Origin of the sequence: Winogradskyella jejuensis (assembly GCF_900129745.1) — a bacterium.
GTDB classification, from domain to species: domain Bacteria; phylum Bacteroidota; class Bacteroidia; order Flavobacteriales; family Flavobacteriaceae; genus Winogradskyella; species Winogradskyella jejuensis.
Window position 1 is genome coordinate 1 of sequence record NZ_FQWS01000003.1, and the last position, 89,487, is coordinate 89,487.

The window sequence follows — 89,487 nt, forward strand, 5'->3', positions numbered from 1 at the left end:
TACAAAGATGATGATATGTTCTGGGCTATTAATAACGATAATAATTTCTATGTTATACAAGCATCTAACAGTATGGATGAGGAAACTAGCTATCCGCTCATAGTTTATACAGCTGATGATGGAAACAATATCATTAAAATTGATGAAGCTGTAAACATAGACCCAAGTAGTGAAATGTTTCTTCACGACAAGGAACTAGACTATTACCACGACTTCAAAAAAGGGGATTATGAGTTCTTCTTAAACGCTGGGTATTACGATAATCGTTTCGAAATTGTATTCTACAACCCTAATGCGGAAAGTCTTGGTAGTGACGATAACATCATCAATCAAGATAAATTAGATGTATTATACGCCAATAATACAGATAAAGTGGTACTAATTAATCCACACAATTTACATGTTACAGATATACAAATCTTTAACATCTTAGGTCAACATGTCGTTGATATTAAAAATATTAAATCTGGAAATCAAACAGAATACAACGTTGGGAAATTAAGTTCTGGTCCTTATATCATTAAATTAAATACTGTAAGCGGTTCGGTATCTAAAAAAATATTGATTAACTAAAGTTCTTTATTTAATTTATCCAACTCAAAGAGGTTGTCTTATCAGATGACCTCTTTTGTTTTTATTACAACTATTTTTTGATTCCTTTTACAACCAATAATTGATTATTTTAGGGTTTTTAAATTCCGAACTAATCAATTTATAAAATGAAAACCAACATCTTAGCAAAATCACTACTTGTAATCGTTCTTATATTGGGATTTCAAATCAATGCCCAAGAAGCTGATAAGAAAGAAGCTGATTCTACAAAAAAGGCAACAAAAGAATTACCTCTCGAACCAGAACGCAAAATAAAATTCTCCACCGATAACGGTACATGGATATCTGTAGATGTTCATCCTGACGGAAAAACTATCATTTTTGATATAATGGGCGATTTATATACCATACCTATTTCTGGAGGAACAGCCACTCGCATTACAGAAGGTATGCCATACGATGTTCATCCAAGATATAGCCCTGACGGGAAATCTATTGTTTTCATTTCAGATAAAAGCGGTTCGGACAACGTCTGGACTATGGACTTAGAAACCAAAGAACAAAAACAACTCACTAAAGACAAAAACAAATACCATGTAGCTGCAGATTGGAGTCCTGATGGCGATTATATTGTTGGTACACGAGGAAGGCGAAATATTAAACCATTCATTTTACATAAAGATGGTGGTTCTGGTGCTGAACTCCTTTCAAAAAATAAAACTCAAAAACTCATTGACCCTGCTTTTAGTGCAGACGGAAATCATATTTACTTTTCATCTCGTCGTGGCGCATGGAATTACAACGCACAACTGCCACAATACCAAATTGTAAGTTACGATCGTGAAGACGGTGATACGGAAACTATTACATCAAGATATGGCTCAGCTTTTACCCCTACATTTTCTAATGATGGTAATTATATGGTTTATGGTAGCCGTTTTGAAGAGCATACTGGATTGGTGCTCCGAAACTTAAAAACTGGTGATGAACGTTGGTTAGCATATCCTGTTCAAAGGGATGAACAAGAATCTATTGCGCCGTTAGGAGTGCTTCCAGCAATGTCATTTACACCAGATAGTAAAAATTTAATTGCTTCTTATGGCGGGAAAATATATTCAATTTCTATTCAGAATAATGAAGCAAAAGAAATTCCATTTCAGGTTGATTTGGATTTAGATATGGGACCAAGAGTCTCTTTTAAATATCCCATTGATGATAGCTCGGAAGGTATTGTGACACAAATTCGTGATGCCGTTCCTTCACCCGATGGTTCAAAAATTGCATTTACAGCATTAAACCGTTTATACGTCATGAGTCTTCCTGATGGAACTCCAAAACGATTAACAAAACATAATTTTACAGAAGCACAGCCAACTTGGTCACCAGATGGCAAGCAAATAGCATTCACGACTTGGGAAAATGGTGGTGGACATCTTTACAAAGTCAACGCGACTGGTGGAAAATTAACACAACTAACACAACAAGCTGGGATTTACACAACTCCAGCATGGTCATATCAATCCAACAAAATAGCTTTTATAAAAGGCTCTGCACAGTCTTACGATGATGCTATTGGCCCTTTTGCTGCTGGAGCTTCAGATGAATTGGCCTGGATATCTGCTGATGGCGGAAGCATCGATATTATAGACAAGACAAAGGGAAGAAATACACCACATTTCACAAAAATTAACGACAGAGTATATCTTAATCATGGTGGTAAAGGTCTAATTTCTATAAGATGGGATGGCACAGACGAAAAAGAACATCTTAAGTTAACAGGAATTAAAACTTATGGTTCTTCAGATGTATTCGGAATTGAGCATGATGTACATGCCGCAATGCCAACTCACGAAGAAGGATGGCGCGAAAATAACACAGCATCAAGACCAGCTGTGATAAAAATTTCGCCAGATGGCACCCACGCGTTAACCAAGATTAATAACGATGTCTACACGGTTATCATTCCAAAAATTGGAACAACACCTTCTATTTCCTTAGCTAAAGCTGAAGGAGCTGCTTTTCCTGCGAATAAATTAACAATCATGGGTGGAGAGTTTCCTGCATGGGCTTCAGACAGTAAAAAAGTGCATTGGTCTTTAGGTGCTAGTCACTTCATTTATGATTTAGAAAAAGGAAAAGCTTTTGCAGACAGCCTAAAATTGGCAAAAAAGAAAGAAAAAGAACTAAAAGAAGCCGAAAAATCAAAAGATTCAACTAAAACTGATAAAAAAGAAGATAAAAAGAAAAAAGATGAACCTCAGTTTAAAGCCGATGAATATAAAGTTGTTGTAAAATATGCTCGCTCTATTCCAAATGGAAAAACACTTCTTAAAGGTGGACGTATCATTACTATGAATGGTAATGAAGTAATCGAAAATGGAGATGTTTTAATTGAAAATAACAGAATTGTAAATGTTGGTACTTCAGGGAGTTTTACCGTTCCAAACGATGCAAAAGTGATTGATGTTAGCGGAAAAACAATAACACCTGGTTTCGTTGATACTCACGCGCACATGTGGCCAAATTGGGGTGTACATAAAAATCAGATTTGGATATATTCTGCAAATCTCGCTTACGGTGTAACAACCACAAGAGACCCACAAACGGCGACTACAGATGTATTAACGTATTCTGATATGGTAGATGCTGGTATGATGCATGGACCAAGAGTTTACAGTACAGGTCCAGGAGTTGGTTTTTGGGCTTATAACATCGAAAACTACGACCATGCAAAGGATGTATTAAAGCAATACAGCGAATACTACAATACCAAGACCATAAAAATGTATTTGGTTGGTAATCGTCAACAACGTCAATGGGTAATTAAAGCTTGTAAAGAACTAGAATTAATGCCTACAACAGAAGGCGGATTAGACTTTAAGCAAAATATGGTAAACCTTATCGACGGTTATCCTGGGCACGAGCACTCCTTCCCTATTTATCCAATCTACGATGATGTCATTAAAACTGTAGCAGAATCTCAGATGGCGGTTACGCCAACCTTATTGGTGTCTTACGGTGGTCCTTGGGCTGAAAATTATTTCTACTCAAGAGAAAATCCTTACAGTGACAAAAAACTACAATATTTTACACCTTATGCAGAATTAGCTCAGAAATCTAGAAGACGTCCAGGTTGGTTTATGGATGAAGAACATGTATTTCAGAAGCATGCGGAATTTATGAAAGATCTTATTGAAGCCGATGGTATTGGTGGTGTTGGAAGTCATGGCCAATTACAAGGTTTAGGCTTTCATTGGGAACTTTGGGCAGTTGCAAGCGGAGGAATGAGTAACATGGATGCTTTAAAAATAGCAACTATAAAAGGAACTGAGGCTTTAGGCTTAGATAAAGATTTAGGCAGTATTGAAACAGGAAAAATTGCTGATATCTTGATTATGGATAAAAATCCATTAGACAATTTACGTAACACAAATACGTTAACGCATGTTGTAAAAAACGGAATTGTTTATGATGCAAATACGCTTGATGAAGTAGCGCCAGTAGCAAAGAAAGCCGATAAATTTAATTGGCAAACTAAGCGTCCTAATAATCTACCAGGTGTGAAAAACTAATTCATTTAGTGAATAGAATATTTAAAAAGACTGTCACTTTGTGGCAGTCTTTTTTATTTTAATTTAGAAATTAAATCGTTAAGACTAACTGCTTCTTGTTCTCCAGAAGCCATATTCTTTAATGTAAAACTATTAGATTTTAATTCCTCTTCGCCTACTAAAACCACAAACGGAATTTCACGTTTATTAGCGTAATTCATTTGCTTTTTCATCTGCTTTCCAGAGGTTATCCAATCTGGATACAATTCTGCTTTAATACCTTCATTTCTCAGTGCAGTGACAGCTTTCAGAGAAGACATTGCCTCTTCTTCTCCAAAATTGATGAATAATACTTTAGTGTTTTCCTTTACAGATTCTGGGAATAAATTGAGTTCTTCTAACACTAAGTAAATACGGTCTAAGCCAAAGCTAATACCAACGCCACTCATGTTTTTTAGACCAAAAATACCTGTAAGGTCATCGTAACGACCACCGCCACCAATCGAGCCCATGCTTACACCTTCTGGTGCTGAGACTTCAAAAATAGCGCCTGTGTAATAATTTAATCCGCGAGCAAGTGTAACATCTAGTTGGAGTTTTGCTGTTTTTAATTCTAATGAAGAAATCGCTGTATTTATAAACTCTAATTCTTCAATTCCTTTTATTCCAACTTCCGAAGTGCTTAAAATAGATTTTAAACTTTCGATTTGAGAACCAAAATCACCCGAAAGTGTAAATAAAGGTTGAAGCTTATCTATGCCGTCTTGAGAAATTCCTTTGCCAAGCATTTCTTCCCTGACCTTCTCCTCGCCTATTTTATCGAGTTTGTCAAGAGCCACTGTAAAATCTATGAGTTTATCTTGAGCACCGATAACCTCAGCAATACCAGATAAAATTTTACGATTATTGATCTTAATCGTGGTGCCTTTTAAATTTAAAGCCGAAAAAACTGCATCGTAAAGCTGAATAAACTCAACCTCTTGAAATAAAGACGTACTGCCAATAACATCTGCATCACATTGGTAAAATTCCCTGAATCGTCCTTTTTGCGGACGGTCTGCTCGCCAAACTGGTTGAATTTGGTAACGCTTAAACGGAAACTCAATCTCATTTTGGTGTTGTACTACATAACGTGCAAAAGGTACAGTTAAGTCATAACGAAGGGCTTTTCCAGATATTCGGCTTGAAAACTTATTAAGTTCTATCTTTTCAGAATTACTTAAATCATCTAAGGATTTTATTCTCAAAGCATTAAGAGATTCTGGCATTTCAATAGTATTCTTCTCAAAAAGAAAATTTCCTGTATTCAATACTTTAAAAATCAAGCGGTCGCCTTCATCACCATATTTCCCCATTAAAGTTTCAGAATTCTCAAAACTTGGGGTTTCTATAGGTTGAAATCCATAAACTTGAAACTGAGACTTAATCGTATCAAAAATATAGTTACGTTTTGCTACAGTTTCAGAATTAAAATCTCTAGTTCCTTTTGGTATGCTTGGTTTTTGTGCCATATCTATTTTCTGCAAAGGCAGAAGGTCGTTTCGTTAATCTTAATTTGTCACAAAAATATTATAATTTTTAGAGGCAAAGCCAAGTAATTTCAAATTTGTAGTAACTTTATTGGCGTTTGGTAGTCTTATAGCAAACCGACGCAAACTCTTAAGCTAAAAAATGAAAGTTTCTCTTTTTAAAGAAAATATAAAAATAGCCCTAGGTTCTATAAAAGGGCAACTTCTTAGAACGATACTTACTGTTGTGATTATTGGCATTGGTATTATGGCACTTGTTGGAATTTTAAGTGGTGTATCTGCTTTGGAAAACACCATTTCTAGTGACTTTTCATCGATGGGTGCAAATACATTTAATATACAACGCTACGAGTTTAATACCCAACGCCAAAGTAGTAGAGAGCGTCAGAAAGTAAACCCTGTTATTACGTATAGAAATGTAAAAGATTTTCAGGATAGTTATGATTTTCCGTTTACAAAGACATCGGTCTCTTTTATAGGTACAAGAGCCGCTGAAATAAAAACAGATTCTGATAAAACAGACCCTGAAGTTAGAGTTCTTGGTGCAAACGAACATTTTTTAGAGAATTCTGGTTTAGAAGTTGAAGGTGGTCGTGGTTTTAATGTTTTTGATATTACAAACAACAATGCGGTTTGTGTGATTGGTAGTGATTTGGTTAAAGCCCTGTTTAAAGATGTTAATCCTGTTGGACAAACCATTAGTGTTAGAGGCTCAAAATTTAAAGTTATTGGCCATCTAAAAGAAAAAGGCGCCACCTTTGGAAACAACCAAGATTTAAGGGTTATTCTGCCCATCCAAAAAGCGCGTTCAATTTTTACCAATCCTTTTATCAACTACAACCTAAGCATTAAAGTTGACAAAAAAGATATGCTAGAAGGCGCACAAGATGATGCCGTTTTAACATTTAGAAATGTAAGAGGACTTAACCCTGTTGAAGAAAATGATTTTGGTCTAGAACGTAGCGAAGACTTAATAAATAGAATAAGTAATATTTCTAGCTATCTCTACATTGCTGCATGGATTATAAGTATCATCACCATTTTTGGCTCTACCATTGCCTTAATGAACATAATGTTAGTATCTGTTAGTGAGCGAACACGTGAAATTGGAGTTAGAAAAGCTTTAGGAGCTAAGAGCAAAACTATAGCCGTTCAGTTTTTTATTGAAACCGTTGTTATTGGTCAATTGGGTGCTGTATTAGGTATAATACTCGGAATTTCTATTGGTTGGTTATTAGCAACCGTTTTTGAACTTCAATTTTCAACACCTTGGTTTGCTATGTTTTGGGGTGTGGCTATTGCCTTTATTGTAGCTGTAATATCTGGAGTATATCCTGCAACAAAAGCCGCTAAATTAGACCCTATAGAGTCTCTGCGCTACGAGTAAGCTTTAGTATTAAGTGATTAGTGTAAAGTAGTTAAATACCAAACATTCTACACTTATTACTTTTAACTTAATACTAATTGCTTTACACTTATTTCTGCCCTATTAGCTTTTCAAAATACTGAAACAATTCACCTTTGGTAATATTTCCACCTTGTTGAATCAGTTTAAAGATATCCATGTGCTTATCTTCTGAATAGTCTTTTTTTGCATTAAAAAATTCAACACTATCAGATAGTAAATTGTTTCTCAACCACTCAAAACCTTCTTTAGTAGTAAAATCTACAGCATCGTTATTAATCTTCAATGCTATAAGATGCATATCCTTTTCTCTACACTTAAATAAATGAATCTGCTGTGGAGAAATATGTTCTATATACTTCACCTTACTTAATACTCCTAACCATACCAAATCACTAAAGACATCTAATTCTTGTTCAGCAGTTTCAGGTTTGTTCTTTTTGATATCTTCCCACTCATCTGCGGAAATAGATTGGGTGGCTAAAAAATTGATAAACTCTTGATACAGTTCTTCAAACTGCTCTTTTGTAAGTCTTGTGTATTTCATTTTTATTTCTTTAAAACCTCAGCTACAGCAAATGGTCTATCTGTTGCAAGCATATCTGCACCCAACTGTAACCATTGTTTATAAATCTCATCACCACGAACTTCGGCACGTTTATCTAAGTTACCTAAAGTCCCAAGCATTGTTAGAATATCATTCTCATGCAGCTTGTCAAATAACGATTTATTTGATAATCGTGTTCCTGTGAAAGCAATCATATTTTTTGTAGGGATATCAGAAGCTAAAAGTGCATTGAGTTCAAGTTCGTTTCGTGCAGATACGGATAGTAACATATCTGGAGCAGTTTCATACGCAGATTTTGCTTGTGACAAATCGTAAGTAATAATGATACATACATCTTCTGCATTTGCCGCTTTTATTGCTTCTATTACTTCGCTTTGTGGTACACTTCGCTTAATATCAACACTAAGCACTACATTATTCGTTTTACTCCAATCCAAAACATCCTTGAATAAAGGAATTTTGAATTGAGTTTCATTTCCAAAGTCGTCAACTAAATTAAATGCCTTTAGCTCGCTGTAGGTTTTGTTTTTTACTAGTCCTGTTCCTGTTGTTGTTCTATCAATAGAATTATCGTGTAAAAGCACCAGCTTTCCATCTTTAGTTTTTGCTACATCTATCTCGTATATAGCCTTCATTTGATTATTGACATACTGTATGGTCTCCAAACAATTTTCAGGATACTTCTTGATAGCCTTTCCTCCACGATGCACACTTATTTGCGGTGCTTGGTTATTTGAGTAACGAAACGTTTCTAATAAAACAGAATCTTTTGATTGTGTTTCTTTCTTTTCAGTCTTACATCCTAAAAAAAGAATGCCAATTACAAAAAGGTAAATAAACCGCATAGAATTTAATTTTAATATGAATAAAAAAACCGTCTAGGATGAACTAAACGGTTTTTAAAATTTTGAAAATTGAGATTAAGCTTCTGCAACTACCTCGAATGGTAAATCTACAACTACTTCTCTATGCAATCTAACAACCGCATCGTATTTTCCTAAACGCTTAACGTTACCACCTATAACATTGATAAATTTCTTCTCAATACTATGACCAGCTTTTTGTAATGCATCTGCAACATCAATGTTGTTTACAGAACCAAATAACTTGTCTCCAGCACCAACTTTAGAAGCTATCTTTACTTCTAAATTTGCTAATGCTTCAGCTACTTTCTTAGCGTCGTCAATTAATTTTTGCTCTTTAAAGGCACGTTGCTTTAAGTTTTCAGCTAATACTTTCTTTGCAGAAGCAGTTGCTAAAATTGCTTGCCCTTGAGGAATTAAAAAGTTTCTACCATAACCGTTCTTAACTGTTACAATATCGTCTTTAAATCCTAAATTCTCAACGTCTTGTTTTAATATAAGTTCCATTGTTATGATATATTTATTTTAATAAATCAGCTACATATGGCATTAAAGCCAAGTGTCTTGCTCTTTTTACCGCTACAGATACTTTTCTTTGGTATTTTAAAGAAGTTCCTGTTAAACGTCTTGGTAATAATTTTCCTTGCTCGTTTACAAACTTTAATAAGAAATCTGGATCTTTGTAATCTACATACTTAATACCAGACTTTTTGAAACGGCAATACTTCTTATTTTTTGAAGTCTCTATATTTAGTGGAGTAAGATATCTAATCTCTCCATCTTTTTTTCCTTTTGCTTGTTGATCTATAGATGCCATAATTAAGCTTTTTGTTTGTTTCTTTCTCTTCTTCTCTCAGCCCAAGCCACAGCGTGCTTGTCTAATTTTACAGTTAAGTAACGCATAAAACGCTCATCACGTCTAAACTCTAACTCTAAAGGTTCGATAGCCTCACCAGCTACAGTGTACTCAAATAAGTGATAAAAACCACTCTTTTTGTTTTGGATTGGGTAAGCCAACTTTTTTAAGCCCCAATCTTCTTTGGCAATCATCTTAGCTCCTTTAGAAACAAGAAAGTCTTCGTATTTCTTTACTGTTTCCTTTATCTGGTCATCAGATAAAACGGGATTTAAGATGAAAACAGTTTCATAATGATTCATAATAATTTGTTTGTTTATTGTTAAAACGGGTGCAAAAATACACATTATTTAAAAGTGTACCAAGGATTTATAGCTAATTTTTAGCAGACTTCTGATTTGAATAAATTTTCATAAATTTTGCATTTAATCGATGATTTTTGGTATTTGTCCGAATTTTTTGTACTATTGTCGAAGCTTAACCTAAAAATTGAATGTTATGACTTTAAACTGTGTGGTTGTTGATGACTCTGCTATCCAGCGATTATCTATCGTAAAACTCATAGAAAATCACGAGTCCCTAAATCTCGTTGCTGAATACAGTAGTGCATTAGAAACTAAAAACGGATTAAATACTAAAAAAGTAGATTTAATCTTCCTTGATATAGAAATGCCTGTTCTTAATGGTTTCGAACTTCTAGATGTCTTAAATAATAAACCCCAAATTATTTTTGTCACTGGTAAAACCGAATATGCCTTTAAAGCATTTAACTACGATGCCACAGACTATTTACAGAAACCAATTACAAAAGAGCGTTTTAATCAAGCTGTAGAAAAAGCCATAGAACAACATAAACTTAAACTAGACTTTAACGAAACTGAAGGCGAACATATCTTCGTGAAGAGTAACCTTAAAAAGCGTAAAGTTTATATCAAAGATATTAAATGGATTGAAGCCCTTGGTGATTACGTAAAAGTAGTTACTGAAGAAAACAGCTTAGTTGTTTTATCCACAATGAAAGCCTTTGAAAAAGAATTACCTGAAGGTAAATTCTTAAGAATTCATAAATCTTATATTGTAAATCTAGATAAAATAGACCGCTTTAACAGCAAAAATGTTGAAGTTGGTGCTTACGAGATACCCTTAAGCCGAAACAAAAAAACACAACTAGTTGACGCGCTTAATAATATGTGAAGATAAGCCTAGTAATTATCTACATTAATTACTACTCTCACAGACCTAAAGTCTTTTATACTCATGAAGCTATTATGTATTTTACTAATAGCTTCTTTTGTTTTTGGTAAGGATTGTTTTTGAGGAATCTTAATGAGTATATTCTTGTGATACTGATTTCTAATTCGAGATACTGGCGGAAACTCAGGACCTAAAACGTGAGCCTTGAACAACTGCCTTAAAGATTTGGCGTACCAATCTGCTGCTAAATTCACACGATTGTAATCTTTATGCTTCAGCGTTATTTTTATCAATCTAAAAATCGGCGGATACTTATAGTTAAATCTATCATTCAACTGTTCCTTATACATGTCGTAATAAGAATTTGTAGATACCTGCTGCAAAATATTATGATGCGGATTGTAAGTCTGAATCAAAACCTTTCCTCTAACATCAGTACGTCCTGCTCTTCCAGATACTTGAGCCATTAATTGATAACTACGCTCATGAGCTCTAAAATCTGGAAAGTTAAGTAAGTTATCTGCATTGAGAATCCCAACCAATTTTACATATCTAAAATCTAAACCTTTAGTCAACATCTGCGTACCAACTAGGATGTCTATTTCTTTCTGTTCAAACCGAGTGATTAATTTTTCGAAACCGTATTTACCTCGAGTGGTATCTAAATCCATTCGAGCGACAGTGTTATCAGGAAATAATGTTTTAACCTCTCCCTCTATCTGCTCTGTTCCGAAGCCTTTAGTATCTAAGGTTACATTTCCACAAGCTTGACAACTCTTTAGCATCGCAGAATTATACCCACAATAATGGCAGCGCAATTGGTCACGGTATTGATGATACGTTAAACTGACATCACAATTTGGACATTGCGGTGAATGCCCACAAGTAGTGCATTCTATAATTGGAGAAAAGCCTCTTCGATTCTGAAATAAAATCACTTGAAAGCCTTCTACTAAGGCTTCAGTCATTTCTTCAATTAATCGGTCACTAAAATGACCTTTCATGCGTTTTCTCTTGTACTTGTCTGCCAAATCTACGAGCTCGATATCTGGCATCAACACATCATTATAGCGCTGGCTCAGTTCCACTAAACCATATTTACCTTCTGATGCATTGTAATACGTCTCTAAACTTGGTGTAGCTGTTCCTAAAAGCGTTTTTGCTCCAAACATATTAGCCAAAACTATTGCTGCATCACGAGCATGATACCGCGGTGCTGGATCAAACTGCTTATAAGATTGCTCATGCTCTTCATCTACAATAATAAAACCTAAATTCTGAAACGGTAATAATAAGGCAGACCTTGCTCCTATGATGATTTGTGCTTTTTCAGAACTATTAAGAATATTATTCCAAGCTTCTACACGCTCATTACCTGAGTATCTCGAATGAAAAACTGCCACTTTTTCTCCAAAATAGTTTTGTAAACGTGATACCAATTGAGTGGTCAAAGCTATTTCTGGAAGGAGATATAGGACTTGCTTACCTGTAGCAAGTTGCTCCTCAATAAGCTTAATGTAGAGTTCTGTTTTTCCTGAAGACGTAACGCCATGTAAAAGCAGAACTGATTTCTCACTGAACTGTAATTTAATCTCACTCAACGCTTTTGTCTGAAATTCGTTAAGCTCTTTTGAATCATCTGTAGTTTCTTCATCAAATGAGACTCTATCGATTTGGATATGATATTCTTCAAGAATATCTTTATCAATCAATGCCTTTATAATAGCGGAAGAAGCACCACTATGTGTTGCTAAATCTGAAACTTTTATTGGTTTTTTAGACCGTACTTCGAGCTGAAATAAACTCAGTACCACTTCACGTTGCTTTTTAGCACGACTTAAATCTTCTAACAATTCTTGAAGTTTTACTTCGGACTTAAAAGTTGAATGTAGCCGAACATAACGGACCAACTTGGGTGTATATTTTTGATAAATTTCTTCTTGAAGCTGAACTACTCCTTTTTCTACTAGCGAATTTATAATTGGTAAGACTCGTTTTCGGTCTAAAATAGATATGACATCGTCAATCTTTAAAGACGATTGATGGTGCAAGGCTTCATAAATTAAAAACTCATCATCTTTTAATTCAGAGTCTGAAATTTCAGCAGTTTCATTTCTAGAAATTATGGTTTCACTTTCAAGGATAAAAGCATTTGGCATTGCTGCACGCATAACTTCGCCTAGGCTGCACATATAATAACTAGAAATCCATTGCCAATGTTGCAATTGCTGCTCTGTTACTAATGGCTTTTCATCCAGAATCTGATGAATAGTTTTAGCTTCATAAGCCGTTGGAGGCGTTTTATGAGTTTTGTAAACTAGAGCTGTATATATTTTGCTTTTACCAAAAGGGACAGCAACACGCATTCCTGGTTTTAGAAAAGTAGCTTCGGCTTCAGTAATATAATACGTAAAGGCTTTTTGAAGAGGGATTGGCAATATAACATCGACAAAATCTGTCATTAGTTAACGCGTTTCCAGTATTGTGTTTTATAAAAGAAGGCAACGTAACCTCTAACCTGTAATTTATTAGGTGTTTCTAACTTTAATCTACATTTATACACCTTTCCGTTGCTTGGATTTAATATTGTTCCACCTTCATAAATATCTTCTTCTTTCTTCATATAATTTATAATGGTCATTCCTATAATAGGTTCGTTTTTATTTTTGCCTCTACATAAATCACAAAGTGGATTAGGGTTTTTATTATTGACTAATTCAATTATATCACCATAAATTCTCCCATCTTTTTGATAAATATTTACTATAGATTTTTCTTCACCTGTCTCATCATCAATGGTTTTCCATTTACCCAAAATAGATTGCGCATTTAGATGTAACAAACTGAATAAAAACACTATGAGTAAACCGCTTTTCATTCTTCAATAGTATTTAATTTATGAAGCCTTCGCAAGGTTGCGTTAAGCTCATAACCTAGTAACAAGATATTGGCATTTAACCACAAATACAATAATAAAATTAAGAGTGCTCCAATAGACCCATAAAGCTCATTGTATTTCGAAAAATTATCAATGTAAATACCAAATAAATAAGAGTTTAATATAATGAGTAACGTGGTTAATAACGCTCCAATTGAGAAAAATCGTGTTTGTCTTCCTTCTTTTGTTCCAAAATAATACAAAGTGGCAGTTGCTATATAAACCATGACAACAAAAAAGAGATATTTTGCAACCAAAATCCATTGTTTATTAGTTGCTTCTTCTGCACCGAAAGCCTCATTTAATGGCACAATAACATATACTTGGGTGTAAATGAAAACAGCTACAGTAAACAAAACCAAAAACGCTAAAATTAGAGCTATACCTAGCGCATATAAATATTGCTGAAATATATTTCGTGTTAATTGCTCATGATAAGAGTTTTCAAATCCTGAAAACACGGCATTAACACCATTGGCCATTAAAAACATGGATAATAAAAAAACAGATGATAATAAGCCTGCCTGACTATTACCTTCTAAGTTTTCAAAAATAGTAGACATAAAAAAGTCCGAGGTTTGTGCTGGTAAAAAAGATTCTAAAAATTTAGAAAATTCTACATCAAAACCATCAATAGGAATTACGGGAATAAGTATAACTACAAACAGTAAAAATGGAAATATCGACGTAAAAAAACTAAACGCAATAGCACTGGCACGAGTTGTTAATGTACCTTTAACAATTCCCAAACCATAGAGCTCTAACAAGTCGTACAAAGACAAACCTTCAAATCCCGGAAGCTTAATCTTTTGGCTAAATGTAACCAGAGAGCAAACTATGGGTATTTTTTTGAGTCTTTCTTCTATTGAACTTGACATAAATAAGATTTACGATTTATACGGCCTTAAGACTTAAATCCATATTATAAACCGAATGCGTTAAAGCCCCAGAAGAAATATAATCTACTCCACATTCGGCATAATGTCTTACTGTTTTTTCATTAATTCCTCCAGAAGATTCTGTAAGACATTTATCACCAATAAGTTTTACAGCTTTACGTGTATCTTCGTAATTAAAGTTATCTATAAGAATTCTATAAACACCACCACAATCTAAAATTTCTTGGATTTCCTCTAGGTTTCTTGCTTCTACAATGATTTTTAAATCACGTCCTGTTTCCTTTAAATAGTCTTTGGTTTTGTTAATGGCTTTACTCACACTACCCGCAAAATCAATGTGATTGTCTTTGAGCATAATCATATCATATAATGCAAACCTATGATTAGTACCACCACCTATTTTCACTGCCCATTTTTCGAGTGCTCTAATACCTGGAGTGGTTTTACGTGTGTCTAAGATTTGTGTTCCTGTGCCTTCTAACAAATCCACAAACACTTTTGTTTTTGTAGCTATAGCACTCATACGCTGCATAGCATTAAGGACTAATCGCTCAGCTTTTAAAATAGATTGGGAAGCACCTTCAACGTAAAAAGCAATGTCACCATATTTAACCTTAGAACCATCTTCAATTAAGGTCTCCACTTTCATATCTGCATCTACATAAGCAAACACTTGTTTTGCAAATTCAATACCAGCTATTATGCCTTCGTCTTTAACCAAAAGCTTTGCTTTACCTCGAGCTGATGCAGGAATACAAGCTAGCGAACTGTGGTCTCCATCTCCAACATCTTCACGAATAGCATTAGCAATTATGAGCTCTATTTCTTTATTGAATTGTTCTTTTGAAATCATTAGTAGGAATATTTATCGTAAAAATAGCAAATTGATTTACGATATGCGATTTTTAGATTTACGATTTATCTATGGCATAGTTCTAAGAAATCATAAATCGTAAATTGTAATTCGTAAATTTGAGAATGCAAATAAAACTCATCGCCATTGGCAAAACCGACAATAAACAGCTTCAAACCTTAATTGAAGACTACCAGAAACGTTTGGGGTTTTATATAAAATTTCAATTGGAAATTATTCCGGATATTAAAAAGGCGAAACACCTATCTGAAGCACAGCAGAAAGACAAAGAAGGTGAACTTATTTTAGGAAAAACACAAACTTCTGATGTTGTAATTCTTCTTGATGAAAATGGGAAGCAAATGGATTCTGTGGGCTTTAGCAACTATCTGCAAAAGCACCTTAACTCAGGCATTAAACAACTTGTATTTGTTATTGGTGGTCCGTACGGTTTTTCTGATGCGGTTTATCAACGTGCTAATGGCAAATTAGGACTCTCTAAAATGACCTTCTCGCATCAAATGGTACGTTTGTTTTTTATAGAGCAGTTGTATCGTGGCTTTACCATATTACGAAACGAGCCTTACCATCATAGATAAAAAAGCCCGAGTAGTTACTCAGGCTTTTATAAATATCTAATAAACTTTATAAGTTTCTTTTCGTTTATCAAGTTGGCGTTTGAGGTCGTTTATAGTTTCAGTGACTGCCAACTCATACTCACGCTCGTTTGATTTTGCAAAAATTCGTGGTCCAGGTAAACTCAATTCAATATTACAAATTTTACCAGCTTCATGGTCTTTCTCATCTTGTTTAAAATAGACTTGTGCAGATATTAAAAACTCATATTTATTACTCAATTTATCTAATCGTTCTCTTGTGAATTGTGAAAGTGTTTCACTAACATCCACATTTACATATTCAAAATTTACAGTCATATCATTTTGTGTTTTGGGTTAAACTTCTATACCTAAATATACGATTTTAAGTCTGCTTTTGCCCTAACAATTATCATAAAAAAGCTTTAAAAAACAACCTAAATTGAAAGTTACTCAACATAGCTACGTCTACATAAATCAAAATCAAATCGTTATGACTAATCAAACAAAAAAAGATCTAATTATTTTTGATGGCGAATGTAATCTCTGCAACGGCGTTGTGGGTTGGCTACTCAAGTTTGCACCAGAGGATTTGTTTCAGTTTGTAGCCTTTCAGTCGGTTTATGGGCAGCAATTATTACACCAACACGGATTCCCTACAGAACGTTTAGATACTGTGATTTTGATAGATGCTACTGGTGTGAAGACACACTCAGATGGTTTTCTAAAGATTATTTCTAAAATCCCAAAGTGGAAACGCGTCGCCGCTCTTTTAGGTTTTATTCCAAGATTAATACGCGATTACATCTATAAAACAGCCTCTAAAAATCGTGTAAAATGGTTTGGAAATTCTAAGAGTTGTACTATTGATTTTAGGTAGGAGTTTTGGAGTTACGCTTAACGGTTGGTGTATGATTCCGTTGCGGGAAATTCGTTAGAATTTCCGAGTAAGGAATCAGTACGAATTAAAAGTAGTAAATATTCTTTGAAGTAGGAGGTAGCTATGGATTATACACGTTGTTGGCAGTAGAAATTTTAATTCTTAATATTCAATTTCAATTTTTCCATTGGAACACTGTATATATCATCTCCATCAGTATATAGAAATTGATTAGTACTATTTGTGACGTAGGCACTCCATCCATAAGGCAACATTGTTAATTTACTTGGTATACTCCATTTAGGTTTGTCAAAATTATTCTCGTTGTAACTTATAAAAAAACCTTGGTTAGATGTATCACCTTCTATATATCTTGTAAATATTATATAGCGCATATTTGAATCTACATATGGACTAAACTCTGTTCCTTTTTCCGTGTTCAAATTTGTTAGGTAATCTTCGATACTCAAGGTGTTATTTTCAAGTTTTGCTCGCACAATATCTCCTTCATTTAATGTAGATTGGAAATAAATTTTTGATTCAGTTAGCCAATAGAAATATCCGCCCTCTATTCCTGATGACTCTGATAAATTTATTTTTTTGGTCCACTTATCATCTGTTTTTTCAATGAGATATATGTCTTCTTGATTATCTTTTCTAACACTATAGATTATTTTATTTCCACTGGGTGAAATAGCTCCATTATAAATTGAATCCAATTCATTTATTTGAACCGTTTCTGTTAATAATCCATTCTTTAAATGAGCTATAAAGGCAGATTGGTTTGTCCAATCTGAAGTTCTGGTAAGGAACATAACCGATTGGTCTTTTGAAAAACTAATCACATTCTCTGATAATTCTCCAGTAGATAAAATGCCTTCATAATACTTTCCCTCATCTGAGACAAACCGATTATCATAGTAGACCTCTCTAAATTGAATTTCTCTGATGGTATCTTCCATTATTTTCTTTCTTTCGACCCAATTGTTGTACTTATTTAAAGAATCGTAAATAAACCGTCTATCGTTAAAAATTTTTCCTTTTGTGTTTGTGAAAAATATTCTCTTTTCAAAGCCCTCTTTTGTGTAAAATGTGGAATCATAACCATGGGTTTTATCTCCGATAAATTCAGCCCTGTATGTTTTCTTTTGTTTGTTCAGATTATCTTTCATTGTATAATAGACCTTACCAATAGAATCAATCCATTCGGTAACCATTGTGCTGTCATTCTCAAATCTTACTTTTTCAATTGAAAATTCAGAAGCGCCTTCCTCCCGATATCGAGCACCTATCTGTGTCCAGTTATCGTCATATTCGTAGATATAATCTGTCATGACTAATCCAAGAGAATCCGATTCTAACCATCTGTGTGGTTTGCCATTGTCAAAATAATAGGTTAATCTATACTTAAATGGAACGGTATCGAAGTTTATTGGATATTTGAAATAATTAATTTTTTCAAAACGTGGCGAAGGATTGGCGACTTGCGTTTCCATCTCTTTTTGACAAGAAACAACTCCCAAGAGTAATATGATATATAGAAACCTTGTTTTCATGTCATGGATTATTACTGCCAACTTAACGATATGGTTCGTTTTAATGAACTATATCAGTAGTCAAGCGAAGTTATATTTTTAATTTTAATAAATCAATTCTGTTGATATTCAAACTATCAAAGACTTATTAAACAAACTTCCCCAATTCCAACTCATTAATCCCACCATGAGAGGCATGAGCAACAGCAACACCATTTCTAATAACTAACAATTGTGGCGACTGGTGTAAGACTTGAAATTTATAACCCGTTTCGTTAGAGACTTCTCGGTAATTTAATAAATCCAAATAGTACAAATCGGCGTTTAAATCTAAATCGTATATAGACACAAACTGATTCATCACCATTCTACTAATACCACAACGCGTAGAGTGCTTAAAAATCAATTGGGTTTTACCCAAGGAGCGCTTTTCTATTTCATCTAATTGACTAACCGTAGTTAAGGCTTGCCAGGGCAAGGCTTTCTCTTCCTTAGACTCAGATGAAGAGTTAAATAATTTATTAAATAGTCCCATATATGTTTTTCTTTTTCAATTGAGTCGAAAAATAAATCTCGACTTACAAACAGACAAAAAGTCATTGTAAATCAAGGGTTTTAAGACATTTTGTCGTTTTTAATGTGTTGGTAAGATAATTGAAATATACCTAACAGAAAAAGAAAAACGTCGACAACAATTGACATAAAAAATATAACTATGAATTTTAATAATTATACCATTAAATCTCAAGAGGCTATACAACAAGCGCAACAAATTGCGCAGAGTTATGGTCATCAGCAGATAGAAAATGAGCACATTTTTAAAGGCATTCTCAATGTCGATGAGAATGTATTGCCATTTCTATTAAAGAAACTAAACGTTAATGTTGGGTTGCTAGAACAAATTCTTGATAAAGACTTAGAAAGCTACCCTAAAGTTAGTGGAACAGATATCATGCTTTCTAGAGAAGCAGGAAAAACAGTCAACGAAGCATCAATCATCGCTAAAAAAATGAATGATGATTTTGTGTCTGTAGAGCATTTAGTCTTGGCCATTTTTAAATCTAAAAGTAAAATAGCTCAGGTTCTTAAAGACCAAGGCGTTTCTGAAAAGGCGTTAAATTCAGCTATCGAAGAATTGCGTAAAGGCGATAGAGTTACCTCTCAAAGTCAAGAAGAGACTTACAATTCTTTAAATAAGTACGCGAAGAACCTCAACCAATTAGCTCAAGACGGAAAGTTGGACCCCGTTATTGGTCGTGATGAAGAGATTAGACGAATACTACAAATTTTATCGAGACGTACAAAAAACAATCCAATTTTGGTTGGTGAGCCTGGCACAGGTAAAACCGCTATCGCAGAAGGTTTAGCACACCGAATTATTGATGGTGATGTACCAGAAAATTTAAAGGATAAGCAAATATTTGCCTTAGATATGGGTGCTTTAATTGCTGGCGCAAAATATAAAGGTGAATTTGAAGAGCGTCTGAAGGCAGTTATAAAAGAAGTTACTACAAGTGATGGTGATATCGTTTTATTTATTGACGAAATCCATACGCTCGTTGGTGCTGGTGGCGGACAAGGCGCTATGGATGCAGCAAACATTCTAAAACCTGCTTTGGCTCGTGGAGAACTACGTGCCATTGGTGCAACCACATTAGATGAATACCAAAAATATTTCGAGCAAGATAAAGCCCTGGAGCGTCGTTTTCAGAAAGTACAGGTAAATGAGCCAGATACCGAGAGCGCAATTTCTATTCTAAGAGGTATCAAAGAAAAATACGAGACGCATCACAAAGTGCGTATTAAAGACGAAGCAATTATTGGCGCAGTGGAATTATCTAATCGTTATATAACCAATAGGTTCTTACCAGATAAGGCTATTGACCTAATGGACGAAGCAGCCTCTAAATTACGCATGGAAATCAACTCTAAACCAGAAGAACTTGATGTTTTGGATCGTAAAATCATGCAGCTTGAAATTGAGCATGAAGCGATTAAGCGTGAAAAGGATGAAAGTAAATTGAAATCTTTAAAAGCTGAATTGGCAAATCTTAAAGAAGAACGCAACGAACTTAACGCCAAATGGAAAAACGAAAAAGAGGTTGTAGAAAATGTTCAGAATATAAAACAAGATATTGAGAATTATAAGCTTGAGGCTGAGCGTGCTGAGCGTGACGGCGATTATGGTAAAGTTGCTGAAATCCGTTACGGGAAAATTAAAGAGGCTACGGAGCAGCTTGAAGAATTTCAGAAGCAACTCGCCGCACAGCAAGAAACAGCTTTGATTAAAGAGGAAGTCACTTACGAAGATATTGCAGATGTTGTAGCAAAATGGACAGGTATTCCTGTGACTAAAATGATACAAAGTGAGCGCGAAAAACTCTTAAAATTAGAAGACCAATTGCATAAACGTGTTGTCGGTCAAGAGGAAGCTATTGAAGCCGTCAGTGATGCGGTAAGACGCTCACGTGCAGGATTGCAAAATCCACAAAAACCAATTGGTACTTTCCTCTTTTTAGGAACAACCGGTGTTGGTAAAACAGAATTAGCAAAAGCGTTAGCAGAGTATCTGTTTGATGACGAAAATGCTATGACACGAATAGACATGAGCGAATATCAAGAACGCCATGCAGTAAGTCGATTGGTTGGAGCGCCTCCAGGCTATGTGGGTTACGATGAAGGTGGACAATTAACTGAAGCTGTTCGTAGAAAACCTTATTCTGTAGTCTTATTAGATGAGATTGAAAAGGCGCACCCAGATACCTTTAATATTTTGTTGCAAGTTTTAGACGAAGGTCGCCTAACGGATAACAAAGGACGTGTGGCAGATTTTAAAAACACGATTATTATTATGACCTCAAACATGGGAAGTCATATTATTCAAGAGCGCTTTAATGCTACAGAAGATATTCCATCAGCGATGGAAGCCGCAAAGGTTGATGTACTTGGTTTACTAAAACAGACGGTAAGACCTGAGTTTTTAAACCGTATTGATGATACTATAATGTTTACGCCTTTATCTAAAGAAAACATCATTAGTATTGTTGACTTACAATTAAAATCGGTAACCAAAATGATTGCCCAACAAGGCATTACGTTTGATGCGACGCAAGAAGCAAAGACCTATCTAGCCAATAAAGGGTACAATCCAGAATACGGTGCTAGACCTGTAAAACGAGTCATTCAGAAAGAAGTCTTAAATCTATTGAGTAAAGAAATCCTAGCTGGCAAGGTAAGTACAAACAGTATTATCCTTTTAGATGAATTTGATGGTCAGTTAGTCTTCCGAAATCAAGGGGATTTGGTAATTGAAGAAATTTAAATTCTAGTGTAACAAAATAGCCGCTAAACAGTCTTTATATTGATTGGTTGGTCTGCTTAGCGGCAGGCAATTTAAGGCAACGCAAAATACGTTTGAGACGTCCAAACAAAGTAGCGTTGCCTTTTTATTTTAGAATACTCCGCATAATTTGTAACAAGTTGAATCTAATTGTTACATATCAACAAAACAAATTTACTACACGCTATGAAATTTTTTAAAGCTTTTTGCTCTACGCTATTACTTACGTTTTTATCTATTTTCACTTCAAATGCGCAACAACTAGAAAATTCTACCTTATGGAAAATCTCTGGAAATGGACTTGAAAGCCCATCATATCTCTTCGGCACAATTCATATTACATGTGATGCCACTCTAGAGTCTGATGTAAAAAAAGCATTAGATGAAACTTCACAAATTGTTCTTGAACTAGATATGGACGAAGGAGATTTACAGTCTAAAATGCTACAAAGTGTCTATATGAAAGATGGACAAACACTAAAAGACTTAGTTTCTGAAGAAGATTACAAAGCTATTGACGCTATGTTACAAAAGCATATGGGCGTATCGGTGACTATGATGCAAACTATGAAGCCTTTTTTTCTTACAGCTGCTTTATATCCTAAGCTAATGGATTGCCCGATGATGTCCTTTGAGGAAGAACTCATGAAAGTTGCCAAAGCGCAAGGCGAAGAGATTAAAGGTTTAGAGACTGTTGAAGACCAACTTTATATTTTTGATGAAATCCCATATGAAGAACAAGCTAAAGACTTGGTACGTTCTGCTAAAGATGATTTGGCTTATGACAAAAGTATGTTCGCCAAAATGATGAAAGTATACAAAGAAGAAAACATAACCGCAATGGTTGATATGATGAATGATGAAAACTATGGTTCGGTTTCAAAATATCAAGACAAACTTTTAGATGACCGTAATAAAAATTGGATTCCAAAAATTGGTGAGTATGCTAAAGAAAAACCAACATTTTTTGGTGTTGGTGCAGGGCATTTAGCAGGAAAAAACGGAGTAATTAATTTATTACGGAAAGCAGGTTATACAGTTGAGGCAGTAGAATAAAAAGATAAATTCCACATACGAAGATTAAAATCTTAGAAATATTCGACGAAATGCACTGTTAAAGCGTTTCAAAAATTTCATTTTATCGGATAAACTATTAACTTTGTCGAGCTAATTAATTCCATTCAACTTTAAGAGCAGGTATTTTCCTGTAGACATTTTCTCTCAATTTTTTGGGGGTTATAATTTTTCAATCTAATCAATGGAATTAAACACTTACATAGACCACACCTTATTGAAGCCTACGGCTAACGAACGTGAAATCATAAAACTTTGTAATGAAGCCATAACCTACAACTTCTATTCAGTATGCGTTAATAGCAGCTATGTGGCTATAGCCAAACAAGCTCTAAAAGAAACACCTGTCAATATCTGTACGGTAGTCGGTTTTCCACTAGGAGCATCATCAACTCCAGCGAAAGTCTATGAAGCGAGACAAGCTATCAAAGATGGCGCCACAGAGATAGATATGGTTATAAATCTTGGCTACTTAAAAAGTAGAAACTATGTTGCTGTTTTAAAAGATATTAGTGAAGTAAAAAATGCCATCGGAAATATCCCATTAAAAGTCATCCTTGAGATAAGTGAACTTTCTAAAAACGAAATTGTAAAAGCGTGTGAAATATGCTTAGATGCCAATGCAGATTTTGTAAAAACATCTACTGGTTTCTCTAAAAGTGGCGCGACACTTACGGCTGTAAAAATCATAAAAAAGACATTAAAAGGTAAGGCACAAATAAAAGCATCTGGCGGAATTAGAGACCGAGAAACAGCTCTTAAATATATCGAAGCTGGCGTAGACCGTATTGGCGCTTCTGCTGGTGTTGCTATGATGAGTGGCCAAGTTTCTTCTTCTACTTACTAAGTATTTCAATTCTTTGTTTAACTTTATCCTATGAGTGTACACATCGGTGCCCAAAAGGGTGATATCGCAGAAACTATTTTACTACCAGGAGACCCATTAAGAGCTAAATGGATAGCTGAAACTTTTTTTGAAAATCCTGTATGCTTCAACGAAGTTAGAGGCATGTATGGCTATACAGGAACTTATAATGGAAAGCGCGTTTCTACGATGGGAACTGGAATGGGAGTACCAAGTATTTCTATCTATGCCAATGAATTAATTACTGAGTTTGGTGTGAAAAACCTAATACGTGTAGGTAGCGCTGGTTCTTATCAGAAAGATGTAAAACTGAGAGACGTTGTTTTAGCCATGGCTGCATCTTCTACTTCTGGAGTAAATGAATTACGTTTTGGTGGTGCTGATTATGCCCCAACGGCAGATTTTGGCTTATTTATAAAAGCTGTTGAAGCTGCAAAAAACAAAAATATTCCCATTAAAGCTGGTAATGTACTATCATCGGATGAGTTCTACGAAGATGATATTGAGTCCTACAAAAAATGGTCGAAATTTGGTGTACTTTGTGTTGAAATGGAAGCCGCAGGACTTTATACTGTTGCTGCCAAACATAATGTAAATGCTCTAGCGATTCTTACCATTTCAGATTCTTTAGTTTCTGGAGAACGAACTACAAGCAAGGAGCGAGAAACGACCTTTAAGCAAATGATTGAAATTGCTTTAGAACTCGCTTAAGTCTCGTTTTTAACAAAGCTTTTAATTCCACATAAAATTTCTAAACTATATTTGAAGGAATCTTTCATTCAATATAACCATGAAATCAATCTTTACTTCTCTATTATTACTATTCACATTTATAAGCTTTAGCCAAGATTTATCAGATAAAGCTCAGATAGAAGTTACCTTAAATAACTACATAGACGGCTTTTACCAAGGTGACACCCTTAAATTAAAAGCTGCTCTAAAACCAAGACTATACAAGTTTGGGTACTTAAAGGACAAAGAAACTGGAGACTACAACTATTACCAAGAGTTGCCTTATAATAAGGCTTTAGCTTTAGCACAACGCATAAAAGAACAAGGTATGACGCGTACCGAAACAGAAATGCGCGGTGTTAAAGTTTTAGAAATCGCTAATCATATTGCAGCTGCTAGAGTCACTGGAGCTTGGGGCATAGATTATATATTATTGTCTAAAGATGATGGTAAGTGGATGATTGAACAAGTAATTTGGGAAGGTCCGTATTTAAAAGAATATAAAGAAGATACTGCAACCACCTATTACCTTATCCGTCATTCGGAAAAAGACCGCTCTGATAAAACTAACCGAAATCCTCATTTAACAGAAAAAGGTTTAAAACGTGCTGAAAATTGGGCTACTGTCCTTAAAGATGTAAAGTTTGATGCTGTATATTCTACAGACTATAATCGCACTAAAGAAACCGCATTACCAACTGCAAAGTCTCTTGGTTTAGAATTACAATTTTATGACCCACGCAATATAGACATGAAACAATTTATGAAAGATACTAAAGGAAAAAAAGTATTAATAGTTGGTCATAGCAATACTACACCCATGTTTGCAAATGGTTTATTAGGCGATAAAAAATACGATATGATGGCTGATGATAATAATGGCGGTCTATACATAGTTACCGTTACCAGCGGAGACAAATCATCAATGCTTTTACAAGTCGATTAAATCAACCTCAACATTTTCTAATTCAATTTTGGAAAGTAGTTTTAGTTGATTACTTTCTAAAGCATTTGCTAAATCTTCGAGCTTAGTTTCTGGATTTTCACTCTTGTAATTGTTATAATCTACAAAGCGCAAACCATTGACGTAACGCTCGTTAAAAGCTTCACGAAAACGCATGCCTATACCATCGTCTTCATTGTATGAATACGCTAAATAATCTGGTTTAAAAGTCGATTTATTTATCCAATAGATAAAAACATCTTCGTAATCTTCGCCACCACCTTCTTGGTTAAACGTTACTTCAATTTTGTAATAGTTATTCTCTTTGATTTGCTCCTCGCCTAGTAACTTTTTATTAACGGCTTTATCGTTTAAGCCATGAGGTAAAACAGAGAAGTAATGCACGGAGTTTACTGAAGCTGTATATTTCACAATCATAGAGTCAGAAACTCTTACTTGTTTCATATTAGTGTAACGCCTAAAACCTTCGTTCTTTAAAATATCTAAAATAGAATCTTTGTTTTCATCAACTTTAAAACGTGTGTAACGAAACTTTCCTTTAGTCCGTATAGCAGTATACCTATGGTCTCTAAATACAAACTTAATCGTCGAAGAATCAAACTTCCCTCCTCCAGCAACTTCAATTGATTTGTCAATTATTTCATTAGCCGTCAAAGTTTCCGTTTCAGCTTTAGAGTTTTCATTCTTACAGTTAAAAAACAATACAAGTATTAATAGAATCTGTAAATATTTCATTTTCAAAATTTGAATTTTGTAGTCGTAAAATTAGGGATATGATTACATAATTAAACGCAATAAACTTTTTAATTATAACTTTTCACTTATAACTTTTAAAACTAAATTTGTCCCTAATGCAACAGAAGATTAACATACTCAACAAAAAAGCAAAATTCCAGTACGAGATACTGGATAAATATATTGCTGGAATTGTTTTAACAGGAACGGAAATAAAATCTATCCGCGCCAGTAAAGCTTCTATTGCTGAGAGTTTTTGTGAATTTAATGAGCAGGGTGAACTCTTCGTGGTTAATATGACCATTGAAGAATACGCTTTTGGGAACTACTACAATCACAAACCCAAAGCGGAGCGAAAACTATTACTCAACAAACGCGAGCTTAAAAAATTAGAGCGCGAAGTCAACGTTAAAGGAAATGCCATTATTCCGTTACGCTTGTTTATAAATGAAAAAGGACTTGCAAAACTAGACATCGCTCTAGCTAAAGGTAAAAAACTCTACGACAAGCGCGAGACTATAAAAGACCGTGACAACAAGCGAAATCTAGACCGTATTAAGAAAAATTTCCGATAACTTTAGGAAATTTCTAACGTTACCTGGAAGAGAATTCAGCTATGTTTGGTTGACCATAGGCAACTATTTTTACAAACTGTACGTCTATACTAACAAACCACCAATTAAAAAATATGCAAAAATCTCTACTTTCAATTCTATTTTTTTTTATTTCATTAATAGCCTTCCCGCAAATCAAAGGGAACATAACTGATAACAAAAACCAAGCGCTTCCGTTTGTAAATGTATTTATAGAAAACACCTACAAAGGGACAACCACCAATGATGCCGGTTATTACGAGCTAAATGTTACTGAAAAAAAAAGCTATAATCTAGTGTTTCAGTATTTGGGTTATAAAACCGTTAAAAAGACAGTAGATGTTACGGAATTACCTTTTACTCTAAATATTACGCTAGAAGAAGAAAACGTATCTCTAGATGAAGTGGTTATTAATGCTGAAGAAAATCCAGCAAATATCATTATGCGTCAAGTCATTGCAAAACGAAAAGAAAATCTTGAAAAGATAGAAAGTTTTAAAGCAGATTTCTATTCCCGTGGTTTAATGCGAATAAAAGATGCGCCTGAGAAATTTTTTGGACAAGAGGTAGAAATTGAAGGTTTAGATTCTACGCGTAGTGGTATTCTTTATTTATCCGAAACTATTTCAAAGATTCAATATTTAAGACCAGACCGTCTTAAAGAAAAGATAACCGCGTCTAAAGTAAGTGGCGATAATAATGGCTTTAGCTTCAATAATGCGCAAGATGTAGATTTCAACTTATACAACAACACTATTTCTTTGGGTAACGAAATTATCTCACCTATTGCTAATAATGCCTTTGGATACTACCGTTACAATCTAGATGGTGTTTTCTATGATGACCGCGGCAACCTTATTAATAAAATAAAAGTAACGCCTAAGCGCGAGAACGACCCTATTTTTTCAGGTTACATATATATAGTCGAAGACCAATGGACCTTATACGCTTTAGAGTTAGATATCACAGGTGAGCAAGCTCGTATTCCTGTTGCAGATATCATTACACTAAAACAAAATTTTTCGTATTCTGAGGCTGATGATATTTGGGCTCTAATTTCTCAAAGTATTGACTTTAGTTATGGCTTGTTTGGTATTAAAGGTGATGGACGGTTTACAGCGGTTTACAGTAATTACGAATTTAATTTACCTCTCACCAAGAAAGATTTTGGACGCGAATTGGTAGCTTTTGAAAGTGAAGCCAATAAAAAGGATTCCTTATTCTGGAACACCATTAGACCAGTACCACTAACCAGCGAAGAAACTAAAGATTACATAAAAAAAGATAGTATACAGCTTGTAAAAGAATCGAAACCATACCTAGACTCTGTAGATAGAGTTCGGAATAAATTTAAGCTTGGTAACCTATTGGGGTATACCTACCAAAACTCTCATAAAGATTATAGCTTTGGTTTTGACATCCCAATTACGGAGTCCTCTTTTAATACAGTTCAAGGTTGGAATGCAAATGCCAATGTTTTTTACAGAAAAAGCTATGACGAATTTAGACGCTACTTCTCTGCAACGGCAAATTTCAATTATGGTTTTTCGGACTACAGATTAAGAGCTACGGGTGTTTTAACTTACAAATTTAATAATGTTAGCCGTGCATTTGTAAGTCTAGCTGGTGGAGTTACAGTGAACCAATTTAATCCTTCAAACCCCATTTCTAATGCGGAAAACACCGTTGCTTCACTTGGGTTCAACGAAAATTATATGAAGTTATACGAACGTCAATTCATACAAGCTGGTTATTCTGAGGAGTTATTCAACGGTTTTAGAATCAATTCAAATTTAAGCTACGAAAGACGAAATGCCCTTTTTAATACTACAGACCAAACTTTTTATCCAGATAGTGACAAACCATACACAAGCAATAATCCGTTAAATGATACAGCATTTGGTATTGCACCTTTTGAAAATCATAATATCTTTAAGTTTAATCTTTCAGCAAGAATCAATTTTGGTCAGAATTACTTAAGCTATCCAGATAGTAAATTCAATATTTCTAATAACAAATACCCAACACTTGTTTTAGGTTACGAAAAAGGATTTGGTGCTACAAACAGCGACTACAACTTTGATCAAATCAAAGCACGCCTCTATCAATCGTTTGCAATAGGAAATAAAGGGCGCTTTGGATATAACATTAGAGGCGGAAAGTTTTTTAATGCAGATGATATTGCCTTTATGGATTTTCAACATTTTAATGGAAATCAAATAAACTTTAGCCGTCGTGGAAGCTACACCAATGTCTTTAATAATCTTGGATATTATGACTTAAGCACAAACGATAGCTACTTAGAAATGCATGCAGAACACGATTTTAATGGCTTTATCCTAGGTAAAATTCCGCTATTGAATAAATTGAACTTTAACCTTGTTGTTGGTGCGCATAACCTAGCAACTCCAGATAACAAACCATATCAAGAATTTTCAATAGGACTTGATAATATAGGTTGGGGCAAATGGCGTTTTTTACGATTTGATTATATTAGGTCTTACCAAAACGGCTATCAAGGTGATGCGTTTGTGTTTGGACTCAAATTTTTCTAACTATAAGTATAAATTTTATTTTGAATGAAAGTTTACGGAAAGTGTCAAAAATGTGAAACTGAGGTTGCTTATTCTACAAATACGAATACTAGAGTTGAGTTCGCTATGAGAGATGGAGAAAGCAGAATCCTTAAATGCAAAAATTGTAATGCTGAAACTAATTTTCATGTGGATGAACTATATACCAAAGAATCTAAGCTTGCTCAAATCGGAGCTGGATTGATTTTTCTTTTAGGTACTCCTATACTATTCTTCATTATTAATCCTATTTTCACTGGAAGCAGAAATCATTATGTCATTTATGTAATTGGTGGGTTTTTGCTCATTCCTGTTATTGCCTACGGTATAATTAAGAAGCAAGACCAGACTAGAGTTAGTGATTTCAATAGAAGAAAATTAAAAGGTCGAATTCATAACATTTAAATTTTAAAATCAAAACAATGAAACACTTATCAGTCTTATTTTTATTTGCTTTTGCTTTTAGCTTTTCCCAAGAAACAGAAACTCCTGACTACTCAAAAAACGTAGCAACACTAGATAGCACAATCGAGACCTTATACAGTGTTATTTCTGGAGATAAAGGTGTTGAGCGCAATTGGGAATTATTCAAATATTTATTTCACCCAAATGCGAAATTAATTCCTACTGGAAAAAATAAAGAAGGCGAAACTATTGCCCGTTATATGACACCAGATGATTACATAAAAACTTCTGGGAAATGGTTATTCGAAAATGGATTTCATGAGGTAGAACTTAGCAGAAAAACAGATACGTTTGGTAACATCACTCAAGTATTTAGTACCTACGAATCGTTTAAAAGCAAAAGTGAAACTAAACCTTTTATGCGAGGTATTAACAGCATTCAGTTACTTAACGATGGTAATCGCTGGTGGATTATTAACATATACTGGATGCAAGAATCTGAAGCATCACCGATTCCTTTTAAATATTTAAATAAAAACTAAATTTTTAATTTTAGTCATTTCGACGATAGGAGAAATCACATAATTTTGATTTTCAAGATGTGATGTCTGACTGCGTATCGACATGACTTAAACTGAAATTTATTATTTATCACAAAAAACTTAATATCTCAGCGTCTCCACAACTAAACACCTTAACAACTCAACAGCATAACAAAATCCTAAAGTCATTTAACATCTGTAATTTAGTACTTATATTTAGCATTCAAAACACAAATTAGTATTTATGCGCAATTCATTTTCGGCAAAAGCATTATTCCTTTTAGCCATTTCAGTTTCATTTATATCTATTTCTCAAGAAAAAGCTAAACCCGTTTTTAAAGATGGTGAGGCCCAAATCGTTGAAGCCTTTAGCAATCCCAATGATTGGTTACGCCATGATTTATGGGTAGAAACCGAATTTGACACCGATGGTGATGGCGAGTTAGACCGCATGCATGTGTCGGTAACACGACCTAACCAAACCGAAACCGAAGGTTTACAACTTCCTGTTATCTATGTAACAAGCCCATATTTTGCCGGAGTTGCTGCAGATGCTCCAGGAACTATGTGGAATGTAAAACACGAACTTGGAGAAATTGGAGAAGAACGCTTTCATCCAGAAGTAAAGCGTCGTGGAAAACGCCCAATTATTTCAAACTCACATATCAACAAATGGGTACCAAGAGGTTATATCGTAGTACACTCTTCTTCACCTGGAACAGGACTTTCCGATGGCGCACCAACTATTGGCGGACTTAATGAAGAATTAGCTCCAAAGGCAGTTATTCAATGGCTAACTGGAAAGAGAAAAGGCTATACAGAACGTAACGGAACCGAAGAAATAAAAGCCTATTGGTCAACTGGTAAAGTTGGAATGACAGGAACTTCATACAACGGTACTTTACCTCTTGCGGCTGCAACAACTGGTGTAGACGGTTTAGAAGTGATAATTCCAATTGCACCGAATACATCATACTATCACTACTACCGCTCAAATGGCTTGGTACGCTCTCCAGGCGGATATCTAGGTGAAGATATCGATGTACTTTACGATTTTGTGCATAGTGGAGATGAAGACAAACGCGCCTACAACAACAAAACCGTGCGAGATACGGAAATGATGAATGGTATGGACCGACAAACTGGTGACATGAATGATTTTTGGTACAATCGTGATTATTTACCAAAAATGAAAAACATGAAAGCAGCTATGCTTATGTCTCACGGTTTTAACGATTGGAATGTTATGCCAGAACACAGCTACCGTATCTACATGAAAGCTAAAGAAATGGGCTTACCAACGGCGATTTATTACCATCAAAACGGTCATGGTGGGCCACCACCTGTTTCTATGATGAATAAATGGTTTACAAAATACTTACATGGTATTGATAATGGTATAGAAACTGAAGAAAACAAAGCGTATATAGTAAGAGAAGATGATAGACGAGATGAGCCAACGGCATATAAAGATTATCCGAATCCTGAAGCTGAAGATGTGACTTTAAATTTAACTTCAGGTGGAAATAAAGTAGGCGGCTTAACAACGTCTAAAGGAAACAAAGCGACAGAAACGTTAATTGACGACGTTAGTTTTAATTGGAAAGATTTAGCTAAAGCCGAAACCACCCAAAACCGCTTACTCTATGTCACTTCTCCTCTGAAAGAGGATATACATATTTCTGGAGTACCAAAAGTGAGGGTAACGCTTTCTAGCAATAAATCGGCTGCTAATCTCTCTGTGTATTTATTGTCTTTACCTTTAGAAAATGGTAAAATTACCAATGACTTAATCACACGCAGTTGGGCAGACCCTAAAAATTACAAATCATTAACTAATGAAGAAGCTTTAAAACCTGGTAAATTCTACACGGTAAACTTCGATTTGCAACCAGAAGACCAAATCATTAGAAAAGGACAACAAATTGCATTAATGATTTTTAGTAGCGACCCAGAATTTACGTTACACCCTAAGCCTGGAACAGAATTGAATATTAAATTAGATAAAACATCGATTACCCTTCCTGTTGTTGGTGGAAAAAAGGCTTTTATTAATGCAACTGAATAAATTGATGGATAAAAAGATTTTAGGAAATTTTATAACCTACTTTCCAATAATTGCATATTGGACATACGTTTTTATTTTAAAAATTAACTCTAAAAGTTTTTGGTGGCACTTAATTATCAGCTTTTTAATTATAGGAATAAGCAGAACAATTGGATTATACATCAAAAACAAAGGAGAAGTAGATGAGAATTTTAAAAACTAATTCTTATCCTCTAAAAGCGGCACAAAGCGAAACTCACCAAGTTCATGCTTTTCAAATTCTTTTGGCCCTTTTCTAATGAAAAGGGTCATTATTTGTATATCCTCACCTACTGGTATAACTAAACGTCCTCCAATTTCTAATTGAGATAATAATGGATTAGGTACAAAAGGCGCACCTGCGGTGACAATAATACTTTTAAAAGGCGCTTCTTCTTCAAGCCCCTTGTAACCATCACCAAAAATCAATTTCTTAGCACGGTAACCAATCTTAGGCAAAAATTTAGAGGTCTTTTTAAATAGCTCTTGCTGACGCTCTATACTATACACTTTTGCACCTAGCTCTAAAAGTACAGCAGTTTGGTAACCACTACCCGTTCCTATTTCTAAAACTTTATCGCCTCGCTTCACTTGCATTAATTCAGACTGAAACGCCACTGTGTATGGCTGAGAAATGGTTTGGTCTGCAGCAATAGGAAACGCTTTATCTTGATACGCATGGTCTATAAAGCCCGAATCCATAAACAAGTGTCTCGGTATTTTATTTATAGCGGCTAAAACATTTTGGTCTTTAATTCCTTTTTTCTTTAGAATTTCAACCAATTGTTGGCGCATACCTTTATGCTTAAATGTATCTTTCAAAATTGTAGTTTAGTTGCAGCTAAAATAATTCAACCAAAAGCAAATTCCAACATAATTTTAATCTTCAAACCATTATATAATTAATAGTTTTTTATAGACTCATTTTCATATTTTTCAATGAAAACGATTATTTTTGTTAAAAACTGAAAAACATGCTAAATGCTGGTGTACTTGGTGCTGGTCACCTTGGAAAAATTCATCTAAGACTACTTAATCAATCTCATAAATATAACCTTGTTGGCTTTTACGATGCCAATCCTGAAAATGCTAAAAAAGTTGTTGAAGAATTTGGATACAAATACTTCGATACAATCGATGCACTAATTGATGCCGTAGATGTTGTAGATATCGTAACGCCTACGCTAAGTCATTACGATTGTGCTAAAAAAGCCATCTCCAAAGGGAAACATATTTTTATTGAAAAACCAATAACTAACACTGTTGAAGAAGCTGAAACTATCCGAACTTTAGTTGCAGAACATGGCGTAAAAGGGCAAGTCGGTCATGTAGAGCGTTTTAACCCAGCTTTTATTGGTGTAAAAGACCAGATAAAAAATCCTATGTTTATAGAAACGCATCGTTTAGCAGAGTTTAATCCTCGTGGAACAGACGTGCCTGTAGTTTTGGATTTAATGATACATGATATTGATATTATTCTAAGTGTTGTAGATTCTCCAGTAAAACATATTTCGGCTAGCGGCGTATCTGTAGTTTCTGAAACTCCAGATATTGCCAATGCACGAATTGAGTTTAAGAACGGATGTGTTGCTAATCTTACTGCCAGCCGTATTTCCCTAAAAAACATGCGTAAGACGAGGTTCTTTCAAAAAGATGCATATATATCTGTAGATTTCTTAGAAAAGAAATGTGAGGTAGTAAAAATGAAAGACGCTCCAGAAAATCCTGGAGATTTTGATATGATTCTTCAAAATGCAGAAGGTGTAAAAAAACAAATCTATTTTGATAACCCTGAAATCTCTAACAATAATGCCATTTTAGATGAGTTAGAAACATTTGCAGATGCAATCAATAACAATACAAAACCTATTGTAACGCTTCATGATGGTACTGAAGCATTACGCGTAGCAAATATGATTATCAATCAGTTTTAATAGCCTTCCCTAACCCTTCCAAAGGAAGGGAACTAAAGCGTTGAGCTAAAAGAGTTTAATAAATTATAAATAAATTCTTACACGCCCGAGTAAGAATTCCTTCCCTCTGGGAAGGTTAGGATGGGCTTTTTATTATGAAAAACGTAGCAATCATCGGAGCAGGAACAATGGGTAACGGAATTGCCCATACTTTTGCACAATCTGGTTTTAAAGTACAATTAATAGATATTAGTGAAGCTTCTCTTAAAAGAGGCATGGATACTATTGCGAAAAATTTAGACCGCATGGTAGCTAAAGAAAAAATCACTGAAGCAGATAAGGCAGAAACATTAGGAAACATAACCACTTTTACAAATATTACTGAAGGTGTTGAATATGCTAGCTTGGTGGTTGAAGCTGCTACAGAAAACTTAGATTTAAAACTTAAGATTTTCCGAGAATTAGATGAAGCTTGTCCAGATGATACAATACTAGCAACAAATACATCTTCTATATCTATTACGCAGATTGGTGCTGTGACATCACGACCAGAAATGGTTATTGGAATGCACTTTATGAACCCTGTTCCAATTATGAAATTGGTAGAAATCATACGTGGATACAATACTAGCGACGAGGTTACTAATACCATTATGGAATTGTCAAAAACTTTAGGTAAAATACCAACAGAAGTAAACGACTATCCTGGTTTTGTAGCCAATCGTATTTTAATGCCAATGCTAAACGAAGCTATTGAAACTTTATACAACGGCGTTGCAGGTGTAACAGAAATAGACACCGTAATGAAATTGGGAATGGCGCATCCTATGGGACCACTGCAATTAGCAGATTTTATTGGTCTTGACGTATGTCTTTCTATATTGAATGTAATGTACGATGGTTTTAAAAATCCTAAATACGCACCTTGTCCACTATTAGTCAATATGGTTATGGCTGGAAAATTAGGTGTAAAATCTGGAGAAGGTTTCTACGATTATTCTGAAAGCAGAAAGGCTGAAAAAGTAGCGAAGCAATTTTTGAAGTAATTCAAAAACATGGCAAAAGTTCTTCCTTTTAAAGCGGTACGCCCTACAAGAGATAAAGTTAGTCTTGTGGCATCGCGTTCCTATCAAAGTTATACTCAAGCAGAGCGAGAGGCGAGATTAGATTATAATCCGTATTCGTTTTTGCATATTGTTAATCCTGGTTATAAATACGATAAAGAGATATCTGGTAAGGAACGTTACCAATTGGTAAAAAACCGCTATTCGGAATTTAAGGAAGATGGCGTTTTTGTTAAAGATGAATTGCCTTCGTTTTACATCTACAGAATTGTAGATAGAGATCATCAAGTATTTAATGGTATCATCGCTGCTGCTAGTGTTGAAGATTACAAAAATGATGTTATAAAAAAACACGAAGACACGATTGAAAGTCGTGAGATTGTATTTAAAGATTATCTAAAAACAGTAGGGTTTAATGCGGAACCTGTACTACTCACCTATCCGGATAATGATAAAATCACTTCTATAATTACAGAAATTCAAAAGCAACGTTCGGAATTTGAATTTACTACTACTTATAGAGATACACATTACCTCTGGGAAATAAATAATATTAACGATGTAAAGATTATTTCAGATGCATTTGAAAATATGGACACGCTTTATATTGCAGACGGACACCACCGTTCAGCATCTTCAGCTTTATTATGTAACGAATTGAAAACGGAGAATAAAAGCCATAATGGAGAAGAGACTTATAATTACTTTATGAGTTTTTTAATCCCTGAATCCGAATTAAAGCTTCATGAGTTTTACCGAGTTGTTAAAGATTTAAACGGCTTATCTAAGGAAGAATTTTTAATCCAATTAGATACTATTTATCGCATAGAGAATAGAGGAATAATGCCTTACAAACCCTCAAAAGCACATCATTTTAGCATGTACTTAGATGGTGAATTTTATTCGTTGTATTTACGAAAAAATAATTATGAATTTAACACATCATTAGATGATTTAGATGCACAACTCTTATACGATACCATATTAAGTCCTATTTTAGGAATTAACGATTTACGTAACGATACTCGTATTGATTATCTCAGTGGAAAAAAAGATATCGTTAATCTTAAAAGTCTTGTGGACAGCAATGCGTTTAAAGTAGGTTTTGGTATGGTTCCTGCTACAATACAGCAGATGAAAGCCATTGCAGATGAAGGACTAACTATGCCGCCAAAAAGTACCTATATAGAGCCAAAACTAAGAAGTGGTGTTACTATTTATGAGTTTTAAACATATAGCATGAGTATTAAAAATAACATTCAAAATATTAAATCCCAACTTCCAAAACACGTAATTCTTGTTGCCGTTTCTAAAACCAAACCTGTCAGTGATTTAATGGAAGCTTATGATGCTGGTCAGCGTGTTTTTGGCGAAAATAAAATCCAAGAAATGGCAGAAAAATGGGAAACTATGCCAAAGGATATTCAATGGCACATGATTGGACATGTCCAGACCAATAAGGTAAAGTATATGGCGGAGTTTGTAGATTTAATTCATGGCGTAGATAGTTTGAAACTTCTCAAAGAAATTAATAAGCAAGCTCAAAAGCATAATCGCGTAATTAATTGCTTACTTCAAATAAAAATTGCTAAAGAAGATAGTAAATTTGGTCTTTCTATAACAGATGCAAAATCTATAATAGAATCGCAATTGTTCTCAGAATTTAAGAATATTAAAGTAGTTGGCCTTATGGGAATGGCTACATTTACAGATGACATGATACAAGTCAAAGAAGAGTTTGAATTCTTAAAATCTAATTATAATGATTTTAAAAAATTGAAAACTAAAAACTTCGAACTTTCAATTCTATCCATGGGCATGAGCGGCGATTACCAATTGGCTATTGACTGCGGTAGTAATATGGTGCGTATTGGCAGCAGTATTTTTGGTGCTAGAAATTACAATTAACAGCTCTTGATATTTAGTGTAAATACACCTATATTTCATCTTTAATAAAAAATTACTAAAGACAACATTTACGCAATACTAGACATAGAAACCACTGGTGGAAAGTTCAATGAAGAAGGCATTACCGAGATTGCTATATATAAGTACGATGGTCACGAAATTGTTGACCAATTTATAAGTCTTATAAATCCAGAACGCGAAATCCAACCTTTTGTAGTCAATCTTACAGGAATTAATTCCAAAATGCTACGAAATGCACCAAAGTTCTATGAGGTAGCAAAACGGATTGTAGAAATTACAGATGATTGTATAATAGTTGCCCATAATTCGTCATTCGATTACCGTATTCTAAAAACAGAATTTAAACGACTTGGTTTTCCTTTTAAAAGACAAACCCTCTGCACTGTTGAGCTTTCCAAACAGTTGATTCCAGATATGCCATCTTACAGTTTAGGTAAACTAACGCGTTCTTTAGGTATAGCTATTAGTGATAGACACCGTGCTGATGGAGATGCAACAGCGACTGTTAAGCTCTTTAAGATGCTCCTAAATAAAGACCTTAAAAAGCAAATAATAAAACAATCTGTAAAAACAGAACAAAAGTCTAAAATTGCTTCAAATCTAAGGGCAATTATAGAGGAACTTCCAACCGAAACCGGTGTCTATTACATTCATAATGAGATAGGTGAAATCATCTACATCGGAAAGAGCAATAATATAAAGAAACGCATTACACAGCACTTTACGGGTACAAATTCTAAATCAAAGAAGATTCAAACTTTAGTTCATAGCGTCACTTATGAAAGAACTGGAAGTGAGCTTGTAGCCCTGTTAAAAGAAAGTGAGGAAATCAAGAAAAACAAACCTATTCTCAATAGAGCACTTCGAAAAACTATTTTTACGCATGCACTATATCAGTTTAAAGATACAAACGGCTACATTAATCTAAGAATAGATAAAGCCACTAGAGAAGAACGCTCAATAACCACCTTTTCTAACAGACAAAGTGCTAAAAGCTTTATGCAAAATATTTCTGAACAGTATGAATTATGCGAAAAACTGCTAGGACTTTACAAGACTAATACAAGTTGTTTTAAGTATGAGGTAAAAGAATGCCACGGCGCTTGTGTTTTAGAAGAACCCGTTGATTCATACAACACAAAAGTTAATGCTTTAGTAGAACTTCATTCCTACGAAAATAAAAACATGTTGATTATTGACAGAGGTAGGTACATTGACGAAAAAAGCGTTGTAGTGGTTGAAGATGGTGTTTTTAAAGGTCTTGGATTTTTTGATTTAAATCATCAAATTAATAATAAAGACGTTCTATTATCTTTAATAACACCAATGACCAACAACAGAGATAATCAGCACATCATTCAAAGCTATGTAAGACGGTATAAAAAAAGATTGAAAATTATATCCTTCTAATTTTTTTGACTCGAAACTTTTTCTTTTTGTACTTTTAAATCGTGGAAGCAACAAATAAACATAATTGGCGTACAAAACTTCATGAAATCATTTACGAAGCTGATACACCTTCTGGTAAATTATTTGATGTCTTCTTACTCATATTAATTATCCTAAGCATAATTTTAGTTATGCTAGAGAGTGTTAACTCAATTGACGAGAAGTATCACAATACGCTTTACATTGGAGAATGGATAATAACCATTCTTTTTAGTATAGAATATATTTTAAGACTTATTAGTGTAAAAAAGCCATTAAGATATGTTTTTAGTTTTTTCGGAATTATAGACTTCTTATCTACAATTCCTATGTATCTAGCATTCTTTTTTGCAGGAGGAGCACAAGCGTTAATAACCTTAAGAGCACTCCGATTACTCAGAGTTTTTAGAATATTAAAGTTAGCTAGATATTTAGGTGCTTCGAATCAACTTAAGGATTCTATTATTGCAAGTCGAATTAAGATTTTAGTCTTTTTATTTGCAGTTATGGTATCTTCCGTAGTGTTTGGAACCATTATGTATTTAGTTGAAGGCGAAGCCAATGGTTTTACAAATATTCCTAAAAGTGTGTATTGGTGTATCGTTACTTTAACGACAGTTGGATTTGGTGATATTGCCCCACAGACGCCGCTAGGACAATTTATCACCACTATAATTATGGTCTTAGGTTATGGAATAATAGCCGTCCCTACCGGAATTGTGTCTGCTGAATATGCAAAGGCATCAAATAAGACTCATAATAAATCTAAAGAAGTTACGGACAAAGACAATCCTGAACTTAAGATTGTACCTTTAAATACACAAAGCTGCTCATCTTGTTTGGCTGAAAAGCACATCGACGGTGCTGAATTTTGTTATAAATGTGGGGAAGTCCTTCATCATGAATAAAACACTTATTTCTATCGTAGGACCAACTGGTATCGGTAAAACTGCCCTTAGTATAGAACTTGCAAACCATTTTAATACTGAAATCATTTCTTCTGATTCCAGACAGTTTTTCAAAGAAATGTCTATAGGAACTGCTGTACCCTCAAAAGATGAACTTAAGGCTGCTAAACACCATTTCATCCAGCATATTTCAATTAAAGAGCCCTACAACGTAGGACAGTTTGAAAAAGATGCCATAGCAAAGCTAAACTTTCTATTTCAATCTTATGATATCGTTGTTATGGTTGGAGGCTCAGGTTTATACAGTAATGCTGTTATCAATGGATTAGACGAATTCCCAAATCTACCAAAACATATCAGAGAAGAACTTATTTCTAAGTTAGAATCTAAAGGTATAGAACCACTCCAAATTCAATTAAAACAGCTAGACGAAAAGGCATATAAAACTATAGCTATTGATAATCCGCAACGGCTAATTAGAGCTTTAGAAATATGTATCGGAACCGGCAAACCCTATTCTAGTTTCTTAAACAAGAAAAAACCTTCACGCTCTTTTAAAACCATACAAATTGGGATTATAGCGGATAGAGAAATTATTTACGAGCGAATAAATAAGCGTGTAGGTATTATGGTTGAAAATGGATTGATAAAAGAAGTAGAATCTTTAATTCCCTATAGACATCTAAACGCTTTAAATACGGTGGGCTATAAAGAGTTATTTAACTATTTTGATGGGGAATTGACTATGGATTTTGCCATTTCTGAAATAAAAAAGAACACAAGACGTTTTGCCAAACGGCAATTAACATGGTATAGAAAAGATGAGACGATTACTTGGTTCGACTATAAAACTGATTTAGAAAAAGTAATTAATCATATTGAAACAAAAAAGCCAGCTAATTAGCTGGCTTTTTAAATATATATGGTTATTCTATTTGTTGATTACTAATCTAAATCCTTCACCATGAATATTGAGAATTTCAACATTTGGGTCTGGTTTTAAATACTTACGAAGTTTTGCAATATAAACATCCATACTTCGAGATGTAAAGTAATTATCATCTCTCCAAATCTTTGTTAAGGCCAATTCTCTTGGCATTAAATCATTTTCATGAAGCGCCAATAATCTTAGTAATTCATTCTCTTTCGGAGATAATTTTTCTGGGTCACCTCCATCAAAAGATAAGAAACGTAACTTTGAGTTTAAGTGGAATTTACCAATAACAAATTCAAACTGCTTGCTATCTGCTACACTATCTGTAGCTTTACGCTGCATGATAGCTTTAATTTTCATGAGAAGAACTTCGCTATCAAAAGGTTTGTTAAGATAGTCATCTGCTCCTACTTTGTATCCCTTAAGAACATCTTCCTTCATTGCTTTAGCCGTTAAGAAGACAATAGGAACGTCTGTGTTTTTCTCTCTAATTTCTTTAGCTAAAGTAAATCCGTCTTTGTAAGGCATCATAACATCAAGAATACAAAGGTCGTAGTCGTCCTTTTTAAATTTCTCAAAACCTTCCATACCGTTTTTAGCATGAACAACATCAAAATCGTTCATGATTAAATAATCTTTGAGTACTGTTCCAAAATTTGGATCGTCTTCTACTAAAAGTATTTTCTTATTTTGTTCTTCCATAATATTATGATATTAATGGTAGCCTAATTATAAAGGTGCTACCCTTTCCTTTTTCACTTTCTACTGATATGTGACCTTGATGGTCATCTATTATTCGTTTTACGTAAGCCAAGCCTAAGCCGTGACCTTTTACATTGTGCACATTACCTGTATGTTCTCTGTAAAATTTTTCGAACACACGTTTCTGAACTTGTTTAGACATACCGTTGCCTTGGTCTGATATTTTTAGCAACACATTATTTGCTATATTTTCTGTGTAAACATCAATTTTTGGTGCTTTATCAGAATATTTTATAGCGTTATCTAAAATATTTACAATCACATTTGTAAAATGTGTTTCGTTTGCTAATACTGATGACTTTGCGGCACCAAGATGCAGTTTTATATATCCTTTTCTATCCTCAACTATGAGCTGCACATGCGTTACTGCATCTTCAACTAAGTCGTGAAGCTTTAGACGTTCCTTACTAATATTAAGCTCATTTTTTTCGAGCTTAGATATTCTTAGTACATTCTCTACTTGAGCATGCATACGTTTATTCTCGTCTTTTATCATACCTAAGTATCGCAATACTTTCTCCTTATCATCAATAATCTTGGGATTCCTTATTGAATCTAATGCTAGATTAATTGTTGCGATTGGTGTTTTAAACTCGTGCGTCATGTTATTAATAAAATCCGTTTTAATCTGTGAAATTTGACGCTGTTTTATTAATTGATATATGGCACTTGTGTAGGCAATGATAATAACGCTTGTAAAGATTATAGACAGCACAATCATCCAAAGGATTGTCGATAAAAGAAATTTATTTCTTTCTGGGAAATCTACCCATAAATCAAAAGAACTCTCATCGTTGTTATCTAAAAAAACAGGTACTCCGTAGGAATTTGTTGTTTTTTCAAAATTTTCAGTCCTAATTTTAGTAGATAAATCGTCGTCGTAAATAGCGTATTCAAAATCTATCTCTACACCTTCGTTTTTCAAGTTTTTGTCGATAAAAGTTTCAATCAACTCTGGACTTACTCTTTTATATATGGGGTAATCAATAGAGCTTATTAAATCTTTAAAAGAATCACGATAGAGAAAACTTTTTGCTTCATCATTCATATCGTCAATTTCTTTAATCTGCGACACACGCTCTAAAGAGCCTTTGTCTAACGAGGACTTTTTATAAACTTCAGTAATTCTTTCATTAGTATATTTACTAAAATCTGTACTGTCTGCATCAATTTCAAAGAACAAAGATGGTATTCTGTAACGCTCTTCTAAAACTATGTTTTGGTGGACTATAGTTTGGTCATTTTGTTCGTCATCAAAAGCTACAAATAAACGCTGTACGGCTGTTGAATCTGGTAATCTGTTATTATTTAAATATGGTTGTAACTTATCTAAATAATTACGATACTCATAATCATCAATTTGCTTAGATACAAAACTCAAAGCACGTTTTACATTTAGTGAAAACTGCTGACGTTCGTTTTCTAAACTTTTATTAATAAAAAATGATTGAACGAAAATAATACCAATAAGCGATAAGCTCATTAACACCACCAATAACACGAAAAGCTTTTTGTTCATCGAGTCAAATTTAACATTTTAACATTTAGCCCAAATTGTGTTTAACCTTACATTAACACAAATGTTAAAATTTGACTTATTTAATCTTGGAAATCAACTGTTTATGAATAATATAAACTTGAGATTTAGTATCTTCTAAATCATTGTTATGGATTACAAAATCAGATTTTTCAATCTTTTCTTTATCAGATAGTTGATTTTTTATTATTGAAAGTACCGAAGATTTTGAAATATTATCACGTTTCATAACTCGCTTTATACGCTCTTCTTGGTCTGCAACAACAGTAATAATATAATCGTACTGATGCTCCAAGTTATTTTCAAAAATTATAGCTACCTCTTTAAGAATATATGGCGAGTCTTGTTTTTTAATCCATCGTTTAAAGTGAGCACCTACTTTTGGGTGAACGATACCGTTCATTTTTTCAAGTAGAGATTTATCCTTAAATATTTGCTCTCGCAAATATGGCCGATTGAGTTTGTCCTCTAAATAAGCTTGCTCACCAAAGAGTTTGATTAGTTTTCTTTTGATGACTTTAGAACGATTCATTAAAACCTTCGCTTCTACATCTGCATGATAAACCGGAACATTAAGCGCTTTAAAAAATTTAGAAACTGTTGTTTTACCGCTGCCTATGCCACCAGTAATACCTACAATAACTATATTCTCTGAATTATGGTTCATTCTGATAAGACAAATTCTATTTTATCCTGAAGTAATCGACTTCTTTTTACTTGTTTTGGAGCCTTAGAGATTTCTAAATCAAAACTTTTAGTATTCGAATTTTTGAAGTTACTAAAGTCGCATACTACTTGAAAATCCTCGGGTTTAATCCCTTTAAAACTATCTATATCTACATAATATACTAAATCTACTTGCTTTGGAAAAAAATTGACGGTTTTGCCAATTGGAGCATTTATTAATTTTACGGGTATAGAAATCTTTCCTTCAGTAAAACGTTTCACTTCACCATTAACATCTACTTGTTTTGGCACTATATCAATACTGGTATTGTTAGTAACAAATCCAGTAGATTTAAGTATGTCTGACTTAACATCCTTAAGAACTACAGCTTTAGTTGTCACATAATTAATAGTATCTATCGCTTGTTTTGAACCAATAATTTTTACTGAATCTTGAGATAATCTTATAGTATTAACCACGTCATAACCTGAGGCATATGTTACATCTTTAACCAGTTGTATAGGCACCATTTTGTAAGACAAGACATCGTAATCAAACTTTATCGTATCTGGACTAACACTTAGGATTTCTAGAGTATTTCCAAGAACTTCCTTTAACTGATATCTATTACTCCGTAAATCCCATAAAATTTGTTTTTTACTTTTAAAGGCTTCCTGTTGAGCATCAATCTTAATTTTCTTTGAGTTACTAAAAATGTATTGTAGTAGATTAAAACCTTTTGCAGATACCGTTACTTTTCCGTTATACAGTGTATCATTTAAAACAACAATTTCATCCTCTAAATTATAAAGTTCAACATCTAAGTTTATTTCTTGGGTGTAAGTCTGTGAGAGTTTTGATAACATCAGGAAGAAAAATGCAGCAATTAAAAAAAAACCAAACAGCTTAACGTTTCGCTTCTTAAACTTTATAAAACCGATGTTTAGGACTTGTTTTTTCATTTAAAAAACAAATTAGGAAAAATACTTTCAGCTTTCTTATTTGTTGACCATAGTTTTAGTGTAGAATGTAAAAAACCTGTTCCGTATCCATAAAACTGAATACAAACCGCAATTAAAGACATTAAAGCTATATTTAAACTTTTAGTTGAGATAAGTGCGCTTATAAATATTACCAAGAAATAAGTAGCGTAAATAATTAAGGGATAATATATACCGAGAAAAGCTGCAATTAAAGCAAACAAGAAACCAATGATAAATAAGGAAGGAAACCAGTATGTGATTTTCTTTGAATTTGGATGCCACTTATTTAATATAGGCCTTACCATTCCAAACTTATTGACTTGCTTATAAAACTTTTGCCATGATATTCTTCTCTTATGATAAACAAACGCCTTTTTTATAAGTGTTGTTTTATAATCTAAATCCCATAAGCGTAATACTAAATCTGGGTCTTCTCCGGGATGAATTTTTCCAAATCCCTTACTAGCTTCAAAAGCTTCTTTGGAAAGTCCTAAATTAAAACTTCGTGGTTGAAAGTCTTTTTGGCTATCATCTCCTCCACGTATTCCTCCTGTTGTAAAAAAAGAAGTCATTGCAAAGTTAATGGCCTTTTGAAGCCTACTGAAAGATTGGTGTGCAGCATCAGGACCACCAAAACAATGAAAAAAAGAAGCCTTAAGAAAAATATCAACCTCAACCAAATATTCTGAAGGTAGTATAACGTCTGAATCTAAAATAATAAAATAATTGCCTTTAGCTTTTTGCATTCCATAATTACGAGAATCTCCCGGACCAGAATTGGCTTTAAAATAGTATGAAATATTAAGCTTTGACTTATACGTATTTACTACTGCCTCTGAAGTTTGAGACGAGCCATCTTCTACAATGACAATTTCGTATTTAAAATTTCCTGCAAGATTTGAAAAACTTTCTAAAAGCTCTTCAATCTCATTAGGTCTATTAAATACAGGAATTATAAATGAATAGCTTAATTGCTCCATACACAAATGTAAGTATTGTGCATAAAAAAAACCGCCTTTTCAGGCGGCTTTTGTTTTAATAAAATTTAGTTTATTGCTTTATAACTCTTATTGTTTTAGTATTACCTTGGATAGATACTTTAACAAAATATGTACCGGGAAATAAGCTAGACATATCTACTTCTGTATCAACAGAATTTGGAAATGATCTTATTACTTCTTGACCTAGCATATTATACATTGTAATATTTTCAACATTTTGTTGCGCATTGATTGTTAAGGTATTTTTAACTGGATTAGGATAATACGATAAGGATACATCATCAAAATCATATGTAGATAATGCAGTTCCTTCAACTACTGAAAGTTTTTGATTGACACTCACATTATATAATATGTCTTCTAATCCACTCAACCATTTTACCTTAACATAATCAACTGTAGTAGCTGTACCTACGCCAAAATGTTCTGTGAATGAGTTTTGAGCCATATAACTTTCACCACCAAGGAGCGTTCTATATTGCTTGCTTCCTCCAATAGATATTTCTATAATTGAGCCTATACCGTCTTTGTTACTCATATTACCTTCAAGCGCTATTGATAAGTAATTATTTGTAGAAAAGTCCATATTTTCCCAAAAAGAGGGGTTTTGACTATTACCATTATTACTTATAATTTCTAACTTCCCATCATTATTATAATCGCCTATTGCAGATGAGTAACTATTATAATCATTAGTTGTAAATCCTGAAGAATTTGATAAAGAAAAACTACCTAGATTATTATTTATATAAAACCCATAAGAGGGAAAGCTATCTGAAGAGGTGTATTGAGAATTAATATATAAATCTAAATCTCCATCATTATCAGCATCTAAGAAATTAGATCCCCAACTAAACGTAACTAAACTTGTTTGTGTCGAGGTAGTAACGTTAGAAAAAGTTTCATCACCATTATTCTTAAGAAGAACAGTTCCTGGAGCATCGTATCCAGCTCCATTTGGTGAATTAGTAACAAATATGTCAAAATACCCATCAGAATCATAATCATCAACGGTTACACTCATGGCTCCAACAACAATATCGGTACCTGAAGCTACACTTACATCACTAAAAGTACCGTCACCATTATTTTTAAATAGATAATTTGGAGTTGTTTTATCATTAGCTATATATATGTCTTGATATCCATCATTATTAAAATCAAAAAAAGCAGAACAAAATGACCAAACAGAACCAGCAGAAACACCAGATGAGTTTGTAGCATCGGTAAATGTCCCATCACAATTATTCATAAATAAATAATTAGTGATTAAGGTGCCTAAACTCCTGTTAGAGAGATACACGTCGAGACAGCCATCATTATTAAAATCTCCCCATGAAGCGCCAAAGGTGAATACGTTATCTGTTGGAAGACCTGCCTGTATTGTAACATCTACTAAGGAGCCACTTTGATTCTGAAACAATCTATTCCCATCCGTATCACTTGTTAGAAATAAGTCTTTATCGCCATCGTTATCATAATCAATCCAAGTTGCGTTTCTTGTTCTGTATTCATAATTCCCAGATGATGGTAGCAAATCTTCTAATTGAAAAAAAACACCGTCAATATTTTTATAAAATGAAACCGTGGAATTATCTGTTCTTGTCAATGTTATGTCATCAAAACCATCACCATTATAATCCACAAAACTAACTCCTGAACCACCAAAAATAGTAGGTCCAGTATGAGAATTAAATCCTAACGTACTTGCTTGATTCTGAAAATCAATTTGAGCAGTAACTATATTACAGCAAAATCCAAATAAAATAAAGAGTAAATGTCTCATGAAAAGATTAAAACACAAATTTAGGCAATTATAGCTTTACTACTTTAATTGTTTTTACATCACTCTTCTGAAAGACTCTCATAAAATAATGTCCTCGCCGAAGAATTGATAATTCAATATCAAATTCTTTATCCATAGGAAAATCTTGCAAGACTTGCTTACCTAAAGCATCAAAAATAATTATACGCTCTATCTCTTGACTTGATTCTAGCTTTAAAAAGTCTTTTGCAGGGTTTGGATAATAATTAAGTGACGATACTGCATCAAAATCAGTTGTAGACAATGCAGTTCCTTCAACTATAGAAAGTTTTTGATTGACACTTACATTATACAATATGTCTTCTAATCCACTTAACCATTTTACTTTAACAGAATCTATAGTCGTTGCTCCTCCAACTCCAAAATGAGCTGTTAATGAATTCTGAGCCATGTAACCTTCACCTCCAAGAACAGTTCTATATTGTTTATTTCCTCCAATAGATATTTCTATAATTGATCCTATACCGTCTTTGTTACTCATATTACCTTCAAGCGCTATTGACAAATAATTATTAGTATTAAAAACAGATGTATCTGTCCATAAAGACGGCAAAGTATTGTCATCATTATTACTTATGATATCAAGTTTTCCATCATTATTATAATCCCCAATTGCACAAGAATAACTTTTATGGTCATTAGTAGTGAAACCTACGTTTGTAGGCTGAGAAAAAGTATAGGCATCATTCTTAAAAAAGGCATATGAATCTAATGCATCTGATGATGTGTACTGACAATTCACGTAGATATCTAAATCGCCATCATTTTCAGAGTCTAAAAAACTTGAGCCCCAAGAAAAACTATCTAAACTTACTCCTGTGCTTATTGAAACATCCGTAAATGTCTCATCTCCATTATTTTTTAATAATACACTACCAAGTGTTGGTGTGCTTATGGAGTTTGGTGTGTTAGTAATAAAAACATCAAAATAACCATCATTATTATAGTCATCTACTGTGACGGACATAGCGTCTACAACAATTCCAGTACCAGAAGATGCGCTAACATCGGTAAATGTTCCATCGCCATTGTTCTTGTATAAATAATTAGGTTTAAACTTGTCGTTTGCGACATACAAATCTTGATACCCATCATTATTAAAATCAAAAAAAGCAGAACAAAATGTAAGTGCGGGTTCGTTTGTTAAACCAACAACGTCAGTAAGATTTGAGAAAGTCCCATCGCAATTATTCTTAAAAAAATAATTAGTAATTGATGTTCCTCCTATTCTGTTTGATAGATATACATCAAGGCAGCCATCATTGTCTATATCGCCCCATGAAGCACCATACGTGTGTATATTGTCAATTGGAAAACCAGCAAATAATGTAACATCAACTAATCCTGTAGATTGTTTATTAAATAGTCTGTTGCCATCTGTATCACTTGTTAGAAATAAATCTTTATCTCCATCATTGTCATAATCTACCCACGTAATACTTCTAGTTTTGTAATTGTAGTTACCTGTTACTGGTAGTAAGTTTTCTTCCGTAAAGAACGTCCCGTCAAGGTTTTTATAGAATCTTACCGGTGTGTTATCGCCAGTTGCCAATGTAATATCGTCAAAACCATCATTGTTATAATCAACAAAACTTACACCAGAACCACCAAAAACAGTAGTACCTGTATTAGATAATATCCCTAGTACGGATGCTCTATCTTCGTATAGAACTTGCCCATAAGCAACACTACAAAAAAAGGCTATACTAAGAGAAAAAGACAATGTCTTTAACATAAAAAATAACGTTGGTTGGCTCTAAAAATAATAAAAAAACCATTGTAATAACTACAACGGTTTTTCATAATATAAATTTTTGAAAACTATTCTTTCTCCACAAAAGCATCCATTACCGCATCACTCACACCCATATTACTGAATCCGCCGTCGTTGTACAAGTTTTGCAAAGTTACACGCTTAGTTAAATCGCTAAATAAAGTAATTGTATAATTTGCACAGTCTAACGCAGTTGCATTGCCTAGAGGTGACATTTTTTCCGCATAAGAAATAAATCCATCAAAACCTTTTACACCTTGCCCTGCAGTTGTCGGTGTTGGTGATTGAGAAATGGTATTAACACGAACTTTTTTATCTCTACCAAAAAAGTATCCAAAACTACGCGCAATACTTTCCAAATAGGCTTTATTATCCGCCATATCGTTATAATCTGGAAAAACACGTTGTGCAGCCATATAAGTAAGAGCTACAATACTACCCCACTCATTCATAGCATCAGCCTTGTATAAGGTCTGCATCACTTTATGAAAAGACATTGCTGAAACATCTGTTCCCTTTTGTGTCCAATCGTATTTTTGGTCTGTGTAAGCTCTTCCTTTACGCACATTAACCGACATTCCTATAGAATGCAAAACAAAATCAATTTTTCCTCCAAGAATTTCCATAGATTTCTCTACTAGATTTTGTAAATCTTCTTCTGAGGTTGCATCAGCAGGTATAATTTGAGAACCTGTCTTTTCTGCTAAATCATTAATTTGTCCCATACGCATAGCAATTGGTGCGTTGGTAAGCACAAATTCTCCTCCTTCTTCATGAACACGTTCTGCTGTTTTCCAAGCAATAGAATTTGGATCTAATGCTCCAAAAATGATTCCTTTTTTTCCTTTTAATAAGTTATGTGACATAATTGATTATGTTGGTTTATATCGTTTTTATAATTTTCAAATATACTATTAATTCAATAACTGCTTAGCATGTGCAATAGCAGATTCTGTAACATTTGAACCTCCCAACATTTGAGCTAATTCTACAATTCGTTCGTCTTGGGTGAGTAACTTCATATTCGTTTGAGTGACTTCATTTTTATCGGTTTTAAAAACCTTATAATGCCAATTTCCTTTTGAAGCAATTTGCGGTAAATGTGTAATAGAAAAGACCTGCATATTTTTACTCATTTGCTTCATGATATTACCCATCTTATCAGAAATCTCACCTGAAACACCAGTATCTATCTCATCGAACATTAGTGTTGGCAACTTTACATAATTTGCCAAAATTGACTTTACGGCTAGCATTATACGAGATAATTCTCCGCCAGATGCAGATTTCTTTAAGTCTGTAAATTCGCCACCTTTATTAGCTCTAAATAAAAATTGAAGGTTATCCTTACCGTTGTATTTAAAATCTTGTTCAGCATCAAGTCTTATATCAAACTTGGCATTTGGCATACCCAATTGTGCTAAAATTGATTCGAGATTTGACACAAATCCCGGAATTGCCTGCTCCCTATTATTACTTAGCTCTAAGGCTATATCATTAAGTTTAATCTCAGAATTTTCTATGTTTTGCTTGATTTCAGAAATATCAGAATCCAAATTTTCTGAAGCATCTACTTTTTTTGAAAGGTTCTCTTTTATTTCTAATAATTCTACAATCTCAGAAACCGAATGTTTTTGAAGCAAATTATTAATGATTTGCAGTTTGGTATTCACCTCATCTAATTCTTGCGGATCTGAAGATAACTGACCTTCTAAGTTATCTAGTTCAACTAAGATATCGTCTAACTCGATAGTTGCGCTCTCGATACGAGACTCTATCTGAGCATATTGCTTTCCAAAAGCGCTAATGCTAGACAACTGTCTTTTAATATCATTTAATCGTTCTATGACACCTAAATCTTCGGCTTCTAATATGGCTTTTGAGTAACTAATAACTTCATTTATAGATTCTACGTTACTCAATTGCTCATAAGTAGACTCCAATTCCTCTAACTCACCTTCTTTTAATTGGGCTTCTTCTAATTCGTTAAGAAGAAAAACATTATAGTCGTACTCTTTCTTCGCTTCAATTAATTCTTCTTGTAATTGCTGAAGTTGCTTTTGCAAACTTTTGTAATTAGATAATTCAGATTTGTAACTACTTAATAAGGATTCATTTTTAGCTAAAGCGTCTATTACTTTAAACTGAAATGCATCATCAACTAACTGAAGTGTTTGGTGTTGAGAATGAATATCTAAAAGATGTGCACTCAAACGATTTAAGCTATCTAGTGTTACAGGTGTATCGTTTACGAAAGCTCTAGACTTACCCGAAGGCAATATCTCTCGTCGTATTATAGTTTGCGGGTCATAATCTAAATCATCATTAGCAAAAACAGTCTTTAAATCGTAATTGGCTATATCGAAAATAGCTTCAATAACACATTTCTTAGACTTATCTTTTATCTGACTTGAGTCTGCACGTTTCCCCAAGACCAAAGACAAACCTCCAAGAAGAATAGATTTACCAGCGCCTGTCTCTCCCGTGATAATGGAAAAACCACTGTTAAAATTGATGTCAAGCGCATCAATTAATGCAAAATTAGATATGCTTAAAGAGGTTAACAAAAAACTACGTTTTAATATCTACAAAGCTACACTTTGAGATTTAGAAAATGAAAATGAAAACGTAAAATTTAGAATTTTATCTTTTTCCACTTAGAAGCGTGAATAGGTGCAATTTTATTAAGTGCATTGACTAAACTAGTGATACCGATTTGAGGTCCTCCGCTAAAAATACTAGCAACTTCATTGGCTTTAGAGTCAAAAAACACGCGCATTAAAAAAGAATTTGGTCTTCTAGAATGCATCTTCTGTAATTCTAGTACAGATGTAGAAATCTCTTTCTTACCTTCATTTAGGTTTTTGTGCATTAAATCCATACCATCTCTGTGATAGGAGTACATCGCACTTCTAAATTCTTTGTATGTAGGAGATAATATATTATCTATTAAAGCAAAACGAGATTGTAAGCCATCTTCTAGCTTCCAACCTGGTCCACCAGAGCCTGCAGAATAGTTTACAATAGTTTGTGCTTGTCTGTAATATTCATCACCACCATTAGGCGCAAACGTATCGGCATCCATACCTAAAATCATATAAATATGAAATGATAGTACAGAAATTAAATTAGATTCAAATTGGTTAGGATTAAATACTAAATTTTGAAACTCTAAATACTGAAACTGAAACTCTCTATCATTAAACGTGTATACAGGTGTACTATATGTAGAACCAAAAACTGGTCTTGAAGATTGTATTTGTAGCGTTGCTGAAAACGCATCATTGTTATAATTCTGAACATTAATAACCATGCTACAGTTAATACGTTCTTGGACTTTAAACTTCTTATTTGTCCATTGGGTATTATTTATAAACTCAGTGAGTTGACGCTCAAGTGTTTTAAAAACTACATTATTATCGTTACCAGTTTGTTGAGCGACAACTGTAACAACACAGTTTAATTCTTGAGCTATTCCTAGTGTAGAAATTAAAAGAAAGAGTATAAAAAAATGTTTACGCATTTATCTGCTTTAGTATTTGTTGCATTAAGTCTTTAGCAACATCTGCCTTTGACTTTAATTCGTTTGCTATAACCTCGTTAGATTTGGTTATAAATGTAACTTTATTTGTTGATACACCAAAACCAGCTCCTTTGTCTCTTAATGAATTAAGAACAATCAAATCTAAATTCTTTTTCTTCAACTTTCCCTTAGCGTGCTCTAACTCATTATTGGTCTCTAAAGCAAAACCTACAAGAAACTGGTGTGCTTTCTGCTCTCCAAGAGATTTTAGAATATCCTTTGTTTTTTCTAACTCTACTTTAAACGATGATTCTGCCTTTTTTATTTTCTGATTAGCAATTTCTTTAGGCCTGTAATCTGCAACAGCAGCAGACATAATTGCAATATCAGAAGAGGAGAAATAGTTATGCACAGCATCATACATCTCTTGTGCACTAACTACTGGCACAGTATTAATCAACGAATGTGAAACTGATTCGTGTGTAGGACCAGTGACTAAAATTACCTCAGCGCCAAGATTAGCCGCTGCTTTAGCAATCTCAAAACCCATTTTTCCGCTAGAATGATTGCCAATAAACCTTACTGGGTCTATAGCTTCATAAGTTGGGCCTGCAGTAATCAAAATCTTTTTACCTCTAAGCGGAAGCTTATCCAATATATCGGCTTCAATAAAAGCAACGATATCTTCGGGCTCTGCCATACGACCCTCACCTACTAAACCACTAGCTAGTTCACCACTAGTAGCAGGAATCATAATGTTTCCGAAAGACTTAAGCTTATCAAAAGAGTTTTTAGTAGACTCGTGTTTGTACATATCCAAATCCATTGCTGGCGCAAAATAGACTGGACATTTTGCAGAGAGATAAGTCGCTAAAAGTAAATTATCGCAAGTACCATTAGCCATTTTAGATAAGGTATTTGCAGTCGCTGGAGCGATAACAAATAAATCTGCCCAAAGACCGAGTTCTACATGATTATTCCATACAGCGTTATCATCGTCTTCATTAACAAATGAAGAATGAACTGGGTTTTTTGAAAGTGTTGAAAGGGTAAGTGGCGTTATAAAATCCTTAGAAGCAGGTGTCATCACTACTTTAATGTTGGCACCTGCTTTTATGAATTGTCTTACGAGGTGTGCTGTTTTGTATGCTGCAATTCCTGCAGTGACACCAAGTAAAATATTTTTGTCTTTAAGAATAGACATTTAGAGTTTTATTCCTGAGTATCTTCCTCAGTATTTCTGTGGTAAATCTTATCCTCTAACCACTCTTTTACTGCTAACGCATGTGGCTTAGGTAATTTTTCGTAAAATTTAGATACCTCAATCTGCTCTTTGTTCTCAAAGATTTCTTCTAAACTATCGTTATAAGTTGCAAACTCTTCAAGTTTATCTACTAACTCTCTTCTGATGTCAGTATTAATTTGCTCTGCACGTTTTGCAATAACAGAAATTGCTTCGTAGATGTTGTCTGTTGGAGCATCTATCTCATTTCTGTTGTACGTTAGCGTCGTAGTAGGCGCGTCTGTCTTCTTTAAATCCATTTGTATAGTGATTAACTTTTACTCTCGTTTGTTTTTTCTTTTTCTAATTGTTCCTTTAAATCATTCGCCTCATCTAAATACTTTGTATTCGGAAAGGCTTTCAATAAAGCGTTATAGTCTGCTAAAGCAATGGCTATACGTTCTTGCTTTAACTCTTTAATACTTAATACAGCTAAATTATATTCTGAATTAAACTTGTAATATAACGCATCTTCTCTTAATGTTGTTCCTGGGAAATCTAATAAAAAATTATTAAATGACTTTATAGATGCTTTATAATCATAAATGCGGTTATACTGCTTGGCTATTTCAAAAGCCTTTTTTTCTAGTTTAAAATCAAGTTCTTTTACCAATTCATTAGCCTCTGAAAGGTACTTAGAATCTGGATAAGAGTTTACAAAAAGCTGTATTTTCTCAATAGCTTTTACTGTTTCTTCTTTATCTTTTGAATAGATTGGAGACTCTTCATAATAGCTTTTTGCTGATAAAAAAGCGGCTTCTTCAGCTTTTTCACTATTTGGATAAGAATTTACAAATTGCTCAAATCTATAAGATGACAAATAATACTGCTCAAGTTTATAAAAACACATGGAGTGCATGTACATTAACTTTTCGGCTTGAGGTTTACCTCTGTATTTTGGTACAATCTGCTCAAATAAGCGATTAGCCTTTTTGTATTTACCTTCGTTAAAAAGGTCTTCACCTGTTTTATATTTTAGAGCTATGTCTTCTGACTTCATAACCTTCTGAAAGTCACTACATGAGTTCAACACCAAAACAGATAATAAAATGTAAACTAGTTTCTTCATAAATTTAAAACAGTGTGCAAAAGTAGGGATTAATAACGGATTTTAAAACAAATATTTGAGCTAAAATACATGCTTAAAAATACCATTAAAGCACTTTACGAGAAGTTTAACGTTTACCTAGTCTATTTAGTTCATTTTGTATGGATTTCTTTAACTCTGACGTTGCTTCTACAAGTGGTAATCTTACAAAAGATTTGCTAATACCAATTGCCTCTAAAACAGCTTTTATTCCTGCTGGATTATTTTCAGAAAAAATGAGACTAATAATAGACATTAAATCGAAGTGAGTTTGGTAAGCATTTTTAGAATTACTAGCAATTCCATCTCTAATCATACCAGAAAATTCTTTTGGTAACGCCTGCCCTATTACAGAGATAACCCCAGAACCTCCTGCTAAAGCTACAGCCAGAGCTAAATCATCATCTCCAGATATAATGTGGAAATCTTGAGGCTTGCCTCTAAGTAATTGCATGTATTGTCCTATATCATTACTAGCTTCTTTTACCGCAATAATATTGTCGAAATCACGAGCTAAACGTAAGGTTGTCTCAGGCAACATGTTTTTCGAAGTTCTTCCAGGCACATTGTAAACAATAATTGGTACTGGTGATGCTCCTGAAACTGCTTTGAAATGTTGATATAAACCTTCTTGAGTTGGTTTGCTATAATATGGTGATACAGAAAGAATAGCATCTATGTCTGACAAATCTGTTGAATTGATTTCCTCAATCACTGCTTGAGTATTATTACCTCCAATACCAAGCACTAAGGGTAATCTACCATTGTTAACCTTAATAATATGAGCAGTTATAGCTTTCTTTTCTTCACGTGTTATAGTAACACTTTCTCCCGTTGTACCGCTAATAACGAGATATTCAATTCCGTTTGAGATATTATACTCTACTAACTTAGTTAAGGCTTCAAAATCAATAGACAAATCTTCTTTAAATGGTGTTATTAAAGCTACTCCTGTACCTACAAACTTGCTCATTATATTTTATTTAAAATGGTTAAATATTTTTTTAATTCGGTTTTAAAAACATCAAAGTTTTTAGTGTCCACATCTATGATTAAATCATACAAACGTTCGTCTGTATTAGAAATTCCTACTTTTAAATCTGCGCTAGACATGGCTGCAATTTGCTTCAATTCGTTATCATTAGCCAAAAAATAGCAAATTAAAACATCAAAATTTGTTTCTGTAAAATTCTTCAAATCTGAGTTTTTCAACTTGCCTTTCCATCCAAAATCTTTAGCTGTAAAGACATTATCCCATTGGCTATGCTCTGTATTCTTATCAGATATATACGTGAAAATTTTTCGTTTAGCCGACGTAATATCTAGTTTGTCTAAAAAGGAATTTATAACATCATAATCACAATATTCTGAGTAATTTAGAAGCACTCCAATAGACTCTGCCTTTTTTAATTTAGCTATTACATTACGATTGGATAACGTTTTATCAACAAATTTTTGATTTGATTTTTCCTTAAATGCTTTTAAAATCATCTATCTTTAGCCTTTGTGCAAATTTAACAAAAGTGCTATCACTTTATTGTTAACTAATGATAAGTTATTAGATGAAAATTAAACTTCTTTTTTTGTTTGCAGCAGTACTACTCACAACTTCCTGTAAACAAGAACATTCAACGACAAAAATTGAAGGTAAACGCCTAGACATAAACGACAGCCTTGAAACCAACCCTGATATTGAAGCCTATATAAAACCCTATAGAGAAAGGGTAAATAGAGACCTTGATAGTACTTTAGCCTATGCTGCTGAGACTTATACAAAAAATGATGGCGAATACAATACTGCCATTGGTAATTTTATGGCAGATGCTGTTTTAGAATTATCTAATCCTATTTTTAATAGTCGTACTGGTAACAACATTAATATCGTGTTACTCAATCACGGTGGTATTCGGTCTATAATCTCTAAAGGGAATATAACTAGCAGAACGGCTTATGAAGTTATGCCCTTTGATAATGTTGTCGTAGTGACACCGTTAAAAGGACAACAGACAAAAGATCTACTAAGCTTCTTAGCAAGCAGAAGGCGTGCACATCCAATTTCGGGTTTAAAATTGAGTCTTAATCCAGATTTTAGTATTAATGAAGCCTTAATCAATAACACTGAAATAGATTACGACAAAACCTATTATGTGGCAACTAGTGATTATTTATACAATGGTGGTGATAGTATGAGTTTTTTGAGGTCTGAAGATGGTACGCATTACGATTTGGAATATAAAATTAGAAATCTACTTATTGATTATTTCAAAAAGATAGACACGCTTCAACCAACTATTGATGATAGATTTATTCAATTAAAAGACAACTAAAATGAAACGCAGAACTTTTATACAACAAACTACTGCAGCTGGAACTTTAATTGGTTTAGGTGGATTAACCCTATCTTCTTTTAGTTCTCAAACCGCAAAACGCATTACCATTTTACACACCAATGATGTGCATAGCCATATAGACCCGTTTGGGCCAAACGATGGCCGAAACGCTAATAAAGGTGGTGTGGCTAGACGTGCGTCTTTAGTAGAATCTATAAGAAAGGATAATCCAAATACACTATTGTTGGATGCAGGAGATATATTTCAAGGCACACCATATTTCAACTACTATGGAGGTGAACTAGAATTTAAACTCATGAGCATGCTTAAATACGATTTGGCAACCATAGGAAATCACGATTTTGACAACGGAATTGATGGCTTATATGCACAACTCCCAAATGCTAATTTCGACTTTGTTTCTGCAAATTATGATTTTACAAATACGGTTTTAGATACTCATGTAAAGCCTTACAAAACATTTTTAAAGGACGGTGTGAAAATTGGAGTTTTTGGCTTAGGAATAGAACTCGATGGCTTAGTTGGAAAAAAACATTATAAAGAAACGGTATATAACTATCCTGTTGAGATAGCTCAAGACATGTCGAGAATTCTTAAAGAAGATGAGCAATGTGATTTGGTTATATGCTTATCTCACCTTGGATATTACTACAAGAAAAATCCAGATAAAATTTCAGATTTAATTTTGGCAAGGCAAACAAAAGATATTGACTTAATAATAGGTGGACACACACATACGTTTTTACCGAAACCAACCGTTGAAAAAAATAGTGAAGGCAAAAATGTACTAGTTAACCAAGTTGGCTGTTATGGGCTCTATCTTGGACAAGTAGACTTTTATTTAGAAACAGGTAAAGAAAAAAAAGCAGAAGGCGCTACAATTATAGTCTAGTTTATTTAAGCTTTAAGCCCTTTATCTAGATAAATTATATTCAGTTATTTTTTGATGTTTAAGCTGAGACTGTAAATAAAAGAAAGTAAACGCTAGTACTAAAAAAATAGAATATATTGCAGCTAAATGTGTCATATTTGCAATATAATAATACGCTAGCTGCAGCATTTCTGAAAAGAAGATAAACATAGTTCCAATAAAGAATAGCATTGACTTGTTGTCACCTTTATCCATATAATTAACTAGAGCAACTGAAAGCAAAGTCATAACAACCACATTATACAAAAATTCTGTAATATATTCTGAAGTACTAAGCTGTGTTTGCGCAGTTTCCGTTATTAAAGTGACACAAAATATTCCTAAAATAACAAGTATAATTAACGTCACAGGAAATTGCTTTAATACCCTTTTGAAAACCATAGTAGAGGTGCATCTTAATATTAAGAATATGTATGACAACATATATAAATAGTTACTTACATAATATAAATAGTCAACAGAATCTTCATATAAAACGACAAAATTAGACACTAACCCTAGTACTTCTGAGATTGTAAAAGTAATAAGGAAAAACAGTAAATATGGGCGCTTGCTAAGTTTACTGCGCATATATAATATTGTAAGTAAAACTAATAGAGACGCACTTATGACATCGCCATAAATCTGCACTTTTAAAACCTCCAAAATTATAAAAGCAATACTTAGTATTACAAGTATAATTTTGAGTAATCTATTGATAATCATATTCTCTCACATTAATAGCTGGGGATAAACATACAACAAAAAATGTAATTAAACGAGTAAAAATGCATTTTATCGATATATTACTATGTTTGTTAAGAAAAATATGACGGAATTACTAATATCTATTAGCTAATCATATTCAAAAATTCAGCTTCACTTATAATAGGAATCTTTAAATCTTCAGCTTTTGTACGCTTACTTGGTCCCATTTTATCTCCAGCAACTAGATAACTGGTTTTAGAAGAAATTGACGATGATACTTTACCTCCATTATCTTCTATAAGTTTTTTGAGTTCGGTCCTAGAAACTGTTTCAAAAACTCCTGAAACCACAAATGAGTTACCGTTAAGTTTATTGGTTTGGTTTGCTAACTTTTCTGCTGAAATTTCGAGTTGAACACCAAAGGCTCTTAAGCGTTCTACTATTCTAATATTCTCTTCGGAGGAGAAAAACTCAACAACACTCTCTGCGATACGCTCACCAATTTCATCTACACCTACTAAATCAAGAATAGATGCCATCTTGAGATTATCAATAGATTTGTAATGCTTAGCTAGCTTTTTTGCCACAGTTTCTCCGACGTAACGAATCCCCAGTGCAAAAAGTACACGTTCAAAAGGAATTTGCTTAGAGGCTTCAATTCCATTGACTAAATTCTCAGCACTTTTTTGTGCCATGCGTTCTAATGGTAAAACATCTTCAACCTTCAGTTCGTATAAATCTGAATAATCTGTAACTAATCCATTAGTAACTAAAAGCGCTACGGTTTCACCACCTAAACCTTCAATATCCATAGCCTTGCGAGAAATGTAATGTTGAATACGCCCGATGACCTGAGGCGGACATGCATTATAATTAGGGCAATAATGCTTAGCTTCTCCTTCTGGACGAATTAACTCTGTATAGCATTCTGGACATCTAGAAATGTATTTTGTGACTAGAGAGCTTTCAGGACGCTTAGACAAATCTACAGCTATAATCTTGGGTATTATCTCTCCTCCTTTTTCTACAAAAACTTCATCACCTACTCTAATATCTAATTTTTCAATTTGGTCTGCATTGTGTAAGGATGCACGTTTTACTATTGTACCTGCTAATTGCACAGGTTCTAAATTTGCAACAGGGGTAATTGCACCTGTGCGCCCCACCTGATAGGTGATTTCGTTGAGTCGTGTTGAAACCTGTTCTGCTTTAAATTTGTAAGCCATGGCCCAGCGTGGTGCTTTAGCCGTAAATCCCAATTCATCTTGCTGATATAAGTTGTTTACTTTAATAACAATACCATCAATCTCATAAGGTAAATCATGACGATGCGTATCCCAATAATTTACAAATGCCAGTACCTCATCAATGGTGTTGACTAGTTTTGCCTCCTTAGGAACTTTAAAACCCCATTCTCTAGCTTTTTGCAGACCTTCAAACTGAGTAGAGATATTTAGATTATTTCCTTTTATACTATACAACAAACATTCTAGTGGTCGTTTTGCGACCTCAGCACTATCTTGCAATTTTAAACTACCAGATGCTGTGTTTCTAGGGTTTCTGTATGGTTCTTCATCATTTGCTATACGCTCTTCATTCATTTTCAAGAATCCATCGATTGGTAAAATAATTTCGCCACGAATATCAAAACGTTCAGGAAAATCTCCTCTTAGCTGTAAAGGAACCGTCTTTATTGTCTTTACATTAGCCGTCACCTCATCTCCTTGAACTCCATCACCACGTGTCACGGCTCTGATAAGTTTTCCGTTTTCATAAGTTAGGTTCATAGAAGCGCCATCGTACTTAAGCTCACATGTGTATTGCACTTGTCCATCGACCAATTTTTTAATTCTTTTTTCCCAATCAAGAAGGTCTTCCTTAGAATAAGAATTGTCTAAAGAATACATCCTGAAATCATGAACAACTGTGTTGAAGTTTTTAGTAATTGCACCACCTACCCTTAGTGTTGGTGAATTTTCATCATAAAATTCTGGATGCTTATCTTCTAAAGCTTGAAGTTCTTTTAGCTTGATATCGAACTCGTAATCTGATATTGTGGGATTATCGAGTATGTAATAGTTATAGTTGTGCTGACGTAACTCGTCGCGTAATGCTTCTATTTTTTGTTTTGTGTTCATTTATTTAATCAAAAATCTGATTCCTAAAGCCTTTCTTTATTCAACCATTTTGGTGCTGGAAGTGGCACATAATTTTCCATCTTTTCTAGCAAGCCTTCTATTGTAGTATCTATTACAACAGCATCTAAGTTTTCTTGCTTCAAGAAACCTTTCTCTACCATGACAATACATTGCTGGATTAAAGCATCGTAATAACCGTTACTATTTAAAATACCAATGGGTTTTGTATGCAATCCTAACTGTCCCCAAGTGGTGATTTCGAAAAACTCATCCATAGTACCAAATCCTCCTGGAATAATTATAAAACCATCACTTTTATCGTACATAATCACTTTACGGTCGTGCATGTTTTGAGTGACGATAAGCTCAGTTAAAGCTGTGTTGACTATCTCCTTAGTACGTAAAAACTCTGGGATGACACCTATAGTTTTACCTTGTCCATCTACAACCGCTTTGGCAACTGTTCCCATGATACCAATCTTGGAAGCACCATAAACCAAAGCTATATCTCGCTCAACAAATATCTTTCCCAAACGTTTGGCTTGGTCTATAATAAACTCATCATTACCGCTACTACTACCGCAAAAAACTGCTATACTTTTCATCTTATGTCTTTGTACCTTTAAGTATTCTATGGTTACCGTTTAAATCTTTTATTAATTCAATATCTGAAAATTGGGAATCTGTTAACAACTGCTTTGTTTCGTCTCCAAGATACTGATTGATTTCAAAATAGAGCTGCCCTTTTTCTTTCAAATTATTAACTGCAAATTCTCTTATTACTTTGTAAAACACTAACGGATTATCATCCTCAACAAATAGTGCTAAATGTGGTTCGTTATCTAATACATTCGGTTGAATTTCTTTCTTTTCAAGATGTCGAACGTATGGCGGATTGGACACTATGACATCGAACTCTAAATCCTGAAATACTAAATTCCAATTACCACTATCTAAAATATTAGCTTCTATAAAATGAATACTCACATTATTAGTTTCTGCATTTTGCTTAGCAATACCCAAAGCTTTATGGCTCACATCCAAAGCATAAACTTCAGATTGTGGCAGATGTTTTGCTAACGAAATAGCAATGCATCCACTGCCAGTTCCTATGTCTAAGATTTTGAGAGACTTCTCTCCCGAGGCATCGAAATGGATTGAAGTAACCGTTTTGTAATCTTGAAGGATTAAGCCCACCAACTCCTCTGTTTCTTGACGAGGTATTAAAACGTCTTCTGTGACTTTGAATTTTAAACCAAAAAACTCTGTTTCTCCAAAAATATATTGAATAGGTTTTTGCTGTTTTAAATCATCTAGTGTATTGAAAAATGCTTCAGTTTTAGATTTTGAAATTGAAAATTCTGGCTCTAAAGACAATTGAATTCTGGGGACATCGCAATACTGTTCGAGGCATAAAAAAAAGAAACTGGCAACCTCTTCTTTTCCGTAAATGACATCTAGTTCTTTGTGAAATATTTGTTTTAAGTCGAGTGCTTTCAAAATTACAAATCTTTTAGCATCCAAACTGAGCAAGAATAATGTCCGGTATCGCCCATAGGCGCATCTATAGATTTAAATCCTACTTTGCGGTAGAGTTTACGTGCATCGTCCATATAGGGCATGGTTTCTAGGTAACACTTATCAAAACCTGCTTGCTTTGCAAATTCTAAACATTTTGCCATCATTTGGCTACCAATACCTTTACCTCTAGCTTCTGGCATAAAATACATCTTTTGGAGTTCGCAAATGTTTCCTTCGTAATTATCTAAAGGAGAAATTCCTGCACCTCCAAGTACTTCATCTCCCTGAACAACTACAAAATATATCTTTTGAGACTCATCATAAGTTTCGTACATACAATCTAAAGCCTTGTCCTCATAAGCTGTACCCACTTTTGGCACACCAAACTCAATTAAAACACTTCGAATAGCTTTGGCTATTTTTGGATTATCTCGAGGCTCAATTTCTCGAATAACAATAGTATCTTTACCCACCTAATTAGTAATTATCGTGTTGAAAATTTGAAAGCATGAAGATACAGAATAAAAATATCCTATTAATGAAAAGATTTATCTTGATTTCAGCATTTTTTTCACTGCTTTTTAACTGTACTGTTACTGAAAAACCAGAGTTTCTTGGTGTTGAAAATATTAAGGTTTTAGACTCTAATATTAAAACAATTACCCTTAGTGCTGATGCCAAATTTTTAAACCCAAATGATGTTGGAGGTACACTAAAAACTGATGATTTAAGCGTATTAATAAACGATACGGAAGTTGCTAGATTTGAAACTAAAAGTTTTGACGTACCCTCTAAAAAAAGTTTTACTATACCGCTCACGGTTACTGTTGCTACGGATAGTATAGTTGATAAAAAGAGTATCGGCGGTCTATTGGGTAGTCTTATCTCTCAACGTCTTAAAGTGCAGTACAAAGGCGAAATAGATTATAAAGTTTTTGGATACTCATCATCTTATTTCGTTGATAAAACACAAGATGTAAAAATTAAACTTTAAGCTTGAATTTAGACGAACGCTACATAACACGCTGTTTGCAAATTGCCAAAAATGGATTAGGCACTACTCGTCCAAACCCCATGGTAGGCGCTGTTATCGTTAACGATAACAAAATAATAGCAGAAGGTTATACAAGCCCTTACGGTGGACCTCATGCAGAAGTTAATGCTATTAATGCTATAAAGAACAAAGACCTACTTAAAATCAGTACGCTTTATGTGACCCTAGAGCCATGCAGCCATCAAGGTAAAACACCACCATGTAGCGATTTAATTGTTAAACACAAAATCCCACGAGTTGTTATTGGGTGCATTGATGACAATCCACAAGTGGCTGGAAAAGGTATCGCTAAACTTAAAGAAGCAGGATGCGAGGTTACAGTAGGTGTTCTAGAAAGACAGTGCAAAGAACATCACAAACGTTTTTTTACATTTCACAACAAAAAACGTCCTTATATTATTTTAAAATGGGCAGAAACTAAAGACGGTTTTATAGCCCCAAAATCTAAAAACAAACAAAAGCCCGTTTGGATAACAAACCAATATTCCAGACAATTAGTTCATGAATGGCGAGCTGAAGAACAAGCTATTCTAGTTGGAACAAATACTGTTTTGCAAGACAACCCCAGCTTAACAGTTAGAGATTGGAAAGGTGAAAATCCTTTACGAATTGTTTTGGATAGACGCTTGAAATTAGACAAGAATTTTTCAGTTTTTGACGATAAGGCGGAAACGCTTATTCTATCTGAAACCAATATCGATTTTGAAAAACCAATTGCAAAGGAAATTTGTGGTTTGCTATTCGATAGAAACATCAACTCAATTATTATTGAAGGTGGCGCAAAAACACTTCAAACTTTTATAAATGAGAATCTATGGGATGAAGCTCGAGTTTTTATTGGGGATACTGAATTTAAAGATGGAATAAAAGCGCCGCAGTTAAAAGGAAATTTGATATCTGAAGAACAGTTTTTAAATGACACCTTAAAGATTTACACAAATGATTAAAACCTTAATATTTGATTTTGGAGATGTTTTTATCAACTTAGACAAGCAAGGCGCTATGGATAATGCGCTTAAGCTTTTTGATATGCAAGTTTTTGATGAAGATATGCTTCAAACAAACATTAAGTATGAAATTGGAGCTATATCAACTTCTGATTTTTTAGACTTTTATAAATCAAAATTCCCGAAATTAGAAAAAACACAAATCATTCAAGCTTGGAATTATATTATAAAAGACTTCCCAACCTATAGACTAAAATTTGCTCAAGAATTAGCCAGAGAAAATAAGTATAATTTACTTCTACTAAGTAACACCAATGACTTGCATATTGATTTTATAAAACAAAATGTATCATTCTACGAAGACTTTAAAAAGTGTTTTAATCAATTCTACTTGTCACAAGAAATTAACTTAAGAAAACCCAATACAGATATTTTTGAATTTGTTTTAAAAGAAAACAACCTAAAAGCCAACGAGTGTCTTTTTATTGATGACACCAAAGAAAATATAGATGCGGCAGAAGAATTAGGGTTTCGCGTATGGAATATCGATGAAACTAAAGAAGATGTCATTAACCTATTTAACATCAAAAATCAACTCTTTTGATATACTTAGCACTCAGCATACTATCTTCAACAGGGATATTTGTTCTCTTCAAATTATTTAACAAACATAAAGTTGATACACTTCAAGCCATTGTAGTGAATTATATCACGGCTTGCTGTTGTGGATTTATTCATAACTCTCAGCCTGTAAACTTTTCAGAAGTAATGACTTCTAACTGGTTTATTCCAGCAATATGCCTCGGCTTCTTATTTATTGTCATATTTAATGTTATGGCTATTACTGCACAAAAAAATGGCTTATCTGTGGCTTCTGTAGCAAGTAAAATGAGTGTTATTATCCCCGTAATATTTGGTGTTTGGGTATTTAAAGAAAGTGTAGGGTTTAAAAAAATTACAGGAATTCTATTAGCATTAATAGCCGTTTATTTAACTTCCGTTAAAGCTAAAGAGGCTAAAGCATCACATGCATCGTTAATACCTCCAATCATTTTGTTTTTTGGCTCGGGCATTATTGATACATCGATAAACTATTTTGCTCCAGATGACAGCATTCCTTTGTTCTCAGCATTTATTTTTTGCTTTGCATTTATTGTCGGCAGCTTTCTACTCATATACAAATCCATAAGGTTGAAAAAAAGCTTTAAGCTTAGAAGCTTACCTTTAGGTATTACCCTAGGCTTGGTCAATTATTCTTCAATTTTTTTCCTGCTCAAGGCTTTGCGAATTGACGGCCTTGAGAGTTCGGCACTTTTCACTATAAACAATGTTGCCATTGTTGCCATTTCTACCTTGGTTGGCCTCTTAGTTTTTAAAGAGCAAATCTCCAAAAGAAATTGGTCGGGGATTGCCTTAGCTTTGATTTCAATTGTTTTGATTACACTTGCGTAATGGAAAATAAAGATACTTACAAAACTATTGTTAAGCCCTCAGAAGAGGCTTTATTCAAAGATAAAAACAGTAAGTTTTATGGTTATGCATATCCTGTAAAAACAGAGGACGACATAAAATCGATACTAGAAAAATTAAAGAAGCAACATTATGCAGCTCGGCATTGGTGCTACGCTTACCAATTAGGTACAGAGCAAGTTAAATATAGGGCTAATGATGATGGTGAACCAAGTAATTCTGCAGGGATGCCTATTTACGGACAAATACAATCTTTTGAAGTCACAAATATTCTAATTGTTGTTGTTAGATATTTTGGAGGTTTTAAACTTGGGGTTGGTGGATTAATAAACGCTTATCGTACAGGTGCGCAAATGGCTTTAGAAAACTCTAAAATCATAGAAAAAACGATTGATGTAGAATTTCAACTAAAATTCGATTACAAACATATGAGCCGTGTTATGCGTATTTTAAAGGAACAAAATGCAGAAATTACTGAGCAGAAATTAGAAATGCATTGTAAACTAGACATCTCTGTAAGAAAAGGAAATGCCAAAAACCTAAATGATATTATAGATACTCTTCACGAAGTAGGAATTAAAAAACTATAACGTACTTTCTTTCAATTTTTCCAATAGATATTCAGGGCATCGTGTTGGTAGATTTCTTTTCATATCTATAAATACCAAAACTGTATTTCCAATAGCCAACAAATCGCCCTTTTCGTTAACTAATTCATAATCAAATTCTATACGTGCCTTAGGTATATTTTTTATTGAAGTTTTAATTGTGAGTAAATCATCATACCGCGCAGAATTTTTATACTTAATTTCTAATGAAATAACAGGCAACATAATCCCGTCATCTTCCATAGATTTGTAGGTAATTCCGTACTGTCTTAGCCACTCTGTCCTACCGACTTCAAAATAAGATGCATAATTAGCGTGGTATACAACGCCCATTTGGTCTGTCTCTCCATAACGCACCCTTATTTGTGTTTCGTTTTTATGCATATCTATAAATGTGTTGTTTAACAAAAAAAGTGTACCTTTAATCGTTGGATAAAACATGAGAAAAAAATTCTGAAAATTCTAATCAATTTCATTTTTTTTTTAACTTTTTTGTTCACATATTTGTCTGGTGTAAAAAACTAACCAAGAGAATTTCAATGTCTCTTTTTTTTTACTCAATCAACTAACTAACTGACAAAACTTAATATAAAGTATGGATGTAACGGCTCAATCGGTCTGGGGCAATTGTCTCTCTTTTATAAAAGATAATATTCAACCTCAAGCATATAAGACTTGGTTCGAACCTATTGTAGCTGTTAAATTAACCAACAACGCTTTAAGCATTCAAGTTCCTAGTAAATTCTTTTACGAGTGGCTAGAAGAGCATTATGTAAAAATCCTGAAAGTTGCTTTGACCAAAGAGCTTGGTGAAGATGCCAAACTAGTTTACGTTATAAAAATGGAAAACACGTATGGTAACAGACAACCATTTACAGAACGTATTCCTAGCTCAAACAGAACAGCCGTAAAGTCTCAAGAGGTTGATGTTCCTTTTAACAACAAAAATCCTGAATTAAAGAATCCTTTTGTTATCCCTGGAATTAGAAACGTTAAGATTGAATCTCAACTAAACCCTAATTACACCTTTGAGAACTTCTTAGAAGGAGATTCTAACCGTTTAGCACGTAATGCTGCCATAGCCGTAGCAAACAAACCTGGCGGAACTTCTTTTAACCCACTACTTATTTTTGGTGGTGTTGGTTTAGGAAAAACACACTTAGCACACGCTATTGGTGTTGATATAAAGGACAAGTATCCAGAGAAAACGGTTTTATATATTTCTGCAGAAAAGTTTACACAGCAGTATATTGATTCTGTAAAAAAGAATAATAGAAACGATTTTATTCATTTTTACCAAATTATAGATGTGCTCATTATAGATGATGCACAATTTTTCTCTGGTAAATCTGGAACTCAAGATGTTTTCTTTCATATTTTTAATCATTTACACCAAAACGGGAAGCAGGTTATTTTAACTAGTGATAAAGCTCCTGTAGATATGCAAGATATTGAGCAACGCTTATTATCGCGTTTCAAATGGGGACTATCTGCAGAACTACAAAGTCCTGATTTTGAAACCAGAGTATCTATTTTAGAAAACAAGTTGTATCGTGATGGTGTTGAAATGCCTGATGAGATTATTGAGTATGTTGCAAAACATATTAAATCTAATGTCAGAGAACTTGAAGGCGCTATCATTTCATTAATTGCGCAATCTTCTTTCAACAAAAAGGAAATCACAATTAATTTAGCGAAAGACATCGTTGAGAAGTTTGTAAAAAACACCAAACGCGAAGTTTCTATAGATTACATTCAGAAAGTAGTTTCAGATTATTTCCAGATGGACGTAAGTACACTACAATCTAAAACAAGAAAACGCCATATTGTACAAGCAAGACAGTTAGCAATGTTCTTTGCAAAAAAATACACTAAGGCCTCTTTAGCTAGCATTGGTTCTCAAATAGGACAACGTGATCATGCTACAGTACTTCATGCTTGCAAAACAGTAGACAACTTATCGTCTACAGACAAGCAATTTAGAAAGTACGTTGAGGATTTATCTAAAAAGCTAACACTTTAATCACAATATTTTATGTCGGTCAAGCCATCTAAAACCAAAATTTTAATGGTTTGCTTAGGCAATATTTGTCGTTCTCCTTTGGCCCATGGAATCTTGGAGTCCAAATTACCAAAAGAAGACTTTTATGTCGATTCTGCTGGTACAGCAAGTTATCATACAGGGGAAAAACCAGACCATCGTTCAATAGCAGTTGCAAAATCAAAAGGCATAGACATCAGCACACAACGTGCTAGGCAATTTTCTGAAGTAGACTTTGACAACTTCGATTTTATCTATGCTATGGACGAATCCAACTATAGAAACATTTTAAGACTTGCTAAAACTGAAGATGACCAGAGAAAAGTGAAACTCATTCTAAATGAGCTTTCTTCAAATTCTAATTCTGAAGTTCCTGACCCTTATTACGGCGGTGACGAAGGTTTTGAAAATGTTTACCAAATGTTAGATGAAGCTTGTGATGTGATAGCTAGTAAACTTCAGAATTAAATCATTCATTTAATTATCTTTGAAGTATGAATGAAAAAGGCAAACTTTACCTAATCCCTACACGCTTAGGCGACAATCCACCACTGGAAGTTTTACCACTTTCAATTAAAAAAATCATTGAACAACTTGATGATTATATCGTAGAAAACGAAAAAACAGCAAGACGTTTTATCAAACGTGTTGTGCCAAATAAATCGCAACCTAGCCTTCGTTTGAAGGTATTAAACAAGTATACTCAAGAAAGTGAGTTAAATTCGTTTTTAGAGCCTTGCTTGAATGGAACATCCATGGGAATTATCTCAGAAGCTGGATGCCCAGCTATTGCTGACCCAGGAGCAGATATTGTAAGTATTGCTCACCAAATGGATATTAAAGTAGTGCCTCTAGTTGGCCCATCTTCGATATTATTAGCCCTTATGAGTTCTGGTATGAATGGACAGAGCTTTGCATTCAACGGCTATCTACCAATAGATAAACAAGAGCGAAAACAAAAGATTAAAGCCTTAGAAAAACGTTCTTACGAATTGAATCAATCACAGTTATTCATAGAAACTCCATATAGAAACAACCAAATGTTAAATGACTTAGCAACAACGTTACATCCAAGTACTAGGATATGCGTAGCCTGTGATTTAACATTACCAACAGAGTTTATAAAAACTAAGCCTGCAAAAGATTGGAAGAATAACACAGAAGACTTGCACAAGCGCCCTGCCATGTTTATTATTCAGAAAGATTAAATAGAAACTTTTGCTCTTTTTTCTGGAGTAATAAAGGAAGTATCGTAGCCTGAAAAGCGTTTTAAATAATATCTTACCGTAGTACCATAACCATCGGCAAAATTATTTGCACCATAACTTCTTAGATATTTTTTAACGCTTCCAGCACCAGCTAAATGTGCCGCTGCCAAAATACCAGACTCAGTAATTTTTACACCACCAATCTTTTTACCTACAAAACGTTTGATATCCTTTCTCAAAATCCATTTGTTACGCTTTGCGTTAGCAATAAATGCTTTTTCTTGAAGTTCTGGAGTGTTTAAGAAATATGTAGGATTGTAAATACCTATCATTTTTAGAGTCTCTTTACCGAATTGGTATTTACCTAAATACCCAAAAGTGTTGACTGTAAAATAATTTCCTTGAGACTCTTTAAATGCTAAAGCTTCTTTAAAAGCCTCAAAAGATTTACCTAAATATGGTGTAAAAACAGGTTGGTCTTTTGTCTCCTCCTTTTTCTCAACCATAGCAATCTTCTTTGGAGCATCAAACTTTAAATCGATACCATCAGTAGAGTACTGTTCTGGATTAAGAATAGTCGTAGGGTAAATTGCTAATGCAATTAGCAAACAAACTGCAAAAGGAATTATAACGTTAGATACTATTTTAGTGTTCATAACCTAAATTTTATTCAAAGCTAAATCAAAAATTGAGCCATATAAAAATTCGGCTGCAAAGATACGAAAAAGTAATTAACACTGAAAATCAATAGATTAAACTCGACTAAAAGTAAATATAATGGGCTTTTACGCCATTTTTTCCGTTAAACTCCAAAGTAGGCATTGGCACTTTTATGGTGTTAAAAACGCTAAAAAGTGTTTTAAGGAAGTTAGAATTTGTTTGTATTCGGGTTAAATCGATATCCAAACTGAGGTAAAATTGTCGGTATCTATCTTGATTAGGAAATAGAATTGTATCGTCCTTTCCTGTCAGCATTCCATTGGCACCATAACCTACAGCAAAGTTTAACCAATTAGGAATAAACTCCGTTTTTAAAAATGAATTAATATTAAAACTCAGCCAATACGTTTGCCCATTATAATCTTTTAAGAACTCTTCAGAAAGTCCAGCGCCTAACTTATCCGGATTTTGTGGCGCAAACTCAGTTCTACTGAATGAATATTTTAATGCTATACGCTGTTCATCCCAGAGAAGCTCTTGTCCGACGTATAATCCTGTACCTCCAGCATTAGCTAGCATATCTCCCCAAGAAAAGCCCCATTCTTGTGAAAAACCATCAAAAACCTCAACAGCTGTTAAAAAACCTAATCCTAGAGCTGAACCATATATTAACTGGTCTTTTTTGGTAACTCCAGCCCAGTTAAGAGTTTCTGCTCCTACTCTACTCAATTGGTAACCTGAATAAACGTGTCCTAACTTATCCATCTGAAGCCATTGACTATTATCATTAGTAGTTCTGAATTTTGAACGTTCAAAATCAGCATACCATAATTGATCTAATGCTACAAGAGTTAAACTACCAAGGGCAGCTTGAGACATAGCAATAGCATTTCGCCTTGGCTTGTTAAGAGAATCACTAGGTTTTAAAAACTGATTGAATTTAGATTGAGACGTTGCTACTGAAACAAAAGATAAAATGACTAGTATGGAAAGATAAATAGACTTCAAACTACTTTTTTATCCCTTGTTTATCTAAATATTGATGATAGGCTCTAGCATTATTGTTATGCTGACTTAGTGACTTCGCAAACCTATGAAAACCAGGTCTTTTAGGGTCAGCTGCAAAATATAAATAGTTGTGTTTTTCGTAATTTAAAACCGCATCAATAGCTGATAAATCTGGCATTGCAATTAACCCAGGAGGAAGTCCTGCATATTTATAAGTATTATATGGCGAATCTATTTCTTTGTGCACATTAAGCACGCGTTTTATAACCGTATTAGCATATTTTGGCAACTTATAGGCTGCAAATTTTAATGTTGGGTCGGCCTGAAGCGGCATACCTAGTTTTAAACGATTTATATAAACTCCAGCAACACGAGGTTGTTCCGATTTTTGTTTTGACTCTTCATAAACAATAGATGCCAACGCCATTACCTCATCTCTTGAGAAATTTAAAGCCTTAGCTTTTGCCATTCGGTCAGCGTTCCAAAACTTATCATACTCTGTTTTCATGCGCTTTACAAATCCTTCTGCTGATGTATTCCAAAAGACCTCATAGCTATTTGGCAAGTACATACCTAATGCCGTTTCTTCTTTTAAATTGGCACTCTTTAAGAAGTCTTCATCTTTCATTGCCTTTAATAAGCTTACGCTATCAGCATCAATCTGGGCAGCAACACGACCAGCTAAAGCTTCAAGAGAATTTTGGTTGTTAAACGAAAGCTTTACAGCAATGTTTCCACTTCGGATAGAATTAATAATATCGTTATTATTCATTCCTTTTTTAATTTGGTATTTGCCCGGTTTTATATTAGAAATGTATTTTTTTTGCTTTGCAAGTGCATCAAAACCATCAATATCTTCTAATAAAGGTTCAAGTTGTTTTCTTACATCTAGGTAAGAATCTTCTTTAGAAATATAGATGTAAGCTTCGGTCTCACTAAATTTTGTATTAGGGCTAAACATAGCCCCATAAATGTAATACGCGAAAAATGCGAAAACTAACAAACCAATCAAGGCAATAGCCCAAAGTATCTTTTTTATATACATTTTAATTATTTATAAGTTGTAGAAGGTATTCGTTTTTGAATCCTTTATTAGTAAAATTCCAATCTCTTTTAAGCCCAACTTTTTCAAACCCTTTACTTTCAAAAAGCTTTAGACTCACCTTATTTGTTTCAGAAATATTGCAAAACAACTGATGTAGTTGCAATTGCGTAAAACTATAATTAATTAATAATGACAAAGCTTCACTCCCCAATCCTTTACCTCTACTTGCTTCATCTGTAATGACAATACCAATACCTGCACGCTTATTCTTAAAATCGAAATCAAACAAATCTATCAAACCGAGAGTTTCGTTATCATAACTCGAAATCACCAATCGTAATTGTTTTGCCTCATAAATATCTTGATGTGCATTTTCTAGATATTGCTTGACTAAAAATCGTGAATATGGTGTCTGCGTATGACTTAAATGCCAAATACTCTCATCATTTTCTACTTTATAGACAAACTCCAAGTCCTCTGGCTCTAAAGCACGCAAATAAATATGTTCGCCTTTAAGAGTTACCATTCTACTTCACCTTTAAAAACCTGAGTTGCGGGTCCAATAAGCCAAATATTAGTATAGACTTCATTATTTTCCTTAAAAGTAATACTCAAATCTCCACCTTGGGTTTCTAATATCACTTTATTAGATGTCGTTTTTCCACTTTTATGCATGGCTAAAGCTACAGCAGTTACACCCGTTCCACATGACAAAGTTTCGTCTTCCACGCCGCGCTCATAGGTTCTTACTGCAAATTTGTCTGAAGAAATTTGTTTAACAAAATTTACATTACTTCCTTCTTCATCATAAGGTTTACCATATCTAATTTTTGCGCCATTCGCCTTTACATCAAAATCTATTAAATTTTCAACCAGTTCAACATGATGTGGAGAACCAGTATCTAAAAACTGATGATTCTCAAAAGTCTGAATAATAGACACATCTTGCATCTGCAATTTTACAACATCATCATCTATTTCAGCTTTATGGACCCCATCTATGGCTTCAAAAGTAGTCTCATTTCCAATAACCCCAAGGAATTTTGCAAAAGCAACGATACAACGTCCGCCGTTACCACACATACTGCTTTCATTACCATCTGCATTAAAATATACCATCTTAAAATCTAGAGTAGCGTGTTTTTCCAAGAGGATAAGTCCGTCGGCACCAATGCCAAAACGGCGGTTACACAATTTGGCAATATTTTTGCTGTTAGATTTATCGAATTCTAACGACCTATTATCTATAACAACAAAGTCATTGCCTGTGCCTTGATATTTGTAAAAATGTCCTTTCATAATGATGGACAAATATAACAATAAAACGCCTTAAACTGCGGTGTTAAATCGTCGTTAAAGTTGAATTTGAAATTCAATAATTAAATAATTTTAAACGTTAAATAGTAAACTTAAAACTGAAAAGAATGAAGAAGATTTTGACATTAGTATGCGTTTCGGCATTAGGTGGTCTACTAACCTTAGGAGGCTATAAACTATTTGTTGAAAAAGAGCAAACACAAGTTGTTGAAAATAGCAACACATCACAACTACCAATCTACGTACCAACCTCTAATTCTAATACGTTATTAACCAATACGGAGCGTCCGGATTTAGTATCTGCAGCCAACAAAACTATTGATGCTGTTGTGCATGTTAAGAATACACAGATTAATAGAGGTCCACAAACTTGGGGAGATATATTTAGTGGGCGTACCATAGAACGTAAACAATTGGCAGGCGCTGGCTCTGGAGTTATTATTTCACCAGATGGATATATCATTACCAATAATCATGTTATTAAAGGTGCTGCAGAGTTATCTGTAACACTTAATGACAATAGAACATTTATGGCTGAGTTAATAGGTACTGACCCAAAGAATGACATTGCACTTTTAAAAATTGAAACTGATGACCAATTGCCTGTAGTACTGTTTGGTGACTCAGACGCAACCCAAATTGGCGAATGGGTTCTTGCTGTAGGTAACCCGTTTAATCTTACCTCTACAGTTACGGCTGGTATTATTAGTGCAAAATCTAGAGACCTTTCTGGAGGGCAATCCTTTATACAAACAGATGCCGCTGTAAATCCAGGAAACTCAGGTGGTGCTTTAGTAAATGTTAATGGAGAGTTAGTTGGTATTAATACCGCTATAACCTCGCAAACAGGTTCTTATGTCGGTTACTCTTTTGCTGTACCAAGTAATATTGCTCGAAAAATCGTAGAAGATATTATGGAGTTTGGTGATGTACAAGACGGTATTCTTGGAGTTACAGGACTAGCTTTAAACAGTGAGGCGGCTGAAGAGTTAGACGTTGATATTACAGAAGGTTTTTATGTTAGCGGAATTGAAAATAAATCTGGTGCTGATTTGGCCGGAATCTCAAAAGGAGATATTATAAGAAAACTCGATAATGTAGAGATTAATAAATTTTCTGACTTAAGTGGATACTTAAAGACCAAAAGCCCAAATGACGTTGTTAATGTTGAAGTTTTAAGAGACGGAAATATAAAAACCATTCCTGTTACACTTACTAAAAGAGAAGATCTTTATGTTGAGTTTATGGATATGCAGTTTAGAGATATTCCAGAAAGAGCTAAAAAGGAATATCCGCAACTTTCCGAAGGTGGTGCTTTAATCTTAGAAAATAAAAATGCGTGGCTATATAATAAAGTAGGTCTCAGAAGAAACTATGTTATAACTGCAATTAACGATATAGAAATTAAAAGTGTAGACGATATAAACAATCTGAAGAAAGAATACGGTGAAGATTTTACCAAATATCTTAATAAACTTGAATATTTAGATGGAAATCTGAAACGAAAAGAAATAATTTTCAGATAAATTACACCAAAATATCAGTAAAATTAACCCTTCGAGATTACAAATTTTGAAGGGTTTTTATTTTTATAAAAATACGCTACGAAAACGTTTGAAATATAGTATTTTTGCCGAAAATTTTGAAAGCCGTACTAACAAACCAAAAGCTTTCAGACGAACTAAAACAAAACACACAACACAATGCCTTTTAACGACACTTACGAAAATGAATTAGCCTTTCAAGCGGATAGACGCCGTGCAACAGTAGAATTCATTAAAATTCTAAATGATTTATGGTACGATAAATCAATCGAACTTGTTCTTTTTAGAAATTCTCTAATCGACAGAACGGTAAGCGATATTATTAACTTACATGAGTACGCTGGCGAGTTTGTTCAAAAACCAATTTCTATTTTCGATTCTGTAGAGATTGCAAAAGCCATTCATCAACTAGACTTACCTCCTGCAAAACTAGATATTGGTAAGTTAACTTATGAGTACCATTTAGAAGATGAAAAATTTAGCAATGCATTAAGTTTTGTTGCTGAAAAACTTAGAGGTGCCGAAAATAATAATGGTATAGAACCAAAAGATATTATCCTTTATGGTTTTGGTCGTATTGGTCGTTTAGTCGCGAGAGAATTGATGACTAAAACAGGCAAAGGAAGTCAGATGCGCTTAAGAGCCATTGTTACTCGTGGTGCTATTGATGCTACCGTTTTAGAAAAAAGAGCCTCATTATTAAAGAACGATTCTGTTCATGGTGATTTTTCTGGCACTGTAACTATTGACGCTAAAAACGAAGCATTGATTATTAACGGCACAACTGTAAATGTCATTTCGGCAAATGCTCCAGATGATATCGACTATACTAAATATGGTATCAGTAATGCTTTAGTTATTGACAATACAGGTGCGTTTAGAGATAAAGAAGCACTAAGCAGACATCTAAAAGCTAAAGGTGTAGATAAAGTTTTATTAACGGCTCCAGGAAAAGGAATTCCAAATATTGTTCATGGTGTTAACCACCTAGAAAACAATCCTGATAAAGTGAAAATTTTCTCTGCGGCTTCTTGTACAACAAATGCTATAACTCCAATCCTTAAAGCTGTTGAAGATTCTTATGGTGTAAAATCTGGACATTTAGAAACTATACATGCATACACTAACGACCAAAACTTGGTAGATAATTATCATCATAAATACAGAAGAGGTCGTGCAGCGGGATTAAATATGGTAATTACAGAAACAGGTGCTGGAAAAGCAGTAAGTAAAGCACTTCCTGCTTTAGAAGGAAAACTAACCTCAAATGCTATTAGAGTTCCTGTACCAAATGGTTCTTTAGCAATTTTGAATTTAGAACTTGAGCGTGAAACTTCTGTTGAAGCAATGAACGCTATAATGAAAAAATATGCACTTGAAGGTGATTTGGTTGAGCAAATTAAATACGAAATGAGTGACGAGCTTGTGTCTAGCGATATCGTTGGAAGTTCAGCACCTTCAATCTATGACAGTAAAGCGACGATTGTTAGAGAAGATGGCAAAAATGCCGTGTTATACATCTGGTATGATAATGAGTATGGTTACAGTCATCAAGTCATTCGTTTAGCAAAATACATATCTAAAGTAAGACGTTATACTTATTATTAATAGTGTAATCCAAAATAACGTTTTAAAACGTATATCAATAGCCTTGCAAATTTGTGAGGCTATTTGTTTATATAAATACATAATACTGTTAAAATTCCTATCTTGTGGAAGTCTTAAACCTAACCGTAATTAAAATGAAATACTTAACCAAAACGCTACTCCTATTTTCTTTTATCTTTTTCCAATTTTTAAATGCTCAAGTAGCTACAAACGAAGAGACTGAACTCAAACGTAACGAGGGGTCAGTTGACGACCAGTTTGAATACGTGATATCAAAATCTTACACCTATCGCGGTAATGGAAAGGTTTACAAAAACGTACAGTACCATTGGCTAACAGAACTTAAGGCAAGTGTTGCTGATACTTTAAAACAAAAAAATAAAGTTATTACAGACACCAAAGTTATTGTTGAACAGCAAGCTAAAGAAATTGAGAACTTAAAAGGTAGCTTATCTAATACGCAAACTGAATTGACAAACACAAATGCTGAAAAAGACAGCATGTCTTTATTTGGTATTCAAATGAGTAAAAGTGGTTACAATATTTTATTATGGAGCATCATTGCGGGACTTTTAGCACTAACGTTACTGTTTATTGTTCGCTTTAAAGGCAGTAATTCTGCTACAAAAGAAGCCAAGCAAAAATTAGAGGAAGTTGAGACTGAATTTGAAGAACACCGACGTGTAGCTCTAGAACGCGAGCAAAAAGTAAGACGACAACTTCAGGACGAAATCAATAAGAATAAGGCGTAATAGCCTACAAAAATTATAAATAACAATCCGTAATTTGATTTCATATCATTTACGGATTTTTTTTATCTAAATATAATCTGCATTTCTTTTAGTCTAAAAATAAAGAATCACTGTAATTGTTTAATTCTCCATTCTATAAAAATTATATTAGGCACCCAACACAAAAAAGAGAGGTAAGAATAAAAATCACTAAACGGAAGATTCATAGCGGTTGCTAAACCTAAATATATTCTAAAAGTCACAAAGGCAAAACAAAAGGCATAGCTACGCATCATCCAAACACGATGAAGCTTAATATTACCTTTACGTATTGTAATGTATGCAACAGTTGTAGTTAATAACCAACCTAAAGCTAAACCAACAAAGCCAGCCTTAGAATACCAAGCTCCTGTAGCATAAAATCCTACAACAAGTCCAGCTAAGCCACTAGGGATTACTGAAGCAACATATATTTTTCCTAGCATACGATGAAGGCTCAATCTTTTAAGACGTAGTTTCTCAAAAAACTGGGTACTACCTGACAATATAGCTACAGCTCCAAAACCAATATGAACCATAAACAAAGGAATATACCAAGAGCTCTGCAAAAGTACCTCTGGTTTACTAGAGAAAAGACCTCTAGAAGAAGGCATAAAAGCAAAGATTGCAGGATATAGACCAGTTAATATAGCTAACAAAGCCATAATCACAAGACCAACTCGAATCCTTTTTGATGTGTTTGCCATATGCTACTAGGTGAATTATTGAATTAATATTTTGATGATAATTTAAACGCTAAAACTAAGATTTACTCTTTAATAATTTATCTTCTTCATGTATCAAAAACCATTTAAAAACTGAAAATCAAACAATTAGCTGCTTTTTAGTATATTGTAATATGGATTTTTAATTAGTAATTATGACTAAAAATATAAAAGCTCTTAGTTTAAAGTTTTCAAGATACTTATTATTAACTACTGTTTTGTTGTTTTCCTGTGATGATGATGACGATACTATTTCCATAGGTCTTCTAGCAGAACATCGCGGTATATACATCAATGATTTTTATACTGCTGGTATTCTAGGAAACAGCGCACTCGAGGATGATTTGTTGGCTTGGGTAGACGTTAACGATTTTACAGATATATATCTATATAATATTGGATCCGCTCTTGGAGATGGACTAGACAATGATTTGCGCACTTTTGTAGACAAAGCCCATAACCAGATACCATACTTAAGAGTATCTTTTGTCTCTGCGGGTTTTGGTGATTCTTTTACAGAAATCGAAGGCTATCACGACGGGCGTAAAGACAATAGACCCGATGGTATAGTGAGCGAAATTGAATTCTGGAACGGCAGTATGAATTTTGCTGATAACTATGCACCTTGGATTGATAAAGTCAATGATTTAAAATTTACGCCGCCACCTGGTGAAACGACGCCACTTAATGCAGGTGTTACTCGTCAATTTTATATTGGTAAGATTAAAGACCCAGGATTACCACCAAGTCTAGCTATAGCTAAAGAATTAGTGATGCATCATGATGAAATTTTCTTAACCAATTACCATAATGACGCATGGTTACTATCTAGCTCTACATTAGAAAACTCTATAGTTAATAAGCTGAATTTGTTAGCGCAAGCTGGAATGGAACTTAACAAAGAAGTAAATATTGTTATTCTATTCAATGTGTTTCAATCCTCTCCCTCACCAGAAATTTGGGATTACTTTTCAACAACTGGTATGGATAACGAATTTGAAGATGCATTTGTAGAATGGAGCAACGAGTATGACACTAGTGCAGATATTATAAATAAAGAATTCTTAAATATTAAGGGTTTTGGCATCTATAGATATAGTGACGCCTTAAATGCAAGACCTTAAACAAGGTACTTTTTGTATTAATAATATAGGTTGACATTGTAGCTATTTTCAACTAACTTCGTTTAACAATCGATATAATTCATTATTAGCGAACCATATCTTTAAGTTGGCGCTCATAACAGCAAAATCCTGCAAATTTTAATAAAAATGGAATTATCAATTGAAAAAGAGGAATTGCTTAATCAAATAATAGCTGATTTAAGAAGAATTGAAAATATAGAAGCTGTAGTTTTAGGAGGTTCTTATTCTACAGGCAATGCAACAGAAAAATCTGATATAGATATTGGTCTTTATTATTCTGAAAATGCACCTTTCAATATAGATTCTATAAAGCAAATCGCAAATAAATATTCAATTCACAAACCCACGGTTACAAATTTTTATGATTGGGGAAAATGGGTCAATGGCGGAGCTTGGATAGAAACCAAATATGGTAAATTAGATTTTATCTACAAGAATATTGAACAATTAATAGCTACAATTAGCGATTCGAAAAATGGGAAATGGGAAAATGACTTTGAGCAAAAACCACCTTATGGCTTTTCTTCGATTACATATTTGGCAGAGACAAAAAATTGCATAGTACTTTATGACAAAAGTGGAATTTTGAAAAGCCTTAAAGAAAAAGTGGAGGTATATCCAAATAAATTAAAAAAAACGATAATAACGGAATCTATAAGGTCTGTTGAGTTTACAATTTCACACGCAGAATTGTTCTTTAATGAAAACAATATGTATCACACAACAGGTTGTTTAACAAGAGCCATTAAAAGTATTTTAAATATAATCTTTGCAATTAATGAGACCTATCCAATTAATGATAAATCAGCAATTAAGACTATTCAAATGAAAGAAAAATGTCCGAAAAATCTAAATTTAAAAATAAACAATATTCTTTCTTTGAAAATAGGAGAAGGAATGCAAAATATTCAATATTTAAAAGAACTTTTTAAGGAAACCATTAGTTTTCTTGAATAATAATAATAATAATAACATTAAGAGTATAATTACGAAGAGCCAACACCGTGTATAATTCATTGCTAGTACTAGCCTATTTGGAAATTCCTTCGGAATTTCCTCTGGTTCGTTTTAGTTTACTAATTTAGTTGCTGAAACACGCAACGAAATCATACACAAAACCGTTAAACGACAATCTCCAAAACCAATTTCCCAATTTCCAAGATTAATCGCATCTTTGCAAAATGCGTATAGACATTATCACCGTTTTACCAGAACTATTAAAAAGTCCTTTTGAGGCCTCTATACTCAAACGTGCTATAAAAGCAGGCTTAGTAGAAGTGCATTTTCATAATCTTAGAGATTACACTACAGACAATTACAAATCTGTAGACGACTATCAGTTTGGTGGCGGTGCGGGGATGGTGATGATGATAGAGCCTATTGATAAATGTATCACAGGTTTACAGGCTCAACGTAATTACGACGAGATTATTTATATGACACCAGATGGTGAGCGCCTTAATCAAAGTATAGCCAACCAAGTATCCTTAAAAGAAAACATTATTATTCTTTGTGGGCATTACAAAGGTGTAGACCAACGCGTTAGAGATAAGTTTATAACTCGAGAGATTTCTATTGGCGATTATGTGCTTTCTGGTGGAGAGCTAGGTGCTGCGGTACTTTGCGATGCGGTAATACGTTTAATTCCAGGTGTTTTAGGCAACGAAACTTCTGCATTAACAGATAGCTTTCAAGATAATTTGCTAGCGCCTCCAATATACACAAGACCAAGAGAGTACGATGGCATGAAAGTCCCAGAAGTACTATTCAGTGGTAATTTTGGCGAAATAGAAAAATGGCGTGAAGAGCAAGCTTACCAACGTACCAAAGAACGCCGACCAGACCTTCTTAATGACGATTAACGATTGAAAAATATAAATCACACAATTAAACAAACAGCCTACTGCCTACTCAAAATTTATCACTTTTCATTATATACTTTACACTTTTTAATTATCTTTGCACCCAATTTTGGATTAACCTCTGGCGAGAATCGTGAATGTTGGTTTGAATTAACTATTATAAACAAAATAACATGGAGTCTTTAGTAAAATTTGTACAAGACGAGTTTGTAACAAGAAAAGATTTACCTGAGTTTAGTGCTGGTGATACAATCACAGTATACTACGAAATTAAAGAAGGTAACAAAACACGTACGCAGTTCTTTAGAGGTGTAGTATTACAACGTAAAGGAAGTGGAACTTCTGAAACATTTACTATCCGTAAAATGTCTGGTACTATTGGTGTAGAGCGTATTTTCCCAGTTAACTTACCAGCTTTACAAAAAATCGAAGTTAATAAGAGAGGTAAAGTACGTAGAGCTCGTATCTTCTACTTTAGAGGTCTTACAGGTAAAAAAGCTAGAATTAAAGAGGTTAGAAAATAAGCCTTTAATTCTTTTACCAACAATATTTAAAAGCCTTGATTTTTCAAGGCTTTTTTCGTTATTAACTTTTGTTAATAAGTGCGGTTTATAAATTGTGGATATCTACATCGTTAAAAAATTTGGAATTTTAAATCTAAAACATACTTTAGCTAAACAATTAACAACAAACCTAGTTTGTTTTTGAATTTAATTTCAGATTAATGTTAAATTGTTAACGAAGATACGTTCTTTGTTTATTGAGATTTTTTCAGTTGCGGATTAAGCTGTGTATGCAGATTTAAGAAACAACTAAATTAAAGTAAAGTGTAATTTCGGTTAGATTTTATTTTAAGGATTGGTTTTGAAAAGTAGTTATTGCTCAGTCAATTAACGAAAAGTAGAAACAGGACGTATAAACATTGCCATTATGAAAGTAAGGGTTAATGATAAAGCGAACTAAGAAATCTCTCGAAATGTGGAAAAACAGGTCAATGCATATTGAAAGTTAGGAAGCATTTCATGGAAACTGAACAACTTGAACCGAAAAAGATGAGGGTTCTGCCCATCAGCTGAGTTAGTGAAAACTAAATAGGTCATGTAAAGTAAGTTTCTAAAAAAGCCATGTCACATCAGTTTTACTGAATGATATGGCTTTTTGTTTTTAACAAAGGTCTCAATTTTGTCATTCTGAACTTGTTTCAGAATCTCCCTATTTATAACACTCATAAGAATGAACCTTTCTTTAATAAACAACAAAATTTTTCAAAACAGTTTATCGCATTCTACGGGATTAATAATTAAATCTTAATTTCATAATTCCATTAGCTTCAAGCTTCATCCAAAGCATTGAATTTTGTATATTTGCACGGCTTTAAAAAAGCCTTGAATCCACTTTATAGCATACATAAGACATGACAAAAACTTCTACAATTTTCTACACGCTTACAGATGAAGCACCTGCTTTAGCAACGCGCTCATTTTTACCAATCGTAAAAGCGTTTACAAAATCATCTAATGTTAATATAGAAACTAAAGATATATCTCTAGCTGCCAGAATATTATCTGCTTTCCCAGATTATCTAACAGATGAACAAAAAGTTTCTGATGCCTTAGCAGAATTAGGAGATTTGGTAAAACAGCCAGAAGCCAACGTCATTAAACTACCAAATATCAGTGCGTCAATTCCACAGTTAACAAATGCCATTGAGGAATTACAAGCTAAAGGTTATGCTTTACCAGATTACCCAGATGAGCCTGAAACAGATGAGGAAAAAACTATAAAATCGCGTTACGACAAAATAAAAGGGTCTGCTGTAAATCCTGTACTTAGAGAAGGGAATTCAGACAGACGTGCACCTAAAGCCGTTAAGAATTATGCTAAGAAAAACCCTCATCGTATGGGAGCTTGGTCGTCAGACTCAAAAACGCATGTTGCTACAATGAGTGCTGGAGATTTTGCACATAACGAGAAGTCTGTGACTATAGAAAGTGCAACTTCGGTAAAAATTGTACATACTGCTACAAACGGAACGCAAACAATATTAAAAGATAATTTAGCTTTACTAGAAGGTGAAATTATTGATGCAACTCGCATGAGTAAAAAAGCATTAATTTCTTTCCTTGAAGCACAAGTTAAAGATGCTAAAGACGAAGGTGTCCTGTTTTCATTACACATGAAAGCGACAATGATGAAAGTTTCTGACCCAATTATTTTTGGTCATGCAGTGAGAGCATTCTTCAAACCTTTATTCGAAAAACACAGCAATACTTTTGAAGAAATTGGTGTTGACGTTAATAACGGTTTTGGTAACCTAATTGAAAAACTAGAAGAATTACCAGAAAATAAGCGTCAAGAAATTGAAGCAGATATTAAAGTCAATATAGAAAACGGACCGGATTTGGCCATGGTTAATTCTGATAAAGGAATTACGAATCTTCATGTACCAAGTGACGTGATTATTGATGCTTCGATGCCAGCAATGATTCGTACTTCAGGACAAATGTGGAATGCAGAAGGAAACCAACAAGATACCAAAGCCGTTATTCCAGACAGTAGTTATGCTGGTGTTTATATTGCAACGATAGATTTCTGTAAAGAACATGGTGCTTTTGACCCAACGACTATGGGTACAGTTCCTAATGTAGGTCTTATGGCCCAAAAAGCTGAAGAATACGGTTCTCACGATAAAACATTTGAAATAGCAGCTGAAGGAAAAGTTGAAGTTATTGATGCTAATGGTACAGTATTAACATCTCATGAAGTTGAAGCCGGAGATATTTGGAGAATGTGTCAAACTAAAGATGCGCCAGTTAAAGACTGGGTAAAACTTGCCGTAACTAGAGCAAGATCTTCGCAGACACCTGCCGTTTTTTGGTTAGACCAAAATAGAGCACATGATGCCGAATTGATTAAAAAAGTAAACAAATACCTTCCAAATCATGATACTGAAGGTTTAGATATAAGAATTTTAGCACCTGTTGAAGCTACTAAATTTACTTTAGAACGTGTAAGAGCTGGTGAAGATACTATCTCTGTAACAGGAAATGTGTTACGTGATTACTTAACAGACCTTTTCCCTATTTTAGAATTAGGAACTAGTGCAAAAATGTTATCTATAGTTCCATTAATGAATGGTGGTGGATTATTTGAAACTGGTGCTGGCGGTTCTGCACCTAAGCACGTTCAGCAATTTGTTACAGAAAATCACTTACGTTGGGATTCTCTAGGTGAATTCTTAGCACTGGCAGTATCATTAGACCATTATGCAGATTTTACAAATAATGAAAAAGCTAGAGTTCTTGGTGAAGCATTAGATAACGCTACAGAGAAATTGTTACAAAACAAAAAAGGGCCATCTCGCAAGGTTAACGAATTAGATAACCGTGGCAGTCACTTTTATCTTGCATTATACTGGGCTGAAGCTTTAGCTAATCAAAATAAAGATGCTGATTTAAAGCACGAATTTTCTGAAGTATTCAAAAATCTTCAGGCAAAAGAAACTGATATTTTAGAAGAATTAAATACCATTCAAGGCGCTTCTGTTAATATTGACGGTTATTATTATCCAAACGAAGTACTCACGAGTAATGCCATGCGACCTAGTAAAACGCTGAACGCCATACTCAATTAAACTTAAGTTAAAAAAGCCTCATCTCAAATGAGGCTTTTTTATTTTTACATAAAAAGAAGCTAATGAGAAAGTTCCTACTTGGATTTTTATTGATTTTACTTACCTCCTTTTCTCTAATTTCAGCTCAAAACAAGTTTACACTCAGTGGAATTATTACTGATAATAAAACTACAGAAACACTAATTGGTGTTAACATTATTATACCAGAACTTAGAAACGGAACCGTTACAAACGAATATGGTTTCTACTCCATTACTTTAGAAGAAGGCACCTATAATGTCCAAATTAGTTACTTAGGCTTTAAGACCTTAACGCAGACTGTTGAACTAAATAAGAACACAACTCTAAACTTTAAACTTGAGGAATCTGCCGAAAGCCTAGACGAAATTATTATCACCGAAGATGTTGAAAAACTCAACATTCGTAAACCTCAAATGAGCGTAAATAGCTTATCTATAAAAACAATCAAGCAAATGCCTGTTATTTTAGGAGAAGTAGATATTATAAAGTCTATCACGCTTTTACCAGGAGTTACAAATGCTGGTGAAGGTTCTTCGGGGTTTAACGTCCGTGGTGGCTCTGCAGACCAAAACTTAATTCTTCTTGATGAGGCAACGATTTTTAATTCATCTCATTTATTTGGTTTCTTTTCGGTGTTTAACCCAGATGCTATAAAAGATATTAAACTCTACAAAGGTGGAATACCTGCAAAATATGGTGGTCGTGTCTCCTCGGTTTTAGATATTTATCAGAAAGAAGGAAATAATGAAGAGTTTCATCTCAATGGTGGTATAGGATTGGTATCTAGTAGACTTCTGGCAGAAGGACCTATCAAAAAAGGAAAAGGTTCTTTTCTTTTTGGAGGTAGAAGTAGTTACGCACATCTATTTTTACCACTTTTCGATTTAGACAATATCGCATATTTCTATGATTTAAATACTAAACTCAGTTATCGATTAAATGAAAAAAATAGCATTTATCTATCTGGCTATTTTGGTAGAGATGTATTTGCTTTAGGAGATAGTTTTACAAATACCTATGGAAATACGGTATTAAATTTTAGGTGGAATCACTTATATTCAGAGAAGTTGTTTTCAAATCTATCATTAATATACTCCGATTATTTCTATGGCTTAACTCTTGATTTTGTTGGATTTGATTGGGAATCAGGTATTAGAAATTTCAACCTTAAATACGATTTTAAACATTATATCAGTGACAGGTTTAAACTAGAGTACGGACTTAACAGTATTTATTACAAATTCAATCCTGGAGAAATTTCTCCAATTGATGAGAATTCAGGAATAAATCCAGATAAACTCATCGATAAATATGCTTTTGAAAACGCTGTATACATCGATGCCGAGCATAAAATATCCGACAAGCTCTCGCTGGCATATGGCGCGCGTTTAAGTACATTTTATAGATTAGGTCAAGATGAAATAAATATTTACGAGAATAACAATCCTGTTCTCTTCAATCAACAATTACAGGTTTATGAAAAAGCCGAGCCTATCGGTACAGAGTCATTTAGTAGAAGTAATGTTTTAGAATCCTTTGCCAATATTGAGCCACGTGCTTCACTCGCTTATCAATTAAATGAGTCGTCTTCGGTAAAAGCAAGCTACAATCGCATGTCTCAGTATTTACATTTGCTATCTAATACTAGTTCTCCTACACCGCTAGATGTATGGACGCCAAGCGGGCAATTTATAAAACCTCAGATACTCGACCAATTTGCTGTAGGTTACTTCAAAAGTTTTAATGATAATTTATATTCATTAGAAGTTGAAAGCTTTTACAAAACTATTGACAACCGTATAGATTACATAGATGGTGCTAACTTAATAGCTAATGATGCCATAGAACAAGTAATTTTAAATGGCGAAGCACGAGCATATGGTTTAGAAATACTATTAAGAAAAAACGAAGGTCGTTTCAAAGGTTGGCTAGCTTACACACTATCCAAGTCCGAACAACGTACTCCAGGAAGAACTCCTTTTGAAACAGGAATTAACAATGGACAATGGTATAATACGCCTTGGGATAAAACACATGACATTACACTTACAGGGTCTTATGAATTAAATGACAAATGGACAATCAATAGCAATTTTTTATATCAAACAGGTATTCCTGCTACATTTCCTAACGGTCAATATCAGTTCAACGGAATTACAATTCCTGTATACGAAGCAAGAAATTCTAGTCGATTGACTGATTACAATAGACTAGACTTATCGTTAAATTATAACGCAAAACCAAATTCAGATAAAAAATTCAAAGGACAATGGGTCTTTAGTTTATACAATTTATATAACCGAAGAAATGCCACTAACATTACCTTTCGCGAAAATAGAATGACAGGTAGAAACGAAGCCACGCGGTTAGCCATTTTCGGAATTGTTCCAGCAGTAACCTATAATTTCCAGTTTTAAGATGAAAAAAATTATAGCCATATTCTTAATAGTAATCACCACAATATCGTGTGAGGATGTTATCGAAGTAGATTTAAATGAAGGACAAACACGCCTTGTTATAGATGCAGGCATCAATTGGTTTAAAAATACCTTAGGAAACGAACAGAGCATCCGTTTATCATTAACAGCTCCTTTTTTCGAAGACAATATTCAACCCGCAAACGGAGCTATTGTATCAATTTCAGACACTAACGGTAACATCTTTAATTTTGAAGAAGATGGAAGTTCTGGCGTTTATCAAAACAACACTTTTATACCTTTAATCGATGGAGTTTACACGCTTTCTGTTTTTTATAATAACGAATTATATACAGCTACTGAAACACTAAAATCTGTAGCACCTATAGATTTTATTGAACAAAAAGATGATGGCGGATTTTTAGGAGAAGATATAGAACTTAAAGCATTCTACACTGACCCTGCCAACATAGAAAATTATTATTTCTTTGAATTTATTAGTGATATACCCGTAATCCCAACCCTAGAGGTTTATGAAGACCGATTCACTGATGGTAACCAAATTTTCGGGTTTTATACAGAAGAAGAATTAGAGCCGGGAGATGTAGTTACCATTCGAAATTATGGTATTACAGAGCGCTTCTATAATTTTATGTTTATTCTTTTACAACAAGGAAGTGAAGAAAGCGGTGGACCTTTCGAGACACAGCCAGCAACAGTACGTGGTAATTGTGTTAATCAAACTAATGCAGATAATTTCCCATTTGGCTATTTCAGGCTATCAGAAGTCGATGAGGTTATTTATACAATACAGTAGTAGAATTATTATGGCGTTACCTCGATAAATCGGGTCGGGCTATTCACAACAATCTTTTGCTTTTAAAAAGCAAAAGGATTTCCACTATTATCCCTAACGCGAACAAATTCATTATTTTTATAAAATGAATTTTGAAAAAACAACAGAAAAAGAATCTCACTATAATGACCTCGAAAAAATGTCCATTCGAGAGGTCATCACAAATATTAATACAGAAGATAAATCTGTTCCATTAGCTGTTGAAAAAGCGCTAACACAAATAGAAACACTTATAGAACAAACTGTTTCAAAACTTAAAGCTGGAGGTCGTATCTTTTATGTTGGTGCTGGAACTAGTGGAAGACTTGGAATTTTAGATGCATCCGAATGTCCTCCAACTTTTGGAGTATCTCACGATTTAGTTATAGGATTAATTGCTGGTGGGGATACAGCAATAAGAAAGGCTGTAGAATTTGCAGAAGATTCTACAGAACAGTGCTGGAATGATTTAAAAGCTTACAACATTTCAAAAGAAGATATTGTTATTGGTATTGCAGCTTCTGGCACAACACCATATGTACTTCATGGACTTAAAAAATGTAATGAGAATAGCATTACTACCGGATGTGTTGTTTGTAATCATAATAGTCCAATATCAACTACGGCAAAATATCCAATAGAAGTTATAGTAGGTCCAGAGTTTGTTACTGGTAGTTCAAGAATGAAAGCTGGTACTGCCCAAAAACTTGTTCTCAATATGATTACCACTACAACTATGATTCAGTTGGGTAAAGTAAAAGGAAACAAAATGGTAGACATGCAATTGAGTAATCACAAATTAGTAAATCGCGGAATGCAAATGCTCATGGATGAGCTCAACATATCAAAAACTGAAGCTAAACAGCTTTTAGATAAATATGGTAACGTTAGAAACGTTTTAAAACAAAGTAAATATGGAAGAAACTAAAAGAACAGATAAGGAAGTTTTATCAAAAGGTATACGAATTATGCTTATTTGTTTATTGTTAATGTTCGCCGGACCTACAGTAGTTCATATTGCCTTTTCAAACGATGATAAACCACTTTATATTCCATTGTTAATTCTAGGTATTCTCTTTTGTGTCGGAGCTATCTTTACTTTATTCAAGGGTATCCAAACGATTATGATTAGTTTATTTGGAGAGAATCGTAAGTGAGAGCCTTCTTTTGTTTTTATTAATTATAATAAAATACT

87 protein-coding genes are annotated in these 89,487 nt (G+C 33.9%); 46 read left to right on the plus strand and 41 right to left on the minus strand.

Going from position 1 to position 89,487, the window contains the following annotated elements; translation table 11 throughout:
• Both BUB95_RS13470 and BUB95_RS13475 read left to right on the plus strand, forming a co-directional pair.
• The coding region (locus BUB95_RS13470; protein WP_143185612.1) for a T9SS type A sorting domain-containing protein at positions 1–573 on the plus strand (573 nt) is incomplete at its 5' end.
• A 146-nt stretch (positions 574–719) separates the two neighbouring features.
• Complete coding sequence (locus tag BUB95_RS13475; RefSeq protein WP_073087471.1) at positions 720–4,124, plus strand: amidohydrolase family protein; 3,405 nt, start codon at positions 720–722, stop codon at positions 4,122–4,124.
• Between the two features lie 53 nt (positions 4,125–4,177).
• Here BUB95_RS13475 and hisS read toward each other — a convergent pair whose 3' ends face one another.
• Positions 4,178–5,614, minus strand: a complete 1,437-nt coding sequence (gene hisS / locus BUB95_RS13480) for a histidine--tRNA ligase (RefSeq protein WP_073087473.1) — start codon at positions 5,612–5,614, stop codon at positions 4,178–4,180.
• A gap of 160 nt (positions 5,615–5,774) precedes the next feature.
• Between hisS and BUB95_RS13485 the strand changes: the two genes are divergently transcribed.
• Positions 5,775–7,019, plus strand: coding sequence for an ABC transporter permease (locus BUB95_RS13485; RefSeq protein WP_073087475.1), 1,245 nt, complete (start codon positions 5,775–5,777; stop codon positions 7,017–7,019).
• An 88-nt stretch (positions 7,020–7,107) separates the two neighbouring features.
• Here BUB95_RS13485 and BUB95_RS13490 read toward each other — a convergent pair whose 3' ends face one another.
• The 5 genes from BUB95_RS13490 to rpsF form a co-directional block, all read right to left on the minus strand.
• Positions 7,108–7,584: a DUF6495 family protein gene (locus BUB95_RS13490; protein WP_073087477.1), complete on the minus strand. Its 477-nt coding sequence runs from the start codon at positions 7,582–7,584 to the stop codon at positions 7,108–7,110.
• Between the two features lie 2 nt (positions 7,585–7,586).
• On the minus strand, positions 7,587–8,450 hold the full coding sequence (locus BUB95_RS13495) for a glycerophosphodiester phosphodiesterase family protein (RefSeq protein ID WP_073087480.1): 864 nt from the start codon (positions 8,448–8,450) through the stop codon (positions 7,587–7,589).
• A gap of 75 nt (positions 8,451–8,525) precedes the next feature.
• Positions 8,526–8,975, minus strand: a complete 450-nt coding sequence (gene rplI, locus BUB95_RS13500) for a 50S ribosomal protein L9 (RefSeq protein ID WP_073087482.1) — start codon at positions 8,973–8,975, stop codon at positions 8,526–8,528.
• 13 nt (positions 8,976–8,988) lie between these two features.
• The gene (rpsR, locus tag BUB95_RS13505) at positions 8,989–9,285 is read right to left on the minus strand and encodes a 30S ribosomal protein S18 (RefSeq protein ID WP_073087484.1); all 297 of its coding nucleotides are present in this window, start codon (positions 9,283–9,285) and stop codon (positions 8,989–8,991) included.
• Between the two features lie 2 nt (positions 9,286–9,287).
• Entirely contained in the window at positions 9,288–9,626 is a 339-nt protein-coding gene (gene rpsF, locus BUB95_RS13510; protein WP_073087486.1) for a 30S ribosomal protein S6, read from the minus strand.
• Positions 9,627–9,822: 196 nt separating this feature from the next.
• Between rpsF and BUB95_RS13515 the strand changes: the two genes are divergently transcribed.
• Positions 9,823–10,518, plus strand: coding sequence for a LytR/AlgR family response regulator transcription factor (locus BUB95_RS13515; protein WP_073087488.1), 696 nt, complete (start codon positions 9,823–9,825; stop codon positions 10,516–10,518).
• Between the two features lie 8 nt (positions 10,519–10,526).
• On the opposite strand, the gene priA is transcribed toward BUB95_RS13515, so the two are convergent.
• Genes priA through nadC form a run of 4 tightly spaced genes read right to left on the minus strand, consistent with a single transcriptional unit; the run spans position 10,527 to position 15,208 of the window.
• Positions 10,527–12,980 (minus strand): replication restart helicase PriA, encoded by a 2,454-nt coding sequence (priA, locus tag BUB95_RS13520; protein ID WP_073087490.1) that lies wholly within the window; start codon positions 12,978–12,980, stop codon positions 10,527–10,529.
• Entirely contained in the window at positions 12,980–13,396 is a 417-nt protein-coding gene (locus tag BUB95_RS13525) for a DUF2147 domain-containing protein (RefSeq protein WP_073087492.1), read from the minus strand. Before BUB95_RS13525 ends, priA begins: the two co-directional genes overlap by 1 nt.
• Entirely contained in the window at positions 13,393–14,334 is a 942-nt protein-coding gene (locus BUB95_RS13530) for a YihY/virulence factor BrkB family protein (RefSeq protein ID WP_073087494.1), read from the minus strand. Before BUB95_RS13530 ends, BUB95_RS13525 begins: the two co-directional genes overlap by 4 nt.
• 16 nt (positions 14,335–14,350) lie before the next feature.
• Positions 14,351–15,208, minus strand: coding sequence for a carboxylating nicotinate-nucleotide diphosphorylase (gene nadC, locus BUB95_RS13535; RefSeq protein ID WP_073087496.1), 858 nt, complete (start codon positions 15,206–15,208; stop codon positions 14,351–14,353).
• 125 nt (positions 15,209–15,333) lie between these two features.
• Between nadC and rlmH the strand changes: the two genes are divergently transcribed.
• Complete coding sequence (rlmH, locus tag BUB95_RS13540) at positions 15,334–15,807, plus strand: 23S rRNA (pseudouridine(1915)-N(3))-methyltransferase RlmH (RefSeq protein WP_073087499.1); 474 nt, start codon at positions 15,334–15,336, stop codon at positions 15,805–15,807.
• A gap of 36 nt (positions 15,808–15,843) precedes the next feature.
• Here rlmH and BUB95_RS13545 read toward each other — a convergent pair whose 3' ends face one another.
• Positions 15,844–16,143, minus strand: coding sequence for an HPF/RaiA family ribosome-associated protein (locus tag BUB95_RS13545; protein ID WP_073087501.1), 300 nt, complete (start codon positions 16,141–16,143; stop codon positions 15,844–15,846).
• 154 nt (positions 16,144–16,297) lie between these two features.
• On the opposite strand from BUB95_RS13545, the gene BUB95_RS13550 reads away from it, so the two are divergent.
• Complete coding sequence (locus tag BUB95_RS13550; RefSeq protein WP_073087637.1) at positions 16,298–16,684, plus strand: thiol-disulfide oxidoreductase DCC family protein; 387 nt, start codon at positions 16,298–16,300, stop codon at positions 16,682–16,684.
• Positions 16,685–16,839: 155 nt separating this feature from the next.
• On the opposite strand, the gene BUB95_RS13555 is transcribed toward BUB95_RS13550, so the two are convergent.
• Positions 16,840–18,240 (minus strand): hypothetical protein, encoded by a 1,401-nt coding sequence (locus BUB95_RS13555; RefSeq protein ID WP_143185613.1) that lies wholly within the window; start codon positions 18,238–18,240, stop codon positions 16,840–16,842.
• Between the two features lie 127 nt (positions 18,241–18,367).
• The gene (gene ytxJ / locus BUB95_RS13560; protein WP_073087505.1) at positions 18,368–18,754 is read right to left on the minus strand and encodes a bacillithiol system redox-active protein YtxJ; all 387 of its coding nucleotides are present in this window, start codon (positions 18,752–18,754) and stop codon (positions 18,368–18,370) included.
• Between the two features lie 180 nt (positions 18,755–18,934).
• Here ytxJ and clpB point away from each other — a divergent pair, with 180 nt between their 5' ends.
• From clpB to BUB95_RS13585, 5 genes are all read left to right on the plus strand, one after another.
• Entirely contained in the window at positions 18,935–21,541 is a 2,607-nt protein-coding gene (gene clpB / locus BUB95_RS13565; RefSeq protein ID WP_073087507.1) for an ATP-dependent chaperone ClpB, read from the plus strand.
• A gap of 204 nt (positions 21,542–21,745) precedes the next feature.
• Positions 21,746–22,615 carry a TraB/GumN family protein gene (locus BUB95_RS13570; RefSeq protein WP_073087639.1) on the plus strand — a complete coding sequence of 290 codons (870 nt, stop codon included), beginning with the start codon at positions 21,746–21,748 and terminating at the stop codon, positions 22,613–22,615.
• Positions 22,616–22,817: 202 nt separating this feature from the next.
• Entirely contained in the window at positions 22,818–23,480 is a 663-nt protein-coding gene (gene deoC / locus BUB95_RS13575; RefSeq protein ID WP_073087509.1) for a deoxyribose-phosphate aldolase, read from the plus strand.
• 30 nt (positions 23,481–23,510) lie between these two features.
• The gene (gene deoD, locus BUB95_RS13580) at positions 23,511–24,209 is read left to right on the plus strand and encodes a purine-nucleoside phosphorylase (RefSeq protein WP_073087511.1); all 699 of its coding nucleotides are present in this window, start codon (positions 23,511–23,513) and stop codon (positions 24,207–24,209) included.
• Between the two features lie 79 nt (positions 24,210–24,288).
• Complete coding sequence (locus BUB95_RS13585) at positions 24,289–25,176, plus strand: histidine phosphatase family protein (RefSeq protein ID WP_073087513.1); 888 nt, start codon at positions 24,289–24,291, stop codon at positions 25,174–25,176.
• On the opposite strand, the gene BUB95_RS13590 is transcribed toward BUB95_RS13585, so the two are convergent.
• Entirely contained in the window at positions 25,162–25,929 is a 768-nt protein-coding gene (locus BUB95_RS13590) for a DUF6503 family protein (protein ID WP_073087515.1), read from the minus strand. The two genes, BUB95_RS13585 and BUB95_RS13590, sit on opposite strands and share 15 nt — an antisense overlap.
• Positions 25,930–26,045: 116 nt before the next feature.
• Between BUB95_RS13590 and smpB the strand changes: the two genes are divergently transcribed.
• From smpB to BUB95_RS13620, 6 genes are all read left to right on the plus strand, one after another.
• Positions 26,046–26,504 carry an SsrA-binding protein SmpB gene (smpB, locus tag BUB95_RS13595; RefSeq protein WP_073087517.1) on the plus strand — a complete coding sequence of 153 codons (459 nt, stop codon included), beginning with the start codon at positions 26,046–26,048 and terminating at the stop codon, positions 26,502–26,504.
• A gap of 113 nt (positions 26,505–26,617) precedes the next feature.
• A complete protein-coding gene (locus BUB95_RS13600; protein WP_073087519.1) occupies positions 26,618–29,077 on the plus strand; it encodes a DUF5686 and carboxypeptidase regulatory-like domain-containing protein in 2,460 nt (819 codons plus the stop codon).
• 24 nt (positions 29,078–29,101) lie between these two features.
• Positions 29,102–29,500, plus strand: a complete 399-nt coding sequence (locus BUB95_RS13605; protein ID WP_073087521.1) for a hypothetical protein — start codon at positions 29,102–29,104, stop codon at positions 29,498–29,500.
• A 17-nt stretch (positions 29,501–29,517) separates the two neighbouring features.
• The gene (locus BUB95_RS13610; RefSeq protein WP_073087523.1) at positions 29,518–30,042 is read left to right on the plus strand and encodes a hypothetical protein; all 525 of its coding nucleotides are present in this window, start codon (positions 29,518–29,520) and stop codon (positions 30,040–30,042) included.
• Positions 30,043–30,286: 244 nt separating this feature from the next.
• The gene (locus BUB95_RS13615; protein WP_073087525.1) at positions 30,287–32,110 is read left to right on the plus strand and encodes a Xaa-Pro dipeptidyl-peptidase; all 1,824 of its coding nucleotides are present in this window, start codon (positions 30,287–30,289) and stop codon (positions 32,108–32,110) included.
• On the plus strand, positions 32,097–32,312 hold the full coding sequence (locus BUB95_RS13620) for a hypothetical protein (RefSeq protein WP_143185614.1): 216 nt from the start codon (positions 32,097–32,099) through the stop codon (positions 32,310–32,312). The genes BUB95_RS13615 and BUB95_RS13620 overlap by 14 nt, the downstream gene beginning before the upstream one ends.
• On the opposite strand, the gene BUB95_RS13625 is transcribed toward BUB95_RS13620, so the two are convergent.
• A complete protein-coding gene (locus tag BUB95_RS13625; RefSeq protein WP_073087529.1) occupies positions 32,309–32,950 on the minus strand; it encodes a protein-L-isoaspartate(D-aspartate) O-methyltransferase in 642 nt (213 codons plus the stop codon). The genes BUB95_RS13620 and BUB95_RS13625 overlap by 4 nt on opposite strands.
• A gap of 152 nt (positions 32,951–33,102) precedes the next feature.
• Between BUB95_RS13625 and BUB95_RS13630 the strand changes: the two genes are divergently transcribed.
• From BUB95_RS13630 to miaA, 7 genes are all read left to right on the plus strand, one after another.
• Positions 33,103–34,062 carry a Gfo/Idh/MocA family protein gene (locus tag BUB95_RS13630; RefSeq protein WP_073087531.1) on the plus strand — a complete coding sequence of 320 codons (960 nt, stop codon included), beginning with the start codon at positions 33,103–33,105 and terminating at the stop codon, positions 34,060–34,062.
• Between the two features lie 134 nt (positions 34,063–34,196).
• Positions 34,197–35,087, plus strand: a complete 891-nt coding sequence (locus BUB95_RS13635; RefSeq protein WP_073087533.1) for a 3-hydroxyacyl-CoA dehydrogenase family protein — start codon at positions 34,197–34,199, stop codon at positions 35,085–35,087.
• A 9-nt stretch (positions 35,088–35,096) separates the two neighbouring features.
• Positions 35,097–36,335: a DUF1015 domain-containing protein gene (locus BUB95_RS13640; RefSeq protein ID WP_073087535.1), complete on the plus strand. Its 1,239-nt coding sequence runs from the start codon at positions 35,097–35,099 to the stop codon at positions 36,333–36,335.
• Between the two features lie 9 nt (positions 36,336–36,344).
• Complete coding sequence (locus BUB95_RS13645) at positions 36,345–37,013, plus strand: YggS family pyridoxal phosphate-dependent enzyme (RefSeq protein WP_073087537.1); 669 nt, start codon at positions 36,345–36,347, stop codon at positions 37,011–37,013.
• Positions 37,014–37,079: 66 nt separating this feature from the next.
• A complete protein-coding gene (locus BUB95_RS13650; RefSeq protein WP_073087539.1) occupies positions 37,080–38,444 on the plus strand; it encodes a 3'-5' exonuclease family protein in 1,365 nt (454 codons plus the stop codon).
• Positions 38,445–38,485: 41 nt separating this feature from the next.
• The gene (locus BUB95_RS13655) at positions 38,486–39,370 is read left to right on the plus strand and encodes an ion transporter (protein WP_073087541.1); all 885 of its coding nucleotides are present in this window, start codon (positions 38,486–38,488) and stop codon (positions 39,368–39,370) included.
• Positions 39,363–40,274: a tRNA (adenosine(37)-N6)-dimethylallyltransferase MiaA gene (gene miaA, locus BUB95_RS13660; protein ID WP_073087543.1), complete on the plus strand. Its 912-nt coding sequence runs from the start codon at positions 39,363–39,365 to the stop codon at positions 40,272–40,274. The genes BUB95_RS13655 and miaA overlap by 8 nt, the downstream gene beginning before the upstream one ends.
• Positions 40,275–40,301: 27 nt before the next feature.
• Here the strand turns inward: miaA and BUB95_RS13665 are convergent, their stop codons facing one another.
• The 15 genes from BUB95_RS13665 to BUB95_RS13735 all read right to left on the minus strand — a co-directional run bounded on the left by BUB95_RS13665 (position 40,302) and on the right by BUB95_RS13735 (position 56,236).
• Positions 40,302–41,006 (minus strand): response regulator transcription factor, encoded by a 705-nt coding sequence (locus tag BUB95_RS13665; RefSeq protein WP_073087545.1) that lies wholly within the window; start codon positions 41,004–41,006, stop codon positions 40,302–40,304.
• A 4-nt stretch (positions 41,007–41,010) separates the two neighbouring features.
• A complete protein-coding gene (locus BUB95_RS13670; RefSeq protein ID WP_073087547.1) occupies positions 41,011–42,585 on the minus strand; it encodes a sensor histidine kinase in 1,575 nt (524 codons plus the stop codon).
• Positions 42,586–42,661: 76 nt separating this feature from the next.
• A complete protein-coding gene (gene coaE, locus BUB95_RS13675) occupies positions 42,662–43,270 on the minus strand; it encodes a dephospho-CoA kinase (RefSeq protein WP_234969275.1) in 609 nt (202 codons plus the stop codon).
• Positions 43,267–44,232 (minus strand): YbbR-like domain-containing protein, encoded by a 966-nt coding sequence (locus tag BUB95_RS13680; RefSeq protein WP_073087549.1) that lies wholly within the window; start codon positions 44,230–44,232, stop codon positions 43,267–43,269. Before BUB95_RS13680 ends, coaE begins: the two co-directional genes overlap by 4 nt.
• Complete coding sequence (locus tag BUB95_RS13685; RefSeq protein WP_073087551.1) at positions 44,229–45,233, minus strand: glycosyltransferase family 2 protein; 1,005 nt, start codon at positions 45,231–45,233, stop codon at positions 44,229–44,231. The genes BUB95_RS13680 and BUB95_RS13685 overlap by 4 nt, the downstream gene beginning before the upstream one ends.
• 70 nt (positions 45,234–45,303) lie before the next feature.
• The gene (locus BUB95_RS13690) at positions 45,304–47,040 is read right to left on the minus strand and encodes an FG-GAP-like repeat-containing protein (protein WP_073087553.1); all 1,737 of its coding nucleotides are present in this window, start codon (positions 47,038–47,040) and stop codon (positions 45,304–45,306) included.
• Between the two features lie 28 nt (positions 47,041–47,068).
• Complete coding sequence (locus tag BUB95_RS13695) at positions 47,069–48,814, minus strand: FG-GAP-like repeat-containing protein (RefSeq protein ID WP_073087555.1); 1,746 nt, start codon at positions 48,812–48,814, stop codon at positions 47,069–47,071.
• Between the two features lie 86 nt (positions 48,815–48,900).
• On the minus strand, positions 48,901–49,719 hold the full coding sequence (locus BUB95_RS13700; protein ID WP_073087557.1) for an enoyl-ACP reductase FabI: 819 nt from the start codon (positions 49,717–49,719) through the stop codon (positions 48,901–48,903).
• Positions 49,720–49,767: 48 nt separating this feature from the next.
• Positions 49,768–51,420, minus strand: a complete 1,653-nt coding sequence (recN, locus tag BUB95_RS13705) for a DNA repair protein RecN (RefSeq protein WP_073087559.1) — start codon at positions 51,418–51,420, stop codon at positions 49,768–49,770.
• Positions 51,421–51,488: 68 nt separating this feature from the next.
• On the minus strand, positions 51,489–52,376 hold the full coding sequence (porD, locus tag BUB95_RS13710; RefSeq protein WP_073087561.1) for a type IX secretion system protein PorD: 888 nt from the start codon (positions 52,374–52,376) through the stop codon (positions 51,489–51,491).
• The gene (coaBC, locus tag BUB95_RS13715; protein ID WP_073087563.1) at positions 52,369–53,580 is read right to left on the minus strand and encodes a bifunctional phosphopantothenoylcysteine decarboxylase/phosphopantothenate--cysteine ligase CoaBC; all 1,212 of its coding nucleotides are present in this window, start codon (positions 53,578–53,580) and stop codon (positions 52,369–52,371) included. Before coaBC ends, porD begins: the two co-directional genes overlap by 8 nt.
• Positions 53,581–53,588: 8 nt before the next feature.
• Positions 53,589–53,918, minus strand: a complete 330-nt coding sequence (locus tag BUB95_RS13720; RefSeq protein ID WP_073087565.1) for a DNA-directed RNA polymerase subunit omega — start codon at positions 53,916–53,918, stop codon at positions 53,589–53,591.
• An 11-nt stretch (positions 53,919–53,929) separates the two neighbouring features.
• On the minus strand, positions 53,930–54,727 hold the full coding sequence (locus BUB95_RS13725; protein WP_073087567.1) for an outer membrane protein assembly factor BamD: 798 nt from the start codon (positions 54,725–54,727) through the stop codon (positions 53,930–53,932).
• Positions 54,728–54,833: 106 nt separating this feature from the next.
• Positions 54,834–55,718, minus strand: a complete 885-nt coding sequence (gene dapA / locus BUB95_RS13730; protein WP_073087568.1) for a 4-hydroxy-tetrahydrodipicolinate synthase — start codon at positions 55,716–55,718, stop codon at positions 54,834–54,836.
• Positions 55,718–56,236 carry a DUF6913 domain-containing protein gene (locus BUB95_RS13735; RefSeq protein ID WP_073087570.1) on the minus strand — a complete coding sequence of 173 codons (519 nt, stop codon included), beginning with the start codon at positions 56,234–56,236 and terminating at the stop codon, positions 55,718–55,720. Before BUB95_RS13735 ends, dapA begins: the two co-directional genes overlap by 1 nt.
• Positions 56,237–56,307: 71 nt before the next feature.
• Between BUB95_RS13735 and BUB95_RS13740 the strand changes: the two genes are divergently transcribed.
• Together BUB95_RS13740 and BUB95_RS13745 are read left to right on the plus strand one after the other, a co-directional pair.
• Positions 56,308–57,072: a 5'-nucleotidase C-terminal domain-containing protein gene (locus BUB95_RS13740; RefSeq protein WP_073087572.1), complete on the plus strand. Its 765-nt coding sequence runs from the start codon at positions 56,308–56,310 to the stop codon at positions 57,070–57,072.
• A 1-nt stretch (position 57,073) separates the two neighbouring features.
• Positions 57,074–57,988: a bifunctional metallophosphatase/5'-nucleotidase gene (locus BUB95_RS13745; protein WP_073087574.1), complete on the plus strand. Its 915-nt coding sequence runs from the start codon at positions 57,074–57,076 to the stop codon at positions 57,986–57,988.
• 869 nt (positions 57,989–58,857) lie between these two features.
• On the opposite strand, the gene ligA is transcribed toward BUB95_RS13745, so the two are convergent.
• The 4 genes from ligA to BUB95_RS13770 are packed head-to-tail and all read right to left on the minus strand — an operon-like array spanning position 58,858 to position 62,846.
• A complete protein-coding gene (gene ligA / locus BUB95_RS13755) occupies positions 58,858–60,852 on the minus strand; it encodes an NAD-dependent DNA ligase LigA (RefSeq protein WP_073087579.1) in 1,995 nt (664 codons plus the stop codon).
• A 23-nt stretch (positions 60,853–60,875) separates the two neighbouring features.
• Positions 60,876–61,457 (minus strand): LOG family protein, encoded by a 582-nt coding sequence (locus tag BUB95_RS13760; RefSeq protein ID WP_073087581.1) that lies wholly within the window; start codon positions 61,455–61,457, stop codon positions 60,876–60,878.
• Position 61,458: 1 nt separating this feature from the next.
• The gene (gene prmC, locus BUB95_RS13765) at positions 61,459–62,352 is read right to left on the minus strand and encodes a peptide chain release factor N(5)-glutamine methyltransferase (RefSeq protein ID WP_073087643.1); all 894 of its coding nucleotides are present in this window, start codon (positions 62,350–62,352) and stop codon (positions 61,459–61,461) included.
• Between the two features lie 2 nt (positions 62,353–62,354).
• Complete coding sequence (locus tag BUB95_RS13770) at positions 62,355–62,846, minus strand: GNAT family N-acetyltransferase (RefSeq protein ID WP_073087583.1); 492 nt, start codon at positions 62,844–62,846, stop codon at positions 62,355–62,357.
• Positions 62,847–62,911: 65 nt separating this feature from the next.
• Between BUB95_RS13770 and BUB95_RS13775 the strand changes: the two genes are divergently transcribed.
• The 5 genes from BUB95_RS13775 to BUB95_RS13795 are packed head-to-tail and all read left to right on the plus strand — an operon-like array spanning position 62,912 to position 66,434.
• Positions 62,912–63,367: an LEA type 2 family protein gene (locus tag BUB95_RS13775; RefSeq protein WP_073087585.1), complete on the plus strand. Its 456-nt coding sequence runs from the start codon at positions 62,912–62,914 to the stop codon at positions 63,365–63,367.
• Positions 63,368–63,369: 2 nt separating this feature from the next.
• Positions 63,370–64,374: a bifunctional diaminohydroxyphosphoribosylaminopyrimidine deaminase/5-amino-6-(5-phosphoribosylamino)uracil reductase RibD gene (gene ribD, locus BUB95_RS13780; RefSeq protein ID WP_073087587.1), complete on the plus strand. Its 1,005-nt coding sequence runs from the start codon at positions 63,370–63,372 to the stop codon at positions 64,372–64,374.
• Positions 64,367–64,978 (plus strand): HAD-IA family hydrolase, encoded by a 612-nt coding sequence (locus tag BUB95_RS13785; RefSeq protein WP_073087589.1) that lies wholly within the window; start codon positions 64,367–64,369, stop codon positions 64,976–64,978. The genes ribD and BUB95_RS13785 overlap by 8 nt, the downstream gene beginning before the upstream one ends.
• Positions 64,975–65,826: a GRP family sugar transporter gene (locus tag BUB95_RS13790; RefSeq protein WP_073087591.1), complete on the plus strand. Its 852-nt coding sequence runs from the start codon at positions 64,975–64,977 to the stop codon at positions 65,824–65,826. Before BUB95_RS13785 ends, BUB95_RS13790 begins: the two co-directional genes overlap by 4 nt.
• On the plus strand, positions 65,826–66,434 hold the full coding sequence (locus BUB95_RS13795) for an IMPACT family protein (protein WP_073087593.1): 609 nt from the start codon (positions 65,826–65,828) through the stop codon (positions 66,432–66,434). Before BUB95_RS13790 ends, BUB95_RS13795 begins: the two co-directional genes overlap by 1 nt.
• Here the strand turns inward: BUB95_RS13795 and BUB95_RS13800 are convergent.
• Positions 66,429–66,836 (minus strand): acyl-CoA thioesterase, encoded by a 408-nt coding sequence (locus tag BUB95_RS13800; RefSeq protein WP_073087645.1) that lies wholly within the window; start codon positions 66,834–66,836, stop codon positions 66,429–66,431. The two genes, BUB95_RS13795 and BUB95_RS13800, sit on opposite strands and share 6 nt — an antisense overlap.
• 211 nt (positions 66,837–67,047) lie before the next feature.
• Here BUB95_RS13800 and dnaA point away from each other — a divergent pair, with 211 nt between their 5' ends.
• Genes dnaA through BUB95_RS13815 form a run of 3 tightly spaced genes read left to right on the plus strand, consistent with a single transcriptional unit; the run spans position 67,048 to position 69,701 of the window.
• Positions 67,048–68,475, plus strand: a complete 1,428-nt coding sequence (gene dnaA, locus BUB95_RS13805; RefSeq protein ID WP_073087595.1) for a chromosomal replication initiator protein DnaA — start codon at positions 67,048–67,050, stop codon at positions 68,473–68,475.
• A 12-nt stretch (positions 68,476–68,487) separates the two neighbouring features.
• A complete protein-coding gene (locus BUB95_RS13810) occupies positions 68,488–68,961 on the plus strand; it encodes a low molecular weight protein-tyrosine-phosphatase (protein WP_073087597.1) in 474 nt (157 codons plus the stop codon).
• Between the two features lie 26 nt (positions 68,962–68,987).
• Positions 68,988–69,701 (plus strand): SAM-dependent methyltransferase, encoded by a 714-nt coding sequence (locus tag BUB95_RS13815; RefSeq protein WP_073087599.1) that lies wholly within the window; start codon positions 68,988–68,990, stop codon positions 69,699–69,701.
• On the opposite strand, the gene BUB95_RS13820 is transcribed toward BUB95_RS13815, so the two are convergent.
• From BUB95_RS13820 to dapF, 5 genes are all read right to left on the minus strand, one after another.
• On the minus strand, positions 69,698–70,357 hold the full coding sequence (locus BUB95_RS13820) for a peptidoglycan-binding protein LysM (protein ID WP_073087601.1): 660 nt from the start codon (positions 70,355–70,357) through the stop codon (positions 69,698–69,700). The two genes, BUB95_RS13815 and BUB95_RS13820, sit on opposite strands and share 4 nt — an antisense overlap.
• Before the next feature lie 106 nt (positions 70,358–70,463).
• Entirely contained in the window at positions 70,464–71,369 is a 906-nt protein-coding gene (locus BUB95_RS13825; protein ID WP_073087603.1) for a DUF2279 domain-containing protein, read from the minus strand.
• A 1-nt stretch (position 71,370) separates the two neighbouring features.
• Positions 71,371–72,414: an endolytic transglycosylase MltG gene (gene mltG, locus BUB95_RS13830; protein ID WP_073087605.1), complete on the minus strand. Its 1,044-nt coding sequence runs from the start codon at positions 72,412–72,414 to the stop codon at positions 71,371–71,373.
• A gap of 1 nt (position 72,415) precedes the next feature.
• On the minus strand, positions 72,416–72,940 hold the full coding sequence (locus BUB95_RS13835) for a GNAT family N-acetyltransferase (protein ID WP_073087607.1): 525 nt from the start codon (positions 72,938–72,940) through the stop codon (positions 72,416–72,418).
• Entirely contained in the window at positions 72,934–73,713 is a 780-nt protein-coding gene (dapF, locus tag BUB95_RS13840; protein ID WP_073087609.1) for a diaminopimelate epimerase, read from the minus strand. The genes BUB95_RS13835 and dapF overlap by 7 nt, the downstream gene beginning before the upstream one ends.
• 125 nt (positions 73,714–73,838) lie before the next feature.
• Between dapF and BUB95_RS13845 the strand changes: the two genes are divergently transcribed.
• The 3 genes from BUB95_RS13845 (at position 73,839) to BUB95_RS13855 (ending at position 77,635) form a co-directional block, all read left to right on the plus strand.
• Positions 73,839–75,257: a trypsin-like peptidase domain-containing protein gene (locus BUB95_RS13845; RefSeq protein ID WP_073087611.1), complete on the plus strand. Its 1,419-nt coding sequence runs from the start codon at positions 73,839–73,841 to the stop codon at positions 75,255–75,257.
• Between the two features lie 177 nt (positions 75,258–75,434).
• Positions 75,435–76,883 carry a glyceraldehyde-3-phosphate dehydrogenase gene (locus tag BUB95_RS13850; protein ID WP_073087613.1) on the plus strand — a complete coding sequence of 483 codons (1,449 nt, stop codon included), beginning with the start codon at positions 75,435–75,437 and terminating at the stop codon, positions 76,881–76,883.
• Positions 76,884–77,017: 134 nt separating this feature from the next.
• Entirely contained in the window at positions 77,018–77,635 is a 618-nt protein-coding gene (locus tag BUB95_RS13855; RefSeq protein WP_073087615.1) for a tRNA (guanine-N1)-methyltransferase, read from the plus strand.
• Positions 77,636–77,742: 107 nt separating this feature from the next.
• On the opposite strand, the gene BUB95_RS13860 is transcribed toward BUB95_RS13855, so the two are convergent.
• Positions 77,743–78,360 (minus strand): DUF2306 domain-containing protein, encoded by a 618-nt coding sequence (locus tag BUB95_RS13860; protein WP_073087617.1) that lies wholly within the window; start codon positions 78,358–78,360, stop codon positions 77,743–77,745.
• 173 nt (positions 78,361–78,533) lie between these two features.
• On the opposite strand from BUB95_RS13860, the gene BUB95_RS13865 reads away from it, so the two are divergent.
• From BUB95_RS13865 to BUB95_RS13905, 9 genes are all read left to right on the plus strand, one after another.
• Entirely contained in the window at positions 78,534–79,502 is a 969-nt protein-coding gene (locus BUB95_RS13865) for a hypothetical protein (protein ID WP_073087619.1), read from the plus strand.
• 147 nt (positions 79,503–79,649) lie between these two features.
• Entirely contained in the window at positions 79,650–80,480 is an 831-nt protein-coding gene (locus BUB95_RS13870) for a nucleotidyltransferase domain-containing protein (RefSeq protein ID WP_073087621.1), read from the plus strand.
• Between the two features lie 224 nt (positions 80,481–80,704).
• The gene (gene trmD, locus BUB95_RS13875; protein WP_073087623.1) at positions 80,705–81,385 is read left to right on the plus strand and encodes a tRNA (guanosine(37)-N1)-methyltransferase TrmD; all 681 of its coding nucleotides are present in this window, start codon (positions 80,705–80,707) and stop codon (positions 81,383–81,385) included.
• 173 nt (positions 81,386–81,558) lie between these two features.
• A complete protein-coding gene (rplS, locus tag BUB95_RS13880) occupies positions 81,559–81,909 on the plus strand; it encodes a 50S ribosomal protein L19 (protein WP_073087625.1) in 351 nt (116 codons plus the stop codon).
• A gap of 890 nt (positions 81,910–82,799) precedes the next feature.
• Positions 82,800–85,019 (plus strand): NADP-dependent isocitrate dehydrogenase, encoded by a 2,220-nt coding sequence (locus BUB95_RS13885; RefSeq protein WP_073087627.1) that lies wholly within the window; start codon positions 82,800–82,802, stop codon positions 85,017–85,019.
• A 62-nt stretch (positions 85,020–85,081) separates the two neighbouring features.
• Positions 85,082–87,457, plus strand: coding sequence for a TonB-dependent receptor (locus BUB95_RS13890; protein ID WP_073087629.1), 2,376 nt, complete (start codon positions 85,082–85,084; stop codon positions 87,455–87,457).
• A 1-nt stretch (position 87,458) separates the two neighbouring features.
• Positions 87,459–88,274 (plus strand): DUF4249 family protein, encoded by an 816-nt coding sequence (locus BUB95_RS13895; RefSeq protein ID WP_073087631.1) that lies wholly within the window; start codon positions 87,459–87,461, stop codon positions 88,272–88,274.
• Positions 88,275–88,398: 124 nt separating this feature from the next.
• Positions 88,399–89,220 (plus strand): N-acetylmuramic acid 6-phosphate etherase, encoded by an 822-nt coding sequence (gene murQ / locus BUB95_RS13900; protein ID WP_073087633.1) that lies wholly within the window; start codon positions 88,399–88,401, stop codon positions 89,218–89,220.
• Complete coding sequence (locus BUB95_RS13905) at positions 89,207–89,449, plus strand: DUF6095 family protein (protein WP_073087635.1); 243 nt, start codon at positions 89,207–89,209, stop codon at positions 89,447–89,449. Before murQ ends, BUB95_RS13905 begins: the two co-directional genes overlap by 14 nt.
• Positions 89,450–89,487: the final 38 nt, after the last annotated feature.

What these genes read in the sequence shown, in the direction of transcription:
- BUB95_RS13895 (WP_073087631.1), top strand. Translation starts at nt 87,459, where the DNA reads ATGAAAAAAATTATAGCCATATTCTTAATAGTAATCACCACAATATCG.
- BUB95_RS13555 (WP_143185613.1), bottom strand. Translation starts at nt 18,240, where the DNA reads ATGAAAACAAGGTTTCTATATATCATATTACTCTTGGGAGTTGTTTCT.
- BUB95_RS13490 (WP_073087477.1), bottom strand. Translation starts at nt 7,584, where the DNA reads ATGAAATACACAAGACTTACAAAAGAGCAGTTTGAAGAACTGTATCAA.
- rpsR (WP_073087484.1), bottom strand. Translation starts at nt 9,285, where the DNA reads ATGGCATCTATAGATCAACAAGCAAAAGGAAAAAAAGATGGAGAGATT.
- BUB95_RS13855 (WP_073087615.1), top strand. Translation starts at nt 77,018, where the DNA reads ATGAAATACTTAACCAAAACGCTACTCCTATTTTCTTTTATCTTTTTC.
- BUB95_RS13850 (WP_073087613.1), top strand. Translation starts at nt 75,435, where the DNA reads ATGCCTTTTAACGACACTTACGAAAATGAATTAGCCTTTCAAGCGGAT.
- nadC (WP_073087496.1), bottom strand. Translation starts at nt 15,208, where the DNA reads ATGATTTCAAAAGAACAATTCAATAAAGAAATAGAGCTCATAATTGCT.
- BUB95_RS13745 (WP_073087574.1), top strand. Translation starts at nt 57,074, where the DNA reads ATGAAACGCAGAACTTTTATACAACAAACTACTGCAGCTGGAACTTTA.
- clpB (WP_073087507.1), top strand. Translation starts at nt 18,935, where the DNA reads ATGAATTTTAATAATTATACCATTAAATCTCAAGAGGCTATACAACAA.
- BUB95_RS13475 (WP_073087471.1), top strand. Translation starts at nt 720, where the DNA reads ATGAAAACCAACATCTTAGCAAAATCACTACTTGTAATCGTTCTTATA.
- BUB95_RS13735 (WP_073087570.1), bottom strand. Translation starts at nt 56,236, where the DNA reads ATGATTTTAAAAGCATTTAAGGAAAAATCAAATCAAAAATTTGTTGAT.
- BUB95_RS13700 (WP_073087557.1), bottom strand. Translation starts at nt 49,719, where the DNA reads ATGTCACATAACTTATTAAAAGGAAAAAAAGGAATCATTTTTGGAGCA.
- BUB95_RS13835 (WP_073087607.1), bottom strand. Translation starts at nt 72,940, where the DNA reads ATGGTAACTCTTAAAGGCGAACATATTTATTTGCGTGCTTTAGAGCCA.
- BUB95_RS13905 (WP_073087635.1), top strand. Translation starts at nt 89,207, where the DNA reads ATGGAAGAAACTAAAAGAACAGATAAGGAAGTTTTATCAAAAGGTATA.
- deoD (WP_073087511.1), top strand. Translation starts at nt 23,511, where the DNA reads ATGAGTGTACACATCGGTGCCCAAAAGGGTGATATCGCAGAAACTATT.
- BUB95_RS13605 (WP_073087521.1), top strand. Translation starts at nt 29,102, where the DNA reads ATGAAAGTTTACGGAAAGTGTCAAAAATGTGAAACTGAGGTTGCTTAT.
- BUB95_RS13585 (WP_073087513.1), top strand. Translation starts at nt 24,289, where the DNA reads ATGAAATCAATCTTTACTTCTCTATTATTACTATTCACATTTATAAGC.
- rplS (WP_073087625.1), top strand. Translation starts at nt 81,559, where the DNA reads ATGGAGTCTTTAGTAAAATTTGTACAAGACGAGTTTGTAACAAGAAAA.
- BUB95_RS13645 (WP_073087537.1), top strand. Translation starts at nt 36,345, where the DNA reads ATGAGTATTAAAAATAACATTCAAAATATTAAATCCCAACTTCCAAAA.
- BUB95_RS13860 (WP_073087617.1), bottom strand. Translation starts at nt 78,360, where the DNA reads ATGGCAAACACATCAAAAAGGATTCGAGTTGGTCTTGTGATTATGGCT.
- BUB95_RS13665 (WP_073087545.1), bottom strand. Translation starts at nt 41,006, where the DNA reads ATGGAAGAACAAAATAAGAAAATACTTTTAGTAGAAGACGATCCAAAT.
- BUB95_RS13600 (WP_073087519.1), top strand. Translation starts at nt 26,618, where the DNA reads ATGCAAAAATCTCTACTTTCAATTCTATTTTTTTTTATTTCATTAATA.
- BUB95_RS13785 (WP_073087589.1), top strand. Translation starts at nt 64,367, where the DNA reads ATGATTAAAACCTTAATATTTGATTTTGGAGATGTTTTTATCAACTTA.
- priA (WP_073087490.1), bottom strand. Translation starts at nt 12,980, where the DNA reads ATGACAGATTTTGTCGATGTTATATTGCCAATCCCTCTTCAAAAAGCC.
- coaBC (WP_073087563.1), bottom strand. Translation starts at nt 53,580, where the DNA reads ATGTCTATTCTTAAAGACAAAAATATTTTACTTGGTGTCACTGCAGGA.
- BUB95_RS13690 (WP_073087553.1), bottom strand. Translation starts at nt 47,040, where the DNA reads ATGAGACATTTACTCTTTATTTTATTTGGATTTTGCTGTAATATAGTT.
- BUB95_RS13810 (WP_073087597.1), top strand. Translation starts at nt 68,488, where the DNA reads ATGTCGGTCAAGCCATCTAAAACCAAAATTTTAATGGTTTGCTTAGGC.
- deoC (WP_073087509.1), top strand. Translation starts at nt 22,818, where the DNA reads ATGGAATTAAACACTTACATAGACCACACCTTATTGAAGCCTACGGCT.
- miaA (WP_073087543.1), top strand. Translation starts at nt 39,363, where the DNA reads ATGAATAAAACACTTATTTCTATCGTAGGACCAACTGGTATCGGTAAA.
- BUB95_RS13685 (WP_073087551.1), bottom strand. Translation starts at nt 45,233, where the DNA reads ATGGAGCAATTAAGCTATTCATTTATAATTCCTGTATTTAATAGACCT.
- BUB95_RS13550 (WP_073087637.1), top strand. Translation starts at nt 16,298, where the DNA reads ATGACTAATCAAACAAAAAAAGATCTAATTATTTTTGATGGCGAATGT.
- BUB95_RS13615 (WP_073087525.1), top strand. Translation starts at nt 30,287, where the DNA reads ATGCGCAATTCATTTTCGGCAAAAGCATTATTCCTTTTAGCCATTTCA.
- BUB95_RS13525 (WP_073087492.1), bottom strand. Translation starts at nt 13,396, where the DNA reads ATGAAAAGCGGTTTACTCATAGTGTTTTTATTCAGTTTGTTACATCTA.
- smpB (WP_073087517.1), top strand. Translation starts at nt 26,046, where the DNA reads ATGCAACAGAAGATTAACATACTCAACAAAAAAGCAAAATTCCAGTAC.
- BUB95_RS13815 (WP_073087599.1), top strand. Translation starts at nt 68,988, where the DNA reads ATGAATGAAAAAGGCAAACTTTACCTAATCCCTACACGCTTAGGCGAC.
- BUB95_RS13865 (WP_073087619.1), top strand. Translation starts at nt 78,534, where the DNA reads ATGACTAAAAATATAAAAGCTCTTAGTTTAAAGTTTTCAAGATACTTA.
- BUB95_RS13885 (WP_073087627.1), top strand. Translation starts at nt 82,800, where the DNA reads ATGACAAAAACTTCTACAATTTTCTACACGCTTACAGATGAAGCACCT.
- BUB95_RS13870 (WP_073087621.1), top strand. Translation starts at nt 79,650, where the DNA reads ATGGAATTATCAATTGAAAAAGAGGAATTGCTTAATCAAATAATAGCT.
- BUB95_RS13890 (WP_073087629.1), top strand. Translation starts at nt 85,082, where the DNA reads ATGAGAAAGTTCCTACTTGGATTTTTATTGATTTTACTTACCTCCTTT.
- BUB95_RS13630 (WP_073087531.1), top strand. Translation starts at nt 33,103, where the DNA reads ATGCTAAATGCTGGTGTACTTGGTGCTGGTCACCTTGGAAAAATTCAT.
- dapF (WP_073087609.1), bottom strand. Translation starts at nt 73,713, where the DNA reads ATGAAAGGACATTTTTACAAATATCAAGGCACAGGCAATGACTTTGTT.
- BUB95_RS13570 (WP_073087639.1), top strand. Translation starts at nt 21,746, where the DNA reads ATGAAATTTTTTAAAGCTTTTTGCTCTACGCTATTACTTACGTTTTTA.
- BUB95_RS13620 (WP_143185614.1), top strand. Translation starts at nt 32,097, where the DNA reads ATGCAACTGAATAAATTGATGGATAAAAAGATTTTAGGAAATTTTATA.
- rplI (WP_073087482.1), bottom strand. Translation starts at nt 8,975, where the DNA reads ATGGAACTTATATTAAAACAAGACGTTGAGAATTTAGGATTTAAAGAC.
- BUB95_RS13530 (WP_073087494.1), bottom strand. Translation starts at nt 14,334, where the DNA reads ATGTCAAGTTCAATAGAAGAAAGACTCAAAAAAATACCCATAGTTTGC.
- BUB95_RS13740 (WP_073087572.1), top strand. Translation starts at nt 56,308, where the DNA reads ATGAAAATTAAACTTCTTTTTTTGTTTGCAGCAGTACTACTCACAACT.
- BUB95_RS13640 (WP_073087535.1), top strand. Translation starts at nt 35,097, where the DNA reads ATGGCAAAAGTTCTTCCTTTTAAAGCGGTACGCCCTACAAGAGATAAA.
- BUB95_RS13680 (WP_073087549.1), bottom strand. Translation starts at nt 44,232, where the DNA reads ATGAAAAAACAAGTCCTAAACATCGGTTTTATAAAGTTTAAGAAGCGA.
- BUB95_RS13635 (WP_073087533.1), top strand. Translation starts at nt 34,197, where the DNA reads ATGAAAAACGTAGCAATCATCGGAGCAGGAACAATGGGTAACGGAATT.
- BUB95_RS13775 (WP_073087585.1), top strand. Translation starts at nt 62,912, where the DNA reads ATGAAAAGATTTATCTTGATTTCAGCATTTTTTTCACTGCTTTTTAAC.
- BUB95_RS13610 (WP_073087523.1), top strand. Translation starts at nt 29,518, where the DNA reads ATGAAACACTTATCAGTCTTATTTTTATTTGCTTTTGCTTTTAGCTTT.
- BUB95_RS13545 (WP_073087501.1), bottom strand. Translation starts at nt 16,143, where the DNA reads ATGACTGTAAATTTTGAATATGTAAATGTGGATGTTAGTGAAACACTT.
- murQ (WP_073087633.1), top strand. Translation starts at nt 88,399, where the DNA reads ATGAATTTTGAAAAAACAACAGAAAAAGAATCTCACTATAATGACCTC.
- rpsF (WP_073087486.1), bottom strand. Translation starts at nt 9,626, where the DNA reads ATGAATCATTATGAAACTGTTTTCATCTTAAATCCCGTTTTATCTGAT.
- trmD (WP_073087623.1), top strand. Translation starts at nt 80,705, where the DNA reads ATGCGTATAGACATTATCACCGTTTTACCAGAACTATTAAAAAGTCCT.
- rlmH (WP_073087499.1), top strand. Translation starts at nt 15,334, where the DNA reads ATGCAAATAAAACTCATCGCCATTGGCAAAACCGACAATAAACAGCTT.
- BUB95_RS13720 (WP_073087565.1), bottom strand. Translation starts at nt 53,918, where the DNA reads ATGGATTTAAAGAAGACAGACGCGCCTACTACGACGCTAACGTACAAC.
- BUB95_RS13515 (WP_073087488.1), top strand. Translation starts at nt 9,823, where the DNA reads ATGACTTTAAACTGTGTGGTTGTTGATGACTCTGCTATCCAGCGATTA.
- BUB95_RS13760 (WP_073087581.1), bottom strand. Translation starts at nt 61,457, where the DNA reads ATGAAAAGTATAGCAGTTTTTTGCGGTAGTAGTAGCGGTAATGATGAG.
- BUB95_RS13590 (WP_073087515.1), bottom strand. Translation starts at nt 25,929, where the DNA reads ATGAAATATTTACAGATTCTATTAATACTTGTATTGTTTTTTAACTGT.
- coaE (WP_234969275.1), bottom strand. Translation starts at nt 43,270, where the DNA reads ATGAACCATAATTCAGAGAATATAGTTATTGTAGGTATTACTGGTGGC.
- ligA (WP_073087579.1), bottom strand. Translation starts at nt 60,852, where the DNA reads ATGAACACAAAACAAAAAATAGAAGCATTACGCGACGAGTTACGTCAG.
- BUB95_RS13695 (WP_073087555.1), bottom strand. Translation starts at nt 48,814, where the DNA reads ATGTTAAAGACATTGTCTTTTTCTCTTAGTATAGCCTTTTTTTGTAGT.
- BUB95_RS13485 (WP_073087475.1), top strand. Translation starts at nt 5,775, where the DNA reads ATGAAAGTTTCTCTTTTTAAAGAAAATATAAAAATAGCCCTAGGTTCT.
- mltG (WP_073087605.1), bottom strand. Translation starts at nt 72,414, where the DNA reads ATGTATATAAAAAAGATACTTTGGGCTATTGCCTTGATTGGTTTGTTA.
- dnaA (WP_073087595.1), top strand. Translation starts at nt 67,048, where the DNA reads ATGGATGTAACGGCTCAATCGGTCTGGGGCAATTGTCTCTCTTTTATA.
- BUB95_RS13800 (WP_073087645.1), bottom strand. Translation starts at nt 66,836, where the DNA reads ATGCATAAAAACGAAACACAAATAAGGGTGCGTTATGGAGAGACAGAC.
- BUB95_RS13845 (WP_073087611.1), top strand. Translation starts at nt 73,839, where the DNA reads ATGAAGAAGATTTTGACATTAGTATGCGTTTCGGCATTAGGTGGTCTA.
- hisS (WP_073087473.1), bottom strand. Translation starts at nt 5,614, where the DNA reads ATGGCACAAAAACCAAGCATACCAAAAGGAACTAGAGATTTTAATTCT.
- dapA (WP_073087568.1), bottom strand. Translation starts at nt 55,718, where the DNA reads ATGAGCAAGTTTGTAGGTACAGGAGTAGCTTTAATAACACCATTTAAA.
- BUB95_RS13725 (WP_073087567.1), bottom strand. Translation starts at nt 54,727, where the DNA reads ATGAAGAAACTAGTTTACATTTTATTATCTGTTTTGGTGTTGAACTCA.
- BUB95_RS13795 (WP_073087593.1), top strand. Translation starts at nt 65,826, where the DNA reads ATGGAAAATAAAGATACTTACAAAACTATTGTTAAGCCCTCAGAAGAG.
- BUB95_RS13820 (WP_073087601.1), bottom strand. Translation starts at nt 70,357, where the DNA reads ATGAACACTAAAATAGTATCTAACGTTATAATTCCTTTTGCAGTTTGT.
- BUB95_RS13495 (WP_073087480.1), bottom strand. Translation starts at nt 8,450, where the DNA reads ATGCGGTTTATTTACCTTTTTGTAATTGGCATTCTTTTTTTAGGATGT.
- BUB95_RS13670 (WP_073087547.1), bottom strand. Translation starts at nt 42,585, where the DNA reads ATGAACAAAAAGCTTTTCGTGTTATTGGTGGTGTTAATGAGCTTATCG.
- ytxJ (WP_073087505.1), bottom strand. Translation starts at nt 18,754, where the DNA reads ATGGGACTATTTAATAAATTATTTAACTCTTCATCTGAGTCTAAGGAA.
- porD (WP_073087561.1), bottom strand. Translation starts at nt 52,376, where the DNA reads ATGCGTAAACATTTTTTTATACTCTTTCTTTTAATTTCTACACTAGGA.